Source organism: Ensifer sp. Root127, from assembly GCF_001425225.1.
In the GTDB taxonomy this organism is placed as follows: domain Bacteria; phylum Pseudomonadota; class Alphaproteobacteria; order Rhizobiales; family Rhizobiaceae; genus Ensifer; species Ensifer canadensis.
This window is the reverse complement of sequence record NZ_LMDX01000001.1, coordinates 398,860-506,747: the sequence shown is the minus strand read 5'-3', so window position 1 is coordinate 506,747 and position 107,888 is coordinate 398,860. Positions and strand designations below refer to the sequence as shown.

Here is a 107,888-nt window from a genome sequence, read left to right as displayed (position 1 = left end):
AGAAGAAGCGGAGCGGCCTTCGCCGCCGTGATCGTATTTGCCATGATTTGCCGGAAGTTCCTTTTCCGGCCTATACTTGGAGAAGGCGAGCCGGCGCATCAAGGCTCAATCGACATTGCATACAGAAAGTCGCGTTCGTGAGTGAACAGAAGTCCCGCAGGGGTGTGGTCCAGATCAGCGAGGTCGCCAACGGCCTGATCGATCCGGTGCTCGCCAAGCGCGCCGGCATCAACACCATGCTGCTCGGCTCCTGGGACGAGATCGCCGGCGCGGACTTTGCCGACTGCACCCGGCCGGAAAAGATCGCCTGGCCGCGACGCGCCTCGGAGATTGCCGGCGAGGGCGGCCATCAGCCCGGCGTGCTCACCGTTGCCTGCGAGGGCGCGCGTGCGCTTTTCCTCACCCATGCACAGGGCGAGCTGATCCAGCGTATCAACGGCTTCTTCGGCTTTTATGCCATCGGCCAGCTGCGGATCGTGCAAAAGCCGGTATCGCCGCCGCCAAAACGCAATCGCAAGCCAAGCCCGCTTTCCGGCGAACCGGCCCGCAAACTCGAAACCATGGTCGAGGGTATCGAGAGCGAAGAGCTGAAGGCGGCGCTGCGACGGCTCGGGACCGCAGTCATGTCTCCACGCCGGCGTTAGGCCAGCACCATCAGGCGGTCACAATTCTTTGAATTCTGTTGAAACGCTGCCCCTTGCCGCCCCGCGCGCGGCAAGATATCGAATCCGCACTGCAATTCCCTCCGAACACGGGTAAAATTCATGTCCGCTTCCGCAATGAACCTTTCGAAACGCCTGCTCAGCGGTGTTGCCATCGCGACCGTCGCTCTTGTGCTTGCCGCCTGCAGCGACGAGAAGAAGGAGCAGGCTTCGGCGACCCCGACCGAAACCACGGAAACGGCCGCCAAGGCCGACGCCAAGCCGGCCGACGCGATGACGACCGCTTCGACGACGGCTGCTCCGACAACGACCGCGCAAGCCAAGCCCGCCGGCACCGAAGTTGCCCAGTCGACCGCCGCTCCGGCAAAGGTCGAGCTGCCGAGCTCGGAAGGCTCCGTCGACATGGCCAAGCTGCTCGAGCCCGGAGCGCTGCCGGAAATGGCGGTCGGCGATGCCAACGCCCCGGTAACGATCGTCGAATACATGTCGATGACCTGCCCGCATTGCGCCGCCTTCCACAACAACACCTTCGAAGCGATCAAGACGAAGTACATCGACAGCGGCAAGGTTCGTTTCGTCCTGCGCGAATTCCCGTTCGATCCGCGCGCTGCTGCCGCCTTCATGCTGGCGCGCTGCGCCCCAGAGGGCCAGTATTTCCCGATGATCTCGATGCTGTTCAAGCAGCAGCAGCAGTGGGCTGCCGCTCAGAATGGTCGCGACGCATTGCTGCAGATGTCCAAACTTGCCGGTTTTACACAGGAGAGCTTCGAGTCCTGCTTGACGAACCAAAAACTTCTGGATGATGTGAACGCAGTTATGCAGCGGGGCGCAAAGGACTTTGGCGTACAATCGACGCCGACCTTCTTCGTCAATGGAGAGCACTATTCTGGGGATATGTCGGTTGACGTCATGTCGGCCCTCATCGACAGCAAGCTCTGATCCTTCGCTTTTCCTGAAAACGGGCGACGGCAGCAGCCGTGCGCCCGTTTTTCATGCCCTGGGGCCGGGTGAAGAGGGGCGTTCCGCGCCAGCGTTTGCCGCATGAAGTTCAACAAGCTTCGCCTGCTTGGCTTCAAATCCTTCGTCGAACCCAGCGAATTCATCATCGAGCGCGGTCTGACCGGCATCGTCGGCCCGAACGGCTGCGGCAAGTCGAACCTTGTCGAGGCATTGCGCTGGGTTATGGGGGAGAACTCCTACAAGAACATGCGCGCGTCCGGTATGGACGATGTGATCTTCTCGGGCTCCGGCAATCGCCCGGCGCGCAACACCGCCGAAGTCGGCCTCTACCTCGACAACAGCGATCGCACCGCGCCTGCCGCCTTCAACGACAGCGACGAAATCCAGGTGACGCGCCGCATCGAGCGCGAACAGGGCTCGGTCTACAGGATCAACGGCAAGGAAGCGCGCGCCAAGGATGTGCAGCTGCTGTTTGCCGACGCGTCCACCGGCGCTCGCTCGCCGTCGATGGTCGGCCAGGGCCGCATCGGCGAGCTGATTGCGGCAAAGCCGCAGGCCAGGCGCCAGCTTCTGGAAGAGGCGGCCGGTATTTCCGGCCTGCACTCGCGCCGGCATGAGGCCGAGCTGCGGCTGAAAGCCGCCGAAACCAACCTCGAGCGCCTTGATGACGTCACCTCTCAGCTCGAAAGCCAGATCGAGAGCCTGAAACGGCAGGCGCGCCAGGCCAGTCGCTTCAAGATGCTCTCTGCCGATATCCGCAAGCACGAGGCGATCCTGTTCCACATCCGCTGGGTTCAGGCCAAGGAAGCCGAAGCCGAGGCGACCAGCCAACTCAACCAGGTGACGGCACTCGTCGCCGAAAAGGCGCAGGCCCAGATGCAGGCCGCCAAGGATCAGGCGATTTCCAGCCTGAAACTGCCGGAGCTGCGCGAGAGCGAGGCGAAATTGGCGGCCGCACTGCAGCGGCTGCAGATCGCCCGTTCGCAGCTTGAGGAGGATGCTGGCCGTATCCTGCGCCGTCGCGACGAGCTGCAGCGTCGCCTGGCCCAGCTTGCCGAGGATATCGCCCGCGAGGAGCGCCTGGTTGCCGACAATGCCGGTATTCTCGCTCGCCTCGACGAAGAAGATGAAGAACTGCGCGAACTGCTCGCCGAGGCGGACGACCGGGCAAGCGAAGCCCGGGAACGGCTCGAGGAAGCGAACGAAAAGCTCTCCATGAGCGAAGCAGATCTCAGCCGGCTGACGGCCGAGCGTGCCGAGGCACAGGCCGGTCGCAACCAGCTTGAGCGGGCGCTGCGCGATCTCTCGGAGCGGCAGGCTCGGTTGGCGCGCCAGCTCTCCGACCAGGCCCGCGATCTTGACGAACTCGACCGGCAGATGTCGACGCTGCCCGACCCGCACGAAAAACAGGGCCAGGTCGAAGTGGCCGAGGCCGCCCTAGAAGAGGCCGAGGCGACTGTCGCAGCCATCGAAGAGACCCTCGCCGAAACCCGCCGCGCCGAGGCCGACGCCCGCCCGCCAGTCGATCGGGCGCGGGCCATCCTGAACGGCATCGAGACCGAGGCGCGCACGATCCGTCGCATGCTCGAAGCGGCCGGTGGTGGCGACTATCCGGCTGTTGTCGAGGAGATGAAGGTCGACCGCGGCTTCGAGACGGCGCTTGGCGCAGCGCTTGGCGATGATCTCGATTCGCCGCTCGATAGCGCAGCACCGGCCCATTGGCGTACACCGGGCGATCATTCCGGCGATGCCGCCTTGCCGCAAGGGGCGCGCTCACTCATCGAGCACGTTCGCGCGCCACAGGCATTGACGCGTGCCTTGAGCCAGGTCGGCATTGTCGACAGCGAGGCAGAGGCCGAGCGGCTGATGCCGCTGTTGAAACCCGGCCAGAGCCTGGTGACGAAGCAGGGCTCGGTTTGGCGGTGGGATGGCCACGTGACCGGTTCCGAAGCGCCAAGTGCTGCAGCACTAAGGCTGGCCCAGAAGAACCGCCTTGCTGAACTCGATACTGAGGCGGACGACGCCGGCGAGTCGCTCCGCCGTGCCGAGGCTGATCTTGCCGCTGCCGGCTCGCGCATCCGCGCCGAGGATGAACGGCTGAGGCTTGCGCGCGACGCCCAGCGCATGATCACGCGCCAGCTCGGCGAAGCGCGCGATGCGCTGGCCGCTGCCGAGCGCGCATCCGGCGATCTCTCGCGTCGCCGCGCGGTTGTTGCCGAAACCAAGAGCCAGCTTGAAAGCCAGCTTGAAGAGGTCGCCGAGCAGATCGAGACCGCCAACGACGCGCTTGCCGATGCGCCCGACCTTTCAGAACTTGAGCTGAAATTGCGCACGCAAACGGCAGATGTCGCCGCCGACCGGGCAGCGGTTGCCGAAAGGCGTGCGGCCCATGACGGACTTGCGCGCGAAAACGAGGCGCGCCAGCGCCGGATCACTGCGATATCAGGCGAACGCCAGACCTGGAAAGCACGGGCGGCAAGCGCCGAAGAACATATAGCCACCCTCAGGGATCGCGAGGCGGAAGCGCGCGACGAGGTCGAGGAGCTGATGGATGCGCCCGACGAGTTCGAGGACAAGCGGCGCGCGCTGATGAACGAATTGCAGAAGGCCGAGGCTTCACGTCGCGAGGCCGCCGATATCCTGGCCGAGGCCGAGGGTCGCCAGCGCGAGGCAGACCGCATGGCCGCAACCGCGCTTTCGGAGTTGGCAGAATCGCGCGAAAAGCGCGGCCGCGCCGAGGAGCGGCTGGTATCCGGCCGCGAGCGCCGGGTCGAGATCGAGGCACGCATCCAGGAGGCGCTCTCCTGTGCTCCGCATGAGGTTATGCGGCTGACCGGGCTTGCCGTCGACGAGGCGCTGCCGGACATGCGCAATGTCGAGCGCGAGCTGGAACGGCTGAAGATCGAGCGGGAGCGTCTTGGCGCCGTCAACCTTCGGGCCGAAGAAGAACAGAAGGAGCTCTCCGAGCGGCTCGCTCTGCTTCTGAAGGAACGCGACGACGTCATCGAAGCGATCCGCAAGCTGCGCAGCGCCATCCAGAACCTCAACCGTGAGGGTCGCGAGCGGCTGATCGTCGCCTTCGACGTGGTCAACGCCCAGTTCCAACGGCTTTTCACCCATCTCTTCGGTGGCGGCACGGCCGAGCTGCAATTGATCGAGAGCGACGACCCGCTTGAAGCCGGCCTTGAAATCCTTGCCCGTCCGCCGGGCAAGAAGCCGCAGACCATGACGCTGCTGTCGGGCGGTGAACAGGCGCTGACGGCAATGGCGTTGATCTTCGCCGTCTTCCTCACCAATCCGGCGCCGATCTGCGTTCTTGACGAAGTCGACGCGCCGCTCGACGACCACAATGTCGAGCGCTACTGCAACCTGATGGACGAGATGGCGGCATCGACCGAAACCCGCTTCGTCATCATCACCCACAACCCGATCACCATGGCCCGCATGAACCGCCTGTTCGGCGTCACCATGGCGGAGCAGGGCGTGTCGCAGCTTGTTTCCGTCGACCTGCAGACGGCAGAGCGGCTGAGGGAAGTGGTGTAACTCTACTCGAACTCAAGCAGGAAGCTCCCGGTCGCGTCTTGCGGACCCATGTCGTCCCAAGTCGTTACCCGCAGCGATTTAAGATCGGCTCTGCCTTCGCGGTGAGCATAATACATGCCAACATCGTCGCCCTTCTTGTGCTCGTTCGGCATGTTGGCAAACCATTTCGAGTACGTCAGCGGCTCGCCGTCGTCCCAGCCCCATCCGCCGCGCGGCTCTCTGCCCTGGGACGCTTGAACGAGACCGATCCACGGACCCATCTTGTAGCTGACGCCGCCATTCGGATCGTATCCGGTGTTGAAGAAGTTCTCGTCGCTGTTGAAGAGTGAGGCGACGAACTCGTTCTCTGCGTCCGAAGTGATTGTAGCGAGATGTGCGCCGCAACTCTTGGCCCAATATTGTGCGACTGAGGCAGGGACATAGAGGTATCGCACGACGACGTAGAGATGCCCCTGGAAGGCACCATAGACAGTGTCGTAGCGAGGTAGGCATTCAACTGCCCTCAGAACCCGCCCGTCGGTCTCCAGCCCTCTCAAATCATCGATCTTGTATTCGCGGGCCTTGGTGGCGCTGTAGACGCCGTCGATATCCTGCGAAACGGCGATGCCAAGTGCCTTGGCGGTGCGTTCGCTGATAAAGCCGTTGCTCGGCTGCTGGTTCCGGCTTTGGTACTGCCGGATGGCAGTGCGGGTCTGCTCGCCGAAGACGCCGTCGGCCGTGCCGATCTCAAGCCCCGTCGCCGCGAGCGCCAGCTGCACGCTCCTCCGCGCTTCCTTGCTCGGAAGCAACCGGCTCTCGATCGTCTGCGGCGTTGAATTTTGACCCCGCGCTGTCGCCGGGTCGATCTGCGCCAATGCCTGCCTACCAAGTTCGGCATATTCGCCTGTGCGATGCTTGGCGACGAAGAAGCGCCAGATGCGCGGCGTACCGACACGAAGCGCCTTTTTGAAATCGGCTTCGGCTTCAAGCTCTGCCGGATCGACGGCAGTCGAGGGGGCCGTCTGCGTCGATGCCGCCGTCGGTGTTTCCGGCCCGAAGTAGAATTCCAGCGACAGGGACGAAAGGATCTGCGGTGATTGTTTGCCGCCCGTGTCCTTGCGCACATCGCGAACCACGCGCTTGAAGGCGGTGCCAACCTCAAGCCCGGGGCCGGAGAGGTTGGCGATCAGGGCGCGGGTAAAGGGTGAATGCCCGTCGGTGCCGTCGGCAGCGACCTGTCCCGGGGCGGCCGCAAAGGCGACCAGTGTACCGGCACCTTGCGTTTCGATCGGTGCAAGTCCGCGGGTGGCGCCGCCACGCGTGGCGCCATCGACGTCGACATTCAGTTTGTTGGCGAGCGGATTGTTGCGACAGGCGTCGAGGAACACCAGGGATATCCGGGCGCGTTTTTCGAGTGCATTGATGATCTCGGACAGCGCCACGGTTTCCGCCGGCACGTCGAACTCGCTTTCGAGCCTGGCATCCGTGCCGATCAGAAAATTCTCGCCATGGAGCTGCATGCCGTGGCCGGCAAAATAGAACAGTGCAATATCCTGCGGCCCGATCTTGCGGGCGAAGCGCGAGAGCGCCTCGGCAAAGCTCTTGCGGTCTGCATTCAGCACGAGGTCCGCTTCAAAGCCTTTGCTCTGCAGGAAGCCGCTGAAGGCTTCGGCGTCGCGGGTCGCGTTCGGCAAGCTTCCGGCGATCGCGTAGTTACTCATGCCAACGATCAGAGCCAGCCGCTTGCCGCCATTGTCGCCGAACACTGGGCTCGCAGCAAACAACAAAAGCAGAAATGACAGCATCGAAAAGCGCAGTTTCGCACGACATTTCATGACCTGCCTCCAAGCCCACAGGACTGAAACGGATCGCCATGACGGGATATTCGCCGATGTGCCCCTCATCGCTTCGTAATATTAGATATTTATGATGGATGCTGCAATGTGCAGTCCTGGGCCGATTGCGTCAGCGCCACGCGGTAAACTACAGCGCCGCGCGTCTTGTTAGACGCGCAAAGGTCGCTGCAGCACCTTGGATTGCTGCATGTTTTGAATCGAATACGATTTAAGGAAACGTGCAGTAGGCTCTATGCCGCTTCGCGAAATTCGGGCACGCGCTGCTCTTCGCGCCACGAAGAAGGGCTCTGGCCGGTGACGCGCAGGAACTCGCGGTTGAAGTTCGATTTCGTCAGGAAGCCGGCCTCGAAGGCGATCTGCGTGATTGCCTCGTCGGTCGCCGAAAGCAGCCGGCAGGCTTCCTCCACCCGGTAGTTGTTGACATATTGCGAGACGCTGATGCCGTGGATCCGGTTGATGGCATTGGAAATCCGCCGGGCCGGCACGCCGAGCTTGCGGGCGATCCGCGAGAGGTTGAGCTCGAGATCCTTGTAGAGCGCTTTCCTGCGCATCAGGTCGTCGATGCTTCGCACGATCTCGGCATCTTCTTCAGTCGCAGTGCGCTCTTGCGGCAAAGGCGCTGCGTCCCCCCGTCCGCTGTCTGTCGATGTGTCGAAGCTGGCGATCGAGGCGGCGGTGCCGAGAATGAGCAGGGCGAGTACGTTGCCTGCCGCAACGATCGCGCCGGAATAGGCACCTCCATTGCGCAGCTGGTCGAAGCCGATGGCGACGTCGCTAAGCGCTGAGGCGATCAGCGCCCACCCGGTGAACTTGAGCGATCGGTATGAGCGAAGCACGCCGTCGAGCCGCGAGGCGACCAGTGCGTTCGGGCCCCGCCGCGCAAGCCAGAGCAAGGCAAACCCGTAGCCGAGAAAGAACAGGGTGATCGCCGTGCCGACCGCATCGCGCCAGGCAAACATCATGACCCCGACGATGAGCGGGGGCAGGAGGTGCCAGGCGATTTGCCCCAGGCGTGGCGGACCATCGCTCGCAAGGCTGCTGAAGCAAACCCATGCCAGCGCCGCGTTGAACGTCGCAAGCATCGCCTGTGCCAAGAGGATGGTACGGATTTCGTAGCCCCATCGGATGCCGATCAGCACGGATTGCAGTGCATAAGCGCACACGAGCAGCAGGAACAGGCGTTGCTCGAAGGTCATGGCCTCGCCGCGCTGCCAAAACATCCGGACAATCACGATCATCAGCAGCAGGGAAACGACGAAGGGGAGCGGTACAAACAGCATGAGCGGAAGAATTCTTCGGGAGGGAGGTGGGCGGATGGCAGGATGATGCCCTTGATTGCGTTCAGGGTCGACCCGAAACGCGATCAAGGTCGCGACTGCGTTCGATTTCAGGCGAGCTATTCCGGTCCGGCGATGGTGCCAGACCGCACGAATGGAGCGTCAAATGTTGATCGGACCGCCAGCAATGGTTCTCGCCCCCATCCTTCTCCTCGCCCTGGCGAGCAATGCCGAGACATCGGCGAGGGACATCGATATCACCGGCGTCACGGCGATCGTCGCCACCGGCGACGCAAGCGCAATCGAACTCACCAGCGATGAGACTTTGCCCTTCAGCGCCTCGGTCGAGAGCAGGCGGTCCGGCTGGTTTGCCCCCTTCTATTCCAGCTGGTTCTACAGCGATTGCGTATCGGAGACCCGTATGCGCGTCGAAGGTTCGACCCTTTACATCGTTGTGGCAGCGCCCTCCTGGCCGGAATTGGAGGAGTGCAGGACCGCATTTCGCGCCAACCTGAAAAAGGGAGCGTCAATCTCTGTGGAGCAACCGGCGTTCCAAGCCGCGCTTGAGGGGGAGTTTTCGAGTGTGGCGCTCAAGGGCAAGGCAGCTGATGTTTCGATCGAGGGGCACGTCGGACAGGTGAGGCTCGATGTCGACGCCCTGCGGGCGCGGCTGATCTATGAGAAGACCTCGCAGTCCGAGACCGTGGAGATCTCCGGCAAGGCACTCGACATTCACCTCGGATTCGATGCGGCAAGTTTCATTGATTATCGGGTGATGGCGACGGCCTCCTGGGTCGACAGTTCGCGAACGGCGATCCCCGGCGCCAGGCCTCTGATTTGCATCAAGGGGGAGATGGTGCGCGCGACGATCCGCTGAGCCTCGAAGTCCGCCGCAGTGCGTTCGACAGTCGGAAAAATGATGCAATGCAGCATAAATCTTCGGCGGGTGCATTTCCAGGCTGAAGCATATACTGTAAATCGTCATAAAAGACTGTTTTTGGGTGGAGATCAGGCATGATGAAATGGGTTTACACCTTCGGTGGGGGCAAGGCCGAAGGGCGTGCGGGTGATCGTGACAGGCTGGGCGGCAAGGGTGCAAACCTTGCGGAAATGTGCAGTCTGGGCCTGCCGGTGCCGCCGGGGCTGACCATCATCACCGATGCCTGCAACAGCTATTTCGACAATAGCCGCGAAATACCCGAGGGCCTGCACGACCAGGTCCGCGAAGGCATTCGCCGGATGGAGGAAGTCACCGGCCGGGTTTTTGGCGACACCAACCGTCCGCTGCTGCTTTCCGTGCGTTCCGGCGCCCGCGCCTCGATGCCGGGGATGATGGACACTGTCCTCAATCTCGGCCTCAACGATCAGTCCGTGCATGCGCTCGGTCACGACGCCGGCGATGCGCGGTTTGCCTGGGACAGCTACCGCCGCTTCATACAGATGTATGGCGACGTCGTCATGGGCGTCGACCACGATATCTTCGAGGAGATCCTTGAAGACGAGAAGGCCCGCCTCGGCCACGAGCAGGATACCGAACTTTCCGCGGTCGAATGGCAACATGTCATCACACGCTACAAGGACGCGATCGAGGAAACGCTCGGCGAGCCGTTTCCGCAGGATCCGGAAATCCAGCTCTGGGGCGCCATCGGCGCCGTGTTCTCCAGCTGGATGAACCCGCGCGCCATCACCTACCGCCATCTGCACAGCATCCCGGCGGCCTGGGGCACCGCGGTCAACGTCCAGGCGATGGTTTTCGGCAATCTCGGCAATTCGTCGGCGACCGGCGTTGCGTTTACCCGCAACCCCTCGACCGGAGAGAACGAGCTTTACGGCGAGTTCCTCGTCAATGCCCAGGGCGAAGACGTGGTTGCCGGCATCCGCACGCCGCAAAACATCACCGAGGCGGCCCGCATTGCGTCCGGCTCCGACAAGCCATCGCTTGAAAAGCTGATGCCGGAGGCCTTTGCCGAGTTCCGCACGATCTGCGACAAGCTCGAGCGGCATTATCGCGACATGCAGGACCTCGAATTCACCATCGAGCGCGGCACGCTCTGGATGCTGCAGACGCGCTCCGGCAAGCGGACGGCCAAGGCCGCCCTGAAGATCGCCGTCGACATGGCGGACGAGGGGCTGATCTCGAAGAACGAAGCGGTCGCCCGCATCGATCCGGCTTCGCTCGATCAGTTGCTGCATCCGACGATCGATCCGCACGCGCGCCGCGATATCATCGGCTCCGGCCTTCCGGCTTCGCCGGGGGCTGCAACCGGCGAAATGGTCTTCACCTCGGAAGAGGCCGTCCAGGCCGACAAGGAAGGCCGCAAGGTCATCCTCGTGCGCATCGAAACCAGTCCGGAAGACATTCACGGCATGCACGCCGCCGAAGGCATTCTGACCACGCGCGGCGGCATGACCAGTCACGCCGCGGTGGTTGCGCGCGGCATGGGCACCCCTTGCGTTTCCGGTGCGGGCGGCATCCGCGTCGATCTGCGCAACGAATTGCTGATCACGCCGAGCGTGACGCTGAAGAAGGGCGACATCATCACCATCGACGGCTCGTCCGGCCAAGTGCTGAAGGGCGCGATCGCCATGCTCCAGCCGGAGCTTTCGGGCGATTTTGGAAAGATCATGGCCTGGGCGGACGCCAGCCGCCGCATGACCGTGCGCACAAACGCCGAAACGCCGGCCGACGCGCGCGCCGCCCGCTCTTTTGGTGCCGAGGGCATCGGCCTTTGCCGTACCGAGCACATGTTCTTCGAGGATGGCCGCATCAATGTCATGCGCGAGATGATCCTGGCGGAAGACGAAGCCGGGCGGCGGCTGGCGCTCGCCAAGCTGCTGCCGATGCAGCGTTCGGACTTCGTCGAACTCTTTTCCATCATGCACGGGCTGCCGGTGACAATCCGTCTGCTCGACCCGCCGCTGCACGAATTTCTGCCGAAGACGGATGAGGAAATCGCTGATGTTGCCGGTGTTTTGTCACTGGATCCGTCAGCCCTGCGTCAGCGCGTCGACCAGCTGCACGAGTTCAACCCGATGCTCGGCCATCGTGGCTGCCGTCTGGCCATCTCCTATCCGGAGATCGCCGAGATGCAGGCTCGCGCCATCTTCGAGGCGGCGGTCGAAGCCGCGCGCGAAACCGGCGCTGCCGTCGTGCCTGAGATCATGGTGCCGCTCGTCGGCCTGCGCGCCGAACTCGACTACGTCAAGGAGCGCATCGATGCGGTGGCAAAGGCGGTGATCGGCGAAGCCGGCATCGACATCGACTATCTCGTCGGCACCATGATCGAGCTGCCGCGCGCGGCACTTCGCGCCCATGTGATTGCGGAAGCCGCCGACTTCTTCTCGTTTGGCACCAACGACTTGACCCAGACGACATTCGGCATTTCACGCGACGACGCCTCGCAGTTCCTGGCGACCTATCAGCAGAAGGGCATCATCGAGCAGGATCCCTTCGTCTCGCTCGATTTCGACGGTGTCGGCGAACTGATCCAGATCGCCACGGAGCGCGGACGCCGGACCAAGAACGGCCTCAAGCTCGGCATCTGCGGCGAACATGGCGGCGATCCGGCCTCGATCCGCTTTTGCGAAGAAGCGGGCCTCGACTATGTCTCCTGTTCGCCCTTCCGCGTGCCGATAGCCCGGCTCGCCGCCGCACAGGCGGCGATCAACGGCAAGGCGTGAGGCGGCATCGATACCGGCCATAACCTCAACGCCCCGGTCAAGGGTGCCCGGGGCGACTGCATGTTTCCTTAAATCCTATTCGATTTAAGGACAAAAACATGCAGTAATTCAAAGTGCTACAGCGACCTTTGCGCGTCTATCAAGACGCGCGGCGCTGTAGGCATCTCGTTTCAGAGCTACTTAGACTGCACGATAACCGGGCGTGCAATGACGACCGGCCGGTTCCAACCCCACATCATCACATCATTGTCATAGCGGTAGCTGCGCCGCTCGGCGCGGCGGTCGAGCTCGATGCGTTGCAGGCAGGTGGCGAATGCATCGGTGCCGCGCCGAAAGCCGTAGGAGGCGCAGGTGTTGCCGTCGGCGGCGCGCCGCTCTTCCGGCGTCATCGTCTGGCAGGCCGCAAGCAAGAGCCCGATGGCGGCAAGGGTCAGCAGTTTGGTCTTCATCGTATTCATGCCTCCTGAGCGGATGCAGATCGGCTCGGCGAAAGACCGGCTTTGCTTGTGCCCGAACCTCAGCTTTTGTCAGAAGGCTGTTGGGTACACCGGTCGCTCAGGTCTTTACCGCCGCCTGCAGGACAGAGCTCTGCCGCATGGCGGGCCGTCGTGTCCACCCTGATTTTTTCGGGTATGGCTGTAAAGATCGGTAGGGTGGATCGTGCAATCGAGGGCCGAGGCTTCGGCGCAGCTACAAGCCAAGGGCAGAAACGCACAACACGGATTTTGCATTCACGATTCGATCGCATGAAGACATGATGGGGCAGCCGTTGGGCGACCGTCAATCCGTTTTCGGCAAGTCCGGATGGTCACATGCGCTCAAGCACGCCGACAAAGGATTCGGCAAAGCTTTTCAGATCCTGGGTGTTCTCGCCGGGGTGCTCGAGCCGGATCGTCGAGCCCTCTTCTTCGAGGCAGACAAACAGGATTGGCGACGCGTCGCCCTCGGTCCCGCCGAGCCGAAGGACCGCGATGCTCAGGCAATCGTCGACCAGGCCGGAAGCGGGCAAGGCAAAGAGAAACTCGCCGCCGACGTTGTCGGCAACCGTGCGGATGAAGGCGGTGAAATCGTCCTTGCTTCCGGAGAAACCGTCGAGCGAAAGCTCCAGCTCCAGCAGCGCCATGGGAATGCGGGCGTCAGCCGGCGGAGGCGGTGCTGCGTGGGTGGCTGTTGCCACGGCTGCTTGCGATGCGACCATGATGTCTCTCCATCTTGCCGTGCCGGATGCGTTCCCAGCGTCGGCCCTTGCCCCCCGATTGACGATTCGCGACGACTTTTGCCGGCGTACGGGCATATTTCCAGTTTCTGATAGGTGGTTAACGAGAATGGCGATTTTGCGGCAAGTGGCTGCAGGCGCGCGGCCCAGGTCTCCAGCCGCATCCTATTGCCTGTTTTCACGGCCCCGGCCATGGTCTAAGAATGCTGGTCTGTTTCGATGCAGGGGATTGATTCCGTTATATGATGGTCCGGTACGAGCGCCCCTATTCCTATGCCGCCCACTGGGCGCGCCGCTTTGCCCGCATAGCCTTTGCGATCTTCGCGCTGTCCCTGCTGGCGCACCGGTTCGGCCCGTTGACGACGCCGCATTTCCTTGGATTGGTCGGGCTCTCCGGTGCTTTTGCACTGCTCGGCGTCCTGCTTGCCGTAGTCGGGCTCGCGCGGCTTTGGCAGGTGGCCGCGATCGGTGGCATCGCCTCCGCCTCGGCCCTTGTCTATGCGGCGCCCACGCTCGGTTTCATCGGTTTCGGCATCGCGCAGTACCTGACCCGGCCGGCGATCTATGATGTCAGCACCGACACAGTGACGCCGCCGCCTTGGCTGAAGGTGCCGCAGACGGAGGAAAGCTGGCTGAAGCGCAATCCGGCTGTGACGCCCGAGGACCGCGAAGCGCAGATTATCGCCTATCCCGGCCTGACCGGACGACGATACGACGGTGCGCTCGACCGCGTTTTCCAAGGTGTGCGCAATGTCGTCGAGAAAACGCGCGTCGGCGTCACGCAGGAACTCGGCGTCGAAAACGCCCGCGCCGATCTCGAGGATCTGGCGGTGCGGCCGAATGCCGGGGCGGACGCCGCCGCCGAGCCGGAGAACATACCCGTGCCGGAATCCCGACCGGAGCTGGCTTTGGAGGGCGCCCTTCCAGGGCGGCGTTCCAGTGACGTCGTGCTTCAGGGAGAATGGCGGACGCTGATTGCCGGCTTTCGTTTCGATGTGCTGATCCGCCTGCGCGAAGAAGCGGAAACGACGTTCGTCGACCTGCGCGTCGCGTCTCGCTACGGCCAGCACGACCTCGGCATCGGCGCCGCCTTCGCCGACCAGTTCCTGCGGGCGCTCGATGCGGAGCTGCTCGGCATCGCCGGCGATTGATCCGCAGAATACCGGCAGACGCTTCAGTCCTGCATGAGGGCGTCGTGGCCACCAGATCCATGAGGCAGCTTTTGGTCTCGCACGTTTGCGATCGGCGATGGTGCCTCGTCGTCCGCCTTGAGCCAGCCGCGATAGCGCACAATCAAGCCGGTCAATGGGCTTTCGACCTCGACGTGGAAGTGGAACAGGCCATCGCGATCTTCCTCGAACGTCCGGCCACCTGGCGCCAGCAACGCTGGAAGCGGGAGGCCGAGGAAGGACCAGCCGCGAACCCTGAGATGCAGGCGGTTTCCCACAGGCTCCAAGGCGCACAGGATCCGGAACGGCCCGAAACCCTCGGCAAGCAATCGTTCCTTCCGGTTCTCGGCTTTTTGCTGGGAGCTGCGCAAAACCTTCTCTCCAAACCGCCGCGTCCAGATCTCGCGACCATTGGCGCACTCGAAACGGATCTCGACCGGCACATTCTCGCCGGCCACGGGAAAGCCGAAGACAGAGGCGGTGAGGCGGCCCCATGACCCCTTGCCACGCTCGATGGTCGCACGCCCCCTGAAAATGGCTTGCCCATCCGACGTCTCATGCAGAGTGCGGATCGCCGTGGGCAAGCGATCCCATTCAGCGCCGAGAACTCGTCGGTAGAGGCTTTGCTGACGGACCATGCCACTTTCCGCTGCGTCCTTCACGCGATGAAACGCCCGCGCTCGTCGGCGGTCGGAACCATGCAGGTCTGGCGGCGCCCGGCGATGCGGTAGCGGTTCCTTGCAACGAGATCGTAGAGCGGATCGCGAAGGGCAGCAGGCAAAATGCGGCAGATATTCACCAGCGACCATGGCAGGCCCAATCCTGCAAGCGTGCGAATCGATCCGTCCGATTTGAAGCGCGCAATACCGTTCTCGATCAGGATGTTGCTTTCATAGTTCTCTGTATCGAGGCCATAGTGCCGGTAGAGCGCCTGGCCGAGCGGCGATTGCGCCGTCAGGTAACGATAGCGCGCTTGCCGGTCATGGCGCAGCATGAAGCGCACCCAGCCCGAGCAGAAGATGCATTCGCCGTCAAAGACGATCACCGGCCGATCGTCGGGAAAGCGCGGCACCGACGGGTCCTCGCGGTAGCTGTGCGCTTGCCGCCGCATCCTCAGCCAGCCCCTCCCGGCGCCAGGCGATAGTCGCCGAAAAGGGACGGCGGTCCATCGGTCTCAACACGTCCCTGTTCGACCAGGTCTTCAAGATGCGCCAGCACGGAGAGGGCTGCTGCGCCATGCAGTCGTGTGTCGGTGGAGGCATAGATCACCTTGACCATGTCGGGGATCTTGCCGTCGCCGGCGCGGATGCGCTCAAGCACGGCGCGCTCACGCATGCGCCGGTGGGCGCGCAGGCCCCTGAGGAATGAAGCCGGCTCGATGACAGGCCCGCCGTGGCCGGGCAGATAGAGCCGGTCGTCACGCATCAGCAGCTTTTCCAGCGAGGCCATGTAGTCTGCCATGGCGCCATCCGGCGGTGCGACGATCGTCGTCGCCCAGGCCATGACGTGGTCTGCGGAAAAGACCGTGCCGGTGCCGTCGAGCGCAAATGCCATGTGGTTGGCGGTGTGGCCGGGGGTGGCGAGCCCCGTCAGCGCCCAGCCGTCGCCTTCGATCCGTCCGCCATCGGCAAGGATGATGTCGGGCGAGAAGTCCATATCGGAACTCTCGGCGAAGGGGTTGATCTCGCCTTCATGCAAAGGTCTGGCGGCACGGTGAGGCCCTTCGCCGACGATTGCCGCGCCCGTCGCGGCCTTCAGTCGCCGCGCCAGCGGCGAGTGGTCGCGGTGGGTGTGGCTGACGGCGATGTGGGTCACCTCGCGGCCCCTAAGCGCCGACATCAACGCCTGAAAATGCGCTTCGTCCTCCGGGCCCGGATCGATCACCGCCACCGAGCGATTACCGACGATATAGCTGTTGGTGCCGTGAAAGGTGAAAGGGCCGGGATTGTTGACGGTGATGCGCTGCACGCCGTCGGCAACGGTCACGGCCTCGCCATGTGCCGGCTTGAAGTCGAGATCGAAGTCGGGGCCCTGCATGCGTCGTTTCCTGGCCTTCACTTGTATTCGATCTCGATGAAGGACATCGGTTCGCTGCCGGCATTGACGACGTTGTGCGCCATGCCGGCCTCGCGCCGGTAGGCCGCTCCCTTGGCGATATCCACCCGGCGGCTGCCGCCTTCCTCCTCCAGCAGGAACCGGCAATCGGTCATCGGCACGACGACATAACCGAGACCGTGGACATGATGGCCGGTATCGGCACCGGGTTCGAAGTCCCACCTAGTAATGCGCACGACCGCGTCATCGACAAGAATGCTGGGCACGGCGGGCGGACGGGCGCGAAACTGGCTCATTGGGGTCTCCATTCGCGCCGGAGAATAGGAGGTGACGGTCGGGAAGGGAAGGGCGGTGCGGCATCGGGCACTGGCGTTTCGCCGAGGGCGAAGTGTATGCTGGCGAACAAAGCCCAACAAAACCGCTCGAACCACAAACTTAATCATTGTGACGCGGCACGAGCTTTGCTAATCAGGCGCTCGATTTGGCGAAACTATTTCTCGCCAATTTCGTTGGGGCGTAGCCAAGCGGTAAGGCAGCGGTTTTTGGTACCGCCATCCCCTGGTTCGAATCCAGGCGCCCCAGCCACATTTTTCTTTCAAGCGTTCTGTCCTCTCAACGTCCCGGATGCCAAGTTCGGCGTCGCGCTTGACGATGGCTGTCGCGTTGCCGTGTATGCCCGGTCCTCGAGTCTCCTTAAAATTCTAGGGGCGTCTTTCATCTTTCCTCCATCTGTCTGCCGCATTCATGCACGCAACGTCTGGATGCACGTCTTCACGTCGCGTGAGAGGCGTTGGTTGCCAGGGAGGAAACAGCCGGAAAATGAATGGACCTCTGGCGGCATCGGCGATCGCTTCGGCATGGCCGGGACTGTTCGTGCTATTCGGCCTTGCCTTTGGATGGGCGTGGTCGATTGAGAAGAAGCGGCACTATCTGCTGCTTCTGACTGCCGCCTGCCTATTGTTTGCGACAGCGGCGTTTATGCAGATCATGCTGCTGCCCCTCGATATCGGCGCCAATACCATCCCGACTGGCCTGCTCTATACGCTTGCGGTGCTTGCTGCCGCGGAGGCCATCCTGCGTCGTTCAGGTCGCGGCATGGGCTGGAAGGCGGCACTCGGGGCAATCGGTGTGATAACCGCTCTGCTTTGGTACTTCTACTATATCAGGCCGAACCTTCTGGTGCGGATCTACGTGCAGGCTTTTGGGTATGGGTTGATCCTTGCGGCCGCCGCCTGGCGCATTCGGGCTCTGCGACATGGTCGCCTTGTAGACCGCGTCCTGTTCTGGGTTGTGGCTGTCGTTGCGATCCACTTCTTCCCGCGCACCTGGCTGACATTTGGCACTGACGCGACCGCCAGCATCGAGGCTTTCGGCGCGTCGCTCTTCTGGAACATGATGCAGTTGCTGATCGCGGCGGCGGGTACAGCGCTTGCCTTCGCGCTGCTTGCGGCGGCGCTGACGGATGTCATGGACGATCTCAGGCGCGAGCGCGATGTCGACCCGCTGACGGGTGTCCTCAATCGTCGGGGGCTGGAGGAGCGAGTGGCAAGGCTGTTTCGCAATGCGGGTGCACCGCTCAGCCTGATCCTCTGCGATATCGATCATTTCAAGGCGATCAACGACGCCCATGGACATGCGGCCGGTGACAGAGTGCTGGCGACGTTTGCGGGCGTATTGCGCGACAGCGTGCGTGAAGCAGATCTTGTCGCGCGGATTGGCGGCGAGGAGTTCGCAATCCTCCTACCTGGGATGGACGTGGATGCGGCGATGGCGGTTGCCGAGTGTATTCGCGAGCGGCTGGCAATTCACCGTTTTCCTGTTCTTGGCGCGACAGAAAGCGTGACCGCGAGTTTCGGTCTGGCGCAACGCGATGGCAGTGAACGTTTCCAGGCGTTCAGCGCGCGCGCCGATGCAAGGCTTTATCGCGCCAAGCGCGAGGGGCGCGACCGGGTCGTGGCTGCGGATATGCCGCTGACCGCTGGGCCGGCAGAGGTTGCTCAGCCGGCAAATGCAGCCAGTCCGGCTGCCTGAAGCAATAACCGAGGGCGGCTGGCTTCGGCGGACTATTCCAAGGAAGCAGAAAACCCGCCAACTGACGCTGGCGGGTTTCAAATGTCTGCCCCTTGATGCGCCGGTTATCAGCTTGCCGGTGCAGCCGGCTTTTCCGCCTTGGCGCCGCCGAGGAATTCTTCGCACCAGCTCGGGCCGTCGGCGCGCTTGTGGTCACCGACCAGGCGGATCGAGCGGATGACATAGTCCGAAGAGACGGTCAGCTGCACCGAGCAGCTCAGATATTCCGTGCGGGCCGAGGAGATACGCTTGCCGCGCTTGCCGTCCTTGCCGGTTTCGTACTGGGCCGGGGTCTTGCGGGTCTTATAGCCGCCCTTCCAGTTGTAGACGGTGGAACTGCCGCTTTCGACGTCGGAGAGCGGAGGACCATACTGGGCGAAGAAGCCGCCGGCCGGCTGACCGAGCCAACGCGATTCAACTGCGTTTCTGGAAATCGCCGTCGTCGTGGTGCAGCCTGCGAGCACAAGCGCGAGGCCTGCCACCGTCATCATGCGGAAGTTCATGTTTTCGTCCCTTTGGCTCTCGTTCGGAAGTAGGCGTGGCGCGCGCGCCCCAATCCCCTGAGTTTGCGCGCTTTCCGCTGAGCCTCTAGCGCCAAAAGCCGGCAAAGAAAATCCGCTGTCTGCATTCTATCTAAGGAAAATGCGAAGCGTTGCAGAAAGTCCCTATCTGGCCCCGGAAACCTCACCGCAACGTGATCGGTTGCAGTCGTTTCTGGTCCCTTCGCCCGCCGCTGCGGGCATGGGAAACCGTTGCTCCATTTCGATGCGAATCGCTCCGCGGGAGGGCTTCTGGTGGGCGCGGTCTTCGCCGAGACGCGAAAGCGCTAGAGTTTCGTCGGTGCGCAGGCATTGTCCGCTCCGCTGTGTCGGTCAGGGGCGGCTCCTGTGGGTCTACTCCCCGATCAGCTTGCAGCCGATCTTGGTGGCGCTCCCGGCGATCGCCTTCAGCGGACCGTCATAGACATCGCAATCGAGCAGGTTGTCCGGGCCGCTGCGACGGGCGGAATGGACGTTGATGTTGACGAGAGGTTCGCCGTCCTTGACCCAATGCAGCCGCGTCTCGATGTCGCCCTTGCCGGGGATCGCCACCACGGCCGGTTCGCCATCGCGCTCGGTCCTGTCCTCGCCGAGATCGATCATGCCGATCTGATCAGCATGCTCTTCTGCGCCCGCCGCCGGCTCGCCGGAATAATAGGCCGCGATCACGACCCCTTCCTTCAGCGCCTGAAGTTTGCTCGCGGCGGCCTGCGAGAAGGAAAGATCCACTTCAAAGCCCCAGGGTCCGGCAATATCGGCACCAGCCGGGCCAGCCAAGAGACCGGCAAGGATCATTGCGGCAAGCGACACGGGACGGATGATGGGCGACACGGCAGCACTCCTTGGCAATGGCGGGCAAAAAAGCGGACACAGCAGACAATCGACACGGGCCATCCCCGTCAAGGGGCGGCCTCAAGCACGAGCAATCGCCTTCTGTCCTGGTCGATTGCTGGTGTGCCTGACGGGTGTGTCGGACAAGAGGCGGAACGCGGTTTCGGCCGGGGTTTTCCACTGTACCGGCTTTTTTGGCGAGACCGAGAAGGTTTTTCGAAATAGGCGCTTGTGCAATCCAAATGCCTGTTCTATAGAGGCGCCGCTGGTCACGGAGTGTAGCGCAGTCTGGTAGCGCACCACGTTCGGGACGTGGGGGTCGGAGGTTCGAATCCTCTCACTCCGACCAGCTAAATCAATCCCTTAATTCGTTTTCTGTTCGGCCCGTTTTTGAGTGCGGACCGATTGCGGGCGCCTTCAGGGTAACGCAAGTCGTGGGCTTGTGAAGTTCGTCTCCGCATACGGATTGGCCCGCCTTAATTTGGCGCTGGCCGCTTATCCATTCTCCTCCGTGTTCGACATCTCCTCGAAGTTCTATTGCGGCGCGTGATTCCCTCTGGTGCGCGTTTCGCAGGCGTGAACGCGCCGTTCGTCGAATAACGGTGCATTGGTGGATGTTCGACTTGTTGGTCGATAACTAAGGGTTGTAGTCTCGGCAACTACATTGTCGTTGTCGAGAGGATAGGGAATGTTGTTTAGGCGGATAATAGTCGCATCGGCGCTGGTTCTGGCGAGCCACGGACTGGCGCAGGCGCAGAGCTGCGAGAAAAACTTCAAGGTATCCGGTGTGCCGCTGGTGACGGCCATCAGCTACAAGACCTGGCAGGAATTTTCCAAGCTGAAACCCGACACGGCCTTGCAGCGGCTTGCCCAGGGCGTTGCCGCCGAAGGGTTCTCGGGCATCAAGGTCAACAAGTCGCTCGGCACTGTCGACGCATTCCAGGAAACGACCGGTTCAGGACGCATCCAGACGCTGCGGGTCGTTGCTCGCAAGCGCGGTGCCGGCACGCGCGTCGATGCCATCTTCGACATCCAGGCCGGACAGGTGACCTCCAAGGACATCGTGCGCGACGGTCTCTGCAACATCGTTCGCTCGGCGACGGAGTAGTCGCAGGCGGCTGCTGGCCGTTCGTTTGCGCGGTGCGGCCAAACACCAGTCGGGATGACGGCCGCACAGCCATGCGGGGCTCGCTGCCGTGGCGCGATCAAGTACAAGCTGGAAGCGAACTGTGCCGCTGGGTGGGGGGCACGACGGCCCCCGCGTCTTCAGCGTTGTTTTTCCAAAGCCTTCAGCACGGATTGGCCGATTGCCTGCGCTTGCAGCATCGAGGAGAAGTTGCCCTGAGCCGGATGGGTGACGCCGCGATACTTGACGACGAAGCACCATTTGCCGTTCATGCGCTTCTCGACGGTCACGGTCGTCTCCGGTTTTTTATCCGTGGTCATCTTCGTCTCCTTGAGATCCTGCGCGCCGCCGCGTGGGCAATGCCTGATATCCGCATGACGCGGTCCATGTCCATAGACGTCTGGTTTATGTCGGCTATCGTGACGTGATAGAAACAAAGTTGCGATATCTGACGGTTTTTTGTTCGAAGCGTGTTGAAGCCGCCGGTTGTGGCGCCTAGACAGCCCTCATCACGCCAAGGAGTAAAATTTTGAAGGCTGTCGCATCGTTTTCCGCGTTCGTCGGGCGCACATTCGCGCTCTGGGTCATTCTCTTCGCCGTTCTCGGCTTTGTCTTCCCGGATATTTTCAAGCAGATCACGCCCTATATCGTTACGCTGCTTGGCATTATCATGTTCGGCATGGGCCTCACCATTTCGCTCGACGATTTCAAGGAAGTCGCCAAGCGCCCGTTCGAGGTCGGCATCGGCGTCATCTCACAGTTTCTGATCATGCCCTTGCTGGCCGTGTTGCTGACGGCCATCATCCCGATGTCGCCGGAAGTGGCCGCCGGTGTCATTCTCGTCGGCTGCTGCCCGGGCGGCACCTCGAGCAACGTCATGACATACCTCTCGAAGGGCGATGTCGCGCTGTCGGTGGCCTGCACTAGCGTCACCACGCTTCTGGCCCCGGTCGTCACGCCGTTTCTCGTCTGGACCTTTGCCAGCCAGTATCTGCCGGTTGATGCGATGGCGATGTTCATGAGCATCGTCAAGGTCGTGCTGGTGCCGCTGGCGTTGGGCTTTCTTTTGCAGAAGCTGCTGCCGGGCCTGGTCAAGGCCGCGGTGCCGGCATTGCCGCTGGTCAGCGTTGCGGGCATCGTGTTGATCGTTGCCGCCGTCGTCGGCGCCAGCAAGGGCGCTATCGCCAGCTCCGGCCTGCTGATCTTCGCGGTCGTCGTTCTGCACAATGGCCTCGGCTATCTGCTCGGCTTCTTCGCCGCCAAGGCCGCCGGCCTGTCACTTGCCAAGCGCAAGGCGATCGCCATCGAGGTCGGCATGCAGAACAGCGGTCTCGGCGCGGCTCTGGCCAATGCCTATTTCTCGCCCGTGGCTGCCGTGCCGAGCGCGATCTTCAGCGTCTGGCACAACATTTCCGGCGCGCTGCTTGCCAACTACTTCGCAAGCCGCACGGAAGACGAAAACGTCGAGCCCGTGGTCATCACACGCTGATCGGGAACTACAGCGCCGCGCGTCTTATTAGACGCGCAAAGGTCGCTGTAGCACTTTGAATGGCTGCATGTTTTTATCGTTAAATCGAATAGGATTTAAGGAAACATGCAGCAGCTTCGAATGACAGGAGAGGGCTCGCAAGGGCCCTTTCTTGTTGCACGGCCAAAGCCTGCAAGGTGCATAGCCAGGCGGACTGTCCCACGGCGTTTGGAAACGGTGAAACAGCCCTATCGATCATCATGATCGACGCGCCAAATTACAAATGCCCCGGTGAATTTGAACCCAAGTAATTCGCGACCGCCAATCAAGGTGAAGCAATGTCGACAAGTGTCCCATTTTGGGACGATCGCATCTTGGGCGTCACGCGTGCGGCCATTTTCCGATCGTTCTAGCGGTGGCAGAAGCTGCGGGTGAGGGGCAGTCTCCAACGCCGCACCCGCCTACGTCGGGTCACGTTATTGTTCAATTGGAAACGGCCTGTTCATCGAATGGCGTCTTATCAGGGTGAACAATAAGCGCGATATTATCTTCAACAATCGTTCTCCCAGTGAGGCTCAGATGTTGAAGGAACCGATATTCACATTCCGCGAGATCGCCATATGGTCTGCCATCCTCGGCAGCGTCGTCGGATACCAGCTTTGGCAGCACACAGATCCCGCGCCGCTGACGATGGTGCTTCCGAGCATCGAGCAGCGGTCGTAATTTAAAGGCAATCCGGCGCGGCGCGAAACGCTACTCCTCAGGCATTCCGTTGCGCCGCGCGGCCTGCAATAACTCGATCTCACCGGCCGTCGGACCAAACTGGCTCTGAAGCCGTTTTGTTTCCTCAGCGTCCAACCGGTACTTTCGCGCAAAGGCCTCGATCGTCACGGCCCGCCCAAGAAAGCTTCGGCGCGGCACGTCCTCCCGTTCATGGTCCAGCATCATGGCTGCTCCTCCTTCCCGGTTCTTTGGAAGTAGTGCGGCAGGTCGTTTCGGGAAGAGGCGGTAGGAGCAATCTGGCGAGGCATCAAAAATAGATCAGCAGAAACGGAAAAAGGGCCCTCGTGGGCCCTTTCTGATCTTGGGGGAGTGGCGATCAGCCGTCGATCGTGTCGATGATCTCGCTCGCGCGGCCAGCGCTGACGCGACGCACTTCTGCATCCTCGCGACGACCCGCAAACAGCTCGGTTGCCATCAGCTGGTCGGCGAGATCGGCGGGCAGCGACAGGATCACGCGGGCGTCTTCCGTATGGATGCCGCCGAGCGCCGAGCGCTTGGCCGTGATCATGCCGCCGGCCACCGTGTTGTTGGTGTCGGGATCGATCAGGATGAAGGCGCCGGTCGTCCGATTCTGCTCATAAGGGTCGAAGATCGCCTGTTCGTCGAAGGCAAGGTGAACCTTGCCGATGGCGTTCATCGGCAACTGGTCTGCGTGCTCCCACTTGCCCGTCTTCAGGTCCAGCTGGCTTGCCGGCTGCACCTGCACACGCTGGCGGCGGCTGCCGCTTTTCAGCCAGTAGCGCTTGCCCGGCTGGATGCCATCAGGCTGCAGCGCAACGATCTGGGCGTCGAAGGCAAGGCCCGTCAGCGGCTGGCTGTCGATGGCGACGATCATGTCGCCGCGCGAAACGTCGACCTGGCGGTCGAGCACCAGGGTGATGGCATCGCCGGCGACCGCAGCGTTGCGCACGAGGTCGAAGGTGACGATCTTGGTGACGTTGGCAACCATGCCCGAGGGCAGGATCACGACGCTGTCGCCGGGCTTGACCGCGCCGCCGGCAACCGTTCCCTGGTAGCCGCGGAAGCTTTCGCCCGGGCGCGAGACGCGCTGCACCGGCAGGCGGAAGCCGACGGTCTGGGAGGAGCGTGTCGTCGCCAGTTCAAGCACTTCGACCAGTGTCGGGCCATCGTACCAGGGCATCGAAGCGCGGCCGTCGTAAACGACGTTCTCGCCCTTCAGTGCCGAAAGCGGAATTGCCGTGACCTGGCGCACGCCGAGCGATAGCGCCAGCTCACGAAACTCGTGGCTGATCTGGTCGAACCGGGCGCGGTCATAGTCCGTCAGGTCGATCTTGTTGACCGCCAGAACGAACTGCTTGATGCCCATCAGGGTCGCGATCGTCGCGTGCCGCCGAGTCTGCTCGAGCAGGCCGACGCGGGCGTCGACCAGCAACACCGCGAGGTCGGCCGTCGACGCGCCGGTTGCCATGTTGCGGGTATATTGCTCATGGCCGGGTGTGTCGGCGACGATGAAGGAGCGCTTGTCGGTGGAGAAATACCGATAGGCGACGTCGATGGTGATGCCCTGTTCGCGCTCGGCCTGCAGGCCGTCGAGCAGGAGCGCGAAGTCCGGCAGGCCGAGATCGTTCTGCTTGCCGTTGGAATCACGCCGCAGCGTCGCCGCCTGATCTTCCTTGACCGCCTTGGTATCCCAAAGCAGTCGACCGATCAGCGTCGATTTCCCGTCGTCGACCGAGCCGCAGGTGATGAGGCGAAGGGGGCGGCTGTCGCGCGTTGCGCGGACCGATTCGGACGCCGGAAACGCCAGAACGTGAGCGGCTGCGTCTTCCTGAACGGCATTCGCGGTTGCTGGTGCGGTCATCAGAAATATCCTTCGCGTTTTTTCTTTTCCATCGAACCGGATTGGTCACGGTCGATGGCGCGGCCCTGGCGTTCGGATACGGTCGCGGTTTCAAGTTCGGAGATGATGTCGTCGAGCGACGTGGCGTCGGAGCGGATGGCGCCGGTCAGCGGGAAGCATCCGAGCGTACGGAAGCGGATCACTTCCTCGCGCTTGGCCTCACCCGGCAGCAGTTCGAGACGCGGGTCTTCGGCAAGGATCATCATGCCGTCGCGTTCGACGACCGGCCGTTTCTTGGCGAAATAAAGCGGCACGATCGGAATGTCTTCGGCCTGGATGTAGCGCCAGATGTCGACCTCGGTCCAGTTCGACAGCGGGAAGGCGCGCACGCTCTCGCCCTTGCGCACCATGCCGTTATAGACGTTCCAAAGCTCGGGACGCTGGTTGCGTGGATCCCAGCGGTGGTCTGGGGTGCGGAAGGAGTAGATGCGCTCCTTGGCGCGCGAGGCCTCTTCGTCGCGGCGCGCGCCGCCGAAAGCGGCGTCATACTGGCCGGCGTCGAGCGCCTGGCGCAGCGCCTCGGTCTTCATGATGTCGGTGTAGAGCGCCGAACCGTGGCTGAACGGCGTGACGTTCTCCTGAGCGCCGCGCGGATTAACGTGCTCGATCAGGTCGAGGTCGTAGCGCTTCACGATCTCGTCGCGAAACGTGATCATCTCGGCAAACTTCCAGCCGGTGTTGACGTGCAGCAGCGGAAAGGGAACGCGGCCGGGATAGAAGGCCTTGCGCGCCAGGTGCAGCAGCACCGAGGAATCCTTGCCGATCGAGTAGAGCATGACAGGGCGTTCAAACTCGGTGGCCACTTCGCGGAAGATGTGGATCGCTTCGTTTTCGAGCGCCTTCAAATGCGGGTCAAGCGGCGGCTTGGTGCTCTGCGGATTGTGCAGTTCCGTTTCCGGATGGGTAAGAGGCATTTCAGTCTCCGGGAGGATCTTTGTCTTGGGAGGAGCGCGCCAGCCCTCAGGCGGCGCTGCTCGAAGTCGGGATGATGGAACTGGCGGTCTCTGGGACGTGAAGCCCGCATTCGCGCTTCTCGTCGTTTTCCCACCACCAGCGGCCGGCCCGTTCGGGCTCGCCCGGCTTGATGGCGCGGGTGCAGGGTTCGCAGCCGATCGAGGGATAACCGCGGGCATGCAGCGGGTTCACAGGAACGGCGTTGGCAGTGACGTAACTGCGGATGGTTTCGATGTCCCAGTCGGCGAGCGGATTGATCTTGATGAGGCCGCGCTCAGCATCCGCTTCGGCAAAGGGTGTCGCTGCCCGGTTGCCGGACTGGCCGCGGCGAAGCCCCGTCACCCAGTAGCTGGCGCCTTCGAGTGCGCGTGCAAGCGGCTTCAGCTTGCGCGCGTCACAACAGGCATGCCTGGCTTCGACGCTGTCATAAAAGCCGTTGGCACCATATTGCGCGGCATAGGCGTCGACGTCTGCCTTTTCCGGATGAAAACGCTTGATCAGGATGCCATAGGTCTCTTCGGTCTTGTCGATCAGCGCCACCGTCTCGTTGAAGAGGCGGCCGGTCTGCAGCGTGGCGACATCGACCGCCAGCTGGTTCTCGCCGATGACGGCCGTGATCACCTGATCTTCGATACCGAGCGACGTGGTAAAGACGGCACGGCCTTCAAGGCCGGCAACGAGCGCGAGACGTCCTGCGAGATCCAGGACTTCAAGCGCTTGGTTCAGAGCTTTCGCGGTGGCGTCGAGGGGTGACGTGGTCATGGCTGCGTCCTGTTCCAACTTGTCAGGAATATCGCAGCCGGGTGTGGCGAGGGACAGAAATAGCGGTTTCTAATGCTGGGCGTTTGGAGCAAATCTGCCTCTCAGATCGAAAAGCAGCGAAAAACGCAAGATAAGCTAGTAATTTACTAGACTTTATACTTCCTTTCGCGTCCTTGGCCCGGCCGTTACATGAAGAAGCGCGGCCCCTTCGGTCCGCGCTTCAACGGGCGATCGGTCAACGGTGCCGGTCAGAACTCTACTCAGGCCTTCTCCTGCTCGGCTTCCGGATTGCGAAAAGCAGCCGCAAGTCGGCGGCCGAGCACGGATGCGCGGGCCTAGCAACGACGACGTAGCGCTTGCCTCAAGGCCGGACCGCTCAAGATATGTTGAACGGCAGATGCTTTCCCATCCGTCGCTTCAGGTTCAATCTTGCGGGTTCCGAGGCAAATTGAGGAGTGGGAGATGATGAGGTCCTTTCCTGGCCGCGTTCTCGCCGGAAGCATCGTGACGTTGCTTCTGGTCACTGGCGCCTACGCTCATCACGGCTGGTCCTGGGCAGAGGCGGACCAGATCGAACTTGCCGGCACGATCCGTGAAATCTCGATGGCGCCGCCACATCCGACGCTTCAGGTCGAGACTGAAAAGGACGGGCTCTGGCGCGTCGAACTGGGCAATCCCAGACAGACGGAACGGTCCGGCTTCGTCGAAGGTGTCGCCAAAGTCGGCGATCAGATCGTGGTTCTGGGCAATCGCTCGCTCGATCCGAACGAGAAGCGCCTGAAGGCAGTCCGCGTCACCGTTGCCGGCAAGAGCTTCGACATCTATCCGGACCGCATCCGGACCGGTGGATGAGCGCGGCGGAACTGCTCGATTGGATTGCCGCCTGGCCGCTGGCGTCAGCGATGCGTCGATCCGCGATCCTCTATCTCGTCGTCAACGCGGCCCATATCTTGGCGATCGCGCTTTTGATCGGCGCGATCGTGCCTCTGGACCTGCGACTGCTCGGTTTCTTCGGGAACACTTCGCTGGAAGGGCTCGGGCCGTTTCTGTCGCGCGCTGCCGCGGTCGGTCTGGGTCTGGCGATCGTGACCGGTTTCTGCCTCTTTAGCGTTCGGCCGGCGGCTTATGCCGCGAATGCTGCCTTCCTCGCAAAGATCGGTCTGCTCGGGGTTGGCGCCGCCAATGCTATGACTGTGCATCTTGGCGGCGCCTGGCGGGCCGCCGTAAATGGCGGCCCGGTCTCATGGCGTCTTCGCGTATCCGCAGCCGTCTCGCTGACGGTGTGGCCGGCAGCACTTCTGGCTGGGCGCTGGATCGGCTTTCTCTGATGCCGATCCTATCGCTCGTTTGCCGTTCTCCACGCGGGGACGACCGGCTCCCGCTCGACCGTTCTGCCACGCACGAACTGCAACGTGGCCTCGGCGACGCGTTGGCCGAGATGCCGTGCTGTGGCGAGATCGGATGCCGGCGGCGCGAGATCGGCCCCCTGGTCGACATTCGACTGGGCGCCGGCGCCCAGCCAAAAGCCCAACCGGTTGAGATCATCAGGTGATCCGGTGGTCGAGTGGTTGGAAGGCGGCAGATCGAGGTTGATCCAGTGCATGCCGTGCTGGGCAGCAAAGAGTGCGAGCTGCATCAGCGTCGCGAGCTTGTCGCCGGAAGCGGTTCCCGAATTGGTGAAGCCGGCGGCGATCTTGTCTTTCCAGAGATAGCCTTTGGCCATTACAGCGTTGGAACTCGCTTCCTGAAAAGACTTGAACGCGGCCGACGGGCCTCCGACATAGGTTGGCGTGCCGAAGATGATCGCCTCGGCCGAGAGCAGATCGCTCCAGCGCGCCGGTGTGTCTTCAACGGTCAAGAGCAGGCACTGCGCGCCGTCGACCCGCTCGATACCGGTTTTGACAGCGTCAGCCTGCCGTGCCGTGTGTCCGTAGCCGCTGTGGTAGATGACGGCGATGCATATGTTGCTCATGGTTCGGTCTCCTTTGGTTTTGGTGGTGGATTTGTCGCGCGAGCGAAGGCGCGCGCCGTCGGCGCGTGCCAGGTTTGCTGAAGCGTTGGTCAGGGTCGGTTGACGGAGCTGTCGGCTCCAACGATTTTTAGGGCGCGGCCACCCGCCGTTCAGTGAACGGCATGGCCACCGAAATGTCGCAGTGTTTCCGGGAGATGTTTGAGCTTCTCCGGATTGCGGGTGACGTAGATGGCGGTGATCCGATCCTGCTCGATCTCAAGGGCAGTGGTCTGCAGGATCTCTCCGTCTTCGATGGTGATGAAACCGGGCAGCCCATTGATGAAATCGTAACGCACCAGCCGCGACATCGTCTGGGCAAAGATCAGCGCCAGCGAGGCGTGCAGCTTCATCACCTTGTCTAGGCCGACGATCGGCCGTCTTGGTGCCACCGTCTTACCGCCACCATCGGCATAGACGATCGCCTCGGTCGCAAGCAGCGAACGAAGCTGCTGCATGTCGCCGCCACGCGACGCCGCGAAGAAGGCGGAGGCGATTTCCAGGCCCTGTTCCCGTGGCATCGCAAAGCGGCGTCGGGCATTGCGGATATTGACGCGGGCGCGGCTGGCGAGCTGGCGGCAGGCCGCCGGCTTGCGGCCGATCGTCTCGCCAATTTCATCGAAGCTGACGCCGAAGACATCGTGCAGCAGGAAGGCAGCCCGTTCGAGCGGCGACAGACGCTCCAGCGCCATCATCAGCGGCAGGGTGATGTCGTCGAGGTCGTCGCTCTCCTCGACGATCGGTTCCGGCAGCCACGGCCCGAGATAGGTTTCGCGCCGCCGTCGTGCCGACTTCAACTGATCGAGGCAAAGGCGCGTCACGATCCGGCGCAGAAACGCCGATGGTTCCTTGACGGTCACACGGTCGGTGTCCAGCCAGCGCAGGAATGCCTCCTGGACGATGTCCTCGGCCTCGCTGACCGAACCCAGCATCCGATAGGCAATGCGGATCAGTCGCGGACGCAGCGGGTCGAAGCTCGTTTTGACGTCTTCGTCGGTCATCTCGGTCATCACATCCCCCACTGCCGTGCGGTGCAGGCGGTCAAGCAATGGCCAGCGCGCAGGCGGAGCCATGATGGCATTGCCGCAGCGGTTGCGACAAGCGGATCGAGCTTCGCTGTCATGTTCGTCTCCTTCATCTCGGGCACTTGAGAAGACAGGACGAGATAGCGTCAATGAATGTGACATGCCGCAGACGTTGCGGCAGTCGAATGCCGGGGAAAACGTGCCTCGTGGCGCAGGCGATCCTATCTGTCGCTGACGGCCCAGCGCGGATTGATCCAGGGCTCCTGATTGGACCGGGCAAGCGGTTGCTTGCCGAGGATATGGTCGGCTGCCTTTTCGCCGGTCATGATCGAGGGGCTGTTGAGATTGCCATAGGTCACGTGCGGGAAGATCGAGGAGTCCGCGACGCGCAAACCATCGACGCCGATCACCCGCGTCTCCGGGTCGACCACGGCCATTGGGTCGTCCTTGGCACCCATCCGGCAGGTGCCGCAGGGGTGGTAGGCGCTTTCCAGGTGTTCGCGCAGGAAGGCGTCGATCTCATCGTCCGTCTGCACCTTCTCGCCCGGCTGGATCTCCGGCCCGCGATACTGGTCGAAGGCCCGCTGGCCGAAGATCTCGCGGGTGAGGCGCACGCAGTGGCGGAACTTCTCCCAATCCTCCGGGTGGCTCATATAGTTGAAGCGGATCACCGGGTCGGCCATCGGATCGGAGGATCGCAGGGTGACGTTGCCGCGCGACTTCGACAGGTTGTAGCCCACATGCACCTGGAAGCCGTGGCTCTTGGCCGCCGCCTTGCCGTCATAGCTGATCGCGACCGGCAGGAAGTGATACTGGATATCGGGCTGCTTGACGCCCGGCGCCGAACGCAGGAAGGCGCAGGCCTCGAATTGGTTGGAGGCGCCGAGCCCACCTTTGGAGAGCAACCATTGTGCTCCGGCGACCCCCTGCCAGAACCACGGCAGCCAGGAATAGAGCGAGACCGGTTTGGTCGAGACCTGCTGGAAATAGAACTCCATATGGTCCTGAAGGTTGGCGCCGACACCGGGTCGATCGACCTTGACCTCTATGCCCATGTCCTTCAGGTGCTGTGCCGGGCCGATGCCGGACAGCATCAGCAGCTTCGGCGAGTTGAAGGAGGAGGCGGAGACGATCACCTCGCGGTTCGCCTTGACGATCTCGATCTTGCCGCCGCGCTCGATCTCGACGCCGGTCGCCCGGCGGTTCTCGATCACCACCTTGCGGGCAAAACAGCGCATGAGCGAAACGTTGGGCCGCTTCAGAGCCGGGCGGAGATAGGCGTTGGCGGCGGACCAGCGGCGCCCCTGCCAGACGGTCTGCTCCATCAGGCCGAAGCCTTCCTGCTTGGAGCCGTTGTAGTCGTTGGTAAGCTCGAAGCCCGCCTGCTCGCCCGCTTCAATGAAGGCATGGAACAGTGGGTTGGTCACCGGCCCGCGCTTGACGTGCAACGGCCCGTCGGTCCCGCGCCAGCCGACCTCGCCTCCGTGCGAATGCTCCATGCGCTTGAAGTAGGGAAGCACGTCGGCATAGGCCCAGCCACGTGCGCCCAGGTCCTCCCAGCGATTGAAATCCTCGGCATGGCCGCGCACGTAGACAAGGCCGTTGATCGAGGAGGAGCCGCCGATGACCTTGCCGCGCGGCGCGGTGATGCGCCGGTTGTTGAGGTTCGGCTCGGGTTCGGAATGATAGCCCCAGTTGTAGCGGTCCATGCTCATCGGCCAGGCAAGTGCTGCCGGCATCTGGATGAACGGCCCGATGTCCGAACCGCCATATTCGAGCACGATTACGGAATGCTTGCCGTCCTGCGAGAGGCGGTAGGCGAGCGCCGAACCGGCCGAGCCGGAGCCGATGATGATGTAGTCTGCCTGCATGATCGTGCTCTTTCTTCTGCGTCTCTAAACCGGCCGGTACCGTGCCTCTACCTCTGTCCCCTCATTCCTGTGCTTGTCACAGGAATCCAGCCAAGCGACGTCTGTCGCTTGAGGGAGTCTTTCGCGCCACCGACGTGGCGCTGCTGGATCCCCGGAACTCGCTTCGCTCACCCGAGGATGAGGGAGCGAATCAGATGCGTCCCGAGGAAGGCCGCTTGAACCTCAATACGGCGCCTGCACCGGGCTCATGCCGACGTAGACGGTCTTCAACTCGCTGTAATGGTTGAGCGCCGCCACGGAATTCTCGCGCCCGAAACCGGATTGCTTGGAGCCGCCGAAGGGGATCTCGACCGGGCAGAGATTGTAGGTGTTGATCCAGAGCGTGCCGGCTTCGAGTTGGTCGACGACGCGGTGGGCGCGGGTGATGTCGGCGGTGAAGACGCCGGCCGACAGGCCGAATTCGGTGGCATTGGCGCGCGCGACGACATCAGCCTCGCTTTCGAAGTCGAGAACGCACATCACAGGGCCGAAGATCTCTTCGCGCGCGATGGTCATGTCGTCGGTGACGTCGGCAAAGACGGTCGGCTGGATATAGGTGCCGTCGGCACTGACCGCATTCGGAATGCCGCCGCCGGTGACCAGACGCGCGCCCTCGGCTTTGCCCTTTTCGATATAGGAGAAGACCTTGTCGCGTTGCGCGCCCGACACCATCGGCCCGAGCTGGGTGGCTTCGTCCATCGGGTCGCCGATGACGATCGCTTCAGTGCGCGCCTTGAGGCGATCGAGGAACGCATCCTTGATGCCCTTCTGGACGAAGACGCGGGTGCCGTTCGAGCAGACCTGGCCGGTGGAATAGAAGTTGCCGAGCATGGCGCCGCCGATGGCGCTTTCGAGATCGGCATCGTCGAAGACGATCAGCGGCGACTTGCCGCCGAGCTCCATCGTTACGTGGCGAAGACCGGCAGCTGCCGCCTCATACACCTTGCGGCCCGTCGGCACCGAGCCGGTGAGCGATACCTTGGCGACATCGGGGTGGTTGACGAGCAGCGGACCGGTCGTCCGATCGCCCTGGATGACGTTGTAGAGGCCCTTGGGAAGGCCCGCCTCGATCAGGATCTCGGCGATCTTGAGGGCGCCGAGTGGGGTATTCTCCGATGGCTTGAAGACCATGGCGTTGCCGGCGGCAAGCGCCGGCGCACCCTTCCAGCAGGCGATCTGCTGCGGATAATTCCAGGCGCCGATGCCGACGCAGACGCCGAGCGGCACACGCTTGGTATAGGCGAAATCGCCGCCGAGCGGAATGTAGTCGCCGTTGAGCGCTGTGGCGATGACGCCGCCGAAGAATTCGAACGAGTCGGCGCCCGATGTCGGGTCGGCGACGATCGTCTCCTGGATCGGCTTGCCGGTGTCGAGCGTTTCGAGCTCGGAAAGCTCGCGGTTGCGCTCGCGCATGATCTCGGCGGCGCGCTTCAAGATGCGGCCGCGGGCAGTCGGGCTCATGGCCGCCCATTCCGGTTGCGCGCGCTTGGCAGCGGCAATCGCCTTTTCGACGATCGCGGGCGTTGCCGCATGCAGCCGGGCGATCACCTCGCCGGTTGCGGGATAGATGCTCTCGAAGACGGTGCCGGCAATGTCCTCGACATACTCGCCATCGATGAAGTGCGAGGCTTGCGGTTGGGCTCTCATGTCATTCTCCCCGCGGATAGCGTTTGGATTCCTCGAGATTGTCGAGGTTCATGTGGTTGCGCATGTAGCGCTCGGATGCTTTTTGCAGCGGCTGATGGTCCCACGGATAATAGGCGCCGTTCCTCAGTGCCTCGTAGACCACCCAGCGCCGGGCCTGGCTCTCGCGCACGGCGCCATCGAAGGCCTCCATGTCCCAGTGGGCGGCGCACATGTCGCGAAACGCATTCAGCGTTGCCGCCTGCACCGGTGTCTCCGGGTTTGCCGCGAGGTTCTTCAGCTCCAGCGGATCGGCTTCGAGATCATAGAGCTGATCCGGGTCGAGCGCGCAGTGGATATATTTCCATTTGCCCTTGCGAATGGCGACCAGCGGCGCGTGGGACGCTTCCGCAGCATACTCCATGAGCACCGGCTCGGTGCGCTCCTCGCCATTGATGACAGGCACGAGGCTGATGCCATCAGTCCAGGGCTTCACCTCGTCCATCGAGATGCCGGCGAGGTCGCAAAGCGTCGGGGTTACGTCGAGGTTCGACGTCGGCGTCAGGTGCAGGCCGGGCGCAACGGCGGGTCCGGCCGCCATCAGGGGCACGCGCGCCGAGCCTTCGAAGAAGTTCATCTTGAACCACAGGCCGCGCTCGCCCAGCATGTCGCCATGGTCGGAGCAGAACAGGATCAGAGTGTTGTCGAGCATCCGGGTGCGCGTCAGCGTGTCGACAAGTTCGCCGACCTTTTCGTCGAGATAGGAAATATTGGCGAAATAGGCGCGGCGCGAGCGGCGGATATTGTCCTCGGTCAAGTCGAAATTGACGTAGTCGCAGGAATGCATGATCCGCTTCGAGTGCGGATCCTGGTCCTCCTCCGGCAGCATGCCGACCTCTGGCAGAAGATGCTCGCAATCCTCGTAGAGATCCCAGAATTTCTTTCGTGCGACATAGGGGTCGTGCGGGTGGGTGAAGGAGACGGTCAGGCACCAGGGGCGGCGGCCCGCGTCGTCGTTTTCGCGCGACAGCTGGTAGAGCTTCTGGTTGGCGAGAAAGGCGACCTCGTCGTCATACTCCATCTGGTTGGTGATCTCGGCGGCGCCGGCGCCGGTGACGGAGCCGAGATTGTGATACCACCAGTCGATGCGCTCGCCCGGCTTGCGATAATCCGGCGTCCAGCCGAAATCGGCGGGATAGATATCGGTCGTCAGCCGCTCCTCGAAACCATGCAATTGATCAGGCCCGACGAAATGCATCTTGCCGGACAGTGCCGTGTAGTAGCCGGCGCGGCGCAGGTGATGTGCGTAGGTCGGGATCGAGGACTGGTATTCGGCGGCGTTGTCATAGACCCGGGTGCGGCTCGGCAGCTGGCCTGCCATGAACGAGGCGCGGGCAGGCGCGCAAAGCGGCGACGAGGTGTAGTTGTTGCGAAAGCGGGCGGAGCGGGCGGCGAGGCTCTTCAGGTTCGGCGCATGCAGGAATTCCGCCGGACCGTCGGGAAAGAATTTTCCGTTCAGCTGGTCGACCATAATGATCAGGATATTAGGTCTGGCGGTCATATGGCCCGTCCTTGGCGGTGGAGCTGGTCGAGAAGCGAGGTGACGTAGTCTTCCGTCAGCGCGATCGAGGCTTCGATGCCGATCGGCGCAGAGCGCAGACTCTGGCGGATGTAGAGCCCGTCGATCATCGCAGCTGCGCCTTCCGCGATGCGTTCCGCGTCATCGACGGGACAAAGCGCCTTGAGGCTCGCCATCAGGTTGGAGCGCAACCGCCGGGCGTAGACGACGAGGAACCGGCGGACGTCTTCCGAGCGCTGCGCCTCGGAATAGAAGGCGAGCCAAGCGGCGATGGTGTCGGGCGCAAACTGGCTTGCCTGGAACGAAACGCGGATCAACGCGCTCAGTTTCTCACGCGGTGTAATCGCTGCACTCAGCGCCGTCACCGTATCGTCGCGCAGTTGCCTTAGAAGACTGCGCACGGTCTCGATCAGCAATTGCTCCTTGCTGCCGAAATAGTGATGGGCAAGGGAAGGGGAGACACCGGCACGGCGGGCGATGTCGGACATGGTGACGGCGAGCGTGCCCTGATCGCCGATCACGCGCAGCGCCGCATCCACCAGCGCCTTGCGGCGCACAGGCTCCATCCCGACCTTGGGCATCCGTCTCTCCCTCGATGATGGTCAGTTTATTTTTGATTGACTCATCAATCAATAAAAATTTGCGATGTTTTCTCTTTCTTTTTTCGGAGAAATCCGGCTCAATCCGATGGTAGAGTTCTGGATATCAGAAGGACTGGAGGTTGAAATGACCCATGCATTCGATCCGGCTGGCAAGGCGGCGGTTGCCGGCAAATGGGGATGGTTCGTCGCGCTCGGCGTGCTGTTGATCATGTGTGGCGGCCTTGCCTTCGGCAATCTGCTGATGGCGACGGTGGCCTCGGTCTATTATGTCGGGCTGATCATGCTCGTCGGCGGCCTGTTCAATCTCGCCCATGCCTTTCAGGTCAAGGGTTGGAACAGCGTGCTCTATTGGGTGCTGAGCGGCGCCTGCTACGCCATTGCCGGGCTCTTTGCCTTCATCAACCCGGTGCTGGCCTCCTCCGTCCTCACTTTCCTGATGGCCATCGCACTCGTCGTCGCCGGTTGCTTCCGGATCTGGGTCAGCTTCAAGCTGCGGCCGATCCAGGGCTGGGGATGGGTCGCGCTCGGCGGTCTGGTCACGCTCGCCGCCGGTCTGATCATTGCCGCCGGCTGGCCGGTCAACAGCCTCTGGATCCTCGGCCTGTTCCTGGCGGTCGATCTGGTGATGCAGGGTCTGTCGCTGATCGCCTTCGGGGTGTTGGCAAAAGGCTAGCGCACGGCTCGCTCGCCTTTGCCGTGTTCGGGTGGGATTGTAAGCAGAGCGTGCCTGTTGGCTGGCGTATTGGGAAGGCGACCGTGCGGGCCGCCCGTGTAACGACGCTCATCCCAGCGCTGATCGCCATCTCGGGTGTAGCGCTACAGGTGCCCCTGTCCGGCATGGCACTGATCCTGCTTGCAGTGTGACTGCTCTGGACCACGATGTTTGCGCTTGCCGCGATCTTTCTCGGTCGTGGCATGCACTCGTTATCGCATCACCTGAACCTGTTGCGACCAATTTTCCGCAGTTCGGGAAAATTCGATGAAACTACTGATTTTATTAGAAAGTTCGATAATGATCAGCGTGGGCGGAGCTGTCATATAGCTTTCATCAAAGCTTCATATTGGGGAAAGACTTCGTTGACTGTTGGTCGCCATCCTGCGGCCGTCCGATCGTCCGTTCTCAATCTTCTGGAGCCCGGCATGTCCGCCGCCCCCGCCGAAATTCTCTCGCTTCGCCGGTTCGGCGACGACCAGATCGTAACGCTTGCAAAGCTTGTGATCGAAAGCGCATTCCAGCCGATCGTCGAAGCGGCAACCGGTGCCGTGTTCGGCTACGAGTCACTGATGCGCGGCTTTCAAAAGCTGGGCTTTGCCTCGCCCTTGGAATTGCTCGACAAGGCGGAAGAGGCCGGCCAGTTGCTGGCGCTCGAGCATATGGTCAACAGTCGTGCCGTCGCAGGCTTCGCGACATTGCCGGAATTTTCCACCCGCACGCTGTTCCTGAATTTCGATTCCCGCCTGGTCGGCGGCGAAAACGCGATCGTCGAGCGCCTCGTCAATCACCTGAAGCGCGCCAACATCGCGCCGTCGTCCTTATGCTTCGAGCTGTCCGAACGTTTCGACAGCGGCAAGATGCCGGATTTCTCGGCGCTCGTGCGCGAACTGCGGCTGGCCGGATTCAAGCTGGCCATCGATGATTTCGGCGCCGGCTTCAATGGCCTCAAGCTGCTCTGCGATCAGCCCGTCGATTACGTGAAGATCGACCGGCATTTCATTTCCGGCATCGACGCCGATGCGCGCAAGCGCCACCTGGTGCGCCACACCGTCAACACCGCCCATGTGCTCGGCACCCGGGTCATCGCCGAAGGCGTCGAGACCGAGGCGGAGTTCCAGACCTGTCGCGATCTCGGCTGCGACCTCGTACAGGGCTATTTCATCGCCCGGCCGACGACGCACCTGAGCGAATTGCAGCCTGCCTATCCGCATTTGGCCTTGAATGGCGGCGGTCACCGCTCGTCGGCGACGCTCGACAGCATTCTGATCCGCAAGCAGATCGAACAGCTGCCGGCGGTGCGCGAAAGCGACGAACTCGAATCCGTGTTCGATCTGTTCCGGCTTAATCCCCGTCAGGCGTTCTTTCCGGTGCTCAACGCCAACGGCGAACCGCGCGGCATCCTGCACGAATATCACGTCAAGGAGATGATCTATCATCCCTTCGGCCGCGACCTGCTGAAGAACCGGCTCTACCAGCGCCGCATCTCGCATTTCGCAAGCCCGGCGCCGATCGCCGATCTCGATACGCCGGCCGACGAGATGCTGAAGATTTTCGCCGGCATGGACGGCAGCGATTGTGTGATCCTGACCGAGAATATGCGCTATGCAGGCATCCTGTCGGCATCGTCGCTGTTGAAGATCATCAACGAGAAGCAGTTGAAGACGGCGCAGGAGCAGAACCCCCTGACCGGATTGCCCGGCAATCGCGCCATCCGCGATTACGTTCAGGACGCGATCCTCGACGGCGATCAGCCGCGCTATTTCTGCTATTGCGACTTTGACGATTTCAAGCCGTTCAACGATACCTACGGTTTTCAGAAGGGCGATCTGGCGATTTCGCTTTTCGCCGCCCTGCTGCGGCGGCATTTCATTGGCGAAGAAAAGTTCCTCGGCCATGTCGGCGGCGACGATTTCTTCGTCGGCATCAGCGGTTGCACCGTCGATGAGCTGCAGGTCGTTCTTCACCGTCTACTCGACGATTTCGCCTCCGATGTCCGCCAGCTCTATCTACCGGAGCATCAGGCAGAGGGGCGTATCAGCGGTCATGGCCCCGATGGCACGGCCAAGGATTTTCCGCTGATGCGCTGTTCGATCGCCGTTCTCGGATTGCCGGAAGGTTTTGTGTTTTCGGACGGCCAAGCCGTCAGCGCCCGCATCGCCGAGATCAAGTCTCGTGCCAAGGCCAGCGCCAGCGGCCTCGTTCTGGAGGCGCTCGGCGTCTAACGCGTGGATGGGCAAACACGTTGCAGTCGGCAATGAGTGCCGCTGCGTCCATTTACGCCTGGGTTTTTGGCAGGCGATGGACCAGGTAGTCGCGCATCTGCGCAAGTGCCATGTCGCGTGTCAGCCCCCCTTCAGACTGCAGCCCGAGCCGCAGCCACAGCCCGTCGATCAACGATGTAATGGCAAGCGCCACATCTTCGCACTCGTTCGCAGGCAGGATGTGCGTCAGCGCCGACAGCAAGTTCGACCGCATCCTTGCGTGAATGATCTTCTGAATCCGCGCCAATTGCGGTTCGCGCGGCACTTCGGCGCAAAGCGATAGCCAGGCGTGGCAGACGGAAGGCTGGAAGAAGCGTTCCTCGAAATTGGCCTCAATGATCGCATCCATCCGCTCGAGCGGGGTACGTGCGCGATGCAGCCTCTCGACCACCGCTTCTTTCAAGGAAGCGTTCGCCTCGCGCATGGCATGCTCGAACAGTTCCTGCTTGCTGGCAAAATAATGCAGCACGATGCCCTTCGAGGCGCCGGCATGCGTCGCCACCTTTTCCAGGGTCGCCCCGGCCATTCCCTCTTTCTGCAGGACCTCAAAGGCCGCCCGCCGCAGCTCGCGGCGCCTGATCTCACTGATTTTCGTCAATCGCATGCGGTTTCTCCCAAGCGATTCTCACATTGACAATCTTTCCAGGAAGATCAATTGCTGACCCGTGGGTCAATTTGAAGTCCCGACGGACAATTGTGAGGATCGCGATGCTGCATTTGAAGAGCCTGATATTTGCCGCTGCTCTGTTGACGGCCACAAGTTCCGGCTTTGCCGGTGATCCGCAGGCATGCAAAAGCGTGCGGTTGGCGGAGCCCGGCTGGAATGACTTGGCCTTTACGACCGGCGTCGGGCTGAGCCTGCTGAAGGCGCTTGGATATGAGCCGGAAAGCAAGCTTCTCGGCATCGACGTCATCTATACGAGCCTGCGCAGCAAGGATCTCGACGTCTTTCTCGGCTACTGGGATCCGGCTATGGTCGCCTACTACAAGCCTTACCGGGAGGACGGTTCGGTCGAGACCGTGCGAACCAATCTTGAGGGGGCAAAATACACCTTTGCCGTTCCCGACTACGTCTGGGAAGCGGGCGTCAAGGATTTCTCGGATTTGAAACCCTTCTCCGACAAGTTCGAAAAGAAGATGTACGGCATCGAACCTGGCTCCAATCAACTGATGCTCGATGCCATCAAGGATCCAGATCTTGGTCTGGCAGACTGGGAAGTGGTCGAGTCGAGCGAGCAGGGCATGTTGTCCGAGGTGACGCGTCGGGTTCGTGACAAGGCCTTCATCGTATTCCAGGGCTGGGCGCCACATCCGATGAACACTGTATTTTCGATGAAGTACCTGACGGGTGGCGACAAGTTCTACGGTCCGAATTTTGGCGCGGCGACGGTGTCGACGCAGGTACGCAAGGGATACCTTCAGGAGTGCCCGAATGTCGCCCGCCTGTTGAACAATCTGGTTTTCGACGTCGATTTCGAGAACCGCGGCATGGGCTACCTGATGAATGACGGCCTGTCGCCCGATGAGGCAGGGGCTAAGTCGATCAAGGAAGAACCGCAGCGTCTGGAACCATGGCTCGCTGGCGTAACGACCTATGACGGGCAGCCGGGGCTGGCCGCGGTCAAAGCCGCGCTCGGTCTTTGATGGTGATCGATCAGCAGTCGTGGGCGGCCGCCAAGCGGCGAATAGAACTGCCCGGCGGCCAGCAGTTCACCTATGTCGATCACGGGCAGGGGCCGGTTCTCCTTCTCTTGCACGGCTACTCCGATACCAGCCGCAGTTTTTCCCTGATCGCGCCATCCTTAGGCGGATATCGCCTGATCATTCCAGATCTCGGCGGACACGGCGGTTCGATGCCCAGGGAAGGGATGTCGATTGCCGAACTCGCCCACGATGTCGATTGTCTGGCCGATCGCCTGGCCATTCACCAGTTTGTGCTTGTTGGTCATTCCATGGGAGCGATGATTGCTGTCGATATTGCCGCGCGCCGCCGGGAGGCGGTGCGTGCATTGATCCTGCTCTCGGGAAGCCTCAAGCCGGACTTTGGTCCGGGGACGGAGGTCGCCCGGGCGATACGCGGGCTCAAAGACCCGCTTGGTCCCGACGATGCCTTCTTCGACCGCTGGCATGCCTGCAGTCGGTCGGTCGACACGGCGTTCCTAAGGCATCTGCGCCGCGAAGCCGCAGCGATGCCGATGACGACTTGGCGAACGCTCCTTGATGCGCTCGCGGTGACGGATCTCAAATCGCGCGCGACTCATGTCAGAGCGCCGGTGCTGTGCATCGCCGGAGCACAGGATCCTCTTTTTGACATCGGGCATCGGCAGGTTCTTGCCGAGACCTTCGCCTCCGTGCGCTCCATCACGCTCGACGGCCATGGCCACAACCCGCATTGGGAGAGTCCTGCCGATGTCGCAGCGCTGATCCTCTCGTTTCTCGGCGATGAGGTCGGCCAACCCGGATCGACATCGGGCCTTTCCGCGACGCATGGGCGGCGCTAGGTATGACGCTTGAGAGTCCTTGAGGTAGAGCCATGTCCCTTCCAGTTGAAATGACCTTCGTTGATCTTCCGTCCCCGGGCGGGGCGGAAAATATGGTGCTGTCGAAGGGACCATTGCCGACGCTCAAGCCGGGCGACATTCTGGTGCGCGTCGAAGCGGCAGGCATCAACCGGCCTGATGTGCTCCAGCGCAAGGGCGACTATCCGCCGCCGCCCGGGGCGAGCCCCATTCTCGGGCTGGAGGTTGCCGGTGAAGTGGTGGCTCTCGGCGAGGGCGCGCAGGGTTTTTCGATCGGCGACAAGGTCTGCGCCCTGGCGAACGGCGGTGGTTACGCCGAGTATGCGGCCGTGCCGGCGACGCAGGCGCTTTCCTGGCCGAAAGGGTATGACGCGGTGAAAGCGGCAGCCTTGCCGGAAACTTTCTTCACTGTCTGGGCCAATGTCTTCGGCATGGCCGAGCTGAAAGCGGGGGAAACCATCCTCGTCCACGGCGGATCGAGCGGTATCGGCACGACGGCAATCCAGCTGGCAAAAGCATTGGGCGCCGAGGTCTTCGCCACCGCCGGCAATACTGAGAAGTGCCGGGCCTGCGAGGCGCTCGGCGCGAAACGGGCGATCAACTATCGCGACGAAGATTTCAAGTCGGTCGTGCTGGAGGAAACCGGCGGTCGCGGCGTAGACGTCATCCTCGACATGGTCGGCGGCCGCTATTTCGACCGCAATATTGGTACGCTTGCCAAGGATGGCCGGCTCTCGATCATCGCCTTTCTCGGCGGCGCCAAGGTCGAGGCCGCCAACATCGCCCCGATCCTGTCAAAGCGGCTGCATGTCATGGGTTCGGCGCTCCGCCCGCGAACGGCGGCAGAGAAACAGGCGATCCGCGACGGCCTGCTGGCAACCGCCTGGCCATTGCTCGAAGCGGGCAGCGTCGCACCGGTCATCCACGCGGTGCTGCCATTCGAACAGGTGGCGGACGGACACCGGATGATGGAAGAGGGCGACCACATCGGCAAGATCGTCATGACCATGCGAACCTCGTCATGACCGCGCGAAGTTCGTCGTGACCATGCGAAACGCATCATAACCTAGCTTGAGTTACGACCTTCGTCGGCCTTGCAATCCCGGGAAATTCACCTACCTTGAAATTATCGCTAACGAACAGAAAGGAAGGTGATCCAATGTCTAATGAGATTTCGGTCGTCGTGACAGGCATGGGAGAGGTGAACACGTCGAGGCGAACTTCGGCCTGATTCCCGCCTTCCTTCGGGTCCTAAGCCCGGGCCAGCCACTTGGCCAAAACTCATGGAAGGGTCGCCTCGCGCGGCCCTTTTCCATTTCTAGCCCGCCATGCAATTTCCCATCCCGATCTTCAGATGCATTCTGCGCCGGCGTGCGCGTGCGCCTGCGATGTCGTCAAATACCGAAACGCCCGACCGCCGGGATCTTGATGCCCGGTTTGGCAATGTCGAAACCGGCGACGAGGCCGAAGAAATGCAGCTCCAGGCCGCTGCGCACCCCCGCCGAAATGCCTGCGAGGCCATAGAGCGTCGCATGCAGGTCGCGGCTATCGGCGTCGATCTGGAACAGTTTCCCCTCCGGCAGGTAGTCGCGCCCGACAGCATCTGGCGGCAACACCGCATTGAGTTCGGGGACCGAGCGCAGCACATGGGCAACGAAGGTGTTTGAGTTCGGCCCCGGCCAGATCCGGTAGCCGCCGGCCGATGAATAGGGGTAGGCAGCGATTGCCGCTTCGATCTTCGGGATCAGCCTGCTCGCCTCGACGCCGCTGGCGGTCGCAACCAATCGCGGCTCGTTCGAATACCAACGGGCGTCCGCCTGATAGGCGTTCCTGCGGATCGGCTTGCCCCAGCCGACCTTGTCGTAGCGATTATAGGCCTGGGCGCCCTGTTGCTTGGTGACGATCCAGGCGTGGCTGGCGACCGCTCCCTTCATGCCGCCCGTCGTGGCGGAGAAGATATAGACCGCCGCATCCGGGCTTTGCGCCGGCTTCGGCAGGATGCCCGCCGAAGACCAATCGGCATGGCGCCAACTCTGCGGTCGCTCCTTCATATACCACCATCCGGCCGACGCTAGAGCCGGCAGAAGGTAGATGACCAGAAAGACGGCGACGAGCCTGCGGATGAATTTCATGAAAGCGCCGGTTTCCTGTTGTCCGATTCCTGCTAAATGCATGCACTAATCTAGGAAATTTGAGGGCAAGACATGTCGAATCCCGTTCTCGTCGAAGTCACGCGCGGCAATCTGGTCGAAAGCCGTCACCGCGGCCTGGTCATCGCTGTCGATAGCGAAGGCCGTACGGTCTTTTCGCTGGGCGATACCGAGAGCGGCGTGTTCCCGCGATCGGCCTGCAAGGCAATGCAGGCGCTGCCGTTGATGGAAAGCGGCGCTGCTGACGCTTACGGCTTCGGCAACAAGGAACTGGCGCTCGCCTGCTCCTCGCATTCGGGCGAGCCGGAGCATGTCGCGCTTGCCACGAAGATGCTGGCTGCTGCCGGCCGCGACGTGTCGGCGCTCGAATGCGGCGCCCACTGGTCGTCTGACCAGAAGACGCTGATCGGCCAGGCGCGCTCGATGGAGGCGCCGAGCGCGCTTCACAACAATTGCTCCGGCAAGCATTCCGGCTTCATCTGCGCCTGCTGCCATTCAGGCACTGAAGTGAAGGGCTATGTCGGCTATGATCACCCGCTGCAGCAGGAAATCCGTGGCGCCATGGAAAACCTCACCGGCGCGATCCTCGGCCGCGACAATTGCGGCGTTGACGGCTGCTCGATCCCGACCTATGCGGTGCCGCTGAAGGGGCTGGCGCACGGTTTTGCCAAAATGGCGACTGGCGTCGGTCTCGCGCCCGAACGCGCGCGCGCATCGAAGCGGCTGATCGAAGCCTGCATGGCCGAGCCTTTCTACGTCGCCGGCACGAAGCGCGGCTGCACGCGGCTGATGGAAACGGCACCGGGCCGGATCTTCGCGAAAACCGGCGCCGAAGGTGTGTTCTGCGCGGCGATCCCGGAAAAGGGCATCGCCATCGCCGTCAAATGCGGGGATGGTGCCACCCGTGCTGCCGAGGCGATGGTCACCGCTACGCTTGCTCGCTTCTTTCGGGGCGAGCCTGACGTGCACGCGGCACTGATGGCGCAGGCCAACCACACCATGAAGAACTGGAACGGCATCCCGGTCGGTGACGTCAGGGTGACGGACGCCTTCGCCGCCTGATGTCGATCGGAATGACGCGCGCGCAGGAATCCCGGCCGCGCGTTGTTGCACACGCCCCGTAGCGACCAGTACTCCGCGTCTCACGCCGACAGAAGCGCCATGCCCTTGTCGCGATAGGGGCCGAGAGCATCATCGTTCATATCTTCCGGCACGATCAGGCCGGCAATGTCTTCGGCGTTGGCGACGTGGTGCGGCGAAGCGGCATCGAACTTTTCGGCTGTCGCGATGACGAAGGTGTCGGCGGCTTGGCCAAGAATGGCGCGCTTGACGGCGGCCTCCTCGTAATCGCCGGTCGAAAACCCATGAACCGGATGGATCGCGGTGACGCCCAGGAAAAAGATGTCGACACGGATAGCGGTAATGGCCGCCAGGGCGGCCGCACCCGTTGCCACCATGGAGTGCTTGTAAAGCCTGCCGCCGATAAGGATCACATCCGCCTCATGTCTCTCCAGCTCCGCCGCAATGGTCGGGCTGTGCGTGATGATCGTCAGCCGCATCTCGCGCGGAAGCGCTCTGGCGATTTCGGCGTTGCTTGTGCCGCCATCGAGAAAGATCGTTTGCCTCGGTGCGACGAGCCCGGCTGCCTTGCGTCCGAGCCGGCGTTTGACGTTGCCAGCAATTTCCTGGCGTGTGGCAAAGTCCGGTAGGGCAGGTGTCAGCGGCAGCGCACCGCCATGCACCCGCTTCAGCAGCCCTTCGGCCGCCATTTCCCGGAGGTCACGGCGGATCGTATCTTCGGAAAGTTGCAATTCATCCGCCAGGCGCTTGGCGACGATCTCGCCATCGCGGCTTAGCCGCGCCGAGATCAACGCTCGTCTCTGTGTGGTCAGCATCATTTCGCTCCTTGACTCTTCACGATATTACACGAAATATCATGAATATTCCAGAGTTATCTGGGTGTATCGTGCAAAGTAAGGAAAAAATCATGTTGATCTTGATTGCGGGTCCCTATCGCTCGGGTACGGGCGACGATCCGGCCAAGATGGCGGAAAATTTGAAGCGTCTGGAGGAACCGTCCTATGCCCTCTTCAGGGCGGGCCATGTGCCTGTTATCGGGGAGTGGGTGGCGCTGCCGGTCTGGCATGCCGCCGGCGGCGCCAGCATCGGTGACGACCTCTACGAGGAGATCTTTCATCCCGTCGCCGGGCGCCTGCTGGCGCTTTGCGATGCCGTGCTGCGTCTGCCGGGCGACAGCAAGGGGGCGGACAATGATGTCCGCATTGCCCGGGAGCGCGGCATTCCGGTCTATTACAACCTCGAAGATGTGCCCGGCTGCAGCGAAGCGCAGGTCGCCTGAGCGACAGCAGCCCCGGCGGGTATAGCTCGCCGGGGCTGCGGATTGGTGCCGGGCATGCCGCGACGCGTGCCTTGTCGCACTTGCGCCGGCTACCCGGAAAGGCGTGGACTTATTCGTGCACGTGCGGCTCGGCGACGAAGGTCAGCGTTGCCGTCAGCCCCTTCTTGTCGGCGGCGGTATCCGCTTCGAGCGGAATTGCGTGGCTGACGGCGAGAATGTTGACGCCGGCATTGCGCAACGTCACTTCGGTTTCGCCCTTCGCGTCCGTTTTTTCGGAGACGAGCTCCGGAAGTCCGGCGTAGTCGACGGTGATTTCCTTGCCTTCGAGCGGCTTTCCATCAAGCAGCAGGCGGACGCGAAATTTTTCGCCGGGCTTCAGCCCGATCGGATTGTCGAGCGGCACGATCTGCAGTGGCTGGGCCGGGAAGGCCGGCATGTCGCCATGCACATGCACAAGCGCGATACTGTATTTCACCGAGTGGCTCGCCTGTTTGGCGCCTGGTACCTCGCTCTTCGGCTTGTTCACCCATTTGCCGTCAGCACCCTGGCTCCAGTAGCCGTTGTCGAATTCGAGCGCGAGCAGGGCCGGTTCGCCGTCGAGCTTCAGCAGGGCATGGGTGCCGGCCGGCTCGATGGTGACCGGCAATGCCGTGCCATCCTCGCCGAGGGCAGAAACGGATTTCACCTTGGCCGGATCATAGGCTTCGTCGGCGGGGCCGTGGCCGTAGATCACCGCAAGGTCGCCCCAGCGCTCGCCGATCCAGGCGCCATGCGCAAATGCCGGCGTGGCTGCGGTGGCCAGCAGACCGGCGGCAAGCAGGGAGGAAATCAAGGTCTTCATGAGTGACTCCGAAAATATGTTATAACGTTACGTTCACGTTGTATTGAAGTCATGTTCGGCTTGTCAACCGAGGAGACTTCATTTCTTCTGCGGCCCGAAGGCGGCGCCAGGGTCGCCTTGATTAGCAAGGAGAGTAACGTGCTGAAATTGTTCTACACCCCGGGAACCTGCTCGCTGGCCTCGCACATCGCGCTGGAAGAGACTGGCATCGATTACACGGCCGCGCCGGTCGATTTTTCCAAGGCGGAACAGACCAAGCCCGACTATCTCGCGATCAACCCGAAGGGGCGTGTCCCCGCGCTCGTCACCGATCGCGGCACAATTACCGAGACCCCGGCGATCCTCACCTACATTGCCCAAAGCGCTCCGCAAGCGAAGCTGGCACCGCTCGACGATGCCTTCGAGTTTGCACGGATCCAATCCTTCCTGAGCTATCTCTGCTCGACCGTGCATGTCGCCCATGCCCACGGCCGGCGTGGCTCGCGCTGGGCCGACGACCCGGCGGCGCATGAGGCGATGAGGGCCAAGGTTGCTTCGAATATGACGGATTGTTTCGAGCTGATCGAAACCAGGATGCTCGCCGGTCCCTTCGTCACCGGCGACACCTACTCGATCGCCGACCCCTACCTGTTCACGATCGCTGGCTGGCTCGAGCCGGATGGCGTCGACCCGACACGCTTCCCGAAGATTTTGGACCACCGCAACCGCATGACGCAGCGGCCGGCAGTCGCCCGGGTTCTCGCGGTTCTGAAGGGTTAAGGATCGGGGCTAACGGCCAGCGAGTCTCTCGGGCAGGTCGAGCGGGGGTTCGTCTGCCCAGGCGACGAATTCCCCGTAGCTGATCTGATCGTCGATAATGGCGCGGACGAACAGGCGGCAATAGGCTGCCGGAATCTCTGCCAGCCGCACGTCAAAATGGGACCCCAGCTTCGCCAGGTCGACATGCGATCCGGCCTTCGGCAATTCGCTTTTCCATCCCAAGCCTGCACCCGGTCACTGCACGGGAAAAGGCGTGGCGTTCTTCGCGAAGAGCACGTTTCCTCTGCTGCCATTCCTCGACCGTAAGGTTGTCAGCGCTGGAGGCACGGCCGAATTCGGCCACCCTGAAGTTCATCACAAGCATGAGAACAACGACAAGGCCGAGGCTTACGATGAGTCCGTTCAATGCCTTGCTGAGCCGCATTCGAAACCTTCGCTTTCAGGACACCCTGCATAGCAAATAGAAAACAAAGCTGGAAGCTGCAATGAGTTATCATGGCTATCCTGGCGTGTGTTGCCACAAGCCTGCGGTCCTTGGAAATCTGTCGGCTACATCAACATGTAATCCTTCGGTTGCGGCAATTCGGGCAGGTCGGTTTCTCCAAGCGCCTCGCGCAGATTGATCTCGATCGTATCGGCAAGCGCCACGATCGGCAGGTCGTTCGGCAGCGTGCCGAACGGCTCCTCCAGTTCATCGCCAAGCGCGTCGAGACCGAAGAAGGTGTAGGCGACGAGTGCCGTTACGAACGGCGTCGCCCACCCGAGCGCATCGGCAAATCCGAAGGGCAGGAGGAAGCAGAAGAGATAGGCGGTGCGGTGCAGAAGCAACGTGTAGCCGAAGGGAACCGGCGTGTTGCGGATGCGCTCGCAGGCGGCAAGCACGGCCGACATGCGTCCGACCGTGCCGTCCAGCATCATGTACTGAATGTCGCTGATCCTCTCAGTGGCACGCAGGCTGGCAAGCAGGCCGCCGATCTCGCGCAGCAGCAGGTCCGGGGCATTGCGGCTTGCCTTGTAGGTAGGCAGGAGATCCGCTGGCAGCCTCCGCAACGCCTTGTCGGGCTTGCTGCCCGGCCGCAGGTGGCAGACCAGCGTCTGCGCAAAGATGATCACCAGATTGAGCAAACGTGCCCGCGCGCCGTCCGCGTCACCTGCTTCGAGGATCAGTGTCTGGCGGGCAAAGTCACGCGAGACGAAAATCAGCTGCCCCCAATCCTTGCGGGCCTCCCACCAGCGGTCGTAGCAGGCATTGTTGCGAAAGCCGAGAAACACCGAAAGGGCGATGCCCAAAAGCGCGAACGGTCCGCTGTTGACGCTCGGCACCATCGTCGGGAAGGCCTGGTGCGACCAGACGACGCCGGCTGACAGGGCAAAGACGAACAGCACCTGCGGGAAGATCCGCTGGATGACCGAGCCGCGCAGAATGAAGAAGAGCTTGGGGAGGCTGGGGCGGTCGCGAACGATCATCGACGGGTACCTGTGCGGCAAGGATTTAGCATCGGTACAGGCGGGACACGAAAATTGGAAGAGCGCGCGATGTTGTCAGCGCCCGCATCCGTGCCTTGCCATGACCAGCAATGTAAATTGGCGATCTTCCCGCTGCCGTCCTTTTCGCCGCCTGCACCGCGGCACCAGTCTCCAACGATATTTCAGGCACCCTGTCGGCACGCGGGCGTCCCGCTCGTCCTTGATGAGAGCATCGAAGAGGAGACGAAAATGCGCAAGGTTGTTGCCGGCATGCAAATGTCCATCGATGGCAAGATCGATGGTCCCGATGGCTATGCCGATTGGGTCGAGTCCTGGTCGGATACCTTTGATCTCTTGCCCGAAATCGATGCCTGCGTGCTCGGAAGCGGCATGTATTCGGGCTACGAACAATATTGGAGCGCGATCAAGGCCGACCCGCACAGCCCGCTCGAATTGAGCGGAAACCTGCCGACACCAGAGGAAATCGAATACGCCGACTTCGCCCTGAACACGCCGCATTATGTGCTGTCCAACACGCTCGACGGCGTGCGCTGGGCGAACACGACGGTGCTGCGCGACGCAGCGGATGTTGACGCTTTGCGGCAACGGTCGGGCAAGACCATCTATGTGGTCGGTGGCGCGCAGACGGTTTCCGGCCTGCTCGACAGGGGCGTGATCGATGAGTTGCGCCTGACGATCCATCCGCTGGTGGTGGGGGAGGGCAAGGCGCTGTTTGCAACGATCGCGCAACGGCATCGCCTGCAGCTCAACGAGGCGAAGTCGCGCCCGGACGGCACTGTCAGCCTCGTTTATGCCGTCGGCGATTGAGCGATCCGGCTGGCTTGGGTTCAAAGGCAGGGAGCTAACGGCGTGGCATAGCAGGTATTTGTCGGGTAACGGCCCGGTGATCCGCCAGGCCCACGCGACGAGGAATGTCGAGTTAGGCCGGAAAGTCGGCTGACAGTTTCCGCGGCGCCTTCTCGCGCCAGGCGGCGATCAGCCTCTGTGTCAGGCTCGCGTCGTCGATCGCTCCAAGACGCACCAGCATCGCCGGCCATCCCTTGTAGTGATCGGTTTCGAAGAAGAGTGACGGATCGAGTTCCAGCAGCATTTCTTTTTCTTCGAGCGCGCACATGACCACCAGGGTGTCGGCGTCCTTCATGCGCGCAAAGCTCTTGCCTTTTACCAAGAGAGCGGGCGTGCCATAGGAGGTGCCGAGCGACACCTCCGGCAGGCCAGAGGCTTCGGCCAGCGTCACGACGCGGGCAAAAGGACCGTCGAGGTCTTCGCTCGGGCGGCCATTATGCGCGGCCGGAGGGTGGCTCATCGCCTGGCCGCCGAGGCGCAATCGCAATTGCCGGTCCGCGGCCAGGGCCAGCCCGGGAAGGGCAGGTCGCCGAGTTCGCGCCCGTCCATTCGTTCGAGATCGGGATGTTGCAATGGGTCGCGTGCCCAGGAGAGCGAGGCGTCCTGTCGGGTGTCGGTAAGAGATCGGGTCGGTTTCAACAGGGAGAAAATCTTCAGCATGGCGGGCCATCCTTTCGATGCTTCAGAGCATCTGCCTGTTTGACCACGATTTCAATTGAGATTGCCAAAGGGTAGGTTTAGAAAAACTATATGAAAGAATTGAATGCTATTCACCTGAACGGCTTGCGTGCGGTCGAGGCGGCCGGTCGCCTTGGCTCGCTGGCAGCAGCAGCCGAGGAATTGGGGGTGACCCCCGGCGCGGTCAGCCAGCAGATCGCCAAATCCGAGGCGCAGCTCGGCCGCATCCTGTTCGAGCGCACATCGCGTGGGCTGGTGGCCACGGATTTCGGCCGGCTGTTCCTGGCGCGGCTGAGCAATGCTTTCGGCGAGTTGGCTGAGGCGGTTGCCTCGGCGCGGCGGCGGGACGAATCGGTGCTGACAATCTCGGTCGCGCCGGTCTTTGCCGCGCGCTGGCTGGTCTACCGGCTCAATCGTTTCGCCGAGCGCCATCCTGATATCAGGCTGCGCATCGACGCGACGACCAGGCTCGTTAATCTCGATACATCGGATGTCGATGTCGGAATTCGTGTTGGTGAGGGTCGCTGGCCGGGGGTCAAATCGGAGCTGTTGCTGGAGCAGGAGGTTTTCCCGGTCTGCTCGCCGGCGATGGCTGAAAACCTGCGCGAGCCTGCAGATATTCTAAAGATGCCGGCGGTTATCGACGGCCATTCGATGTTTACCTGGGAGGTCTGGCTGCGCGAGGTCGGGCTTTCCGGTGCCGAATTGGGCGTGCGCCATACCTTCAACGAGGCATCGCTCGTGCTCGATGCCGCGATTGCCGGCCAAGGCGTGATGCTCGCCTGGCAGACGCTTGCCGGTTTCGCCGTGACCGAGGGCAGTCTCGTCGTTCCCTACGGTATCCGCGCGCGTACCGGCTACGGCCACTACTTCGTCAGCTCGCCCTCAAGGCGGGAGAGCAAGGCCACCACGGCGTTCAAACGTTGGGTGCGCGACGAGGTCGAAGAGGGCATGCGACTGCTCGACCTCAAGGCGCCACGCACCCGTTTCAAGCCACCGTCTGCGAGTGACTAATGTCGCTTCGCCGGCGTGGCGTTCGATGGCAGAAGCCTATTCGGCTTCCTTTGACCGAACCTCCATCATCGCCTTGAAAGCCGGACGAGACTGGCAGCGCGCCAGCCACGCCTTGACCTTGGGATGCCCGTCGAACAGTTCCGTCTGGCTCATGGCGTAGCGGAACACTTCCGCGAGGTTGAGGTCGGCGACGGTGAAGCGGTCGCCGACGATATGGTCCCGGCCATCGAGATGGCTTTCGAGATAGGCAAAGGCCTTGCCCAATGCGGTGACAGCCGCGCTGACCTTGGCTTTGCCCTCATCGGTGTTCTCGGTGCCGGCATCGTAGGTGAGAATGATGCGAACGGCGTGCGGCTCGACTTCGGTGGCCGCCCACATCGTCCAATTGCCGATCAGTCCTTCTTCCCGGACGTCGATGGGCGCAAGCGGCCCGCCATATTTGCGGGCGAGGTAGAGATTGTTGGCAAGCGATTCCGTCAGCACAAGGCCATCGTCGTCGATCGCCGGGATCAAGCCCATCGGATTGACGGCGAGAAACTCCGCCGACTTGGTGTTAACAGGCGCATCGTCCGCCAGCGGATCGGCCAGCCTATAGGCCTGCTTAACAGGTACGGATTTGAAGGGAATGCCGAGTTCTCCCGCCATCCAGTAATTGCGCGATGCGCGCGAGCGATAGACGCCATAGATCGTCAGCATGTCCGGTCTCCTCCTGTCATTTGCATACCCTTGTCATAGGCAATCGCGGACCGCGCAAGAAGCGGCGGGCGTTGATATCTCGCATGAAATCTTTTGCTGAACGACCGGTGCGGCGGTAAGGCCGCTTGTCTTTCAGACCTTCGCACACTAGCAATCCCAGCATCGATATGGGGGCTTGATTGGCGCGACCGCGGCGAGAGTGGATGAGGATGGACGCGGCAGTGCGCATTTTCTGCGCGCTGGTGTTCATCGTTTCCGCCCTGGTGCAACTGCCAGCGGGCGCCGCCATGCGGGCTGCACCGGATATGGCAGCCTATGTTCTGCCCGACGGCTCGCTTCCCGACCTCTGCCTGGCCGGCCATGACGATCCGGATGGCAAGGGCGGCACGAAAGCGCATGCATGCCAGTCCTGCTGTCTCGCCGCGCCGGTGCTTCTGCCCACGCCTCAGGCGTTTCACGCCAAGACCGCGCCTACGTTCCTGGCGCTCTCTTCGCCAGCAGCCAAGCTTTTGCTCGCTCGTCCGGTGCTGCTGGCTGGCTCCGGGCCTCGCGCGCCCCCACCGTTTTCCGCCTGATCTGCCTCTGAAGGGTTGAGTGCCAGCACGCGCACTGTCGACGAGGGGTTCTCGGTCGACGCGTTCGCTCCAGCGGCTGGCGCAACCACCACATCCAGACTTCAAGCAAGGGTAAGCCGCCAGCTGGTCATCGCTGGGCTTTTCCCGGGGGGACACCCATGACGACTGCATCTCTTTCCGGCGCCGCGCGACTGCCCGATGTCGCCGAGCGCGGCATTTCGCTCTACCGCGCGATCTGGCGCTGGCACTTCTTCGCCGGCCTTCTGGTCATTCCATTCATGATCAGCCTTGCCGTGACCGGCGGGCTCTATCTCTTCAACGACGAGATCGACGACACGTTCTTTGCCTATCGCAATATCGTTGCGGTGGGGGAGACGCCGCTGCCGCCCTCGGCGATCGTCGCCAACGCCGTCGAGGCGGTGCCGGGCAGCACGGCAGTTGCCTATCGCACGCCGGCCGGTGCCGATCGGTCGGCACGCGTGACGGTGGGCGTAGGCGCAGGGCGCCTGATGGTCTATGTCGATCCCTATACTGCCGGCATACTCGACATGGTCGCACCGAGCGACGAGTTCAACCAGGTGGTCGAAGACCTGCACAGCCTCGACTTTTTCGGCAAACGTGTCGAAACGATCATCGAGATTGTCGCGGGTTTTGCGCTGCTGCTCGTCGTCACCGGCATTTATCTCTGGTGGCCACGGCAGCAGACCGGCGGTGTGATCACCGTCCGCGGCACACCGGGGCGACGGGTGTTCTGGCGCGACATGCATGCGGTCACGGGCATCGCCTCGGCGCTGCTCATCGTCTTTCTCGCCTTTTCCGGTCTGCTCTGGTCCGGTTACTGGGGCTCGACCGTCAACGGCAAGCTGACGGCGGCTGGTCTGGGCTACCCGGCCGAGCTCTGGGACGATGTCCCGACCTCGACGAAGGTGTCGACCGACGTGCTCTCCAAGGCCGGCTGGCTGGTGGAGAACGCGCCGGTCCCGATGTCGGCGGCCGGCGGCGGCTCAGTCCCGTCCATCGGGCTCGACAGGGCCGTCGCGATTGCCGACAAGGCCGGCATGCTGCCTGGCTATGAACTGGCCATTCCCGCCGACGAGACCGGTGTCTACACCGCGGCGATTTTTCCCGCCGATCTCGCCCGCGAACGCACGATGCACATCGATCAATATTCCGGCGAGCCGCTGGTCGACATCGCCTTTGGCCAGTACCCGCCACTCGGCAAGGCGATCGAATGGAGCATCAACGTTCACAAGGGCCAGGAATGGGGGCTGTTCAACCAGCTGCTGATGCTTGCGACCTGCCTGGCGATCATATTCGTGTCGGTTTCGGCGGTTGTGATGTGGTGGAAACGGCGCCCGGCCGGGCGCATCGGCGTGCCGCCGATGCCGCCGCGGCGTAGTATCTATGCCGGATTGTGGTTGCTGGCGCTACTGTTCGGGCTGGCCTTTCCGCTGACCGGCATTGCGATCATCGTAATGATCGTTGCGGACCAGGCACTGATGCTGGTTCCGCCATTGCGCAGGGTTCTGTCCTGATTTGGCATGGGGCGGCTCGCGCCGCCCCATCTTTCCGGCTATATTGAGCACCGAAATGCAACCTCTGCACGATTTTCCTTGTCTTATTTAGGGACGGCTAACCTTTGGCCGCCTATCGTTGGTTGGGGAAGTCAGACCGATCTCGACATTGTGCTTCCGGAGGCCTTGCTTGGCGAAGAACACGTCCCGCAATCCGCGTTATGCGGCCCTCAATGTGGGCGGCAACGAGGATACGCGCTGCCTGATCGATGCGAGCAATCGTCTGGCCGATGAGATGAGCCGGATATTTCCTTCCGACCCTGACATTGCCGACCGGCATTACTGGTTGGAAACGATCATCAACCACGTGCCCGACTATATCTATGCCAAGGATACCGAGGGCCGGTTCCTCATCGCCAACCAGGTCACTATCGAAGACAACGGACTGGAATCGCTTCGCGACATCATCGGCAAGACCGATTTCGACCTGCATCCGCCACATCTGGCCGAGATCATCGCCACTGTCGAGCGCCGGGTGATCGAGACGGGAGAGCCGATCTTCGGCATCGAAGAGCGTGCGATGGTGACCAAGGGTCGCGATCGCTGGCTGATGACGTCCAAGGTGCCGTTGCGCAACAAGCGCGGCAAGATCGTCGGCATCGTCGGCGTGTCACGCGATATCTCCGACCGCAAGGCGGCAGAACGTTTGCTGGAGGGCCAGGCGCATCTTCTGGAGATGATCGCCAACGGCCGGCCGCTCGAAGAATTTTTCCGCGAACTGATCCTGCTGATCGAGGCGCTGGTGCCGCGGATCCGCGGCTCGATCCTGCTGCTATCGGCCGATGGCCGTCACCTGCTGCATGGTGCCGCGCCGAGCCTGGACGAAACCTATTGTGGCCTGATCCATGGTCTCGAGATCGGCCCGAAAGCGGGCTCCTGCGGCACGGCCGCCTGGCGCGGCGAGCAGGTGATCGTTGCGGATATTCATAGCGACCCGCTCTGGGAGGATTGCAAGGAGGTCGTCACGCCCTACGGCTTCCATGCCTGCTGGTCGACACCGATCCATTCTCGCGATCGGAAGGTGCTCGGCACCTTTGCCCTCTATTCGGAAACCGTGTGCGTTCCCGACGAACCCCAGAAGGAGCTGATCGCCATGGCAGCCCATCTGGCGGGCATCGCGATCGAGCGCAAGCAGGCCGAAGACCGCATCAGCTTCATGGCTCACCACGATGCGTTGACCGGTTTGCCGAACCGGGCGCTGTTCGAAGAGCAGGTCGCCGAAGCCCTGGAAGCGTTGCGCGGAACGAGGCAATGGGCGGTCCTCGCCTTCCTCGATCTCGACAACTTCAAGCTCGTCAACGACACGCTGGGTCATGCGGCGGGTGACGAGTTGCTCAAGGTGACCGCCACGCGCATGCGCGCATCGGTGCGCAAATCCGATATGGTCGTGCGCGTCGGTGGCGATGAATTCATCCTTCTTCTGAACGGCCTGCCCTGCGAGCGCGATGTCGTGCTCGCACGCCTTGAGGATATTCGGGCGGCTATTGCTGCGCCCATGCAGATCAACGGCCGCAGCCTGCAGATATCCTGCAGCATGGGCGTTGCCTGTTTCCCCAACCAGGGCAAGACGGTCGGCGAGCTGCTCGCCAATGCCGACATGGCGATGTACCGCGCCAAGGAGCTCGGCCGCAACAATCTGCAGGTTTTCACCGAGGAGATGGCCGACAAGGCCCACGAAAAGCTGTTGAAGCAGGCGGAGTTGCGCCAGGCGATCGCGGGGCAAGAATTCCTGCTGCATTTCCAGCCGCAAGTGAATATCGAGAGCGGCCGGGTCTTTGCCGCCGAAGCGCTGCTTCGCTGGCGGCATCCCGAGCGTGGCATGATTTCGCCGGGCGATTTCATTCCGCTGGCCGAAGAGACCGGACTGATCGTGCCGATCGGCGATTGGGTGCTGCGCGCCGCCTGCCGTCAGTGCAAGGCGTGGCACGAGGCCGGGCTGCCGTTGCTGATCGTCAGCGTCAACGTTTCCGCACGCCAGTTCCGCGAGCGAAACTGGGCGGCGCATGTCGCCGCCGTTCTCGCCGAGACCGGGCTGGAGCCGCGGTTTCTCGAGCTGGAATTGACCGAGAGCCTGATCATGCAGGACGTGCCGGGCGCATTGGCGACCATGCACGAACTGAAGGCGATCGGCGTGCATCTGGCGATCGACGATTTCGGCACGGGATATTCGAGCCTTAGCGCATTGAAGCGGTTTCCCGTCCGTCGCCTGAAGATCGACCGATCCTTCGTCGAGGATATCCCTGGTGATGTCGACGACAGGGCCATCACCGCGGCGATCATATCGCTCGCACAAAATCTCGGGCTGCGGGTGATCGCCGAAGGGGTCGAAACCCAGGCGCAGGTGGAGTTCCTGCGCCATAGCGGTTGCGACGAGATCCAGGGCTATTTTTTCAGCCGCCCGCTTGCATCAGCGGATTTTGAGGCGCTGTTGCGCCAGCCCGGCTTGAACGCCGACGGCATTTGAGCCACGCCGGCGTAACGCCGAAAAAGCTGTCGGAAACGTGATCCGACGTTTACCGACACAAGCCTCGTTCCAGCCGTAGATGCCAGCATTCTTAAATTGGGCGGGTCTGCGCGAATCGTTTCATTAATCAATTTCGTGCAGCACTCCAGTTCGTCGCGCACTCAAGCCTTTCAGAGTTCGATGTCCTCTTCAGTTATTTTCTCCCGTCGCCAGTTTCTCCGCACGTCCGGTATTGCGCTCGCCTCCGCGGGCCTTGCGAGCTGCACGTCTTCGATGAACACCGATCGCTTCCGCCAGGAAACTGCGCCGATCTTTCGCAATCCTGCTCTTGAAGGGCGTTGGGTCGATCCGCGTGCCGAGGTCATTCTGGAAGGCCCTGCCTATGGAGGTCCGTTGCCGACGGGCCTGCCGCCGCAGAGCGCCTATTTCGGCGATATCTATGCCGCTGTCGACGATGGCGGCAATCAGATCCCGGCCGTGCCTTATCGCCAGATCGATGCACGCTTCTATCGCCAGGAGGTCAGCGATCCCTTCGGCGAGCGTCCGGGCACGATCGTCGTCGATACCGGTGACAGGTTCCTCTATCTGATCCAGCCGGGTGGCAGCGCATTGCGCTACGGAGTTGGTCTCGGTCGCGAGGGCTTTGCCTGGTCGGGCCGCGGCGTCATCCAGTGGAAGAAGAAGTGGCCACGCTGGACGCCGCCCGATTCGATGATCGCGCGCCAGCCGAAGCTGGCAAAGTATTCCGCCAGCAATGGCGGCATGGCACCTGGTATCGACAACCCGCTGGGCGCCCGCGCGCTCTACATCTTCCAGAACGGGCAGGACACGCTCTACCGCGTGCATGGCTCGCCCGAATGGCAGTCGATCGGCAAGGCCGTTTCGTCGGGTTGCGTGCGCATGCTCAATCAGGATGTCATAGATCTCTATGACCGCGTGCGAGGCAAGGCGCCGATCCTCGTCGTCTGAGCTGCGCTTACAGCGCCGCAGGTTGGATCAGTCCGGGCGTTCGACCTGCGCGCCCGGTTTCTGTGCTGCGCAAGATCGGCGCGACAGCCACGATCCCGGCACGTTTCTCAAGTTTTGAAATTTCGACGTTGCCGCCCGCGATCAGACTTCGCTCTCGCCGGAGGAGAGCCGTCGCGTCAGCTGATGTAGGGTTTCCCTGATTTCACGGGCTTCCTCCAGGCTGCAGCCCGACGCCTTGCCGATATCAGCGAGAATGCCGAAAGCCTCCGTCTTGAGGTCATGACCCTTCTCCGTCAGGCTGACGATCACCTGCCGTTCGTCGCCGGGATCGCGTTGCCGACCGACATAACCTGCCGCCTCTAGCCGTTTCAGCAGCGGGGACAACGTTCCCGAATCGAGCCCGATCTCTTCGCCGATACGCTTGACCGTCATTCCGTCCTGTTGCCAGAGCGCCAGCAGCACGAGATATTGCGGATAGGTGAGGCCAAAACGATCGAGGAGCGGCTTGTACGCGCGGTTGAAGGCATGCGCAGCGGAATAGACGGCGAAACAGAGCTGTTTACCGAGCGTCAGCGCTTCGTCCGGGAGCGTGTCGAATTGTGCCGCTTTGATCGTCATCTCAGCATTGTCGCAAATTTGGGCCGAAAATGCAATTTGCAAAATTAATTTGCGCACAATTTAATTTTGCAGTATGTAATTCTCATTCGACAACGAAACGCAAAGGAGACCCCGCCAATGCCCATTCTCTATCGTACCACTGCATCCGCAACCGGTGGCCGCGCCGGCCAGGCCAAGAGCGCCGATGGCGTTCTCGACGTTACGTTGACCGTGCCGAAGGAACTTGGCGGCGACGGCGCCCGCGGCACCAATCCCGAACAGCTCTTCGCTGCCGGCTATTCCGCCTGCTTCCTCGGCGCGCTCAAATTCGTCGCCGGCAAGGAGAAGGTAAAGCTTCCGGAAGACACCACCGTGACGGGCACGGTTGGCATCGGCCCGCGCGAAGACGGCACCGGCTTCGGCATCGACGCTGCACTCGAAATCACTTCGCCGGGCGTCGACAAGGCGGTTCTCGAAGATCTCGTCCAGAAGGCGCATATCGTTTGCCCCTACAGCCATGCGACCAAGGGCAATATCGACGTCACGCTGACGGTCGCCTAGAGCCTTTGCAGGAAAGTGCGAAGCGGTTTTCCGTCAGGAAATGCTTGGAAACAAAGAGGCCGAGCGTTTGCGGCTTCGTTTAAACCGGAAACGCTCTAAGCCTCTCGTTTCGCTAATAAACAATAAAGCCCGGCTCCCGCCGGGCTTTATTGTTTGTCTGCTCAGCTTCGCGCGTCATTGACGGCGAGGGCGCGCTACCCGTTTCCTGCCGCGCGCAGCAGCATCAGGCCTTCTTCAGGAATTCGGTGCGCAGCACGAGGCCCTTGATCTTCTCGACCCGGCACTCGACTTCGTCAGGATTGTCGGTGAGGCGAATGCCCTTGACCACCGTGCCGCGCTTCAGCGTCGTCGAGGTGCCCTTGACCTTCAGGTCCTTGATCAGGGTGACGTTGTCGCCGTCGTTGAGGATGGCGCCGTTCGAGTCTTTCACGTCCATGGGATGTCCTTTCAAGATGCAGGCACGCCCTGATCCGGCGGATCAGGGCGTGCAGAGATGGTCTATTCTATCGCCGCGGCGGACAGCGTCCGCGCCGTTGCGCTGCGGCGCTTCCGCTTTAGAGGAGCCGGGGAAACGCCCTCGCTCCTGCCTTTCCGTATCTCCTGACGGAAAACCGCTTCGCACTTTCCTGGAAATACTCTAGCGCCTGCTCAGGCTGCCAAGGATGCCGCGAACCAATGCGCGGCCAACCTGGGTTGCAACGGTGCGGGCAACCGATTTCATCGCCGCTTCCACCACGGTTTCGCGTTGATATCCGGAGGAGCGCGGACGGGCCTGCTTTCCGGCCGGGGCCGCAGACTCGTCGTCGCCGAAGCCCGGAAGCGTCCAGCGGCCACCGCCGGTATCGGCTTCCACCGGCGCCTGCTCGGCTTGCTGCTGCGCTTCCGCCACCTTCTTGGCGCGCGCCGTCAGCATTTCATAGGCCGAATCTCGGTCGAAATCTTCGTCGTACTGGCCACGGACGGGGCTGACATCCATGACCTTCTGCCGCTCTTCCGCCGTCAGCGGGCCGACACGCGATTGCGGCGGGCGCACCAGCGTGCGCTCCACCATCGACGGCGCGCCCCTGCCTTCGAGCGTCGAGACCAGCGCCTCGCCGGTGCCGAGATTGGTGATGACGGTGGCGCAGTCGAACTCCGGGTTCGGGCGGAAGGTGTCGGCGGCGGTCTTCACCGCCTTCTGGTCGCGCGGCGTATAGGCGCGCAGCGCATGCTGGACGCGGTTGCCAAGCTGGCCGAGGATCGTTTCCGGCACGTCGAGCGGGTTCTGCGTCACGAAATAGACGCCGACGCCCTTGGAGCGGATGAGGCGGACGACCTGTTCGACCCGCTCGGTCAGCACCTTCGGCGCATCGTTGAACAGCAGATGCGCCTCGTCGAAGAAGAACACCAGCTTCGGCTTCTCGGGATCGCCGACCTCAGGCAGCTCCTCGAACAGCTCGGACAAAAGCCACAGCAGGAAGGTCGCGTAGAGGCGCGGGTTCATCATCAGCTTGTCGGCGGCAAGCACCGAGATCGCGCCGCGCCCGTCATTGGTCGTGCGCATGATGTCGGTGATCTTCAGTGCCGGCTCGCCGAAGAAATGTTCGGCGCCCTGCTGTTCCAGGATTAGCAGTTCGCGCTGGATCGAGCCGACGGAGGCCTTGGAGATGAAGCCGAACTGGTTGGAAAGCTGGGTGGCGTTCTCGCCCATGTAGTTGAGCAGCGCCTGCAGATCCTTCAGATCGAGCAGCGGCAGGCCGCCCTGGTCGGCGATCTTGAAGGCGATGTTGAGCACGCCTTCCTGAGCGTCCGTCGCATTCATCAGCCTCGACAGGAGGAGTGGACCCATTTCCGACATGGTGGTGCGGACGCGGTGGCCCTTTTCCCCGTAGAGATCCCAGAAAATGACCGGGAATTCCTGGAACTCGTAGGGGTTGGTCGGCAGGCCGATCTGTTCGGCGCGCTTGAGGATGAAGTCTTTGGCCTCGCCGATCGCACCGATGCCCGAGAGGTCGCCCTTGACGTCGGCGCAGAACACCGGAACGCCGGCGTTGGAAAATCCTTCGGCGAGGATCTGCAGGGTAATGGTCTTGCCGGTGCCGGTGGCGCCGGTGATGAGCCCGTGGCGGTTGCCGAATTTCAGCTCGAGATATTCGCCTTTGTTGATCGTATCATCCGGCTTGCGGCTGGCGCCGATAAAGAGCTTGCCTTCTTCCACCATGTGGGCTTCATCTCCGTTTCATCAATGAAAGCGGGCGGTTCGCGGCATGTCTGCCGGGCCCGTCATCGAAATGTGGCTCGTTCCTGTTATAGGCGGTGCTGCTCCACCCGGCAACAAGGTGATTGCGGCGCGCAACCCGAAACCAGCGGAGCTGGTGGCGGCCGATCGGTCGCATTGCCAAGCGGTCACGACCGTGAAACGATTGCCCCGAGCCGCGGAATTGCGCCGCTACGCGATGCGCGGAGAGCTGCTTGAAAGCTGGTGGATTGCCCGGCATTCCATCCATCGTCGCTTGTTATTTCGGAAGCGATCATTTACCTTGACGTCAACGTCAAAATTCAACGAGGAGTTATCCATGAATGAACTGGTCACGCGCGTAGCGGAGAATGTCGGCCTAGAGCCTGCGACGGCTGAAAAGGCTGTCGGCATGATCCTCGGCTTCCTGCAGCGCGAAGCGGCTGACGGTCCGGTCGCCCAGATGATCGAATCGATCCCGGGCGCAACCGACCTGATCGCACAGTACAACGGCGAAGGCACGGGCGGCGGCGGTCTGCTCGACGGCCTGATGTCGGCGATCGGCGGCGGCGGTGTCATGGCGCTCGGCCAGCAGCTGATGAGCCAGGGCCTCGGCATGGGCGAGATCACCTCGCTCGCCAAGGAAACCATTGCTTTCGCCAAGGAAAAGGCTGGCGCCGATGTCGTCGACGAAGTTGTCGCCTCGGTCCCGGGCCTCAGCCAGTTCGTCTGATCTCTTTCGGCTCTGCTTGAAGAAAACCCACCGGCGCCAGCGCCGGTGGGTTTTTTGTTGTCTTGGTGTCGTACCCTCGATCGACGATAGAGCGTTTCGGGTTTGGACGAAGTCGCAGAAACGCTCTATCTCTTTGTTTTTTACGGATTTCCTGACGGAAAATCGCTTCGCACTTTTCCTGGAAATGCTCTAACCATCGGCACCGTGCTTCAGCCGCCGCGTCATCGCATCGATCTGGCGTTCCGTTTCCCGTACCTCGGTCTGATGAAGCGGCAGTCCCTTTGCCAGGCTCGGCACGACGCTGGCCATCGTCCCAGAGAAAGCAGGCCGAGCCCGCCGTATGCCCAGGTGTGGGGATCACTTCAAAATCCGCGGAAGGCAGTTCGCGATCAGCAAAACCACCGGCCATTCGGCAATGTGCCCGGATCTGCCGGCGTTCCAGGGTCCAAACAGCGGTGCGCCGAGGTGGTCTGAGGCCCAATCGCAGGAGGGCATCGCCTGGTGATGGTGGTTGATGTGCTACCGTGCGATCGCGCCCACCGAAACGAGGCCTTCGGCCTCTTCGGCCAATTGCCGCGAGGCGCAGACGAGCAGGGTGCCAGCATCGCGACGAAGTACGAAGGCGCGACCGGTGAAATTGGGGGCGAAGCTGAGCCGTTCCGCCCCGGCGCCGTAGAGGGTGTCGAACAGATGCTCCATCACGCTTTCTTCTGTTCCTTAACAGGAAGGGCGCGATCAAGAGTTGTCGCCAGCAGGATGCAGGCGAGTGCGCCGATGCCGATGAAGGCCGCACCGGAAGTCCAGCCGTAAACTTCGATCGCGGTTCCGACAGCAACAGGTCCGACGAGCTGCCCGAGATTGCTGCCTTGCATCAAGAGGCCCATCGCCATCGGTGCGGGCGCCGGGCTTGGCGACAGCATCGGTACGGTCGATATCAAGGTCGCAGGGATCAGTCCGCCAATCGCCGAAAATAGCACGCATGATGTAAACGTCAGCAAGTCACCCGACTGCGAAAGGAAGATCCAGAGGCCGGCAGCGCCCATCAGCGTGGCTGCAGTGATAACCAGACGACCGCGGCCGACGCCGCGGGACAGCATGTGGCCGGCGGCAAGATTGCCGATGACGTTGGAAAGCGTGATGAGGGCACTGAGCACCCCAGCCGTTCCAAGCGCGACGAGCAGGATCGGCAGGAAGCTGGACAGGGTGAACGTCATAAGGCTGTAGAGGGCGAAAAGGGCGAAGAGCAGCACCGGCCCTCGGCTTTTCACCGTTGCGATCACGTCCGCGTGGAAGCCGCCAGCGGATGGGCGGGGCCTGCTCTGCGAGGGCGATATCGCTGCAATGATCGTCAACAGGCTGAGGAGCGCGACGAGGCCGTTGATCCACCAGATTGCCTGCCAGGAGGCAAACAGAGGACCCGTGAGCATCGCGATTGCCATGCCCGCCGGCATGAAGCAGCTCCAGACCGCAAAGACCAGATCACGCCGCCCGGAGCCGACAATGCGCATGAGGATCGCCGGACCGGCAACGACGACGAGCAGGAAACCGAACCCCTCGAAGATGCGGGACAGGATGAGCAGCGTGAAGTTCTGGCTCGCGGCACCGGTGATGATGCCGAGCAGGAGGATGCCCATGCCGACGCCGAGCATGCGCCGGTCGCCGATGGCCGCGACCATGGCTCCGGCCGGCATGCCGCCGACAACGCCGACGATCGCAAAGACGGAGGTAAGCCAGCCGAGTGCGGTCAGGTCGAGCCCGAGATCGGCCTGCAGCAGGGGGCCGGCGATCAGCCCCTTGCCCACCTGCATTGCGGCGACCATGCCGGCGGCAACGACCGCCGTTACTGCGGTCCAGCTGGTCCTTTCCGGGACGAAAGCGATGACCGTCGACATCAGGCCACCTCCGCCACACGCGCCCGGCCGGCGACCAGCGCCCGCGCCAGTTCGGCGACGTGGCGGCCCTGGAAGCGTGCACCCTCCAGATCGTTGGTGCTTGGCTGCCGGTCGCCGCCATTGCCGTCGTCGGCGAGCGTCGAGGCGCCATAGGGCGAGCCGCCGCTGATCTCATCCATGCGCATCTGGCCCTTGAAGCTGTAGGGCAGACCGGCGATCACCATGCCGAGATGCAGCAGCACCGTGTGTGTTGCCAGGATCGTCGACTCCTGGCCGCCGTGCTGGCTGCCGGTCGAGGTGAAGACGCTGCCGATTTTTCCCACCAGCGCATCCCTGGCCCAGATGCCGCCCGCCTGATCGAGGAAGTTCTTCATCTGCGCGGCCATGTTACCGAACCGCGTCGGCGTGCCGATGATGATCGCGTCATAATCGGGCAGTTCGGCAACGCTTGCGGCGGGTGCGTCCTGGTCGCGCTTGTAGCCGGCATTGATGGCGACGGCTTCCGGTACGATCTCCGGCACCCGTTTCACCGCAACGCTGGCGCCTGCGGCCCGTGCGCCTTCCGCAACGGCTGCGGCCATGGTCTCGATGTGACCGTAGGAGGAGTAGTAAAGCACGAGGATCTTTGTCATTTCCGGTTCCCTTGTTGCGCTTGCTTCGGTCTGCGGAGCGTTCGCGGCCGCTGATGTCAGGCAGGATGGGTGCTTTCATCGATCTGAAAAAGTGATATAAAATGCATCAAACTGATCTATGGAATCGATCATGATTGACGCCTTGACCCTGGACCAGATGCGGACTTTCGTGGTGGTTGCCGAAAGCGGCAGTTTTCGCTCCGGCGCTGCCGGCTGTCCCGCGTCCAGTCTGCCGTCAGCCACGCCATCGCCAATCTCGAGGCCGGGCTCGGGGTTTCCTTGTTCGATCGCTCTGGCCACCGGCCGGTGCTGACACCCGAAGGCCAGGCTCTGCTTGCCAATGCGCGCGATATCCTGTTGCGCGTCGATGCCATGCGTGCCCGCGCCCGCGGCCTCGGCGAGGGCATCGAGCTGGAACTGTCGCTGATCGTCGATACGCTGTTTCCGATTGTGACCGTCGGCGCTGCACTGAAGGAAATGCGGGTGGCCTTTCCCTCGGTTGTCATCAGGCTTTCGGTTTCGCCGCTCGGCGGCCCGCTCGATGGCCTGATCGAGCGACGCTTCACGCTCGGGATCATGGTGGGTGAAGATTTTCGCGATCCGGCGATCGGCCGGCAGGCGCTGACGGACGTCCAGCTGATCGCGGTGGTGGCCGCGCAGCATCCGCTGGGTCTGAACGCCGTCAACGGCGTGCTCGGCAGCCCGGAGCTCGCCGACCATCTGCAGATCGTCCAGTCGGATCCCTCGCAGCGATCGGAGGGGCGCGACTTCGGCGTGCTTTCGCCGCAGACCTGCCGAGTCAGCAACCAGGATACCAAACATGCGATGATCCTGGCGGGGCTCGGCTGGGGGCGGTTGCCGCTGTGGCAGGTGGAGCGCGATCTCGCCGAGGGCCGGCTCGTTCGCTTGCCTACGGCCTCGCTCGGCCGCAACAGCCAGGTCGCCGCCGAGGCCTATCTCGTGCACCGGATCGACGAGCCGCTCGGGCCGGCGGCGCGTGTTTTTGGCGACGCGCTTACCCGACTTTGTCGGCGCTGACGGCCGCGCCTATCTCCTGCCGGCGACGGCGAATATCAGCGTGAACATGACCAGTACCATGCCGACCCCGAGCGGACCGGCAGTGGGATTGATCAGCGCCATGAGAAAGCCGGTGGCGCCCGATCCGGCCGCGCTGCCGGCAGCATAGGCCAGCGAAAAGGCGGCACTGCCAGCCACCAGCATGCTGCCGCGATATTGCTCGCCGAGCATGGTCAGCGCTGCCGTGTAGAGGGCGAAGCTGGCAGCGCCGATCAGCGCGAACAGCGCCAGCAAGAGCGGTGCCGACGTCACCAACGGAATGGCGAGATAGCCGGTTGCCGCCACCGCGGCTGCAGTAATCGCCACCCGCCGACGCGGCAACTTGTCGAGCAAGACACCAATGAAGGGCTGCGCCAGTGCCGTCGGCACCGCAAGCACCGTCACGCTCAACGCCGCGAAGGCCTGACTGTGGCCGGACTTGACGAAATAGACCGGCATCGCCGAGATCGCCGCAATATCGGCAAAGCCGAACATCAGCACCATCAGGATCAGGGTCGGCGCGTGCCGGAAGAACGCGAACAGATCGCGCGTCGAAGATGGCTCCGGCCGCGTCCGCGCGCCCATCGTCAGAAGGCCGGTGAGGAAGGCGACGAGCGCGATATAGATCGCCAGCAACGCAAAGCCGAGCCCGCCGCTGGTGCCGAGAAGCGGGATCGCCAGCGGCCCGGCGGCAAAGCCGCCGCACATGCCGGCGCCGTAGAGGCCGGATACCCGGCCGCGCAGCCGGTCCGGGCAGGCGGTGTTGAGCCAGGCTTCGCCCAGCATGAAGACCATACTGACGAAGAAGCCGAGCGCGAAGCGGGCGATGAACCAGACCGGAAGCGAGGAGGTGGACGCAAGTGTTGCGAGGCAGAGGGAACAGCCGCAGAGGCTGGCGATGATCAGCTTGTCTGCGGAGGCAAGTCGCGTCAGATGCCCGAGCAGCAGGGTCGCCGCGGCAAGGCCGGCGGCAAAGCCCATGGCATTGAGACCGATCGTGGCGGCCGAGACGCCGCGGCCTTCCAGCGACAGCGAAATCAAGGGATAGGTGAGCCCTTGCGCGACGGAAAAGGCGGTAACGCCAAGCACGACGGCGATGATGGCCGGCCAATCCGGAGCGATGTCGCCCACCTCAACGGTTTTCGACGTCATCGGCCCCTCCCATCGACAGTGCGTCCCCTGGGGAGATCGGCATCGATCTCCCCAGGGGATCTGCATAGATCATCCGCCGCCGGTTTGGAACTCGACCGGCGGCGGATCGGCAACTATTGTCAGGCGGCCTTGTCCCACACCGGCGACAGACCCTCGGGGCTGACGATGCGGCCGTCCGGACGGGCGAGGCCATGGATCGCCGCCATCTCGCCGTCACCAAGCGCGAAGTCGAAGATGTCGAAGTTTTCCTTCAGGCGCTCGATCGTTGCTGTCTTCGACAGGGTGATGACATCCTTCTGCTGCACCAGCCAGCGCAGCGTCACCTGCGCCGCGGTCTTGCCGTGGCGCGCACCGATGTCCTTCAGCAGCGGATCGTTCGGGATCTTGCCGTTGGCCATGGCGTAGTAGGCTGTGATCGACATGCCGTGCTTGCGGGCCGTGGCGAGCACCTTCGTCTGGTCGAGATAGGGATGGTATTCCACCTGGTTGGTGGCAACAGGCGCGTCGCTGAGTTTCACCGCCTCTTCCATCTGGGCGGTGTTGAAGTTGCTGACGCCGATGTGGCGGACCTTGCCGGCCTTGTGCACTTCATTCAGTGCGCCGATGCGCTCGGCCATCGGCACGTCGCTACCACCCGGCCAATGCAGGAGAAGCAGGTCGACGTGATCCGTCTTGAGCTTCATCAGGCTCTCGTCGACAGAGGCGAGAAAATCGCGATGGGCATATTTGTCGACCCAGACCTTGGTGGTGAGGAAGATATCGGCGCGGGCGATACCCGATTTGTGGATGGCTTCGCCGACTTCAGCCTCGTTGCCGTAGATCTGGGCGGTATCGACGTGGTGGAAGCCGAGCTTCAGCGCTTCCGGCAGCACGCGCAGCACGTCGGCACCGGGCATGCGAAAGGTGCCGAAGCCGAGCGCCGGGATGTTGGCGCCGTTGGAATTGACCGAATGCATGTGGGAACTCCTTGTTTTTGCAGAACGCCCGGCCATCGGCCGGGCGGGAAAGAGGCGAGGGTATAGGTGGGCCAGTTGGCCGCTTGGTCAAGCCGGCTGGGCGACTGTTTCTGCCTTGCGATCGAGTGCGCCGCTCAGAAGCGTCAGCAGCAGCGCGCCAACGACCAGAACGGAACCGACGACCGGCGTCATGCCGAGGCCAAGCGACGAGGCAACGATGACGCCGCCAAGCCAGGCGCCGATGGCGATACCGAGGTTGAAGGCGGCAATGTTGAGCGCCGAGGCGACGTCGACAGCGCCGGGCCGATGCTGCTTGGCAAGCTGCACGACGTAGAGCTGCAGGCCGGGCACGGTGGCGAACGACAGGAAGCCGAGGCTTGCCAGTGTCACCAGCGTCAGGACTTGCGACGTGGCCGTGAAGGTGAAGAGCACAAGGACGACGGCTTGAGCAAGGAAGAGGCCAACCAGCGCCTTCACCGGATCGCGGTTGGCGATCTTGCCGCCGGCGATGTTGCCGATCGCGATCGCGACGCCGTAGAGCACCAGGATCAGGCTGACGGCGCCTTCGGAAAAGCCGGTGATTTCCTGCAGGATCGGCGCCAGGAAGGTGAAGGCGACGAAGGTACCGCCATAGCCGAGCGCGGTCATGGCGAAGACGATCAGCAGCCGACCAGAGCCGAGAACGCGCACCTGGTCGATCAACCTTGCCGGCGGCGCCTTGGTCAGCGTGTTTGGCAGCAGCGTGGCGATGGCGGCAAGCGCTATGACTCCAAGCCCGGTGACAGCCCAGAATGTGGCGCGCCAGCCGAAGGTCTGGCCGATCCAGGTGCCGAGCGGCACGCCGGTGACGATGGCGACCGTCAGGCCCATGAACATCATGGCAATCGCCGAGGCACGGCGATCCTCGGGCACGAGGTCGGCGGCAATGGTCGAGCCGACGGAGAAGAAGACGCCGTGGGCGAAGGCGGAAATCACGCGGGCAATGAGCAGAGGCTCGTAGCTCGGCGCCAGTGCCGCCGCGGCGTTGCCGATGATGAACAGCGCCATCAGTCCGACCAGCAGCGGCTTGCGCTCGATCCGGCCGGTGAGCGCCGTCAGGATCGGTGCGCCGAAGGTGACGCCGAGCGCGTAGACGCTGACGATGAGGCCGGCAAGCGGCAGGGTGATGTTGAGATCGTCGGCAACCGTCGGCAGCAGGCCGACGATGACGAACTCGGTGGTTCCGATCGCATAGGCCGCGATCGTCAATGCGAAGAGTGCAATGGGCATGACAAGACCTTTTCCCGTCCGGCTGGGAGGACCGGGCGTTTTGGTGTTGATGTGTTCGACGGGAATATGAGGGTGGAGAGCTTGCGCGATAATCCGTATAATCGGATAAACGGCTGTGAACTGAATTCATAGGTGAGTGATGGACAACCGCGCCGGTGAAATGGAGGTCTTCGTCGCCGTCTGCGAAACGCGCAGCTTTTCTGCCGCCGGCCGGCGGCTGAGGCTATCGCCATCTGCGGTCAGCAAGCTGGTCACCCGGATCGAGGATCGGCTGGGCACGCGCCTGCTGGTGCGCTCGACCCGGTCCCTGCAATTAACGCCGGAGGGTGAAGTCTACCTGCAACGCGCCCAACGCATTCTGACCGAGATCGCCGAGACCGAGCAACTGGTTGCGGCCGGCGGCCGGCTCTCTCCCCGCGGGCTTCTGCGCATCAACGCATCGGTCGGCTTCGGCGAGCGCTACATCCTGCCGCTCGCGCCGGAATTTCTCGAACGTTATCCGGAGGTGCGCCTCGATCTGACCCTGACGGACAGCCTGATCGACGTGGTCGGCGAACGGGCCGACGTGGCGATCCGCACTGGCCCCTTGCGCGATTCGTCGCTGAAGGCGCGCAAGCTGATGGAGAGCCGGCCGGTGGTGATCGCGTCACCGGCCTATCTGGCCAGACACGGCGTGCCGCAGACGCCTGCCGACCTGGAAAATCACAATTGCATTCGCTTCAACTTCCGCCGCAGCGTCGACGAGTGGGCCTTCCGTGCCCCCGGCCAAACTTCGGCCGAGCTTCTGTCGGTCTTCGGAAATCTGCAGGTCTCGAGCGGCGCGATCGTCCAGCAGCTTTGTCTCGCCGGTGTCGGCATCGGCCGTATCGGCCGCTTCCACGCTGAGCCGGACTTGGCCGCGGGACGGCTGGTTGCGTTGCTGGAGGATTATCGGCCGGACGAGATCGAAACGGTCTACGCCGTCTATGCCGGCCATGAACATCTCGCGGCCCGCATCCGCGCCTTCATCGACTTCCTGGCCGAACGGATCTGATGCATGGCCCGCGGGATGGTGTGTCTTAGTCGGCCTTGACGGCGACGACGAAGAACCTGGGAAAGCGCAACAGCACCCGGCCGTCGCTCATCGCCGGATAGGCGTCACGGATCCGGTCGGTATAGGCTGCAGCAAAGGCGTCGCGTCGCTCAGGCGGCAGCGCATCGAGATAGGGGCGCAGGCCCGTGCCCTTGACCCATTCGACGATCGCTTTGGTGTTCGCCAGCCGGTGATAGTAGATCGTGTGCCAGACCTCGATATGGGGCGCATGGCGCGACAGACGCTCGACATAGACAGTCGGTGCCGGCAACGCATTGCGGCGGATCGTCCGGCCCTCGAAGGCATCGGCGAAGTCGGCGCTGCGGGCCGTTTCTTCCATCAGCAGATGGGTCGGTTGATCGATATTGTCGGGCATCTGCACCGCCAGCGTACCGCCGGGCGCAAGCGAAGCGGTCAGCCGTTCCAGCACGTCGAGGTGATCGGGCAGCCACTGGAAGACGGCATTGGCGAAGAATAGCGACGCGCCCTTCGGCGGCACCCAGGTCGCCAGGTCAGCCTTCTCGAAGGTCAGGCCCGGCAACCGCTTGGCGGCGGCCAGCAGCATGTTTTCGTCGCTGTCGAGGCCGGAAAGGGAGGCGTCCGCAAATCGCTGGTGGATCAGTTCGGTCGAATTTCCCGGGCCGCAGCCAAGATCGAAGGCAGGACCGGAGGGCAGGTCCGGAACCTGCGCCAGCAGATCGCGTGCCGGCCGCGTGCGTTCGTCTTCGAATTTCAGGTATTGCGACGCCGACCAAGCCATTGAGACAAAACCTCAGATACCGAATTGCAGACTTTCGAGCGAAGGCAGGATCAACGCCGGCCCCTGGTCACGATATTCGTCAGGCATGTCGGCCCGGTTGATCCAGACCGTGCGGAAGCCGAACTTCGTCGCCCCTGCAATGTCCCAGCGGTTTGACGACTGGAAGGAAACCGCATGCGGGTAAAGCCGATAGCGCGTGGTGACGAGATCATAGACCGCTGGTGCCGCCTTGTAGGTCTTCACCGTGTCGACGGAGAAGACGTCGTCGATGACGATCTCGAGCGCTGCATTGTGCACCGCTGCAGCCAGCATATCAGGTGAACCGTTGGAAAGGATCGCGAGCCGCGCTCCGCGCTCCTTCAGCCCTTTCAGAACGGCGGGAACCTCCGGGTAGCAATCGAGCGTCCAATAGGCATCAAGCAGCGGTTTCCTCAGCTTGCGGTCGGCGGAAGGGAAGCGGGAAAATGCGTAGTCGAGCGATTGCTCGGTCAGTTGCCAGAAGTCCTGATAGGCGCCCATCAAGGAGCGCACCCAGGAATATTCGAGCTGCTTGGCGCGCCAGAGTTCGGAGAACGCCTGTCCGTCCGGACCGATCTCGGCGGCATGGCGCCGAACCGCCGCATGCACGTCGAAAAGCGTGCCATAGGCATCGAACACATAGGCCGCGTGGGACATTCTTTCCTCCCGTCTGTCATCCCCGGCCACACAGCGGGACAAAATGTCATACCCCGTAAAAGCGTGGCCGAAAACAAAGGCTTACCGCATTGTGCCGGTGTTGGCACGCCGCGAATACCGTTCTTTTGCGCGATCATGTCAAAGATTTGTGCGTTGCACAACGGCATTGCGCCACCAGGCGTCAGCCTTTGCCTGGTTTCCAGACCTTTGCGGGGAAGCGGAGGGCCTGTTTGGCAAGCTTTCCCTTGAGCCCGAGCGCCGCATCGCAAAGCCCGACCACATGCCGGTTCGGCTTGGCTTCCGGCCGCAGGGCATGCAACGCCGCGGCCGCTTCCTCGGGCGACATGTACCGCGCAAGAATGCCGAGGCTCAGTGCCGTCGCGCGGCCGATGCCGCGCAGACAGTGCACCAGCAGATGCGCATCCTCAGGCAAGCCGTCGATAAAATTGAAGGCCGCCTCGATCGCGTCCGGACGGGCGGCGTCAGGAGCATCGGGGTCGGTGGCGTCGCCGAAATAGAGTTCCAGGTGCTTTTCGGGCGGCAGCTCGATCATCGACAGCAGCCGGCTCGCCGGCGCCCGCATCGAGATCAGGTGCGTCGGTGCCCAGAGCGCCCGATTGTGCCGCGCCTCCGTTTGTGAACTGATGACCATCTGGATGGGCCATCCGTTCGGATGGGCCGGATTGGCATTAAGAACGGGGCTGTAGAGTTCTTCCCCGGTGGCAGCTGCCGCTAGCGCCATGACAGGACCTCGTCGTGATTCTTCCTGTGGTGATTTTGCCCTGAAACCGGTTCTGACTTAAGGGCAAAATCGCATCCGCAGCCAAAAGCAAACAGGCTTTGGAATGTCCCCTTCAGAACCGTGTGATCACGCTGATGCCGAGATCGGTGGCGCGGTCCATCGAAACGAGGGCAGGGATCGCTTCCTCGAGCGAGATCTCGCGGCCGATCAACTGTTGCGGATTGAGCTTGCCGCCAGCGATCATCGACAGCATGGCGTCGTATCGCCAAGCCTGCATGCCATGGCTGCCATAGATCTCGAGCTCGTGGCCGATCACCTGCGCCATTGGGATTTCCGGCGTGGCATGGTCGCCGAGCATCAGGCCCACCTGCACGTGGCGGCCGCGCCGGCGCAGGTTCTTGATCGAGTTGAAGCAGGTGACGGGATGGCCGAGCGCGTCGATCGAGACATGGGCGCCGCCGCTGGTGATCTCCTTCACGGCACCTGCGACGTCGTCCGTGTCGCGGCCGTTGACCGTGGCAACGGCGCCGAGCTTCTTGGCGAAGGCGAGTTTTTCTTCGGAAATGTCGATCGCGATCGGATGTGCGCCAAGTGCAGCAGCAATCATGATCGCCGAAAGGCCGACACCGCCGCAGCCGTGAACCGCCACCCATTCGCCGCCCTTGACCCGTGCCTGGTCGGCGACGGCGCGAAACGAGGTGGCAAAGCGGCAGCCGAGGCTGGCGGCAGTCTTGAAGTCCATGTTCTCAGGCAGATGCACCAGGTTCTGGTCGGCGAAATCGAGTGCGACATATTCGGCAAATGAGCCCCAATGGGTGAACCCCGGCTGGAACTGCGCCTCGCAGACCTGCTGGTTGCCCGAACGGCATTCGCCGCAGCGGCCGCAACCGGAAACGAAGGGTACCGTCACCCGGTCGCCGACCTTGTAGCGCATCACGCCGCGGCCGGTGGCGGTCACGATGCCGGCGAGCTCGTGGCCCGGCACGTGCGGCAGGCGAATGTCGGCGTCGTGCCCCATCCAGCCATGCCAGTCGGAGCGGCACAGACCCGTCGCCTCGACCTTGACGACCACGCCGTTTTCGGTCGGCGTCGGATCGGCAAACGTGCGAATCTCGGGCGTCTTCTCAAAGGCGTCGTAGTACATGGCTTTCATCGGGGCACTCCTTGCGATGTCTGGCCGGTGCGGCGCGACCGTCTATGTGCCGCGCCATCAGAATTTCGTCGACCTCTTCCTCGCCGTCGAGCAGGCCACCTGGAACGCGCCCGATTTCGTGGAACTCTTCGCGCCTGTAGAAGCGGATGGCCGTCTCGTTGTCGGCGCGGGCGACGAGCTCCAACATCCGGATGCCGGTCGAGCGGGCATGGTCGGTCAGGTGTGCAAGAAGCTCGCGCGCCACGCCGGAACCGCGCGCCTCGCGGCGCACATAGACCATGATGATGGTGGCACGGTGCGCCATCCGGCTGGAGCGCTGGCGCATGAGTCCCATCATGCCGACAGGGCTCACCCCCGTCGAGCGCGACGAAGACGGTGTTTGCGGCGAGCCTTGCCTGCCATTCCGCCGTCGACAGCCGCGCCCAATCCGCCGCGGTGGAAGCGAAGGCTTGCGGCTCGCGCTGCAGCGCCTCCAGCCGTATGCGGCGGAAGATTTCCACGTCGTCCTGATCAAGATGCCTGATGATGTGCACGTCTGCCCCTTTGCCCTGCGAGAGAGACTACGCGAGAGGCCGTTCCGGTGCCAGAATGGACGCCATGACATTTTTTGATGTACCCATTCACCCCCATGCTGCTTTTTCGAGCTATGGCGGAAGATACGGAAGACAAAACGTGAAGGAGACGCAGATGGCCGTCGATACATCCCCCCGCTCAGTGACCTGGACCTATGTCGACGGCGAATGGCTGTCCGGCAATCCGCCGCTGATCGGCCCGACCTCCCATGCCATGTGGCTGGGCTCGACCGTGTTCGACGGCGCCCGCTTCTTCGACGGCATCGCGCCGGACCTCGACCTGCATTGCCAGCGCGTCAACCGCTCGGCAACGGCGCTCGGACTGAAGCCGACCGTGAAGCCGGAAGAGATCGAGGCCTTGACCTGGGAAGGCGCCAAGAAATTCGACGGCCAGACCGCGCTCTACGTCAAGCCGATGTATTGGGCCGAGCATGGTGCGGCCGGGATGGTCGCCATCGATCCGGAATCGACCCGCTTTGCGCTTTGCCTGTTCGAGGCGCCGATGGGTAACGGCCATGGCGGCTCGTCTCTGACCCTGTCGCCGTTCCGCCGGCCGACGCTCGAATCCATGCCGACCGATGCCAAGGCCGGCTGCCTCTATCCCAACAATGCCCGCATCCTGACCGAGGCGCGGTCGCGCGGCTTCGACAATGCGCTGGTGCGCGATATGCTCGGCAACATCGCCGAAACCGGCTCGTCCAACGTCTTCCTGGTCAAGGATGGCGTCGTGTTCACGCCGGCCGCCAACCGCACCTTCCTTGCCGGCATCACCCGCTTCCGCGTCATGACGCTGTTGCGCGAAGCCGGTTTCGAGGTTGTCGAGGCGACGTTGTCGATGGCCGATTTCGAGGCTGCCGATGAGATCTTCACCTCCGGCAACTATTCCAAGGTCCTGCCGGTCACCCGCCTTGACGACCGTGACCTGCAGGCCGGACCGGTCGCCGCCAAGGCACGCGATCTCTACATGGATTGGGCCCATTCGAGCCAGGACGCCTAACGAGATCGACTATGGCGCGGGTCAGGTTGCCCGCGCCACGGTCGCGGCCCAGGTCTCGACGCTGCGCAGCATCGTCGGCGCATGCTCGGGATCGTCAACGAGTTCGGCCAGTTCCGACAGCCGGTGCTCCCCATGGTCGAAGGCCATGTTCCAGCCATGGCCATCGAAGAAGCCGTAGGTGGAGCCGTGCGGGTCGGGGCCCAGGCGCTCGAAGGCTTCGACAGTTTCCGCCGCCAACGTGGCAAGGTCGGCCGGAAGAGCCGGCAAGGCCTTGCCCCGGATCGTCTCCACCGTTGGTCCGTGAAAGGCTGCTTAGCGCCCCTGCACGATCTTTATGAGGTTGACCGTAGGTTGGCCGGGGCGGACGTCCGCATACTTCAGCCGGCCCGATGCCAGAGCGCTCGTCAACCGCTTGCAGGTCAACGCCTGGACCTTGTTGATCGGAACGCTCATGATCAACGCGCCAGTTTCGAGGTCGGATTTCGACCATCTCTTGCTGATGCAATCCTTCACAATCGCTCTCTGAAGCGCGGGGCTGCCTTGAACCGCCGTCTGCACCGTCTCATACTCGCGCTGGCTTGGGGCGCAGGAGGCTAGGGTCAAAAGGGTAAACGCGAACGAAGCAATATGGATCGGTTTCATGGCAATCTCCGGTTGGAGAATTGCCGGTAATTGTGGCGGCTGTGATTCGCAACCCTGACGTTGGGCGGTGCGGTTTCCGGCCGGTTGCTCGACGATGAGAGCCGGAAACCGCTTGCATGAGCGCTTGTGCGCGCAAGCTCGCGCGGGCCTGCGATCGCAGATCGCCGGCGACAGCCTACTTGTCTGCGGCCGGTGCCACGACCGTGACGGTGTCGGCTGCCAGTTCACCGCCGATTTCCACCGTCTTCTTCTGCTTGTCGTAGACGCAGATCTGGGTGACGGCATTTTCGGCGCCCTTGGGCTTGCCCGAGACCAGCGCCAGCCCGAAGCTTTCCGAGCCGAACGGATCGACGACGACGACCGGCTTGTCGAGCGAAGGGGCGGCCGCAATGCACTTCTCCGAAACGTCGGCCCGGAATTCTTCCCAGGCATCGCCTGAGGACGCATGGGCGCCGGTCGCGGCAAATCCGGTTGCTGCCACAAGGGCAAGGGTCAGGATCGGGCGATGCAGCATGTTCAGTCCTTATTCTCAACTGGTTGCAATGGGTGCACGCTGCCCGCGAAACGTGGCGCGAATGTGCTCGGGCCGCGGGCGCTTTCAAAATGATGTTGAAAGTATATTCCGTGGGTTGAGGAAAAATTGGCATCGCATCGGTTGCCTCCGTCAAGGCCGGTGCCTATGTTCCCGCTCACAGATTTCTTTGACGAAATCCCATGCCAAGAGGAGATGCCCACATGGCTTTCGAATTGCCGAACCTTCCCTATGACTACGATGCGCTGGCGCCCTACATGTCGCGCGAGACGCTCGAGTACCACCACGACAAGCACCACCTCGCTTACGTGACCAACGGCAACAAGCTTGCCGAGGAAGCCGGTCTCTCCGACCTCTCGCTCGAGGAAGTCGTCAAGAAGTCCTATGGCACCAACCAGCCGCTGTTCAACAATGCCGGCCAGCACTACAACCACATCCACTTCTGGAAGTGGATGAAGAAGGGCGGCGGCGGCACCAGCCTGCCGGGCAAGCTCGACGCAGCCATCAAGTCGGATCTCGGCGGCTACGACAAGTTCCGTGCCGATTTCATCGCGGCTGGCACCGGCCAGTTTGGTTCGGGCTGGGCATGGCTTTCGGTCAAGAACGGCAAGCTCGAAATCTCCAAGACCCCGAACGGCGAGAACCCGCTCGTTCACGGCGCTTCGCCGATCCTCGGCGTCGACGTCTGGGAACATTCCTATTACATCGACTATCGCAACGCGCGCCCGAAGTACCTCGAAGCGTTCGTCGACAGCCTGATCAACTGGGATTACGTACTCGAAATGTACGAAGCGGCTTCCAAGTAAGCCTTCCCAAGCCTCGACTTCAGGACCCGGCGCTTGCGCCGGGTCTTTTCGTTTGGGGGTGACCGGTGGAGGCGGGATGCTCGGCCGTCACCAACGTGTCATCGCCCGGCGCTACTGCATGTTTCCTTAAATCGTCTTCGATTTAAGGATAAAAACATGCAGCAATTCAAAGTGCTACAGCAACCTTTGCGCATCTAATAGGACGCGCAGCGCTGTAGGGAGAAGCACCATGCACGCAGACACATCACCTCTCCTCCGCTTCGGCGTCATCGCCGACCCGCAATATGCCGCTGTGGAACCGAACCTCGTCCTCGGCCGCTATTATGCCAACAGCCTGACGAAGCTCGCCGAAGCGATCGAGACCTTCAACGCCGAAGACCTCGCCTTCGTGGTGACGCTCGGTGATATCATCGATCGAGGCTGGCAGAGCTTCGATGCGATCCTGCCGCTCTACGACGAGCTTCGTCATCCCAAGCATTTTCTGCTCGGCAATCATGATTTCGGCGTCGATCCGGAGAAGCTCGGGCAGGTTTTCGGCCGGGTCGGCATGCCCTCGCCCTATCAGACATTTGCGATGGCCGACTGGCGGTTCGTGTTGATCGACGGCAACGAGGTCAGCCTTTTCGCCCCGCCACCCGGCGACCCGCGGCGAACCGCAGCCGAGACGTGGATCGAGACGCTGAAATCGCAAGGGGCCGATAACGCCCATCCCTGGAATGCCGCGCTCGGCGACGTGCAGTTCGCCTGGCTGGAGGAGACGCTGCGCAAGGCGGAGGCTGCCGGCGAGCAGGTGGTCGTCATGGGCCACTACCCGGTCTATCCGCCGAACGCCCACAACATGTGGGACAGCCAGCGCATCGTCGATCTCTTCGGTCGTTTCAAAAACGTCGGCGCCTATTTCTGCGGTCACAACCACGACGGCAATTACGGCCTCGCCGACGGCACTCATTTCGTCAATATCAAGGGCATGGTCGAGACGCCGGATACGACAGCCTATGCGATCGTCGAGATCCATGCGGACAGAATGGCAATCCGCGGCTACGGCCGCGAAACGGATCGAACCCTGCAGTTGGAGACGATCATGCCCCGCCTGGTTGTGGCCGCCAGCCGCTGATCCAGAGGTCCCGCAGGCCTTCGCCTTCGCCTGGAAAGAAGTCGTCGGTCGCTTCGCAATGTTCGACCCGATCGGCGCGGAAGTTGCGGATCGCCTGACGCAGCTCGCACCAGGCGACGATATTGGCGGTTTCGGAATAGTAGATCAACGCGACCGGCCGGATCGTCCGCTCGGTGGCGCGGCCGAGTTCGTCGCGATAGTCGATGCCGAGCTTGCGTTCGTCGCGGATCGCGCGACGCACCAGTGCCAGATCGACGCCGGTAGGTGAGGGTGCCACCGTTCCCCAGGCATGCAGCGCCTGTGAGCGAAGCGCAAGCCGCAGCGGTTCTGGCACAGCACCTGTGATCTTCTGATTGACGCGGCCGGCTGCCGCCCTCAGCTCCTCGTCTCCGGTGCGCGCCAGCAGCGCCAGCGCCAGTACGATCGCCTCGGTTTCCTCGATCGAGAACATCAGCGGCGGCAGGTCGAAGCCGGGGCGCAGGATATAACCGATGCCGCGACCACCTTCGATCGGCACGCGCATGGCCTGTAGGGCGGCGATATCGCGATAGATCGAGCGCGGCGTCACCTCCAGCGTCTCGGCCATTTCAGCGGCGGTCACCGGCTTTCGGGCCAGCCGCAGGATCTGGATAATCTCGAACAGGCGCGAGGCCTTGCGCATCGAAAAAACTCCGCTGTTCCAAAACGCTCCTGACAAGACCCTGTCAGTTGGCGACGCTTATAACATTGGGCAACGGATTGAAAAATAAGCAATCCGCTCAGGCAACGATCGAACGGACCTCGGACAACTGACATGAGCTATACGGAAAATCTCTGGCTTTTCTTCACCCTTCTCTTCGGCATCATCATCGTGCCGGGCATGGATATGATCTTCGTGCTGGCGAATTCGCTGACCGGGGGGCGAGCCTCCGGCCTGTCGGCGACGGCCGGTATCATGGCGGGCGGTGTCCTTCACACCCTCTACGCGGCGCTCGGGGTCAGCGTCATCCTTCATCTGGTGCCGCAACTGTTCAACGTGCTGCTCATCGGCGGTGCCGCCTATATCGCCTGGATCGGCTATTCCCTCATCCGCAGTTCCATCACCATCGGCGGTATCGACGGCGCCGCGCGGCTGTCGCGCTGGGCGAGCTTTCGTCAGGGCGCACTCACCAGCCTGATGAACCCGAAGGCCTATCTCTTCATGCTGGCGGTCTATCCGCAGTTTCTCAAACCCCAATTCGGGCCGGTATGGTCGCAGGCGGCGGTCATGGCGTTGATGATCGCCACCACCCAGCTTGCCGTCTATGGCGGCTTGGCGCTCGCCGCCGGTCGCGGCCGCGACTTTCTCGTCGGCAGCCCCGGTGCGACGGTTCTGATCGGCCGTATCGCCGGCGTTGTTCTGGTGCTGGTCGCAGCTTTCACCGTCTGGCAGGGCTGGGCCGGCGGACGGTAGAGCCGTCACGTACAAACATGACTTCATGTTATTGGAACGACGCGGTCGAGACGATCAAGAATCGCGCGGCCGCGTCAAATTATGCTGTTGTGACAAGGACATCAAAAAAATGTTACTTCCGTCGAAAGGCTAAAATGACATCATGCCGGCGCATTCAACACGAAGGCCGCAGATGCGGATTCGAATGACCGGGAGATCACGATGAAGATACGCGCTCTAATGCTTGCGGCCGCCCTCGCTGGGCTTGGCGTTACCGCCGTGACCGCGGCTGACGAACCGCAGGCGGTTCGTCAGGCCCTGATGAAGAAGGTTGGTCAGGCTGCTGGTGCGCTCGGTGGTATCGCCAAGGGCGAAAAGCCTTATGACGCTGAGATCGTCAAGGCGTCGCTGACGACCATCTCCGAGACGGTCAAGGTCTTCCCGGACCATTTCCCGGCCGGTTCCGAAACCGGTTTGGAGACGGAAGCAAGCCCGAAGATCTGGGAGAACATGGACGATTTCAAAGCCAAGGCGGCCAAGCTTGGTTCTGACACCGACGCCGTGCTCGCCCAGCTTCCGGCCGATCAGGCTGGCGTCGGTGCGGCACTCGGCATGCTCGGCAAGGATTGCGGCAGCTGTCATGAGACCTATCGCCTGAAGAAGGACTGACGGTAGGTCGTTCTCCCCGAAATTCTCAGACGATGCGCCGACTGTTTCGGCGCATCATCGCGCTGTTGCCGCAGTAAGGTTGTGGCTTGTCACGCAGTTTTGAGTGTGAGCGAACCTACTGCATGTTTCCTTAAAACGTATCCGATTCAAGGATAAAAACATGCAGCAATTCAAAGTGCTACAGCGGCCTTGGCGCGTCTGATAAGACGCGCGGCGCTGTAGCGGGTTGGGGATGCAGTTGAAAGGAAGCCTGATGGGCCGACGGATTAGAAAGCTGGTCTCGGGTCTCGTGATTCTGGGCCTTGTCGGCGGTGCGGCCTTTTGGTGGCTGACCAAGCCCGCGCCCTGGGCGGCGGCTCATTGGGAGGGTCTCGGAGAGCCAGATCTGACCAATGGCGAGCAGATTTTCTGGGCCGGCGGCTGCGTCAGCTGCCATGCAAAGCGCGGCAGCGAGGGTGACGCCCGGCTGGTTCTTGCCGGCGGGCCGCCGCTAAAAAGCCCATTTGGCACCTTCCACGCGCCGAATATCTCGCCTGACGAAGCGGCCGGTATCGGCGGATGGACGCTTGCGGAATTCGGCAACGCCATGACGCGGGGCGTCGGTCGAAACGGCGAACATCTCTATCCGTCCTTCCCCTACGCCTCCTACATCAGGATGACGCCGAAGGATGTCAACGACCTCTGGGGCTACATCAAGACGCTGCCGAAGGCGAGCGACGTTGCGCCGGACCACGAGCTGCCGTTCCCCTATAATATGCGGTTGGCGCTCGGCGGCTGGAAGCTGCTGTTCCTCACCGACACCCCACGCGTGACCATCGATGCCGCCGATCCGAAGCTGACGCGCGGCCAATATCTGGTCGAAGGGCCGGGTCATTGTGGCGAGTGCCATACGCCACGAAACGCGCTTGGTGGCTTCGAGCCGGCCCAGTGGCTGGCTGGCGCGCCGAACCCGGAAGGTAAGGGACGCATCCCCGACATCACGCCGGGCTCGAAGAGCATCGGCGGCTGGAGCGCCTCCGACATCGCCTCCTATCTCGAAACCGGTTTCACGCCGGAATTCGATTCCGTTGGTGGCTCCATGGTCGAAGTCCAGAAGAATATGGCGAAGTTGACCGCTGCCGACCGCGAGGCGATTGCCGCCTATCTCAAGGCCGTTCCCGCACTCTGAAGCCTAGTCCGGGCCGCTTGATTCCGGGTGGTCGGCCCGCTCTAACGTCTCCTGGAACTACTGCATGTTTCCTTAAATCCTATTCGATTTAAGGATAAAACATGCAGCCATTCAAAGTGCTGAAGCGACCTTGGCGCGTCTGATAAGACGCGCGCCGCTGTAGGAGAAGACTTGCCATGCGTGCTCATGAAACCGTGCCCTACGACCAATGGATCGAGCGCAGCCCCGAGGAGATGGCAGCGCGTGCGGCTGAATTCTACGAGGACATCAACCGCCGCCGCACCACGCGCTCCTTCAGCGAAAGGCCGGTGCCGAGCGCGGTGATCGAGACCTGTCTGCTGGCAGCCGGCACCGCCCCGAGCGGCGCGAACCACCAGCCCTGGCATTTCGCGGTCATCGAAAGCCCTGGCATCAAGGCGAAGGTGCGTGAAGCCGCCGAAGAGGAGGAGCGCGTCTTCTATCAGCAGAAGGCCCCGCAGGAGTGGCTCGACGCGCTGGCGCCGCTTGGCACCGATGAGGACAAGCCGTTTCTGGAGACGGCGCCCTACCTGATTGCCATCTTCTCGCAGAAGCGTGGTGGCCCCAATCCGGGCGACACGAAGAAGAACTACTACATCAACGAAAGCGTCGGCATTGCCACCGGCATTCTGATCGCGGCGCTGCACCATGCCGGGCTCGCGACACTGACCCATACGCCGGCGCCGATGAATTTTCTCAACGAAATCTGCGGACGGCCGGACAGCGAAAAGCCGTTTCTGATCCTGGTGGTCGGTTACCCCGCGCCCGACGCGACCGTGCCGGTGGCCGGCAAGGTGAAGAAGCCGCTTGAGCAGATATCGACCTGGTTGTGATCGCCGAAGCATGTCGCGCAAAAGTGTTCAGCGGTTTTGCGATGCCGACAGGCGCAAAAGACAAAGATTTTGAAGCGCGGCAAGCGAATCCTACTGCATGTTTCCTTAAATCCTATTCGATTTAAGGATTAAAACATGCAGCCATTCAAAGTGCTACAGCGACCTTTGCGCGTCTAATAAGACGCGCGGCGCTGTAGAGATCGTGATGCGCTTTAACTTGCTCATGCGGCTGTCGTTGCTGCCGCATGTTCCCGGCCATAAAGCGCTGCATAGCCGTCGAGTTCGGGCGAGCCGAGACCGAGCGCGCGAAAGATCTCGACCGCAAAGGTGACCGGCGCCGTGCCGGCAGCCGTGACCACACGGTTGTGGCTGAGAGCCTGCGGCTGATCGCGATAGGAGCCGTGTCCGTGATAGCCGCGGAGTGACGCAAGGCTGTCCGCGCTGTTTCCGGTGTGATCCGTGGCGTCGAGAATTCCGCTCGACGCCAGCGCATCGACGCCGCCGCAGATGGCGGCGACCAGCCGTTCCTGCCGATGGAAGGAGCGGATCGTGGTGGAGAGGTCGGGGGCGTCGGCGGTTCCCCAGATCGCGCCGCCGCAGATCACCAGGCCATCGAAGCCCGCGGGGTCGAGCGCGTCGATCGACAGATGCGCGGAGACGTCGAGCCCGCCCATCGACGTGACTGCCGCGCCGTCCAGGGTGGCGACGTCGATATCGACGCCGAGGTGAGCGCGCGCCGTCGCCATCAACAACGCGCATTCCCAATCCGCAAACCCTTCATGAAGCACGATTGCAAGCCGCATCGCCTCATCCTCAGCCAAGTTTCTGCATATAGCGCATGCCCGTTACCGGGCGAGGTACGAAGCGCTCGGATTCGTAGAAGTGATGGGCCTTGAAATTACCCGTGGCGGCGCTGACCGACAGGTAATCGCAGCCGGCCATCTTCGCCTGTTCGCGCGCCTTGGCGACGAGGTGGCGGCCGATGCCGGTGCCGCGATTGTCGGAGCGCACGAAGAGATGATGCAGCTCCATGCCGCGCGCGCCTTCCGCAGCCCGGTAGATCGGCACGAGGATGGCGTAGCCGATCAGTCGGTTGCCGGCCTCCGCGACAAGCGCGGTGATCCAGGGCGTGCGACCGAAGAGGTCGCGCTCGAGCTGCTCCGGCGTGATCGGGGCTGCGTCGCCGTGATGGGCGGCGAGTTCCGCGATCATTTCGCGCAGTTCGGGAAGGTCGCGCTGTTTGGCGCAACGGATCGTCACCATCGGCGGCCGCGTCGATGGCAGAGGATGGAGAGAGGGGATGGCGGTCTGTAGCATTGTCGGCTCCTCATGGTTCTCTAGCCATCAGGTGCCGTGAAAAACAAAAGCCGCCTGATGGCGGCCTTGTTGAAATTGATCAGCAGGCCGCTCCTATGGGAACAGCCAAAAATACGCGCGGCAGATGGGTGCGTTCTTGATCATGTGCGTAGATTGTCCGTTTCCGCGCTTTTGTCAACGGGGATTTTTGCACTGAGTTGGAGACGGGTCGCGACTCCGTTCGAAGTCGGCCCAAGTCTGCAGCCTCGCGCCGGCGCTCAATGGTCGCTGTCGCACATGGAATGGTCTGCAAGCGCACGGATGACGTAGCAATCGCCGATCGTGTGGTCGCCGTTGCAGGCGACGATGCGCTCGAGCTCGCGTTCCAGTTTCTGCAACTGGGCGATTTTCTCCCGCACGGTGATCAGGTGTTCCCTGGCGATACGGTCTGCTTCGCCGCAGGGGCGCTCCGGATGCTGGCTCAAGGCCAGCAGATCGCGGATCGATTCGATCGAAAGCCCCAGATCGCGTGCATGGCGGACGAAGGCGAGACGTTCGAGTTCGCGTTTCTCGTAGCGCCGCTGGTTGCCTTCGGAGCGTTCCGGGGCCGCAATCAACCCCATCTGCTCGTAGTAGCGGATTGTCGGAATTTTTACGCCCGTGCGGCGGGAGAGATCGCCGATCGAATACATGTCCATGCTCCAAACCTATAGCTTCTGGAGCATTAGATAATCGCTTTCCGGCGACGGTCAATGTGGGGCTGGGAGGAAAGGCCCGATCGGGCCTTTCCCTTGGCGATGCCGGTTAGCGTGCGAGAAGGGCAAGCAGCGTCTCGTCGAAGAGATCGCTTTCCTCAAGCTGCGGTGTGTGGCCGCTTTTTTCGAACATGCGGACCGTCAGATCCGGAAAGTCCCGGCGATAGGCGTCCCAGGTCTCGGCCGGCGCAACGAGATAATCGCATTGCCCGAGTGCCAAGAGCACCGGCATCGCAAGCCGGTCGAGCCCGTCCCGAATATCGATGTCGCGAAACACTTCGCCCCAGAGATGGTCGAAGACGGGATTGTTGACGGTGACATCACGCCATAGCGGTGCCGCGTCGAAGGCGGGTAGATGCCAGCTCTTGGCGCCAAGACGGATGAGCAGCGACTTGAACCGCTCCTCCGGTCGGGCGGCGATATCGGTGCCAAGTTCGGCCATCTCGCGCTCGAAGATCGCCTTGCGCTCCGGCGCGACCAGCTCCTCCCACCGGCGATCGGCAAGCGCCGTATGCGCGGCGGAATGGCTCGGTCCGGTGCCGACCATGATCACGTGGCTGATATTCTGGGGATGGCGTTTGGCGTATTCGAGCGCCATGTAGCCGTGGCCGGAGTGCCCGAGGACGGCGAAGCGATCGAGACCGAGATGCCGGCGCATCCACTCGATATCGTCGAGGACCACGTCGAAGCCGATATCATCGCGCGTGTAGGACGCATGCGCCGGCGCGAAGCCGCGGTGATCGATGAAATGGAGCTTTGTCCGCTGGCGCAGTTGCTTCGAGAAGGTACTGGGATAGTAGGCGGCGCTGCCAATGACGAGCAGCGGCATGCCGCTGCCCTCGATGCGATAGCCGAGCTCGAACGGACCGGCGCGCAGGCTACCGGTTTCAGGCAGGGATGAACTGGTCGTTGTCATGGATATGATCCTGCAAACGGCCGGAGAACGATGGCTCAATGGTTGGCGCTCTCATCGGCCTTAAAAAAATGCCCACGCCAAACGGTGCCGCGAGGCGGCCTTGGCGTCGGTGGTTCTTTCTTGCCGGTGAGCGTCGCTAACGGATCAGGCGCACGGATCAGTATCCCTGTTTTGTTGCGACTTCATACCAGTCCGCTCTGTTGAGCCGCAACCGTCGAATCGAGACATTCGGGCCGTCATCCTCTCATTCGAAAAAAGGTGGCACAAGGACGCCACAATCACCGCCTAGCGATCTGCACGGCACTCGATTCGGCCCAGCGTCGATCCGAATGCATGTTTTGCAACAGTTAGTTAGAGCGTCGGCATATATGCGTGGCGCACGACGGAGGAACACGTGCCGCTGCTCATCAATCGCCGCCAATTGCTCGTCGGCTCCGCGCTGATCTATCCGGCAATCGCCCTCGGCCCGGCCGCAAAAGCCGCCACCGGCGGCGATGTCGATACACGCCTTGCCGAACTCGAAAAGCGCACGGGCGGACGGCTTGGCGTTTCCGTTCTCGATATGGAAACCAACGTGTCGTTCGGCCGCCGCGAGAGCGAGCGTTTCGCCATGTGCTCGAGCTTCAAGACGCTGGCGGCGGGATTCGCGCTCGCCCGTGCGGATCAGGGCGCCGAAAAGCTTGATCGCCGTATCGTCGTTGCGCAGAAGGATATCGTCGCCCATTCGCCGGTAACCGAGAAGCATGTCGGCGGCGAGGGCATGACGATCGCCGAACTCTGTGCCGCGACGTTGACGACAAGCGACAACGCGGCGGCAAACCTTTTGCTGGAAAATTTCGGCGGTCCGCCGGCGCTGACCGCCTGGTTGCGCACGATCGGCGATGAGACCACGCGCCTCGACCGGAACGAGCCCGCACTCAACGAGGCGAAAGTGGGTGACCCACGCGACACGACCACGCCTGCCGCAATGCTGGAGACGCTCGGCAATCTTGCTTTCGGCCCCGTGCTGGCGGAAGCGTCGCGCAAGCTGTTGATCGAGTGGATGGTCGCCAATACCACTGGCGACCTGCGCATCCGCGCCGGCCTGCCGAAGGCCTGGAAGGTCGGCGACAAGACGGGAACCAACGGCAACGGCGCCGCGTCTGACATCGCCATCGTTTGGCCCGAGGGTAGGGGACCGCTCCTGATCGCGGTCTACATCGCTGAGGCGACGGCGCCGCTGGCTGAGCTGAACACCGTCTTTGCCGATGTCGGCCGGATGGCGGCGGAGATGGTCTAACCGCCGATCGTCAGGTGAGCACTGGTCATGGCGTCTTCAGCTGTCTTCAATCTGATAACCTGGCCGCTGCGACGTCCAGCATTGTTATAGTCAAGGCGATCTACAGCATTCCGGGCATGAAGCCCCAGAAATGTCGTCGCGTTGAAGCTTGCAGGCGATTCATGCGGCGCTTCCGTCGGCGATATCGGATGCGGTATCGTCGCGCTGCTGGTCGATGCCCATCGCGCGTTCGACCGCCTTGCGGATTTCCTCCTCGATCGCTTCGCGCTGCGCCGGATCCATCGCCTTCAGCTCGTCTTCGGTGATGCCATGCGCTTCCAGGATCTGTGCACGGATCTGTTCCGCCAGGCTCATCTTGGCGCGTTTCAGGAATTCGTCGCTGACTGAATCGCCGGAGGCGGTCTGTTCGCCGCTTCCGATCGAAGGCTTGGCCTCTTCTTCCCGGGATGCGCTGATCCAGAAGGCGTTCGATAGCGAGGCCGACGTGGATGCCGGCGCAATGGTCGGCGAGAGCCGCGGGCGCGTGTCACCGCCGCCAGTTTCTTCGAGCGGCATGACCGTTCCCGATTGGGCACGGCGCTGCGAGAAATAATAGTTGGAGATGCTGCTATCGATCTTCATGGGAAGCCCCCGGAATCTGCTGTCCGGGGGAGGCTGCTTCTGGTGGCTTGCGCGGGGCTTGCCGATGCAACCCATTAGCGAGAATTAGGGATGCCTTTTCGCGTTTTAGGGTAGGGTATAGGCGATGACGTAGTCTCCGGGCTTTGTGCCGACCGAGCCGTGGCCGCCGGCGACGATCACCACATATTGCTTGTCGCCGACCGTGTAGCTCATCGGCGTCGACTGGCCGCCGGCCGGAAGGCGCGCCTCCCAGAGCTGTTCGCCGGTCGTCACGTCATAGGCGCGCAGATAATCGTCGACTGCCGCCCCAAGGAAGGCGACGCCGCCCTTGGTGATCATCGGTCCGCCGATGCCGGGAACGCCGACTTTGAAGGGCAGCGGCAAAGGCGTCATGTCCTCGACGGTGCCGTTCTTGTGTTTGTAGGCGATCTTGCCGGTCCTGAGGTCGGCACCGGCAACATAGCCCCATGGCGGCGCCTGGCAGGGGATTTTTAGCGGGCCGAGGAACGGGCCCATGAAGACGCCATAGGGCGCGCCGTCGTTGCGGTTGAGGCCTTGCTCGGATCCCTTTTCGTCCTGGCCCTTCGGCGGGATCTGATCGCGCGGAACGAGACGAGAGGTGAAGGCGAGGTAGGTCGGCATGCCGAACATCACCTGTCGCTCCGGGTCGACCGCGACCGAGCCCCAGTTGAACGTGCCGAAGTTGCCGGGATAGACGAGCGTTCCCTCAAGCGACGGCGGCGTATAGCGACCCTCGTATTTCAACGAGCGGAACGATATGCGGCAGGCGAGCTGATCGAACATCGTCACGCCCCACATGTTCCGCTCTTGCAGCGGGGCGGGCATGAAGGTCAGGCCGGAGACCGGCTGGGTCGGTGCGGTAAAATCTTCCGGGATTGCGCCCTTGGGTGCCGCGACTTCCGCAATCGGGATGATCGGCTCGCCGCTCCGTCGATCGAGCACATAGATGTCGCCCTGCTTCGTCGGACCGACGAGTGCCGGCACGACCGTGCCATCCTCCTTGGTGACGTCGAGCAGTGCCGGTTGTGCGGGCACGTCCATGTCCCAGAGGTCGTGGTGCACCGTCTGTTGCACCCAACGCACAGCACCGGAGTTGATATCGAGCGCGACGATGGAGGAGGAATATTTCTCCACGTGCTCGCTGCGCCCCATGCCGAGCTGGTCCGGCACCTGGTTGCCCATGGGAATATAGACGAGGCCAAGGCCCTCGTCGTAGCTGAATACCGACCAGCTGTTGGGCGAGTTGGTGCTGTAGGTCTGGCCCTCGGCAAGCGGCGTCGCTACATCGGGATTGCCGCTGTCCCAGTTCCAAATGAGCGCGCCGGTGTTGATGTCGAAGGCGCGGATGACGCCGGATTGCTCCTGGGTGGAATAGTTGTCGTTGACGGCGCCGCCAATGATCAGCTTTCCGGCAACCGCAACCGGCGGCGAGGTCGAGTAGTAATAACCGGCCGGATTGTATTTCATGCCCTTTTCGAGGTGCAGCACACCGTTGTCGGCAAAGCCGGTGCAGACGGCGCCGGTTGCCGCATCGAGCGCGATCAGGCGGGCATCGGATGTCGGCAGATAGACCCGCTCGGCGCAGACGCTGCCGGCGGTTGCCGCCGGGTCGGCCCAATAGGTGACGCCGCGGCAGGTCTGGTGCTGCCGGTCAGGGTTCATGCCGGAGTTGCTGTCATATTTCCACTTCTCTTCGCCGGTCGCCGCGTCAAGCGCGATCGCCCAGTTGTGCGGCGTGCAGGCAAAGAGCGTGTCCTTCACCTTGATCGGCGTCACCTGATAGGTGGTCTCGCCCACGTCTTCGGGGCGTTTGATGTCGCCCGTCTGATATTGCCAGGCGACCTTGAGATTGGCGACATTTTCGGGCGTGATCTGATCGAGCGGCGCATAACGCTGACCGAATGGCGTGCGCCCGTATTGATGCCATTCTCCTGATGGTACGTTGCCGCCGAGAGGCGGATTGGCGGCGACCACGTCGCTCGGCAGATCGCCGCGGATGTCGTGCGGATCCTGGGTCATCGAGTAGCCGGCAATGCCGATCGACACGAGCACGGCAAGCGCCAGCGGCCAGGCACTGGCGGCATACCGTTCTCCTGTCGGGCTCTCAAATCCGAGCGGACGCCGGACCGCCGGTAGCATCAGCCACAGGCCGAGCAGCACGATGATGCCGCCACGAGGGCCCAGTTGCCACCAGTCGAAACCGACTTCCCAGACGGCCCAGGTGAGCGAGCCAAGGATGACGAGCGTATAAAGCCAGATGGCGGCGGCCTTGCGCATGAAGAGAAGGATGGCCGTCAGCAGGAAGCCGATGCCGGCGATGAGATAATAGGGACTGCCGCCAAGCATCAGGAGCTTGGCTCCGCCGCCGCCGAGCGCAAGGCCAATGAGGGCGAAGACGATGGCCGCCAGAATGAGCATGGTGGGAACTCCCGAATTGAAGAACGGCGCCGTGGCACGGCTTTTTCATTGAGGCGGCGCGAATGAGCGGCCGCGCGGGAAAAAATCGGTTTCGGGGTCGGCGGTCGCGAAGGAGGCCGCGGCCGTCAGATCGGGCTTGGGCAAGTCACGCGACTGCCCGCCCCCTAGCACCTAACGCGCCGGTCCTGCCTTTCAATAGCCATAATTTCGCAGCGCAAAAAATTAGGGTGCCCGCAATGAAGTTGCGCGCCGAGGGATCGAGTGACGCTTTGCTGCTTTGATGTGAGGGGGCAGCCGTCGTCACGCGGCAGACGATCACTGTCGCGCGCTCACCGCGCGGTCTCGGCTGACTAAGCGAGCCGAAGGCGCAGCGGTTTGGTGTTTTCCCGACGCAGCACGCCCTTGGCCTCGAGATCGAGCTGGACGGCCTTCAGCCACCAACCGGCCTTCGCGCCGCCTGGAAAAAGATCGTCCGGCAGCAATGGCAGCAGCTTCTGCTTGGCTTCCGCGATCGTGAGGGCGGACTGCTCACGCGATAGGGCGGTGAGAAGCGCATCCTTCATTGCATCGTACTTCACCTTGTCGACACGTGTGACGTGTCCTGGGGAAACGATGTTCTGGATCTCGACCTTTTCACGTTCCATGGCCATCAAGCTCTCCCTTGACATAGTCGATCTTCGGGGACCGGAAAGCCATTGCCGCCCAGGCGCCGATCAGCTTCAGCATGGATTTTCCGGAATGACCGGCGTAGCTCGGCAGGTCGTTCTTGACGCTGACATCTGCCCGGCGGTCCCGCGTCATTACCCGCATCTGCAGGGGTGGGCGGGCGTCCTTGTCGAGACGATGCCGGTAGAGCGTCAGCCAATGGCCGCTGGTAAACTCGAGAAACATCGGCGCATTGCAGCAGGTGGCGACGACACGGCGGGTCTTCGACGTCGGCGTCAGCCGGTGCTCGCGAAGCTGATCGGCCCCACGCACGCAGTCTATCCGATCCTTGCGGAAGAGCACGAAGTCCGTGGACCCATCGCTGTTGAGTACTGGTGCGGCGCCGGGTATTGCCTCGAGCAGTGCGCCTGCCTTCCGGCAGCTCGCGCAATAGCAGGCGGTCGCCACGATCGGCCTGCCGACGGCGTGCATCTGCACCCGCCCGCAGTTGCATTGCGCATTCAAGGTCCGGTTTTCGCTCTTGCTCACCCGCCGTCTCCGCCTTCATAAGAAATCAAACTGTACCGTCCAGTTTGATTTGTCAATGCGGTCGTGCTACTGCGACCTTTGCGCGCCTAATAAGACGCGCGGCGCTGTAGTCAGGAACTTGTGCTATCGCGTGCTCATCTGAGAGGTCGTGGTTGAGAATGACGAATCCCGTCGAGACGCGAATGACGAGAAAGCGCCAGTCCATCCTGACTGCCGCCACTGAGCTGTTTCTGCAGCGCGGGTTCCTCGCGACCAACATGGACGAGGTGGCGGCGATGGCCGTCGTGTCGAAACAGACCGTTTATGCCCACTTCGGAACCAAGGAGGCGCTCTTCCTCGATATTGTCACCGGCATGACGGGCGTGGCCGGTGATGAGCTGGAGGAGCAGGTCGCCGATCCCATAGATGGGCGCCCGATCGAGGATTTTCTGCTCGATTTCGCCGAGCAGCAGCTGGCGATCGTCATGACGCCGCGGCTGATGCAACTGCGGCGCCTGGTGATTGGCGAGGCGGAACGCTTTCCGGAATTGGGCAAAAGACTGCATGCGAAGGGGCCGCGTCGTTCGATCGACAGGCTCAGAAAGGCCCTTGCTCATTACCGCGAGGCCGGCGATGTCGAGGCGCAGGACCTGCGCGCCGCTGCGTCCTTCTTCAACTGGCTGGTGATGGGCGAGCCCGTCAACGATGCCATGCTGCTCGGCGATCGGGCGATTCCCGATGCCGGTGCTCTTCGCGCCCACGCAAGGGAAAGCGTGCGGATATTCCTGTCGGCCTATGGCCGAAAGCCATAGGCCACGACTACCGGGCGCGCGCACTATGCTGCCGTCGATTTACCTCACGTGCCGCAGAAGGTTTGCCGCACTTCCTCTTCCGGCTGCGGCGGATCGGCATAGGCGGTAAAACGCGGCTGGTCTTCGTAGGGCTTGGACGTCACGTCGACGAGCGCTTCGAACAGCGAGAAGTCGGCATCTTCCGTCGCTGCTGCAATCGCCTGTTCGATACGGTGGTTGCGCGGAATATAGGCCGGGTTGACCGCCCTCATTGCCACGGTGCGCTCGCCTGCTGCGCCGGGCTCTCGCTCCAGGCGCTGTCGCCAATCGGCAAGCCATGAGGCAATCCTGGCAGGGTCGGTGAACAGGGATATCAGGGCAGCGTCCGCCGCTGGATCGGCCGCACAGTCGCAAAGCCGGCGGAAGGTGAGGATGAAGTCGGCTTCACCGTGATGCATCGCCGTCAGCAGCGCCTGGACGAGATCAAGGTCGCCTTCCTCCTCGCCGACAAGCCCGATCTTGCGGCGCATGCCGTCGAGCCAATGCCGCTGGAAGATCGCGCCATATTCGCCGAGCGCATCGTTCGCGAGATCGACCGCGGTCGCCGCCACCGGATCAAAGAGCGGCACCAGCGTCTCGGCAAGCCTCGTCAGGTTCCATTGGCCGATCGCCGGCTGGCTCGCATAGGCGTAGCGTCCGAACTGATCGATCGAGGAGAACACCTTCTTCGGATCGTAGGCATCCATGAAGGCGCAGGGGCCGAAGTCGATGGTCTCACCCGAGATCGTCATGTTGTCGGTGTTCATGACGCCATGGATGAAGCCGACATGCAGCCAGCGGGCAATCAATACCGCCTGCCGCGCGACCACCGCCTTGAAGAAGGCGAGATAGGGGCGCTCGTCATCCCGTACCTCCGGGTAGTGGCGGTCGATCGCATAGTCGGCCAGGGCCTGGACCGAAGCCATGTCGCCGCGCGCCGCAAAAAACTGGAAGGTGCCGACGCGGATGTGACTTGCCGCAACACGGGTAAAGACGGCACCCGGCAGGATCTGCTCGCGATAAACAGGTTGGCCGGTTACCACGGCGGCAAGCGCTCGCGTCGTCGGGATGCCGAGCGCGAACATGGCTTCGCTGACGATGTATTCACGCAGCACCGGGCCAAGCGCTGCCCGCCCGTCGCCGCGTCGCGAGAACGGGGTCTGTCCCGGTCCCTTCAGCTGGATGTCACGCCTCTGCCCGTTCCGATCGATGACCTCGCCAAGAAGGATCGCGCGGCCATCGCCGAGCTGCGGCACGAAGGTGCCGAACTGGTGGCCGGCATAGGCCATGGCGAGCGGCGCGGCACCGGCAGGCACGCTGTTGCCGGAAAAGATCTGCCCGCCGTCGCGCCCGAGACTGTCGACGTCGAGGCCGAGTTCTTCGGCAAGCGGCCGGTTGAGCTTGATCAGCCAGGGTTCGGCAACCGGTGTCGGGTCGACACGGGCGAAGAACTGCTGCGGCAACCGCGCAAAACTGTTGTCGAAGCGAAAGACGTCGGTTTCGGCGGTCGGCGAAGGAGGCGCGTAGTTCATGGTTCTGCGGTCAGCGGTTTCTGCCGGGACTTCCGGCCACCGCCCTTTCGCGCCAAGTCTACACGAGCTGTCCCCGTTTCGCGAGGGTTGACAGACGAGGCGGCGCCCTCCCGCGAGAGGTCGTTCGCGGGAGGGCCGGGAGGGCGAGTACCGTCTTCGTTTCAGGCGCTAAGCGCCGTCGGCGATAGGCAGGCCTCGCAAATCGCCGCGATATGGCGGTGGTCGGTGCCGCAGCAGCCACCGAGAACGCGCAGTCGCGGCAAACGATCGGTCAGCATCCGATACTGCTGGCCGAGCGCCGTCGGATCGCCGGGATCGAGCGTCTCGCTTTCGTCGAGCTCGCTGTGGCTTTTCGTCGAGGCATTGGCGCGGATGCCGCCGATCCTGTGGACCCAGGCGCTACCGGCATCGAGACTCGCGTCGAAGTGGTCGGGATGGGCGCAATTGATCATGTAGTATTGCGGAAACCGGCCGGTCGCCGCATCGACGGTCTCGATCGCATCCTTGAGCGCGCGGCCGTTCGGCAGCCGCCCGTCTGTCTCCACCGTAAACGAGATGGCGCAGGGCATGCCGTGGCTCTGCGCCGAGCGGGCGATGCCGATTGCCTCGTCGATATTGGTGATCGTATAGGCGCAAATCATGTCGGCGTCGCTGACGGCGAAGGCAGCGACCTGTGCGGCATGATAATCCTCGGCCTCGTCAGGGCTCATGCGACCAGCCCTGTAGCCGTCGCCACGCGGGCCGATCGCACCGCTGAGCACGATCGGGGCCCGCGGCCGCTCGTACTCGGCGCGCAGTTCCGTCAGCAAATAGACGGCATCCTGGTTCAGTTCGGCGAGCGCCCTGGCATCATAGCCAAGCTTGGCGCCCCAGTCGGCGCTCGCACGCCAGGTCGCAGAGTCGAGCACGAAGCCAGTGCCGTGGTGTTGTGCGATGTCGAGATAGCGCGTGTAGTAGTTTAGCAGCCGCCGTCGTCCTTCGGACGTCGACAGCAGGACGAAGGAGGCAAAGTGCGGGAGCTCGACGCCTTCGTGAAAGATCAGCGTCGTTTCCATGCCGCCGTCGCTGAGAAAGGTTGCACCTTTCATGAGCGGCAGGCTGCGTCGGTATTTGGCCATGTCGGTCTCCACCCGTTTTTTGCTAGCGTTGGATCCCGGCGGAGCGCTCCCATTCCCGCAAGGATGGTTAAATTTCTGCCTTTTTATCGTCTTCTAAACTAGGCGACTTAAGGTATACTATTGCTAATATACGTAAATATCTCAGTGAAATCATAGGCTTGCTGGTTGCGATTTGCCGCGGCATTGCTCGCTGGTCGCCATGTCATTGGTGGAAACTGTACCGAAGGTAGGGAAACGGCTAATGCGAAAGGGTGAGGAAACGCGCGCCAAGATTCTCGACGCCGCCGAAGTCTCGGTGCTGGCGAAGGGATTTGGCGGGACCTCGATCGATGAGTTGATCGCCGAGACCGGTATCACCAAGAGCGGTTTCTTCTACCATTTTCGCGACAAGAACGAGCTGGCGAAGGCGCTGCTCGAACGCTACGTTGAAAACGACGAGCGGATCTATGACGAGATCTTCAGCCGGGCGCGCGAGCTTGCGGACGATCCGCTCCAGGCGTTTCTGCTTGGCCTCAAGCTGTTGTCGGAACTGCTCTCCGATCTTCCGAACGGTCACCCCGGCTGCCTGGTTGCGGTGATCTGTAGCCACGAGCGTGCCTTCGACCGCGACATACAGGAGATCAATCGGCAAGCGGCGCTGATGTGGCGCCGCCGTTTCGGAGCGATGTTCCGCGATATCATGCAGGTCTACCGGCCACGTGAGCCGCTGGATGTCGACCAGCTTGCCGACATGGTCTCAACGGTGATCGAGGGTGGCATCATCCTGTCGAAGGCGCTGAAGGAGCCTAAGAACCTGCCCGCCCAGCTGCTGGTCTTCCGCACCTTTGTCCGGCTGCTGTTCCAGCCGGCAGCCCCGTGAGCATCAGTCTTTGTCGTCTTCCATGGTCTGCGCCATTTCGGCGAGCTTGCGCACCGTATTGAGGTTGCGCGCGGTGCCCGGCTTCAACGCCGGCAGCTTCAGCTTCGATCGCCCGGATCCACCAGGATAGTGCACATAGATTTCGTGCCCGGCGACCTGCACTTCCTCACCGTCGGGCGCGACAAGCCTGTCGAGCGCGTCCGCCGGCGCCGCATTCGGCAGGAAGACCACATGCAGCAGATTGGTCTTGGCGTCGGGGAAGGGGGCGTTCTCGGCAACCGTCTGCAGCTGCCTGGCGTTCTGGATCATCACGCCGGGCGCCTTGCCGAGCTTCTCGCCAAGCGCAGCATCGAGTTTTGCCGCCGCCTCCGGCGCCGGCAAATCGGAGCGGAACAGCACGTTGCCGCTCTGGATATAGGTCTTCACGTCGTTAAAGCCGAGCCCCTCGCAGATCGCTCTGAGGTCGGCCATCGCCAGCATGCCGGCCCCGCCGACATTGATGGCACGAAGGAGGGCGACGTGAACGGGCATGGTGCGTCTCCTCTTGCATGTTTCCTTAGATCGTATCCGACCTAAGGCTAAAACATGCAACCATTCAAAGTGCGACAGCGACTTTTGTGCGTCTGAAACGACGCACGGCGCTGTAGGTTTTACATTCTGCCGGCGACCTTGATGGCGAAGGCATACTCGAAGGCGATCTCTTCAAGTCGCTGGAAGCGGCCGGAGGCGCCGCCGTGGCCGGCGTCCATGTTGGTCTTCATCAGGATCGGCTCAACGCCCGTGGTCTTTTCGCGCAGGCGGGCGACCCATTTCGCCGGTTCCCAATAGGTCACGCGCGGGTCGGTCAAGCCGCCGAGCGCAAGGATTGCAGGGTAGGGTTTTGCCCCGACATTGTCGTAGGGCGAATAGCCGGCGATGATGTCGTAGAACTCAGGGCTGTCGATCGGATTGCCCCATTCCGGCCATTCCGGCGGGGTCAGCGGCAGGGTGTCGTCGAGCATGGTGTTGAGCACGTCGACGAAGGGCACCGCGGCGATGATGCCGGTGAATTTTTCCGGAGCCATGTTGGCGATGGCGCCCATCAGCATGCCGCCGGCCGATCCGCCTTCGGCGACGATGTTCGCGTAGGACGTGAACTTCTCCTGATTCAGATAGTCAGCGGCGGCGATGAAGTCCTTGAAGGTGTTGGTCTTCTTGGCCATCTTGCCGTCCTCATACCAGGAGAAGCCCCGGTCCTTGCCGCCGCGGATATGGGCGATGGCATAGACGAAGCCACGGTCGGCGAGCGACAGGCAGTTGGTATTGAAGCCGGCAGGAATGGTGATGCCATAAGCGCCGTAGCCATAGAGCAGGCACGGTGCCGAACCGTCGAGCGGCGTATCCTTACGATAAAGCAACGTCACCGGCACCTTCGTTCCATCCCAGGACGGCGCGAAGACGCGGCGGGTGACATAGTCGTCGGGATTGTGCCCTGATGGTACTTCCTGTGTCTTGAGCAGCGTGCGCTTACGCGTCGCCATGTCATAGTCGAAGAGCTGCGACGGCGTCGTCATCGACGAATAGGAAAAGCGGATGACGTCGGTGTCGTATTCGGCAGCGCCGGAGAGCCCAAGCGAATAGGCTTCCTCGGCAAAGGCGATCGCGTGCTCTTCGCCGGTCTTGCGGTCGCGGATGACGATTTCCGGCAGACCGTCGCGGCGCTGCAGCCAGACGAGGTGGCGGGCATAGGCCATGTGGCTGAGGATCAGCGTACCCGGCCTATGGGCCACGACCTCGCGCCAGTTCTCCTTGCCCGGTGCTTCCACCGGCGCTTCCATGATCTTGAAATCCTTGGCGCCGTCGGCATTGGTGAGGATGTAGAAGACGTCGCCGCCTTCGGTCATGGCATATTCGAGACCGATGACGCGACCGGCGACCAGCTTCGGCTCGGCCGTGAGATCCTTGGTCGAAAGCAGGCGATACTCGCTGGTCTCGTGGTCGTTGATGTCGATGTAGATGAAGTCGTCGAGGAGCGATCCGCCGACCGACATGAAGAAACCTGGGTCCTTTTCTTCATAGACCAGCCGATCGTCCGCCTGGGGCGTACCGAGCACGTGGTGGAAGATCTTCGACGGACGGTGGTTGTCGTCAAGCACGGTGTAGAAGAAGCTCTTGCCATCAGGCGCCCAGGCGCCGCCGCCGCCGGTGTTCTCGATCACGTCGGCAAGATCCTCGCCGGTCGAAAGGTCGCGCACCTTCAGCGTGAAATATTCCGATCCCTTGTCGTCGTACCCCCAAAGGCCGCGGCTGTGGTCGGTCGAGTGGTCGAGGCCCGCAAGGCGGAAATAGGACTTGCCTTCGGCTTCCTTGTCGCCGTCAAGCAGCACCTGCCGGATGGTCTCGTCCTTATTGTCGGCGTCGCGCGGGATGCGGAAGTAACGCGGCTGCTCGCCGCCGGTTACGTAGAGGCTGCCATAGGCAAAGGGGCCATCTTTCACCGGTATCGAACTGTCGTCTTCCTTGATGCGGCCGCGCATCTCGGCAAACAGCGTCTTCTGCAGCGCCTTGGTGTCGTCCATCGCCGCGTTCATGTAGGCGTTTTCGGCCTCCAGATGCTTGCGGATGTCAGGGTTGAGGATCGAGGGATCCTTGAACATTGCCTGCCAGTTGTCGTCCCGCAGCCAAGCGTAGTCGTCGGTGCGGGTGATGCCGTGGCGCGTATCGGTCACCGGCTTTTTCGCGGCGACGGGAGCTTCGGGCAGGTTCTTGAAAACGGACAAGGCGTGTCTCCGGGATTTATGCGGCGGGAGACAATGAGATAGAGAGCCCGGCTGCGACGATCAAGCGGAAAGGACTTCGCCGGTCGATGGTTCCTTCTCCCCATCGGTGGGGAGAAGGCAGTGGAACGCGACCGGGCAAGCGTTCGATCGTTCGCTGGGCAGACCCAAGGCAGTGAGGAACGACTAGCTCTTTGCTTTCAGTTGCTTTCGATATTCCTCCACCGGCAGGCCACCGACGCCCCAGTCTTCGAATGCCACCTCGTCGATGACGACGAAGGTGGTGGCCGGGTTCTTGTCGAGCACCGTGACGAGCAGGTCGGTGACGCCCTTGATGAGCGCCGCCTTCTGTTCGCTGGTCGCGCCTTCGCGGGTGATCTTGATGTTTACATAGGGCATTGCTGGCTCCTTAGCCTGGTTGTCGGATGTCGTAGTGAAAGACCTTGGCGATGATCTGCCAGCGTCCGTCAACGAAGATCAGCGACAGGAAGTCGGTGAACGCCTTCTCGCCGATTGCGCATTGTACCTTGGCGAAGGCCGTCACCGGGCCGGCAAATTCGATCGAGACGATCCTGTCTGCGCGCACCTCGCCACGGCTTGCCGGCGAGGGACGTTTGTCGACGATCGGGAAATACCTGTTCATGTCGAGTTCGAGCAGTTCTCCCCCAGTCGCGGTGGCGTAGTGGGCTTTCGGGTGAAAAACCTCGCGCAGGATCGCCGTGTCGCTGTGGTAGAGCCCGTCGAAGTAGCGCCCGAGCACATCGATGACGGCCGCAAAGTGCGGATCGTTGTGGGTGCCGCTCATGCCGCGATCAGCCCTTCGGCCTTCATGGCTGCCTGCACTGCCGGGCGCTCGCGAACACGCTGCATGTAGGCCGTCAGGTGCGGCCACGGGCTAAGCGAAATTCCGGTGACGCTGGTCCAATTGACGACGGTGAAGAGATAGGCGTCGGCAACGGAGAAGGCTTCGCCGAGCAGATGGGCGCGGCCATCGGAAAGCAGGGTTTCGACGTTGCCGAGCCGTTTGGAAACCTGCGCCGCGGCCGTCTCCTTGGCATCGACGCTTGCCGTCTTGCTGAACAGCGGCGAGAACGCCTTGTGCAGTTCGGAGGCGATGAAGTTCAGCTGCTCCTGCAGGCGGGTGCGTTCCAGCGTGCCGTTGGCAGGGGCAAGCCCGGCCTTCGGAAAGCGATCGGCAATGTACTGCACGACGGCCGCACCTTCGGTGACGACGTCGCCGGTTTCGAGCACCAGTGCCGGCACATAGCCCTTGGGGTTGACCGCCTTGAAATCGGCGCCGCTTTCGGTGAGGTGCGTCGCGGTATCGACCTTGACGATCTCGAACTCGACGCCCGCTTCGCGCAGGCTGATATGGGGCGAGAGCGAGCAGGCGCCGGGGGCGTAATAAAGCTTCATGGCCATGTTCCTTTTGCAATGATGGTCTCTGTCGAAGACGGCGGAACCTAAACCGAAGCGATAACTTTTGTATATGAGATTACTTTATGTTACCGACGTTTGCGGTTTCCCCACGGTAACTGGAGAATTTTGCCCATGAGCTTGAAAATTCGAAAGAATAGAGCTGCGGCATTGCCGCCGACCTGCCCGGTCGGGGAGTGCATGGTCATGCTTGGCGGCGCCTGGGCGCCCAACATCATCTGGTATCTGAGCGGCGGTCCACGCCGCTTCAGCGAACTCAAGATCGATATTCCCGGCATTTCGGCGAAGGTGCTGAGCACGCGCCTGAAGGATATGGAGGAAAAGGGTGCGATCGAACGGCGGATCATGCCGACATCGCCACCTTCGGTCGAATACAGGCTGAGCGATCTCGGTCAGGAATTCGTCCCGGCGATCCATGCGATCGTCGAAGTCGGTTACAAGCTCAAGCTTCGCCGCGAGGCAAAGCTTGCAAAGGAAGCCGCGCAGAATGTCGCCCAGGTAGAGCTCGCCTGACGGCGGGATGTTGCGCGATCGTGACGGCTACCACCGACCTTTGAGGGACTGCGCCGCATGCTCAATGAAGGCGCGAACCTTCGGCGTTTCCGCCTGGCGATCGACGAAGCAGGCATAGAAGTCGAAGGGCTCGTGGTCGGTGTTGGCAATGCCTTCGCGCGGTGCGCCGCCGAACAGCGGCACAAGCAGGCCGCGCGCAATCAGGTCCGTTGCGATGAAGGCACCGAGCCGCGTGATGCCGGCGCCGGCGATCGCCATTTCGGCAAGTGTGTCGATATCGTTGCTAACGATCGTTGCCTTCAGTTCCGGCTCAAAACGCAGTCCATCCCGCACGAAACCCCAGCGAAAGATTCGCCCGTGCCCGGCATAGCGGTAGACGAGGCAATGATGATGGATCAGGTCTTCCGGGTGCTCGGGCCGGCCGCGCCGCTCGATGTAGGACGGGGAGGCACAGATGACCATCGGCACCGAGGCAAGCTTGCGCGCAATCAGCCCAGGCTCCAGCTGCAGGCCGAAGCGCACGCTGATATCGATGCCCTCGCCGATGTGGTCGATCTCCCGATCGGTGACGACGAGTTCGATCGAGACCTCCGGATGGCGTGCGGCAAAGGATGGCACGAGAGGCGCCACCACATGACGGCCGAAGGCGACCGAGGACGCGATCTTCAGCGATCCCCGCGGCTCCTGGCTCAGCGATGCGACTGCAACGGCTGCGAGTTCGAGATCATGGACAACGCTGCGCACCCGGTCGAAATAGACCCGGCCGCTTTCCGTGAGGCCCAATTGCCGGGTCGTGCGGCTAAGCAGTCTGGCGCCGAGCGCCCGCTCCAGTCGGGCGATATTCTGGCTTGCCGAGGCCGGCGTGATGCCGAGTTTGCGCGCCGCCGCGGCGATACTGCCTTCCTCCACGCTTCGAACGAAACTCTCGATGCCGCGCAACGTATCCATAATGACATCCATCGACTGTGTATTCCCATTCGATGGTTTTGCCTAACTCTGAGCAAGGCTGCAATGGCCTACCTCCGCGCGACGTCATCCGTATAGTGCCGGCCATGCCGCTGGGATGGTCCCTGCGGGCAAGCTATGGAGATCCTCACCATGGAAGATACGATGCCACCGCCGCGGATCGCGCGCAGCCGCAAGCTGCCACCGCGGGCGGTGCCGATTACCTTTGCCTTCTTCATGTCGGCGATCATGGCGTTTCTGATGTGCTGCGTCATCGTCGGCGTAAACACCGGTATCGATGCCGGCTACCCCGGCCGTGTGCTCAGCACCTATGCGCTGGCGATGCCGGTCGCTTTCCTTTGCGTGCTGACAGTCCGCCCCTTCGTGCTAAAACTCGTCGGTGCCGTCTGCCGCATGCCTGGCTGAGCGTGCGGGTCCGTCCCGGATTTCCGGGGCGGCTGTCAAGTCAGAACTGTCGTCGGCTTGCCGCAGCCGATGGTGCCATGCGCGAAGCTCGTCGCATCACAAAAGCGATCGGCGTGACAATTGAACGACACCGCATCGGAGCATGCTGCTGTATAGGATAGGCGTTTCACTTTCTTCAGCAGTTTGGACGAATGCATGTTGAACAATTCTTACGGCAAGCTTGCCTCTCATGTTTATAATTTAGACAAATATATTGGAAAGTCCTTCGGCGACGTCGAGTATTATCTCGAGCGTTTGAACGAGTGTTCCGGCCCGATACTGGAACCGGCTGTCGGCAACGGTCGCGCGCTGATTCCGCTGCTTGAAGCCGGCCTTGACGTCAGAGGCTTCGACGCGTCGCCAGAAATGCTCGGCTATTGCCGGGCGCATTGCAAGGAACGCTCGCTGACACCGGCGCTATCGCAGCAGACTTTCGAGGCCTTTGCCCATGAGGAGCGCTTCGAGGCGATCGTCATTCCCGCCGGATCGCTGCAGCTGATCGCCGACCATGCCACGGCGATTGCGACCGTCAAACGTTTCCTAGACCATCTTCGGCCGGGCGGTCGCCTGATCTTCGACCTGTATCCGCATGATCTTTTCGCCGACACCCAGCCGAGCATCCGCAATTGGCAGACCGAGGCGGGCGACCTGCTGACGCTGACCAGCCAACGGGTCAAGGCCGACCTGATCGCCCAGACGACCGTGTCGCATCTGCGCTACGAACTCTGGTGCGAAGGCAAGCTGGCGTCGAGCGAGCTCGAATTCTTGACGATGCGCTGGTGGGGCGTGGAGGAAATGGCGCTGACCCTGCGTGCTGCCGGCTTCGTCGATCTCGTCGTTTCCGGCAATTACGACTTCGGCAGCGCGCCGAAGCATGGCGACGAGGTTGTCACCTTCGAGTGCCGCCGGCCGCGGTAGCCGACAGCGTTCTCCAGCAAAAGAAAGCCACGCCCCCACATGGAGGGCGTGGCCGCAAATGTTATCGGCAACGGCTTGCGGCGTTGCTCTGGTCAAGCGGCGAACCGTTCACGGTCAGCACCGAGCCGGGAGCCTGCGTGATGGTGCCGGGTGCCCAACCGGTGTCGAGCAGGCAATCCTTCGGTGTGTTGGTGACGCTGACATTGCCCTTTATGTCGGCAGCCGGGCCGGAGAAGTAGAGGCCCGCCGTACCGGCCTTGTCGACCGTCATGTTGTTGAGAACGATGTTGCTCGCGGCGCCGCCGAGGAACTCATAGTCGCTGCCGTAGATATAGGCGCCATAGGTGCCGGCATTGGTGACGGTGACGTCCTGCAGCGAAATGCCCGAGACCGGGTTGAAGAAGATGCCGGCGTTGCGCGTGCCGTCGATCTTCAGGCCCTTGACGTCGACATTGGTGGTCGTCGCATCGAGGTTCGGGCTGGAGATCAACATCAGGCCATTGATGCCGCCGGCGAGGCGCATGTCGTTGATCGCAACGTTCGACGTGCCCTGCAGCACCACCAGATCCATGTCGCGGTCCTGCTTGGAATTGTCGATCGTCACGCGGTCGAGTTGGATGTCCTTGCCGGCGACGAGCAGCACGCCTTCGCGACGAGAGTTGCTGATGGTGACGTTGTCGAGCTTGATATCTGTCGTGCCGGTGATTAGCTCGTATTCGGTGCGGCTGAGTTTCTTGAATTCGCCGCCGGCAAACACGCCATAGGTGACCTTGTCGATCGTCGTGTCGCGTACGGTCACGTTTGTGCTGCCGATCGCGCTGACGGCGGCATAGGGTGCCTTGTTGGGATTGTAGACCGAGAACTCGCAGGCTGTGTTGTTTTCGCAGATGAACAGGTCATGGATGCGGCTGTTCTCAACCACCGCGCCGTCGACGCGCGTGAAGCGAATGCCGTCATGATTGGTGGCGGAGATGTCGACATTGTCGATCGAGACGTTTCCAGCATCGGCTGCGGCGATGCCGGCGAGACCGCCGCGCACGGACAGCGACGCGATGCTGCTGCCGGACGCCATGGTGACGACGTCTTGTGCCGGATTGTATCCGGTGAGGGTCGTTGCCGCTCCGTGGTTGACGAAGGATGCGGTTGCTCCTCTCCTTGCGCCGCGCACCGCAATAGAGCCACCGCCACCGACAAGCGCCTGGCCGGAGCCGAGCGTCAGCGACTGGTTGAGACCGAGATTGCCATCGGCAAGGATGAGCGCATCGGCCCCGGCTGCGCCGATCAGAGCGTTGATCGAGGCCGCGTCGCCGTTCGCCGAGGAGATGTTGACGACCTTGCCGGGGTTGCGGCCGTTGGCAACGAATTGCGCCGCCTCGACATCGCCGGTTGGGCCGGCATGCGTGCGGATTTTGCTCGAGCGCTCGACACGCTGGACCATCGGGTCGAAGGCATCACTTGCCTTCGCCGTCGCCCCGAATGGGATGCGCAGGCGTGCCATGACGGCACCCTTGAGCTTGTCCTCATTGTCGTAGGTGCCGGTAACGCCGAGTGAGACGGTCGATCCCTCGGAAAGCCCGGGCAGGTTGGCGAAGGTCAGCTCCGCGCGCAGCTTGGCGCCGAACATGTCGTCGAGGTTCTTGCCGCCGTACCAGTAGCTGCCGCCGAAGACTTTCAGCTGGACGTCTGATCCTTCGTCGAAGACCGGAAGCCGCCGGCCGATTTCGGCGTCGAGCCCGCGCCGCCCGCGCTCCTTGCCTTCCTGGACGACGAGCACATGGTCGCGAACATAGGCGGCATTGAAGGCGCTCAGCGTCTTGGCGCCGGAAAGCGGCAGATAGAGATTGCTGCGCATTTCGAGGTCGCCGCTGAGCGCCTCGAGACCGAAGGATACCTGGCTGAACGAATTGCCGTACTCGCTCTTCAGATAGTCGTAGTAGCCATAGGCGCCGATGACCCACTGGTCATTGGCGCGGAAGCGGTAACCGGCGCCGATCGAGCCCTGCCGGACCTTATCGTTTTCTATCGTTCCGCGTGTATCGATGAAAATGGCGTTGCCGGAGTCGAGCACGAAAGGCAGGAAGAAGCCGCCACTGACAGCCGAACCGCCGCTGAAGAAACCGCCTTCGATTTCGGCCTGCGGCCTGAACTCCACAGCCAGGGCCGGGGACGAAAGCATCGTGGCGTCTGCAAGCGCAAACGCTAAAATAGTGTTGTATTTCATATTATTAACTCCGCATACACTGGGCGTGGCGACGCCCATGGCGGTGCGGTTAGATTATAAGACTATTTTACTCAAGTTTATTGATAGATTATCCAAAATCTTTCCAGCGGCGTGATGACGCAGGGCGCGCCAGTGCCGCGTGTTTACAATCCTGGCGATAATCTGGGAATTCGTCTCGGCTGCCGAATCCGCTCAGAAAGGCCCCGCCGCTCGGTCGAACTGGTCGTCCAGCAGAAATACGACCGCGTTGCGGAGTGAGCGACGCAGCGCAGTCGTGGCGGCGGTGGAGGAGGGGTCGCGAGGCGGCGTCAGGCTGCAAGCCTGAGGCCGATCCCCCAGGGATCGACGAGATTGTAAGCAGTGCCGTTTCGCTCGACCTGAATGCCCATCTCGTCGAGCTTGCCAACCGCCTTTGCAAGCTCTGCCGGATCCTTGAACTGGATCGTGTAGTCGGAGAGGCCGGTCATATTGTTCTCGCGCTTGGGCGCGCCGCGAGAGTTCCAGATGTTGGCCGCGACATGGTGGTGATATTTGCCCGAGCCGAAGAAGCTTGCGCCCGGGTAGCGCGCCATCAACCCGAGCCCCAGCACGTCCCGAAAGAACGCGTCTGCCTCGGGGATATCGGACACCTGCAGATGGATGTGCCCGATGCCGGTACCGTCGGCAAGCCCGTTCCAGTCGTCTTTCGGCGCCTCGTCATAGAGCGCCTGCAGGTTGAGCGGCAGCGTATCCATGCCGACGGTTCCGTCCGGCTTGAAGTTCCAATCGGTCCGCGGCCGATCACGATAGACCTCGATGCCGTTGCCTTCCGGGTCGGCGAGATAGATCGCTTCGCTGACGAGATGGTCGGACGCGCCCTGCAGGCGGACATTGTTATGGGCGGCATGGGCGAGCCAGCGTCCTAGTTCCTGACGGTTCGGAACGAGGAAAGCGGTATGAAAGAGACCAGGTGCGTTTCGTGGCGCCCTGGCGACATTGCCGGCCGTGGTCAGCGTCAACAGCGGCCGGGCGCCAACGCCCAGCGTCTCGCCGCTGGCGCTCGTCTCAAGCGGCTTAAGACCCATGATGCGCTGATACCACTGCGACACTGTCGCCAGATCCTCCACGACCAGATGCGAATGATCGACATGCGCCGGCATCGCCAATGCGTGATTGGCCGCAATGTCGATAGGCGGTGTGCTCTGGGTGGATATCATCTGTTGTCTCCTTGCGCGGCGAAACCGGTGGCCCTTTCGGGCCTCAGTTTCGTTGAAACTGCCCGGTGAATATGGGCCGAAGTCGGCGTTCACGGAAGACCGTCAGTCATTTGATGTTGTGTTCGATGAGCGTTGACAGTGGCCGTTGTCGCCCTAGCTCAATTACACAGGGCAATGCGATCGCGGCGCTTTCGATTTGATTTCAATCAATGCCGGAAGAACCGTCTGGGCTCAGTCTCGAATGCGTGGGATTTGCCCCCGCATTTCGGTGCCGGCGATCCGGGTAGGCAACGCAAAGGAGTGCAGCATGTACAAGAAGATCATCGTCCCTATTGCCATGGATCAGCTGGAGCATGGCGAGTCCGTGCTCGGCATTGCAGAAAAGCTGATCGATGAAGGGGGCGAGATTGTTCTGCTCAATGTCGTCGAGGATCTGAACGCCTATGCCCAGGGCTACATGATCGTCGATTTCCCGCTTGAGATGGTCGAGGAATCGCGCAAGCATGCGACGAAGACGCTGGAAGCGATGAAGGCCAAGCACGGAATCAATGGACGCATCGAGATCCGCACCGGCGGCGCGGCCGGCACGATCAATGCGCTCGCCCACGAAGAAAACGCCGACCTCGTCATCATTGCCTCGCACCGGCCGGGTCTCATTGACTATTTCATCGGATCGACCGCCAGCCGGGTCGTCAGCCATTGCCCCTGCGCCGTTCTCGTCGACCGGTGAGCCGCCAACAATCAAGAACAGGAGCGGGGCGCGCCCGAAGCGCCACGACTTCAAGGAGTCTTCCCATGGACAAGCTTGCGCTTGACGACTTTCGTGAACGGCTGAGCAGCCGCAAACGCGAACTCTACGGCCGACTGGTGAAGATCGAGCACGATCTCGATGAGCCGATGAATGCCGACGTGCCGGATCGGGTAACCGAACGGGAGAACGACGAGGTGCTGGAGGGCATTGGCCTTGCCGGTCAGGAGGAGATCCGTGGGATCGACGCGGCGCTCGACCGTATTGCGGCCGGCACCTTCGGAACCTGCGTGCGTTGCGGCCTACCGATTTCCGCAGAACGGCTCAATGCCGTGCCCCATGCGCCGCTCTGCCAGGAATGCGCCGCCGAGGTCGCCGCCGGCGCGAAGTGACGATGTTTTTCGGCGACTGTTACTTGCCCTAGAGGCTGCTTGCGATAGGCAGCCTCGCTGCTACGTCTTACAGCGCCGCGCGTCTTACTAGACGCGCAAAGGTCGCTGTAACACTTTGAATTGCTGCATGTTTTTATCCTTAAATCGAATAGGATTTAACGAAACATGCAGTAGGTGATCCGGACTTACCTGACGCTCGTCAGGTCGAGCTTCAATCTCGGCAAGAACCGTCCTGGTATAACAGAGGCGACCACTCCGTCATCGACCGCCCCCAGCCGGCGATAGAAATCGGCTGCGCCCGGGTCGGCATCGACAGTCATGACCTTCGCACCCTTGCGCAGCGCCGTTTCCACGCTCCATTCGAACAGGCGTCGGCCGATCCCGCCACCCAGCGCGGCCGGATCGACGAACAGCTTGTCGAGATCGGCGATCTCTCCGTGATACAGGACCTGCGCCATGCCGACGATATCGTCATCCTGAACGGCAATCTGGATATCCGACTGCATCCAGTCGTCCGCCGTCACCGTCAAGGCCGGGCGGCAGGCGGCCATGAAGGCCTCGTCATAGCCCCAGACGGCCTTTGATCTTAGGCAAAGCGCCGTCAGGATTGCTGCCTGTCCCGGCTCCGGCGTGCGCAGCAAAACTCTCCTTTGGACGTTGTTCTCCCGCCTCTGCGGACAATTTGGTCGCAACCCGTGCTGCAGACAAGGGACGTCCGTCTTCGCAATCACGTCATGTCTCTGTTGTAATGCGTTGCAAAAGTTGATGCTTTCGCCATCGTCGAGCACTTTGCCACGGCGCCAGGCTGTGGCAGGATAAGGCAAATAAGCAAGACGACTGCCGCCTGAGCGCGAAAGAAGGTCGGAAGCGGGGTAAAGTGGAATTCGCCGGCGTCAAGTGGAACTACGATCGATCGGAACTGATTGCCGATGGCATCGTGCACGGCGTCGGCCTTGCAGCGGCCCTCGTCGGCGTAACAGCACTTATCTTTTACGCGATGCTCTGGAGCACGACCGGCCAGCTTGCTGCCGCCGCGATCTATGGCGCGGGACTGCTGGCAACCTTGTCGATTTCGTTCCTCTACAACCTCTACCCGGTTTCGCGGACCAAATGGTTTCTGCGCCGTTTCGACCACTCGTCCATTTTCGTGCTGATCGCCGCCACCTACACGCCCTTCCTCCAGCGCGGCTGGGAGGATCCGTTCCTGTTTGCGATGTTGATTGGCATCTGGGCGATCGCCACCCTCGGCGTGGTGATCAAGTGCCTCTTCCCCGGCCGCTTCGACCGGCTTGCGATCCTGCTCTATCTCGCCATGGGCTGGAGCGGCGTGCTTGCGGTGGGGCCGTTATTGTCGGCACTCTCGGCGACAACGTTCGTGCTGATCCTGATCGGCGGCATCATCTATTCCGCCGGCGTGATTTTCCATGTCTGGGAAAAGCTGCGGTTCCAGAACGCCATCTGGCATTCCTTCGTCGTCACCGGCGCCGCAGTGCATTATTCGGCCGTCGTCAGCTGTCTGAGCGGCACGGCGATTTCCTGATCAAAAAATCCGGGCGCTCAGTTCGGGGCGGCTACGGGGGCTGCCGCCACTGGCGTCTGCTGGCAGCCTTCCGAGGGCCTCAGAGCCTCCGCCATCCGCGAGATGACGCCATCGAAGCTGGTCAACCGGCTCTTGCGGTACTGCAGACGGAAATAGGCGGCGCTGCCGTCGCAGAGTGCGATGGCGCGTGTGTAAAACACTTCCTCGCCGCGTACGCCCGAGAAACTGGCCCAGGCTGAGGTCACGCGTGAATAGGAAATCCGCC

General features: G+C 62.3%; 113 protein-coding genes, 2 tRNA genes and 3 pseudogenes (2 of these 118 only partly in view). 48 read left to right on the top strand and 70 right to left on the bottom strand.

Annotated features, from left to right (window positions below):
* Positions 1–44, bottom strand: partial view of an A/G-specific adenine glycosylase gene (gene mutY / locus ASD03_RS02430; protein ID WP_025426201.1) — the beginning only. It extends 1,048 nt beyond the left edge of the window; 44 of the gene's 1,092 nt are visible here — the first part of the coding sequence; its start codon is at positions 42–44; the stop codon falls past the left edge of the window.
* 93 nt (positions 45–137) lie between these two features.
* Between mutY and ASD03_RS02425 the strand changes: the two genes are divergently transcribed.
* The 3 genes from ASD03_RS02425 (at position 138) to smc (ending at position 5,165) form a co-directional block, all read left to right on the top strand.
* Positions 138–644, top strand: a complete 507-nt coding sequence (locus ASD03_RS02425) for a DUF721 domain-containing protein (RefSeq protein ID WP_025426202.1) — start codon at positions 138–140, stop codon at positions 642–644.
* Between the two features lie 120 nt (positions 645–764).
* On the top strand, positions 765–1,601 hold the full coding sequence (locus ASD03_RS02420; RefSeq protein ID WP_081788840.1) for a DsbA family protein: 837 nt from the start codon (positions 765–767) through the stop codon (positions 1,599–1,601).
* Positions 1,602–1,703: 102 nt separating this feature from the next.
* Entirely contained in the window at positions 1,704–5,165 is a 3,462-nt protein-coding gene (gene smc / locus ASD03_RS02415; protein ID WP_025426204.1) for a chromosome segregation protein SMC, read from the top strand.
* Between the two features lie 2 nt (positions 5,166–5,167).
* On the opposite strand, the gene ASD03_RS02410 is transcribed toward smc, so the two are convergent.
* Entirely contained in the window at positions 5,168–6,979 is a 1,812-nt protein-coding gene (locus ASD03_RS02410) for a caspase family protein (RefSeq protein ID WP_025426205.1), read from the bottom strand.
* 251 nt (positions 6,980–7,230) lie between these two features.
* Positions 7,231–8,280 (bottom strand): AraC family transcriptional regulator, encoded by a 1,050-nt coding sequence (locus ASD03_RS02405; protein WP_025426206.1) that lies wholly within the window; start codon positions 8,278–8,280, stop codon positions 7,231–7,233.
* A 163-nt stretch (positions 8,281–8,443) separates the two neighbouring features.
* On the opposite strand from ASD03_RS02405, the gene ASD03_RS02400 reads away from it, so the two are divergent.
* Together ASD03_RS02400 and ppdK are read left to right on the top strand one after the other, a co-directional pair.
* Complete coding sequence (locus ASD03_RS02400; RefSeq protein WP_025426207.1) at positions 8,444–9,154, top strand: hypothetical protein; 711 nt, start codon at positions 8,444–8,446, stop codon at positions 9,152–9,154.
* A gap of 137 nt (positions 9,155–9,291) precedes the next feature.
* Positions 9,292–11,958 (top strand): pyruvate, phosphate dikinase, encoded by a 2,667-nt coding sequence (gene ppdK, locus ASD03_RS02395; RefSeq protein WP_025426208.1) that lies wholly within the window; start codon positions 9,292–9,294, stop codon positions 11,956–11,958.
* Positions 11,959–12,134: 176 nt separating this feature from the next.
* Here the strand turns inward: ppdK and ASD03_RS02390 are convergent, their stop codons facing one another.
* Both ASD03_RS02390 and ASD03_RS02385 read right to left on the bottom strand, forming a co-directional pair.
* On the bottom strand, positions 12,135–12,416 hold the full coding sequence (locus ASD03_RS02390) for a hypothetical protein (RefSeq protein ID WP_025426209.1): 282 nt from the start codon (positions 12,414–12,416) through the stop codon (positions 12,135–12,137).
* Between the two features lie 350 nt (positions 12,417–12,766).
* On the bottom strand, positions 12,767–13,156 hold the full coding sequence (locus ASD03_RS02385; protein WP_025426210.1) for a hypothetical protein: 390 nt from the start codon (positions 13,154–13,156) through the stop codon (positions 12,767–12,769).
* Between the two features lie 260 nt (positions 13,157–13,416).
* Here ASD03_RS02385 and ASD03_RS02380 point away from each other — a divergent pair, with 260 nt between their 5' ends.
* Positions 13,417–14,325: a DUF1499 domain-containing protein gene (locus tag ASD03_RS02380; protein WP_025426211.1), complete on the top strand. Its 909-nt coding sequence runs from the start codon at positions 13,417–13,419 to the stop codon at positions 14,323–14,325.
* Between the two features lie 23 nt (positions 14,326–14,348).
* Here the strand turns inward: ASD03_RS02380 and ASD03_RS02375 are convergent, their stop codons facing one another.
* Genes ASD03_RS02375 through ASD03_RS02360 form a run of 4 tightly spaced genes read right to left on the bottom strand, consistent with a single transcriptional unit; the run spans position 14,349 to position 16,694 of the window.
* On the bottom strand, positions 14,349–14,981 hold the full coding sequence (locus ASD03_RS02375) for a DUF4166 domain-containing protein (RefSeq protein WP_057211504.1): 633 nt from the start codon (positions 14,979–14,981) through the stop codon (positions 14,349–14,351).
* A gap of 20 nt (positions 14,982–15,001) precedes the next feature.
* A complete protein-coding gene (locus ASD03_RS02370) occupies positions 15,002–15,454 on the bottom strand; it encodes a thiol-disulfide oxidoreductase DCC family protein (protein WP_025426213.1) in 453 nt (150 codons plus the stop codon).
* A gap of 2 nt (positions 15,455–15,456) precedes the next feature.
* Complete coding sequence (locus tag ASD03_RS02365) at positions 15,457–16,380, bottom strand: MBL fold metallo-hydrolase (RefSeq protein WP_057212455.1); 924 nt, start codon at positions 16,378–16,380, stop codon at positions 15,457–15,459.
* Between the two features lie 17 nt (positions 16,381–16,397).
* On the bottom strand, positions 16,398–16,694 hold the full coding sequence (locus tag ASD03_RS02360) for a cupin domain-containing protein (RefSeq protein ID WP_025426215.1): 297 nt from the start codon (positions 16,692–16,694) through the stop codon (positions 16,398–16,400).
* Between the two features lie 214 nt (positions 16,695–16,908).
* Here ASD03_RS02360 and ASD03_RS02355 point away from each other — a divergent pair.
* Together ASD03_RS02355 and ASD03_RS02350 are read left to right on the top strand one after the other, a co-directional pair.
* Positions 16,909–16,983 (top strand) — tRNA-Gln (locus ASD03_RS02355).
* Positions 16,984–17,217: 234 nt separating this feature from the next.
* Complete coding sequence (locus tag ASD03_RS02350; RefSeq protein WP_025426216.1) at positions 17,218–18,429, top strand: GGDEF domain-containing protein; 1,212 nt, start codon at positions 17,218–17,220, stop codon at positions 18,427–18,429.
* Positions 18,430–18,536: 107 nt separating this feature from the next.
* Here ASD03_RS02350 and ASD03_RS02345 read toward each other — a convergent pair whose 3' ends face one another.
* Both ASD03_RS02345 and ASD03_RS02340 read right to left on the bottom strand, forming a co-directional pair.
* Complete coding sequence (locus tag ASD03_RS02345; RefSeq protein WP_025426217.1) at positions 18,537–18,971, bottom strand: hypothetical protein; 435 nt, start codon at positions 18,969–18,971, stop codon at positions 18,537–18,539.
* 390 nt (positions 18,972–19,361) lie between these two features.
* Positions 19,362–19,838 carry a hypothetical protein gene (locus tag ASD03_RS02340; RefSeq protein ID WP_025426218.1) on the bottom strand — a complete coding sequence of 159 codons (477 nt, stop codon included), beginning with the start codon at positions 19,836–19,838 and terminating at the stop codon, positions 19,362–19,364.
* A gap of 272 nt (positions 19,839–20,110) precedes the next feature.
* Here ASD03_RS02340 and ASD03_RS02335 point away from each other — a divergent pair.
* Together ASD03_RS02335 and ASD03_RS02330 are read left to right on the top strand one after the other, a co-directional pair.
* Positions 20,111–20,187: transfer RNA gene (locus ASD03_RS02335), tRNA-Pro, on the top strand.
* Positions 20,188–20,526: 339 nt separating this feature from the next.
* Entirely contained in the window at positions 20,527–20,946 is a 420-nt protein-coding gene (locus tag ASD03_RS02330) for a hypothetical protein (RefSeq protein ID WP_057211502.1), read from the top strand.
* Between the two features lie 158 nt (positions 20,947–21,104).
* Here the strand turns inward: ASD03_RS02330 and ASD03_RS02325 are convergent, their stop codons facing one another.
* Complete coding sequence (locus ASD03_RS02325; protein WP_025426220.1) at positions 21,105–21,284, bottom strand: hypothetical protein; 180 nt, start codon at positions 21,282–21,284, stop codon at positions 21,105–21,107.
* A gap of 209 nt (positions 21,285–21,493) precedes the next feature.
* Here ASD03_RS02325 and ASD03_RS02320 point away from each other — a divergent pair, with 209 nt between their 5' ends.
* Both ASD03_RS02320 and ASD03_RS39865 read left to right on the top strand, forming a co-directional pair.
* Positions 21,494–22,453 (top strand): bile acid:sodium symporter family protein, encoded by a 960-nt coding sequence (locus ASD03_RS02320; RefSeq protein WP_025426221.1) that lies wholly within the window; start codon positions 21,494–21,496, stop codon positions 22,451–22,453.
* 558 nt (positions 22,454–23,011) lie between these two features.
* Positions 23,012–23,155, top strand: a complete 144-nt coding sequence (locus ASD03_RS39865) for a hypothetical protein (RefSeq protein WP_164474926.1) — start codon at positions 23,012–23,014, stop codon at positions 23,153–23,155.
* A gap of 30 nt (positions 23,156–23,185) precedes the next feature.
* Here the strand turns inward: ASD03_RS39865 and ASD03_RS02315 are convergent, their stop codons facing one another.
* The 4 genes from ASD03_RS02315 to ASD03_RS02300 all read right to left on the bottom strand — a co-directional run bounded on the left by ASD03_RS02315 (position 23,186) and on the right by ASD03_RS02300 (position 26,792).
* The gene (locus ASD03_RS02315) at positions 23,186–23,380 is read right to left on the bottom strand and encodes a hypothetical protein (protein WP_107026871.1); all 195 of its coding nucleotides are present in this window, start codon (positions 23,378–23,380) and stop codon (positions 23,186–23,188) included.
* A 151-nt stretch (positions 23,381–23,531) separates the two neighbouring features.
* On the bottom strand, positions 23,532–25,037 hold the full coding sequence (cysN, locus tag ASD03_RS02310) for a sulfate adenylyltransferase subunit CysN (RefSeq protein ID WP_025426223.1): 1,506 nt from the start codon (positions 25,035–25,037) through the stop codon (positions 23,532–23,534).
* Positions 25,037–25,990 carry a sulfate adenylyltransferase subunit CysD gene (cysD, locus tag ASD03_RS02305; protein ID WP_025426224.1) on the bottom strand — a complete coding sequence of 318 codons (954 nt, stop codon included), beginning with the start codon at positions 25,988–25,990 and terminating at the stop codon, positions 25,037–25,039. The genes cysN and cysD overlap by 1 nt, the downstream gene beginning before the upstream one ends.
* A gap of 46 nt (positions 25,991–26,036) precedes the next feature.
* The gene (locus ASD03_RS02300; protein ID WP_025426225.1) at positions 26,037–26,792 is read right to left on the bottom strand and encodes a phosphoadenylyl-sulfate reductase; all 756 of its coding nucleotides are present in this window, start codon (positions 26,790–26,792) and stop codon (positions 26,037–26,039) included.
* A 462-nt stretch (positions 26,793–27,254) separates the two neighbouring features.
* Here ASD03_RS02300 and ASD03_RS02295 point away from each other — a divergent pair, with 462 nt between their 5' ends.
* Positions 27,255–27,644 carry a DUF6152 family protein gene (locus ASD03_RS02295; protein ID WP_025426226.1) on the top strand — a complete coding sequence of 130 codons (390 nt, stop codon included), beginning with the start codon at positions 27,255–27,257 and terminating at the stop codon, positions 27,642–27,644.
* The gene (locus tag ASD03_RS02290) at positions 27,641–28,120 is read left to right on the top strand and encodes a hypothetical protein (RefSeq protein ID WP_025426227.1); all 480 of its coding nucleotides are present in this window, start codon (positions 27,641–27,643) and stop codon (positions 28,118–28,120) included. The genes ASD03_RS02295 and ASD03_RS02290 overlap by 4 nt, the downstream gene beginning before the upstream one ends.
* Positions 28,121–28,128: 8 nt before the next feature.
* Here ASD03_RS02290 and ASD03_RS02285 read toward each other — a convergent pair whose 3' ends face one another.
* From ASD03_RS02285 to betI (ASD03_RS02260), 6 genes are all read right to left on the bottom strand, one after another.
* Entirely contained in the window at positions 28,129–28,764 is a 636-nt protein-coding gene (locus ASD03_RS02285; RefSeq protein ID WP_025426228.1) for a flavodoxin family protein, read from the bottom strand.
* 149 nt (positions 28,765–28,913) lie between these two features.
* Positions 28,914–29,810 (bottom strand): sigma-70 family RNA polymerase sigma factor, encoded by an 897-nt coding sequence (locus ASD03_RS02280; RefSeq protein WP_025426229.1) that lies wholly within the window; start codon positions 29,808–29,810, stop codon positions 28,914–28,916.
* Between the two features lie 236 nt (positions 29,811–30,046).
* Complete coding sequence (gene betA, locus ASD03_RS02275) at positions 30,047–31,696, bottom strand: choline dehydrogenase (RefSeq protein WP_025426230.1); 1,650 nt, start codon at positions 31,694–31,696, stop codon at positions 30,047–30,049.
* Between the two features lie 222 nt (positions 31,697–31,918).
* Complete coding sequence (betB, locus tag ASD03_RS02270) at positions 31,919–33,382, bottom strand: betaine-aldehyde dehydrogenase (protein WP_025426231.1); 1,464 nt, start codon at positions 33,380–33,382, stop codon at positions 31,919–31,921.
* Position 33,383: 1 nt separating this feature from the next.
* Entirely contained in the window at positions 33,384–34,919 is a 1,536-nt protein-coding gene (gene betC, locus ASD03_RS02265) for a choline-sulfatase (RefSeq protein ID WP_025426232.1), read from the bottom strand.
* On the bottom strand, positions 34,916–35,518 hold the full coding sequence (gene betI, locus ASD03_RS02260; protein WP_025426233.1) for a transcriptional regulator BetI: 603 nt from the start codon (positions 35,516–35,518) through the stop codon (positions 34,916–34,918). The genes betC and betI (ASD03_RS02260) overlap by 4 nt, the downstream gene beginning before the upstream one ends.
* Positions 35,519–35,663: 145 nt before the next feature.
* On the opposite strand from betI (ASD03_RS02260), the gene ASD03_RS02255 reads away from it, so the two are divergent.
* Both ASD03_RS02255 and ASD03_RS02250 read left to right on the top strand, forming a co-directional pair.
* Positions 35,664–36,212 (top strand): HdeD family acid-resistance protein, encoded by a 549-nt coding sequence (locus tag ASD03_RS02255; protein ID WP_025426234.1) that lies wholly within the window; start codon positions 35,664–35,666, stop codon positions 36,210–36,212.
* Positions 36,213–36,679: 467 nt separating this feature from the next.
* Positions 36,680–38,476 carry a GGDEF domain-containing protein gene (locus ASD03_RS02250; protein ID WP_057212554.1) on the top strand — a complete coding sequence of 599 codons (1,797 nt, stop codon included), beginning with the start codon at positions 36,680–36,682 and terminating at the stop codon, positions 38,474–38,476.
* Positions 38,477–38,528: 52 nt separating this feature from the next.
* Here ASD03_RS02250 and betI (ASD03_RS02245) read toward each other — a convergent pair whose 3' ends face one another.
* Positions 38,529–39,119 carry a transcriptional regulator BetI gene (betI, locus tag ASD03_RS02245; RefSeq protein ID WP_025426236.1) on the bottom strand — a complete coding sequence of 197 codons (591 nt, stop codon included), beginning with the start codon at positions 39,117–39,119 and terminating at the stop codon, positions 38,529–38,531.
* 104 nt (positions 39,120–39,223) lie between these two features.
* Here betI (ASD03_RS02245) and ASD03_RS02240 point away from each other — a divergent pair, with 104 nt between their 5' ends.
* The 3 genes from ASD03_RS02240 to ASD03_RS02230 are packed head-to-tail and all read left to right on the top strand — an operon-like array spanning position 39,224 to position 42,059.
* Entirely contained in the window at positions 39,224–40,159 is a 936-nt protein-coding gene (locus ASD03_RS02240) for a choline ABC transporter substrate-binding protein (protein WP_025426237.1), read from the top strand.
* 2 nt (positions 40,160–40,161) lie between these two features.
* Complete coding sequence (locus ASD03_RS02235; protein WP_244494606.1) at positions 40,162–41,016, top strand: alpha/beta hydrolase; 855 nt, start codon at positions 40,162–40,164, stop codon at positions 41,014–41,016.
* Positions 41,017–41,048: 32 nt separating this feature from the next.
* Positions 41,049–42,059: an NAD(P)H-quinone oxidoreductase gene (locus tag ASD03_RS02230; protein WP_025426239.1), complete on the top strand. Its 1,011-nt coding sequence runs from the start codon at positions 41,049–41,051 to the stop codon at positions 42,057–42,059.
* Between the two features lie 369 nt (positions 42,060–42,428).
* Here the strand turns inward: ASD03_RS02230 and ASD03_RS02225 are convergent, their stop codons facing one another.
* Positions 42,429–43,166, bottom strand: coding sequence for a DUF3750 domain-containing protein (locus tag ASD03_RS02225; RefSeq protein WP_025426240.1), 738 nt, complete (start codon positions 43,164–43,166; stop codon positions 42,429–42,431).
* A gap of 72 nt (positions 43,167–43,238) precedes the next feature.
* On the opposite strand from ASD03_RS02225, the gene ASD03_RS02220 reads away from it, so the two are divergent.
* Positions 43,239–44,246 (top strand): asparaginase, encoded by a 1,008-nt coding sequence (locus ASD03_RS02220; RefSeq protein ID WP_025426241.1) that lies wholly within the window; start codon positions 43,239–43,241, stop codon positions 44,244–44,246.
* Positions 44,247–44,326: 80 nt separating this feature from the next.
* On the opposite strand, the gene ASD03_RS02215 is transcribed toward ASD03_RS02220, so the two are convergent.
* The gene (locus tag ASD03_RS02215; protein WP_025426242.1) at positions 44,327–45,079 is read right to left on the bottom strand and encodes a DeoR/GlpR family DNA-binding transcription regulator; all 753 of its coding nucleotides are present in this window, start codon (positions 45,077–45,079) and stop codon (positions 44,327–44,329) included.
* Between the two features lie 92 nt (positions 45,080–45,171).
* Between ASD03_RS02215 and ASD03_RS02210 the strand changes: the two genes are divergently transcribed.
* Positions 45,172–45,543: a hypothetical protein gene (locus ASD03_RS02210; protein WP_025426243.1), complete on the top strand. Its 372-nt coding sequence runs from the start codon at positions 45,172–45,174 to the stop codon at positions 45,541–45,543.
* A gap of 109 nt (positions 45,544–45,652) precedes the next feature.
* Here ASD03_RS02210 and ASD03_RS02205 read toward each other — a convergent pair whose 3' ends face one another.
* On the bottom strand, positions 45,653–46,384 hold the full coding sequence (locus ASD03_RS02205; RefSeq protein ID WP_025426244.1) for a DUF4198 domain-containing protein: 732 nt from the start codon (positions 46,382–46,384) through the stop codon (positions 45,653–45,655).
* A gap of 138 nt (positions 46,385–46,522) precedes the next feature.
* On the opposite strand from ASD03_RS02205, the gene ASD03_RS02200 reads away from it, so the two are divergent.
* Positions 46,523–47,143, top strand: a complete 621-nt coding sequence (locus ASD03_RS02200; protein WP_025426245.1) for a glutathione S-transferase family protein — start codon at positions 46,523–46,525, stop codon at positions 47,141–47,143.
* Between the two features lie 9 nt (positions 47,144–47,152).
* Here ASD03_RS02200 and ASD03_RS02195 read toward each other — a convergent pair whose 3' ends face one another.
* Complete coding sequence (locus tag ASD03_RS02195; protein ID WP_057212453.1) at positions 47,153–47,347, bottom strand: hypothetical protein; 195 nt, start codon at positions 47,345–47,347, stop codon at positions 47,153–47,155.
* 345 nt (positions 47,348–47,692) lie between these two features.
* Complete coding sequence (locus ASD03_RS02185; protein ID WP_025426247.1) at positions 47,693–48,610, bottom strand: bestrophin family protein; 918 nt, start codon at positions 48,608–48,610, stop codon at positions 47,693–47,695.
* A gap of 249 nt (positions 48,611–48,859) precedes the next feature.
* Here ASD03_RS02185 and ASD03_RS02180 point away from each other — a divergent pair, with 249 nt between their 5' ends.
* Complete coding sequence (locus ASD03_RS02180; protein WP_025426248.1) at positions 48,860–49,438, top strand: dihydrofolate reductase family protein; 579 nt, start codon at positions 48,860–48,862, stop codon at positions 49,436–49,438.
* A 112-nt stretch (positions 49,439–49,550) separates the two neighbouring features.
* On the opposite strand, the gene ASD03_RS02175 is transcribed toward ASD03_RS02180, so the two are convergent.
* Both ASD03_RS02175 and ASD03_RS02170 read right to left on the bottom strand, forming a co-directional pair.
* Entirely contained in the window at positions 49,551–49,937 is a 387-nt protein-coding gene (locus ASD03_RS02175; protein WP_051509197.1) for an MmcQ/YjbR family DNA-binding protein, read from the bottom strand.
* Positions 49,934–50,137, bottom strand: a complete 204-nt coding sequence (locus ASD03_RS02170) for a hypothetical protein (RefSeq protein WP_057212448.1) — start codon at positions 50,135–50,137, stop codon at positions 49,934–49,936. Before ASD03_RS02170 ends, ASD03_RS02175 begins: the two co-directional genes overlap by 4 nt.
* Positions 50,138–50,227: 90 nt before the next feature.
* Here ASD03_RS02170 and ASD03_RS02165 point away from each other — a divergent pair, with 90 nt between their 5' ends.
* Positions 50,228–51,169: a LysR substrate-binding domain-containing protein gene (locus ASD03_RS02165; RefSeq protein ID WP_025426250.1), complete on the top strand. Its 942-nt coding sequence runs from the start codon at positions 50,228–50,230 to the stop codon at positions 51,167–51,169.
* Positions 51,170–51,205: 36 nt separating this feature from the next.
* Here ASD03_RS02165 and ASD03_RS02160 read toward each other — a convergent pair whose 3' ends face one another.
* The gene (locus ASD03_RS02160; protein WP_025426251.1) at positions 51,206–51,865 is read right to left on the bottom strand and encodes a glutathione S-transferase family protein; all 660 of its coding nucleotides are present in this window, start codon (positions 51,863–51,865) and stop codon (positions 51,206–51,208) included.
* 221 nt (positions 51,866–52,086) lie between these two features.
* On the opposite strand from ASD03_RS02160, the gene ASD03_RS02155 reads away from it, so the two are divergent.
* The 4 genes from ASD03_RS02155 (at position 52,087) to ASD03_RS02140 (ending at position 57,447) form a co-directional block, all read left to right on the top strand.
* The gene (locus ASD03_RS02155) at positions 52,087–52,440 is read left to right on the top strand and encodes a hypothetical protein (protein WP_128090418.1); all 354 of its coding nucleotides are present in this window, start codon (positions 52,087–52,089) and stop codon (positions 52,438–52,440) included.
* Between the two features lie 158 nt (positions 52,441–52,598).
* Entirely contained in the window at positions 52,599–53,975 is a 1,377-nt protein-coding gene (locus ASD03_RS02150) for a PepSY domain-containing protein (protein WP_025426253.1), read from the top strand.
* A 169-nt stretch (positions 53,976–54,144) separates the two neighbouring features.
* Complete coding sequence (locus ASD03_RS02145; protein ID WP_025426254.1) at positions 54,145–56,478, top strand: EAL domain-containing protein; 2,334 nt, start codon at positions 54,145–54,147, stop codon at positions 56,476–56,478.
* A gap of 180 nt (positions 56,479–56,658) precedes the next feature.
* Complete coding sequence (locus ASD03_RS02140) at positions 56,659–57,447, top strand: L,D-transpeptidase family protein (RefSeq protein ID WP_025426255.1); 789 nt, start codon at positions 56,659–56,661, stop codon at positions 57,445–57,447.
* Positions 57,448–57,588: 141 nt separating this feature from the next.
* Here the strand turns inward: ASD03_RS02140 and ASD03_RS02135 are convergent, their stop codons facing one another.
* On the bottom strand, positions 57,589–58,065 hold the full coding sequence (locus ASD03_RS02135; protein WP_025426256.1) for a MarR family winged helix-turn-helix transcriptional regulator: 477 nt from the start codon (positions 58,063–58,065) through the stop codon (positions 57,589–57,591).
* 117 nt (positions 58,066–58,182) lie between these two features.
* Here ASD03_RS02135 and ASD03_RS02130 point away from each other — a divergent pair, with 117 nt between their 5' ends.
* Entirely contained in the window at positions 58,183–58,605 is a 423-nt protein-coding gene (locus tag ASD03_RS02130) for an organic hydroperoxide resistance protein (protein WP_025426257.1), read from the top strand.
* A gap of 223 nt (positions 58,606–58,828) precedes the next feature.
* Here ASD03_RS02130 and ASD03_RS02125 read toward each other — a convergent pair whose 3' ends face one another.
* Both ASD03_RS02125 and ASD03_RS02120 read right to left on the bottom strand, forming a co-directional pair.
* A complete protein-coding gene (locus ASD03_RS02125; protein WP_025426258.1) occupies positions 58,829–59,041 on the bottom strand; it encodes an alkylphosphonate utilization protein in 213 nt (70 codons plus the stop codon).
* A gap of 201 nt (positions 59,042–59,242) precedes the next feature.
* Positions 59,243–60,805, bottom strand: coding sequence for a helicase HerA-like C-terminal domain-containing protein (locus tag ASD03_RS02120; protein ID WP_025426259.1), 1,563 nt, complete (start codon positions 60,803–60,805; stop codon positions 59,243–59,245).
* A gap of 355 nt (positions 60,806–61,160) precedes the next feature.
* Between ASD03_RS02120 and ASD03_RS02115 the strand changes: the two genes are divergently transcribed.
* Positions 61,161–61,553 carry a hypothetical protein gene (locus tag ASD03_RS02115; RefSeq protein WP_025426260.1) on the top strand — a complete coding sequence of 131 codons (393 nt, stop codon included), beginning with the start codon at positions 61,161–61,163 and terminating at the stop codon, positions 61,551–61,553.
* On the opposite strand, the gene ASD03_RS38635 is transcribed toward ASD03_RS02115, so the two are convergent.
* From ASD03_RS38635 to wrbA, 4 genes are all read right to left on the bottom strand, one after another.
* Positions 61,537–61,962 (bottom strand): MBL fold metallo-hydrolase, encoded by a 426-nt coding sequence (locus tag ASD03_RS38635; protein WP_128090419.1) that lies wholly within the window; start codon positions 61,960–61,962, stop codon positions 61,537–61,539. The genes ASD03_RS02115 and ASD03_RS38635 overlap by 17 nt on opposite strands.
* Positions 61,963–62,072: 110 nt before the next feature.
* A complete protein-coding gene (locus ASD03_RS02110) occupies positions 62,073–62,252 on the bottom strand; it encodes a hypothetical protein (RefSeq protein ID WP_025426261.1) in 180 nt (59 codons plus the stop codon).
* The gene (locus ASD03_RS02105) at positions 62,252–63,445 is read right to left on the bottom strand and encodes an MFS transporter (RefSeq protein ID WP_025426262.1); all 1,194 of its coding nucleotides are present in this window, start codon (positions 63,443–63,445) and stop codon (positions 62,252–62,254) included. Before ASD03_RS02105 ends, ASD03_RS02110 begins: the two co-directional genes overlap by 1 nt.
* A complete protein-coding gene (gene wrbA, locus ASD03_RS02100) occupies positions 63,445–64,077 on the bottom strand; it encodes an NAD(P)H:quinone oxidoreductase (RefSeq protein WP_025426263.1) in 633 nt (210 codons plus the stop codon). Before wrbA ends, ASD03_RS02105 begins: the two co-directional genes overlap by 1 nt.
* A 130-nt stretch (positions 64,078–64,207) precedes the next feature.
* On the opposite strand from wrbA, the pseudogene ASD03_RS02095 reads away from it, so the two are divergent.
* Positions 64,208–65,115: pseudogene (locus ASD03_RS02095) on the top strand (LysR family transcriptional regulator).
* Between the two features lie 9 nt (positions 65,116–65,124).
* Here the strand turns inward: ASD03_RS02095 and ASD03_RS02090 are convergent.
* The 3 genes from ASD03_RS02090 to ASD03_RS02080 form a co-directional block, all read right to left on the bottom strand.
* Positions 65,125–66,285, bottom strand: coding sequence for an MFS transporter (locus ASD03_RS02090; protein ID WP_025426264.1), 1,161 nt, complete (start codon positions 66,283–66,285; stop codon positions 65,125–65,127).
* A 119-nt stretch (positions 66,286–66,404) separates the two neighbouring features.
* Positions 66,405–67,241 (bottom strand): aldo/keto reductase, encoded by an 837-nt coding sequence (locus tag ASD03_RS02085; RefSeq protein ID WP_025426265.1) that lies wholly within the window; start codon positions 67,239–67,241, stop codon positions 66,405–66,407.
* Positions 67,242–67,328: 87 nt separating this feature from the next.
* Positions 67,329–68,510: an MFS transporter gene (locus tag ASD03_RS02080; protein ID WP_025426266.1), complete on the bottom strand. Its 1,182-nt coding sequence runs from the start codon at positions 68,508–68,510 to the stop codon at positions 67,329–67,331.
* A gap of 139 nt (positions 68,511–68,649) precedes the next feature.
* Here ASD03_RS02080 and ASD03_RS02075 point away from each other — a divergent pair, with 139 nt between their 5' ends.
* Positions 68,650–69,543, top strand: coding sequence for a LysR family transcriptional regulator (locus ASD03_RS02075; protein WP_025426267.1), 894 nt, complete (start codon positions 68,650–68,652; stop codon positions 69,541–69,543).
* Between the two features lie 25 nt (positions 69,544–69,568).
* On the opposite strand, the gene tam is transcribed toward ASD03_RS02075, so the two are convergent.
* From tam to ASD03_RS37315, 5 genes and pseudogenes are all read right to left on the bottom strand, one after another.
* Entirely contained in the window at positions 69,569–70,342 is a 774-nt protein-coding gene (gene tam, locus ASD03_RS02070; protein WP_025426268.1) for a trans-aconitate 2-methyltransferase, read from the bottom strand.
* Positions 70,343–70,354: 12 nt separating this feature from the next.
* Entirely contained in the window at positions 70,355–71,017 is a 663-nt protein-coding gene (locus tag ASD03_RS02065) for a haloacid dehalogenase type II (RefSeq protein WP_025426269.1), read from the bottom strand.
* A gap of 181 nt (positions 71,018–71,198) precedes the next feature.
* Positions 71,199–71,759 carry a phosphatase gene (locus tag ASD03_RS02060; RefSeq protein WP_025426270.1) on the bottom strand — a complete coding sequence of 187 codons (561 nt, stop codon included), beginning with the start codon at positions 71,757–71,759 and terminating at the stop codon, positions 71,199–71,201.
* A 112-nt stretch (positions 71,760–71,871) separates the two neighbouring features.
* A complete protein-coding gene (locus ASD03_RS02055; protein ID WP_025426271.1) occupies positions 71,872–72,912 on the bottom strand; it encodes a zinc-dependent alcohol dehydrogenase family protein in 1,041 nt (346 codons plus the stop codon).
* Positions 72,884–73,439, bottom strand: a pseudogene (locus ASD03_RS37315) (GNAT family N-acetyltransferase). Before ASD03_RS37315 ends, ASD03_RS02055 begins: the two are co-directional and overlap by 29 nt.
* A gap of 160 nt (positions 73,440–73,599) precedes the next feature.
* On the opposite strand from ASD03_RS37315, the gene ASD03_RS02045 reads away from it, so the two are divergent.
* Positions 73,600–74,481, top strand: a complete 882-nt coding sequence (locus tag ASD03_RS02045) for a branched-chain amino acid aminotransferase (RefSeq protein ID WP_025426273.1) — start codon at positions 73,600–73,602, stop codon at positions 74,479–74,481.
* Positions 74,482–74,502: 21 nt separating this feature from the next.
* On the opposite strand, the pseudogene ASD03_RS02040 reads toward ASD03_RS02045, so the two are convergent.
* The 3 genes and pseudogenes from ASD03_RS02040 to ASD03_RS02030 all read right to left on the bottom strand — a co-directional run.
* Positions 74,503–74,769 (bottom strand): annotated as a pseudogene (locus tag ASD03_RS02040) (hypothetical protein); the annotation flags it as partial.
* A 24-nt stretch (positions 74,770–74,793) separates the two neighbouring features.
* On the bottom strand, positions 74,794–75,123 hold the full coding sequence (locus ASD03_RS02035; protein ID WP_025426275.1) for a hypothetical protein: 330 nt from the start codon (positions 75,121–75,123) through the stop codon (positions 74,794–74,796).
* Between the two features lie 175 nt (positions 75,124–75,298).
* Positions 75,299–75,634: a hypothetical protein gene (locus ASD03_RS02030; RefSeq protein ID WP_025426276.1), complete on the bottom strand. Its 336-nt coding sequence runs from the start codon at positions 75,632–75,634 to the stop codon at positions 75,299–75,301.
* A 224-nt stretch (positions 75,635–75,858) separates the two neighbouring features.
* Here ASD03_RS02030 and ASD03_RS02025 point away from each other — a divergent pair, with 224 nt between their 5' ends.
* Positions 75,859–76,461, top strand: coding sequence for a superoxide dismutase (locus tag ASD03_RS02025; protein ID WP_025426277.1), 603 nt, complete (start codon positions 75,859–75,861; stop codon positions 76,459–76,461).
* Positions 76,462–76,690: 229 nt separating this feature from the next.
* Positions 76,691–77,575, top strand: coding sequence for a metallophosphoesterase (locus tag ASD03_RS02020; protein WP_057212444.1), 885 nt, complete (start codon positions 76,691–76,693; stop codon positions 77,573–77,575).
* On the opposite strand, the gene ASD03_RS02015 is transcribed toward ASD03_RS02020, so the two are convergent.
* The gene (locus ASD03_RS02015; protein ID WP_025426279.1) at positions 77,541–78,236 is read right to left on the bottom strand and encodes a YafY family protein; all 696 of its coding nucleotides are present in this window, start codon (positions 78,234–78,236) and stop codon (positions 77,541–77,543) included. The genes ASD03_RS02020 and ASD03_RS02015 overlap by 35 nt on opposite strands.
* A gap of 132 nt (positions 78,237–78,368) precedes the next feature.
* Between ASD03_RS02015 and ASD03_RS02010 the strand changes: the two genes are divergently transcribed.
* From ASD03_RS02010 to ASD03_RS01995, 4 genes are all read left to right on the top strand, one after another.
* A complete protein-coding gene (locus tag ASD03_RS02010; protein ID WP_025426280.1) occupies positions 78,369–79,007 on the top strand; it encodes a LysE family translocator in 639 nt (212 codons plus the stop codon).
* A gap of 201 nt (positions 79,008–79,208) precedes the next feature.
* Entirely contained in the window at positions 79,209–79,655 is a 447-nt protein-coding gene (locus ASD03_RS02005) for a cytochrome c (protein WP_025426281.1), read from the top strand.
* Positions 79,656–79,908: 253 nt separating this feature from the next.
* Positions 79,909–80,823: a cytochrome c gene (locus ASD03_RS02000; RefSeq protein ID WP_025426282.1), complete on the top strand. Its 915-nt coding sequence runs from the start codon at positions 79,909–79,911 to the stop codon at positions 80,821–80,823.
* A gap of 176 nt (positions 80,824–80,999) precedes the next feature.
* Positions 81,000–81,674, top strand: coding sequence for a nitroreductase family protein (locus ASD03_RS01995; RefSeq protein ID WP_025426283.1), 675 nt, complete (start codon positions 81,000–81,002; stop codon positions 81,672–81,674).
* Positions 81,675–81,895: 221 nt separating this feature from the next.
* On the opposite strand, the gene ASD03_RS01990 is transcribed toward ASD03_RS01995, so the two are convergent.
* The 4 genes from ASD03_RS01990 to ASD03_RS01975 all read right to left on the bottom strand — a co-directional run bounded on the left by ASD03_RS01990 (position 81,896) and on the right by ASD03_RS01975 (position 84,641).
* Positions 81,896–82,477, bottom strand: coding sequence for a DJ-1/PfpI family protein (locus tag ASD03_RS01990; RefSeq protein ID WP_025426284.1), 582 nt, complete (start codon positions 82,475–82,477; stop codon positions 81,896–81,898).
* 10 nt (positions 82,478–82,487) lie between these two features.
* Positions 82,488–82,991, bottom strand: a complete 504-nt coding sequence (locus ASD03_RS01985; RefSeq protein WP_025426285.1) for a GNAT family N-acetyltransferase — start codon at positions 82,989–82,991, stop codon at positions 82,488–82,490.
* Between the two features lie 257 nt (positions 82,992–83,248).
* Positions 83,249–83,662, bottom strand: a complete 414-nt coding sequence (locus ASD03_RS01980; protein WP_025426286.1) for a helix-turn-helix domain-containing protein — start codon at positions 83,660–83,662, stop codon at positions 83,249–83,251.
* Positions 83,663–83,774: 112 nt separating this feature from the next.
* On the bottom strand, positions 83,775–84,641 hold the full coding sequence (locus ASD03_RS01975; RefSeq protein ID WP_025426287.1) for an alpha/beta hydrolase: 867 nt from the start codon (positions 84,639–84,641) through the stop codon (positions 83,775–83,777).
* A gap of 394 nt (positions 84,642–85,035) precedes the next feature.
* Here ASD03_RS01975 and bla point away from each other — a divergent pair, with 394 nt between their 5' ends.
* Positions 85,036–85,920, top strand: a complete 885-nt coding sequence (gene bla / locus ASD03_RS01970; RefSeq protein ID WP_025426288.1) for a class A beta-lactamase — start codon at positions 85,036–85,038, stop codon at positions 85,918–85,920.
* A 159-nt stretch (positions 85,921–86,079) separates the two neighbouring features.
* Here the strand turns inward: bla and ASD03_RS01965 are convergent, their stop codons facing one another.
* From ASD03_RS01965 to ASD03_RS01950, 4 genes are all read right to left on the bottom strand, one after another.
* Entirely contained in the window at positions 86,080–86,541 is a 462-nt protein-coding gene (locus ASD03_RS01965) for a hypothetical protein (RefSeq protein WP_057212441.1), read from the bottom strand.
* Between the two features lie 105 nt (positions 86,542–86,646).
* Positions 86,647–88,980 (bottom strand): glucose/quinate/shikimate family membrane-bound PQQ-dependent dehydrogenase, encoded by a 2,334-nt coding sequence (locus ASD03_RS01960; RefSeq protein ID WP_025426290.1) that lies wholly within the window; start codon positions 88,978–88,980, stop codon positions 86,647–86,649.
* A gap of 350 nt (positions 88,981–89,330) precedes the next feature.
* A complete protein-coding gene (locus ASD03_RS01955; protein WP_025426291.1) occupies positions 89,331–89,630 on the bottom strand; it encodes a hypothetical protein in 300 nt (99 codons plus the stop codon).
* Complete coding sequence (locus ASD03_RS01950) at positions 89,614–90,174, bottom strand: hypothetical protein (RefSeq protein WP_025426292.1); 561 nt, start codon at positions 90,172–90,174, stop codon at positions 89,614–89,616. The genes ASD03_RS01955 and ASD03_RS01950 overlap by 17 nt, the downstream gene beginning before the upstream one ends.
* 182 nt (positions 90,175–90,356) lie before the next feature.
* Here ASD03_RS01950 and ASD03_RS01945 point away from each other — a divergent pair, with 182 nt between their 5' ends.
* The gene (locus tag ASD03_RS01945) at positions 90,357–90,965 is read left to right on the top strand and encodes a TetR/AcrR family transcriptional regulator (RefSeq protein ID WP_225906244.1); all 609 of its coding nucleotides are present in this window, start codon (positions 90,357–90,359) and stop codon (positions 90,963–90,965) included.
* Between the two features lie 44 nt (positions 90,966–91,009).
* Here ASD03_RS01945 and ASD03_RS01940 read toward each other — a convergent pair whose 3' ends face one another.
* Both ASD03_RS01940 and ASD03_RS01935 read right to left on the bottom strand, forming a co-directional pair.
* The gene (locus ASD03_RS01940; RefSeq protein ID WP_025426294.1) at positions 91,010–92,515 is read right to left on the bottom strand and encodes a protein adenylyltransferase SelO; all 1,506 of its coding nucleotides are present in this window, start codon (positions 92,513–92,515) and stop codon (positions 91,010–91,012) included.
* Positions 92,516–92,676: 161 nt separating this feature from the next.
* Positions 92,677–93,633, bottom strand: a complete 957-nt coding sequence (locus tag ASD03_RS01935) for a homocysteine S-methyltransferase family protein (RefSeq protein ID WP_025426295.1) — start codon at positions 93,631–93,633, stop codon at positions 92,677–92,679.
* 241 nt (positions 93,634–93,874) lie between these two features.
* Between ASD03_RS01935 and ASD03_RS01930 the strand changes: the two genes are divergently transcribed.
* Complete coding sequence (locus tag ASD03_RS01930; protein ID WP_025426296.1) at positions 93,875–94,492, top strand: TetR/AcrR family transcriptional regulator; 618 nt, start codon at positions 93,875–93,877, stop codon at positions 94,490–94,492.
* 3 nt (positions 94,493–94,495) lie between these two features.
* Here the strand turns inward: ASD03_RS01930 and ASD03_RS01925 are convergent, their stop codons facing one another.
* The 5 genes from ASD03_RS01925 to gstA all read right to left on the bottom strand — a co-directional run bounded on the left by ASD03_RS01925 (position 94,496) and on the right by gstA (position 98,664).
* Entirely contained in the window at positions 94,496–95,023 is a 528-nt protein-coding gene (locus tag ASD03_RS01925; RefSeq protein WP_025426297.1) for a DUF1697 domain-containing protein, read from the bottom strand.
* 119 nt (positions 95,024–95,142) lie between these two features.
* Positions 95,143–97,251, bottom strand: coding sequence for a S9 family peptidase (locus ASD03_RS01920; protein ID WP_025426298.1), 2,109 nt, complete (start codon positions 97,249–97,251; stop codon positions 95,143–95,145).
* A 183-nt stretch (positions 97,252–97,434) separates the two neighbouring features.
* Entirely contained in the window at positions 97,435–97,647 is a 213-nt protein-coding gene (locus ASD03_RS01915; protein ID WP_025426299.1) for a 4-oxalocrotonate tautomerase family protein, read from the bottom strand.
* A 10-nt stretch (positions 97,648–97,657) separates the two neighbouring features.
* Entirely contained in the window at positions 97,658–98,053 is a 396-nt protein-coding gene (locus ASD03_RS01910) for a nuclear transport factor 2 family protein (protein ID WP_025426300.1), read from the bottom strand.
* On the bottom strand, positions 98,050–98,664 hold the full coding sequence (gene gstA, locus ASD03_RS01905; protein WP_025426301.1) for a glutathione transferase GstA: 615 nt from the start codon (positions 98,662–98,664) through the stop codon (positions 98,050–98,052). Before gstA ends, ASD03_RS01910 begins: the two co-directional genes overlap by 4 nt.
* 135 nt (positions 98,665–98,799) lie before the next feature.
* On the opposite strand from gstA, the gene ASD03_RS01900 reads away from it, so the two are divergent.
* Complete coding sequence (locus ASD03_RS01900) at positions 98,800–99,198, top strand: helix-turn-helix domain-containing protein (RefSeq protein ID WP_025426302.1); 399 nt, start codon at positions 98,800–98,802, stop codon at positions 99,196–99,198.
* A gap of 27 nt (positions 99,199–99,225) precedes the next feature.
* Here the strand turns inward: ASD03_RS01900 and ASD03_RS01895 are convergent, their stop codons facing one another.
* Positions 99,226–100,158 carry a LysR family transcriptional regulator gene (locus ASD03_RS01895; RefSeq protein WP_107026877.1) on the bottom strand — a complete coding sequence of 311 codons (933 nt, stop codon included), beginning with the start codon at positions 100,156–100,158 and terminating at the stop codon, positions 99,226–99,228.
* A 138-nt stretch (positions 100,159–100,296) separates the two neighbouring features.
* Here ASD03_RS01895 and ASD03_RS01890 point away from each other — a divergent pair, with 138 nt between their 5' ends.
* A complete protein-coding gene (locus tag ASD03_RS01890; RefSeq protein WP_025426304.1) occupies positions 100,297–100,569 on the top strand; it encodes a DUF2798 domain-containing protein in 273 nt (90 codons plus the stop codon).
* A 195-nt stretch (positions 100,570–100,764) separates the two neighbouring features.
* Positions 100,765–101,526: a class I SAM-dependent methyltransferase gene (locus ASD03_RS01885; protein WP_225906455.1), complete on the top strand. Its 762-nt coding sequence runs from the start codon at positions 100,765–100,767 to the stop codon at positions 101,524–101,526.
* Positions 101,527–101,587: 61 nt separating this feature from the next.
* Here the strand turns inward: ASD03_RS01885 and ASD03_RS01880 are convergent, their stop codons facing one another.
* Complete coding sequence (locus tag ASD03_RS01880) at positions 101,588–103,747, bottom strand: inverse autotransporter beta-barrel domain-containing protein (RefSeq protein ID WP_025426306.1); 2,160 nt, start codon at positions 103,745–103,747, stop codon at positions 101,588–101,590.
* Positions 103,748–104,055: 308 nt separating this feature from the next.
* Positions 104,056–104,943, bottom strand: coding sequence for a VOC family protein (locus tag ASD03_RS01875; protein WP_025426307.1), 888 nt, complete (start codon positions 104,941–104,943; stop codon positions 104,056–104,058).
* 307 nt (positions 104,944–105,250) lie between these two features.
* Here ASD03_RS01875 and ASD03_RS01870 point away from each other — a divergent pair, with 307 nt between their 5' ends.
* Both ASD03_RS01870 and ASD03_RS01865 read left to right on the top strand, forming a co-directional pair.
* The gene (locus ASD03_RS01870) at positions 105,251–105,673 is read left to right on the top strand and encodes a universal stress protein (RefSeq protein ID WP_025426308.1); all 423 of its coding nucleotides are present in this window, start codon (positions 105,251–105,253) and stop codon (positions 105,671–105,673) included.
* 65 nt (positions 105,674–105,738) lie between these two features.
* On the top strand, positions 105,739–106,083 hold the full coding sequence (locus ASD03_RS01865; protein ID WP_025426309.1) for a TraR/DksA C4-type zinc finger protein: 345 nt from the start codon (positions 105,739–105,741) through the stop codon (positions 106,081–106,083).
* Between the two features lie 185 nt (positions 106,084–106,268).
* Here ASD03_RS01865 and ASD03_RS01860 read toward each other — a convergent pair whose 3' ends face one another.
* Entirely contained in the window at positions 106,269–106,724 is a 456-nt protein-coding gene (locus ASD03_RS01860) for a GNAT family N-acetyltransferase (protein WP_025426310.1), read from the bottom strand.
* Between the two features lie 236 nt (positions 106,725–106,960).
* Here ASD03_RS01860 and ASD03_RS01855 point away from each other — a divergent pair, with 236 nt between their 5' ends.
* Positions 106,961–107,623: a hemolysin III family protein gene (locus ASD03_RS01855; protein ID WP_025426311.1), complete on the top strand. Its 663-nt coding sequence runs from the start codon at positions 106,961–106,963 to the stop codon at positions 107,621–107,623.
* 17 nt (positions 107,624–107,640) lie between these two features.
* On the opposite strand, the gene ASD03_RS01850 is transcribed toward ASD03_RS01855, so the two are convergent.
* Positions 107,641–107,888: the final stretch of a hypothetical protein gene (locus tag ASD03_RS01850; RefSeq protein ID WP_025426312.1), read on the bottom strand. Its footprint extends 277 nt past the window's final position; the window shows 248 of its 525 coding nt (coding positions 278–525); the start codon falls outside the window, past its right edge; it ends in the stop codon at positions 107,641–107,643.

What these genes read in the sequence shown, in the direction of transcription:
- ASD03_RS02420 (WP_081788840.1), top strand. Translation starts at nt 765, where the DNA reads ATGTCCGCTTCCGCAATGAACCTTTCGAAACGCCTGCTCAGCGGTGTT.
- smc (WP_025426204.1), top strand. Translation starts at nt 1,704, where the DNA reads ATGAAGTTCAACAAGCTTCGCCTGCTTGGCTTCAAATCCTTCGTCGAA.
- ASD03_RS02410 (WP_025426205.1), bottom strand. Translation starts at nt 6,979, where the DNA reads ATGAAATGTCGTGCGAAACTGCGCTTTTCGATGCTGTCATTTCTGCTT.
- ASD03_RS02405 (WP_025426206.1), bottom strand. Translation starts at nt 8,280, where the DNA reads ATGCTGTTTGTACCGCTCCCCTTCGTCGTTTCCCTGCTGCTGATGATC.
- ASD03_RS02400 (WP_025426207.1), top strand. Translation starts at nt 8,444, where the DNA reads ATGTTGATCGGACCGCCAGCAATGGTTCTCGCCCCCATCCTTCTCCTC.
- ppdK (WP_025426208.1), top strand. Translation starts at nt 9,292, where the DNA reads ATGATGAAATGGGTTTACACCTTCGGTGGGGGCAAGGCCGAAGGGCGT.
- ASD03_RS02390 (WP_025426209.1), bottom strand. Translation starts at nt 12,416, where the DNA reads ATGAATACGATGAAGACCAAACTGCTGACCCTTGCCGCCATCGGGCTC.
- ASD03_RS02385 (WP_025426210.1), bottom strand. Translation starts at nt 13,156, where the DNA reads ATGGTCGCATCGCAAGCAGCCGTGGCAACAGCCACCCACGCAGCACCG.
- ASD03_RS02380 (WP_025426211.1), top strand. Translation starts at nt 13,417, where the DNA reads ATGATGGTCCGGTACGAGCGCCCCTATTCCTATGCCGCCCACTGGGCG.
- ASD03_RS02375 (WP_057211504.1), bottom strand. Translation starts at nt 14,981, where the DNA reads ATGGTCCGTCAGCAAAGCCTCTACCGACGAGTTCTCGGCGCTGAATGG.
- ASD03_RS02370 (WP_025426213.1), bottom strand. Translation starts at nt 15,454, where the DNA reads ATGCGGCGGCAAGCGCACAGCTACCGCGAGGACCCGTCGGTGCCGCGC.
- ASD03_RS02365 (WP_057212455.1), bottom strand. Translation starts at nt 16,380, where the DNA reads ATGCAGGGCCCCGACTTCGATCTCGACTTCAAGCCGGCACATGGCGAG.
- ASD03_RS02360 (WP_025426215.1), bottom strand. Translation starts at nt 16,694, where the DNA reads ATGAGCCAGTTTCGCGCCCGTCCGCCCGCCGTGCCCAGCATTCTTGTC.
- ASD03_RS02350 (WP_025426216.1), top strand. Translation starts at nt 17,218, where the DNA reads ATGAATGGACCTCTGGCGGCATCGGCGATCGCTTCGGCATGGCCGGGA.
- ASD03_RS02345 (WP_025426217.1), bottom strand. Translation starts at nt 18,971, where the DNA reads ATGAACTTCCGCATGATGACGGTGGCAGGCCTCGCGCTTGTGCTCGCA.
- ASD03_RS02330 (WP_057211502.1), top strand. Translation starts at nt 20,527, where the DNA reads ATGTTGTTTAGGCGGATAATAGTCGCATCGGCGCTGGTTCTGGCGAGC.
- ASD03_RS02325 (WP_025426220.1), bottom strand. Translation starts at nt 21,284, where the DNA reads ATGACCACGGATAAAAAACCGGAGACGACCGTGACCGTCGAGAAGCGC.
- ASD03_RS39865 (WP_164474926.1), top strand. Translation starts at nt 23,012, where the DNA reads ATGTTGAAGGAACCGATATTCACATTCCGCGAGATCGCCATATGGTCT.
- ASD03_RS02315 (WP_107026871.1), bottom strand. Translation starts at nt 23,380, where the DNA reads ATGATGCTGGACCATGAACGGGAGGACGTGCCGCGCCGAAGCTTTCTT.
- cysN (WP_025426223.1), bottom strand. Translation starts at nt 25,037, where the DNA reads ATGACCGCACCAGCAACCGCGAATGCCGTTCAGGAAGACGCAGCCGCT.
- cysD (WP_025426224.1), bottom strand. Translation starts at nt 25,990, where the DNA reads ATGCCTCTTACCCATCCGGAAACGGAACTGCACAATCCGCAGAGCACC.
- ASD03_RS02300 (WP_025426225.1), bottom strand. Translation starts at nt 26,792, where the DNA reads ATGACCACGTCACCCCTCGACGCCACCGCGAAAGCTCTGAACCAAGCG.
- ASD03_RS02295 (WP_025426226.1), top strand. Translation starts at nt 27,255, where the DNA reads ATGATGAGGTCCTTTCCTGGCCGCGTTCTCGCCGGAAGCATCGTGACG.
- ASD03_RS02290 (WP_025426227.1), top strand. Translation starts at nt 27,641, where the DNA reads ATGAGCGCGGCGGAACTGCTCGATTGGATTGCCGCCTGGCCGCTGGCG.
- ASD03_RS02285 (WP_025426228.1), bottom strand. Translation starts at nt 28,764, where the DNA reads ATGAGCAACATATGCATCGCCGTCATCTACCACAGCGGCTACGGACAC.
- ASD03_RS02280 (WP_025426229.1), bottom strand. Translation starts at nt 29,810, where the DNA reads ATGACCGAGATGACCGACGAAGACGTCAAAACGAGCTTCGACCCGCTG.
- betA (WP_025426230.1), bottom strand. Translation starts at nt 31,696, where the DNA reads ATGCAGGCAGACTACATCATCATCGGCTCCGGCTCGGCCGGTTCGGCG.
- betB (WP_025426231.1), bottom strand. Translation starts at nt 33,382, where the DNA reads ATGAGAGCCCAACCGCAAGCCTCGCACTTCATCGATGGCGAGTATGTC.
- betC (WP_025426232.1), bottom strand. Translation starts at nt 34,919, where the DNA reads ATGACCGCCAGACCTAATATCCTGATCATTATGGTCGACCAGCTGAAC.
- betI (WP_025426233.1), bottom strand. Translation starts at nt 35,518, where the DNA reads ATGCCCAAGGTCGGGATGGAGCCTGTGCGCCGCAAGGCGCTGGTGGAT.
- ASD03_RS02255 (WP_025426234.1), top strand. Translation starts at nt 35,664, where the DNA reads ATGACCCATGCATTCGATCCGGCTGGCAAGGCGGCGGTTGCCGGCAAA.
- ASD03_RS02250 (WP_057212554.1), top strand. Translation starts at nt 36,680, where the DNA reads ATGTCCGCCGCCCCCGCCGAAATTCTCTCGCTTCGCCGGTTCGGCGAC.
- betI (WP_025426236.1), bottom strand. Translation starts at nt 39,119, where the DNA reads ATGCGATTGACGAAAATCAGTGAGATCAGGCGCCGCGAGCTGCGGCGG.
- ASD03_RS02240 (WP_025426237.1), top strand. Translation starts at nt 39,224, where the DNA reads ATGCTGCATTTGAAGAGCCTGATATTTGCCGCTGCTCTGTTGACGGCC.
- ASD03_RS02230 (WP_025426239.1), top strand. Translation starts at nt 41,049, where the DNA reads ATGTCCCTTCCAGTTGAAATGACCTTCGTTGATCTTCCGTCCCCGGGC.
- ASD03_RS02225 (WP_025426240.1), bottom strand. Translation starts at nt 43,166, where the DNA reads ATGAAATTCATCCGCAGGCTCGTCGCCGTCTTTCTGGTCATCTACCTT.
- ASD03_RS02220 (WP_025426241.1), top strand. Translation starts at nt 43,239, where the DNA reads ATGTCGAATCCCGTTCTCGTCGAAGTCACGCGCGGCAATCTGGTCGAA.
- ASD03_RS02215 (WP_025426242.1), bottom strand. Translation starts at nt 45,079, where the DNA reads ATGCTGACCACACAGAGACGAGCGTTGATCTCGGCGCGGCTAAGCCGC.
- ASD03_RS02210 (WP_025426243.1), top strand. Translation starts at nt 45,172, where the DNA reads ATGTTGATCTTGATTGCGGGTCCCTATCGCTCGGGTACGGGCGACGAT.
- ASD03_RS02205 (WP_025426244.1), bottom strand. Translation starts at nt 46,384, where the DNA reads ATGAAGACCTTGATTTCCTCCCTGCTTGCCGCCGGTCTGCTGGCCACC.
- ASD03_RS02185 (WP_025426247.1), bottom strand. Translation starts at nt 48,610, where the DNA reads ATGATCGTTCGCGACCGCCCCAGCCTCCCCAAGCTCTTCTTCATTCTG.
- ASD03_RS02180 (WP_025426248.1), top strand. Translation starts at nt 48,860, where the DNA reads ATGCGCAAGGTTGTTGCCGGCATGCAAATGTCCATCGATGGCAAGATC.
- ASD03_RS02175 (WP_051509197.1), bottom strand. Translation starts at nt 49,937, where the DNA reads ATGAGCCACCCTCCGGCCGCGCATAATGGCCGCCCGAGCGAAGACCTC.
- ASD03_RS02170 (WP_057212448.1), bottom strand. Translation starts at nt 50,137, where the DNA reads ATGCTGAAGATTTTCTCCCTGTTGAAACCGACCCGATCTCTTACCGAC.
- ASD03_RS02165 (WP_025426250.1), top strand. Translation starts at nt 50,228, where the DNA reads ATGAAAGAATTGAATGCTATTCACCTGAACGGCTTGCGTGCGGTCGAG.
- ASD03_RS02160 (WP_025426251.1), bottom strand. Translation starts at nt 51,865, where the DNA reads ATGCTGACGATCTATGGCGTCTATCGCTCGCGCGCATCGCGCAATTAC.
- ASD03_RS02150 (WP_025426253.1), top strand. Translation starts at nt 52,599, where the DNA reads ATGACGACTGCATCTCTTTCCGGCGCCGCGCGACTGCCCGATGTCGCC.
- ASD03_RS02140 (WP_025426255.1), top strand. Translation starts at nt 56,659, where the DNA reads ATGTCCTCTTCAGTTATTTTCTCCCGTCGCCAGTTTCTCCGCACGTCC.
- ASD03_RS02135 (WP_025426256.1), bottom strand. Translation starts at nt 58,065, where the DNA reads ATGACGATCAAAGCGGCACAATTCGACACGCTCCCGGACGAAGCGCTG.
- ASD03_RS02130 (WP_025426257.1), top strand. Translation starts at nt 58,183, where the DNA reads ATGCCCATTCTCTATCGTACCACTGCATCCGCAACCGGTGGCCGCGCC.
- ASD03_RS02125 (WP_025426258.1), bottom strand. Translation starts at nt 59,041, where the DNA reads ATGGACGTGAAAGACTCGAACGGCGCCATCCTCAACGACGGCGACAAC.
- ASD03_RS02120 (WP_025426259.1), bottom strand. Translation starts at nt 60,805, where the DNA reads ATGGTGGAAGAAGGCAAGCTCTTTATCGGCGCCAGCCGCAAGCCGGAT.
- ASD03_RS02115 (WP_025426260.1), top strand. Translation starts at nt 61,161, where the DNA reads ATGAATGAACTGGTCACGCGCGTAGCGGAGAATGTCGGCCTAGAGCCT.
- ASD03_RS38635 (WP_128090419.1), bottom strand. Translation starts at nt 61,962, where the DNA reads ATGGCCGGTGGTTTTGCTGATCGCGAACTGCCTTCCGCGGATTTTGAA.
- ASD03_RS02110 (WP_025426261.1), bottom strand. Translation starts at nt 62,252, where the DNA reads ATGGAGCATCTGTTCGACACCCTCTACGGCGCCGGGGCGGAACGGCTC.
- ASD03_RS02105 (WP_025426262.1), bottom strand. Translation starts at nt 63,445, where the DNA reads ATGTCGACGGTCATCGCTTTCGTCCCGGAAAGGACCAGCTGGACCGCA.
- wrbA (WP_025426263.1), bottom strand. Translation starts at nt 64,077, where the DNA reads ATGACAAAGATCCTCGTGCTTTACTACTCCTCCTACGGTCACATCGAG.
- ASD03_RS02090 (WP_025426264.1), bottom strand. Translation starts at nt 66,285, where the DNA reads ATGACGTCGAAAACCGTTGAGGTGGGCGACATCGCTCCGGATTGGCCG.
- ASD03_RS02085 (WP_025426265.1), bottom strand. Translation starts at nt 67,241, where the DNA reads ATGCATTCGGTCAATTCCAACGGCGCCAACATCCCGGCGCTCGGCTTC.
- ASD03_RS02080 (WP_025426266.1), bottom strand. Translation starts at nt 68,510, where the DNA reads ATGCCCATTGCACTCTTCGCATTGACGATCGCGGCCTATGCGATCGGA.
- ASD03_RS02075 (WP_025426267.1), top strand. Translation starts at nt 68,650, where the DNA reads ATGGACAACCGCGCCGGTGAAATGGAGGTCTTCGTCGCCGTCTGCGAA.
- tam (WP_025426268.1), bottom strand. Translation starts at nt 70,342, where the DNA reads ATGGCTTGGTCGGCGTCGCAATACCTGAAATTCGAAGACGAACGCACG.
- ASD03_RS02065 (WP_025426269.1), bottom strand. Translation starts at nt 71,017, where the DNA reads ATGTCCCACGCGGCCTATGTGTTCGATGCCTATGGCACGCTTTTCGAC.
- ASD03_RS02060 (WP_025426270.1), bottom strand. Translation starts at nt 71,759, where the DNA reads ATGGCGCTAGCGGCAGCTGCCACCGGGGAAGAACTCTACAGCCCCGTT.
- ASD03_RS02055 (WP_025426271.1), bottom strand. Translation starts at nt 72,912, where the DNA reads ATGAAAGCCATGTACTACGACGCCTTTGAGAAGACGCCCGAGATTCGC.
- ASD03_RS02045 (WP_025426273.1), top strand. Translation starts at nt 73,600, where the DNA reads ATGGCCGTCGATACATCCCCCCGCTCAGTGACCTGGACCTATGTCGAC.
- ASD03_RS02035 (WP_025426275.1), bottom strand. Translation starts at nt 75,123, where the DNA reads ATGAAACCGATCCATATTGCTTCGTTCGCGTTTACCCTTTTGACCCTA.
- ASD03_RS02025 (WP_025426277.1), top strand. Translation starts at nt 75,859, where the DNA reads ATGGCTTTCGAATTGCCGAACCTTCCCTATGACTACGATGCGCTGGCG.
- ASD03_RS02020 (WP_057212444.1), top strand. Translation starts at nt 76,691, where the DNA reads ATGCACGCAGACACATCACCTCTCCTCCGCTTCGGCGTCATCGCCGAC.
- ASD03_RS02015 (WP_025426279.1), bottom strand. Translation starts at nt 78,236, where the DNA reads ATGCGCAAGGCCTCGCGCCTGTTCGAGATTATCCAGATCCTGCGGCTG.
- ASD03_RS02010 (WP_025426280.1), top strand. Translation starts at nt 78,369, where the DNA reads ATGAGCTATACGGAAAATCTCTGGCTTTTCTTCACCCTTCTCTTCGGC.
- ASD03_RS02005 (WP_025426281.1), top strand. Translation starts at nt 79,209, where the DNA reads ATGAAGATACGCGCTCTAATGCTTGCGGCCGCCCTCGCTGGGCTTGGC.
- ASD03_RS02000 (WP_025426282.1), top strand. Translation starts at nt 79,909, where the DNA reads ATGGGCCGACGGATTAGAAAGCTGGTCTCGGGTCTCGTGATTCTGGGC.
- ASD03_RS01995 (WP_025426283.1), top strand. Translation starts at nt 81,000, where the DNA reads ATGCGTGCTCATGAAACCGTGCCCTACGACCAATGGATCGAGCGCAGC.
- ASD03_RS01990 (WP_025426284.1), bottom strand. Translation starts at nt 82,477, where the DNA reads ATGCGGCTTGCAATCGTGCTTCATGAAGGGTTTGCGGATTGGGAATGC.
- ASD03_RS01985 (WP_025426285.1), bottom strand. Translation starts at nt 82,991, where the DNA reads ATGCTACAGACCGCCATCCCCTCTCTCCATCCTCTGCCATCGACGCGG.
- ASD03_RS01980 (WP_025426286.1), bottom strand. Translation starts at nt 83,662, where the DNA reads ATGTATTCGATCGGCGATCTCTCCCGCCGCACGGGCGTAAAAATTCCG.
- ASD03_RS01975 (WP_025426287.1), bottom strand. Translation starts at nt 84,641, where the DNA reads ATGACAACGACCAGTTCATCCCTGCCTGAAACCGGTAGCCTGCGCGCC.
- ASD03_RS01965 (WP_057212441.1), bottom strand. Translation starts at nt 86,541, where the DNA reads ATGAAGATCGATAGCAGCATCTCCAACTATTATTTCTCGCAGCGCCGT.
- ASD03_RS01960 (WP_025426290.1), bottom strand. Translation starts at nt 88,980, where the DNA reads ATGCTCATTCTGGCGGCCATCGTCTTCGCCCTCATTGGCCTTGCGCTC.
- ASD03_RS01955 (WP_025426291.1), bottom strand. Translation starts at nt 89,630, where the DNA reads ATGGCCATGGAACGTGAAAAGGTCGAGATCCAGAACATCGTTTCCCCA.
- ASD03_RS01945 (WP_225906244.1), top strand. Translation starts at nt 90,357, where the DNA reads ATGACGAGAAAGCGCCAGTCCATCCTGACTGCCGCCACTGAGCTGTTT.
- ASD03_RS01940 (WP_025426294.1), bottom strand. Translation starts at nt 92,515, where the DNA reads ATGAACTACGCGCCTCCTTCGCCGACCGCCGAAACCGACGTCTTTCGC.
- ASD03_RS01935 (WP_025426295.1), bottom strand. Translation starts at nt 93,633, where the DNA reads ATGGCCAAATACCGACGCAGCCTGCCGCTCATGAAAGGTGCAACCTTT.
- ASD03_RS01930 (WP_025426296.1), top strand. Translation starts at nt 93,875, where the DNA reads ATGCGAAAGGGTGAGGAAACGCGCGCCAAGATTCTCGACGCCGCCGAA.
- ASD03_RS01925 (WP_025426297.1), bottom strand. Translation starts at nt 95,023, where the DNA reads ATGCCCGTTCACGTCGCCCTCCTTCGTGCCATCAATGTCGGCGGGGCC.
- ASD03_RS01915 (WP_025426299.1), bottom strand. Translation starts at nt 97,647, where the DNA reads ATGCCCTATGTAAACATCAAGATCACCCGCGAAGGCGCGACCAGCGAA.
- ASD03_RS01910 (WP_025426300.1), bottom strand. Translation starts at nt 98,053, where the DNA reads ATGAGCGGCACCCACAACGATCCGCACTTTGCGGCCGTCATCGATGTG.
- gstA (WP_025426301.1), bottom strand. Translation starts at nt 98,664, where the DNA reads ATGAAGCTTTATTACGCCCCCGGCGCCTGCTCGCTCTCGCCCCATATC.
- ASD03_RS01900 (WP_025426302.1), top strand. Translation starts at nt 98,800, where the DNA reads ATGAGCTTGAAAATTCGAAAGAATAGAGCTGCGGCATTGCCGCCGACC.
- ASD03_RS01895 (WP_107026877.1), bottom strand. Translation starts at nt 100,158, where the DNA reads ATGGATGTCATTATGGATACGTTGCGCGGCATCGAGAGTTTCGTTCGA.
- ASD03_RS01890 (WP_025426304.1), top strand. Translation starts at nt 100,297, where the DNA reads ATGGAAGATACGATGCCACCGCCGCGGATCGCGCGCAGCCGCAAGCTG.
- ASD03_RS01885 (WP_225906455.1), top strand. Translation starts at nt 100,765, where the DNA reads ATGTTGAACAATTCTTACGGCAAGCTTGCCTCTCATGTTTATAATTTA.
- ASD03_RS01880 (WP_025426306.1), bottom strand. Translation starts at nt 103,747, where the DNA reads ATGAAATACAACACTATTTTAGCGTTTGCGCTTGCAGACGCCACGATG.
- ASD03_RS01875 (WP_025426307.1), bottom strand. Translation starts at nt 104,943, where the DNA reads ATGATATCCACCCAGAGCACACCGCCTATCGACATTGCGGCCAATCAC.
- ASD03_RS01870 (WP_025426308.1), top strand. Translation starts at nt 105,251, where the DNA reads ATGTACAAGAAGATCATCGTCCCTATTGCCATGGATCAGCTGGAGCAT.
- ASD03_RS01865 (WP_025426309.1), top strand. Translation starts at nt 105,739, where the DNA reads ATGGACAAGCTTGCGCTTGACGACTTTCGTGAACGGCTGAGCAGCCGC.